Annotated in this window: 107 protein-coding genes, 1 tRNA gene and 1 riboswitch (1 of these 109 cut by a window edge); of the genes, 45 read left to right on the plus strand and 63 right to left on the minus strand. The window is 69.4% G+C overall.

Annotated features, from left to right (window positions below; genetic code table 11):
• Positions 1 to 76 precede the first annotated feature (76 nt).
• On the minus strand, positions 77 to 940 hold the full coding sequence (locus ACX80F_RS07520; protein WP_459335762.1) for a DUF3097 family protein: 864 nt from the start codon (positions 938 to 940) through the stop codon (positions 77 to 79).
• Between the two features lie 171 nt (positions 941 to 1,111).
• On the opposite strand from ACX80F_RS07520, the gene hrcA reads away from it, so the two are divergent.
• The 3 genes from hrcA (at position 1,112) to ACX80F_RS07535 (ending at position 4,141) form a co-directional block, all read left to right on the plus strand.
• Positions 1,112 to 2,125 (plus strand): heat-inducible transcriptional repressor HrcA, encoded by a 1,014-nt coding sequence (gene hrcA, locus ACX80F_RS07525; protein ID WP_459335763.1) that lies wholly within the window; start codon positions 1,112 to 1,114, stop codon positions 2,123 to 2,125.
• Positions 2,126 to 2,243: 118 nt separating this feature from the next.
• The gene (dnaJ, locus tag ACX80F_RS07530; RefSeq protein WP_459335764.1) at positions 2,244 to 3,377 is read left to right on the plus strand and encodes a molecular chaperone DnaJ; all 1,134 of its coding nucleotides are present in this window, start codon (positions 2,244 to 2,246) and stop codon (positions 3,375 to 3,377) included.
• A 2-nt stretch (positions 3,378 to 3,379) separates the two neighbouring features.
• Entirely contained in the window at positions 3,380 to 4,141 is a 762-nt protein-coding gene (locus tag ACX80F_RS07535) for a 16S rRNA (uracil(1498)-N(3))-methyltransferase (RefSeq protein WP_459335765.1), read from the plus strand.
• 19 nt (positions 4,142 to 4,160) lie between these two features.
• Here ACX80F_RS07535 and ACX80F_RS07540 read toward each other — a convergent pair whose 3' ends face one another.
• Positions 4,161 to 5,159 carry a GerMN domain-containing protein gene (locus ACX80F_RS07540; RefSeq protein ID WP_459335766.1) on the minus strand — a complete coding sequence of 333 codons (999 nt, stop codon included), beginning with the start codon at positions 5,157 to 5,159 and terminating at the stop codon, positions 4,161 to 4,163.
• Positions 5,160 to 5,582: 423 nt separating this feature from the next.
• Here ACX80F_RS07540 and ACX80F_RS07545 point away from each other — a divergent pair, with 423 nt between their 5' ends.
• The 5 genes from ACX80F_RS07545 (at position 5,583) to ACX80F_RS07565 (ending at position 11,034) form a co-directional block, all read left to right on the plus strand.
• A complete protein-coding gene (locus ACX80F_RS07545) occupies positions 5,583 to 6,617 on the plus strand; it encodes a PhoH family protein (RefSeq protein WP_459335767.1) in 1,035 nt (344 codons plus the stop codon).
• Positions 6,614 to 7,087 (plus strand): rRNA maturation RNase YbeY, encoded by a 474-nt coding sequence (ybeY, locus tag ACX80F_RS07550; protein WP_459335768.1) that lies wholly within the window; start codon positions 6,614 to 6,616, stop codon positions 7,085 to 7,087. Before ACX80F_RS07545 ends, ybeY begins: the two co-directional genes overlap by 4 nt.
• The gene (locus ACX80F_RS07555) at positions 7,084 to 8,385 is read left to right on the plus strand and encodes a hemolysin family protein (protein WP_459335769.1); all 1,302 of its coding nucleotides are present in this window, start codon (positions 7,084 to 7,086) and stop codon (positions 8,383 to 8,385) included. The genes ybeY and ACX80F_RS07555 overlap by 4 nt, the downstream gene beginning before the upstream one ends.
• Positions 8,382 to 9,311 (plus strand): GTPase Era, encoded by a 930-nt coding sequence (era, locus tag ACX80F_RS07560; RefSeq protein ID WP_459335770.1) that lies wholly within the window; start codon positions 8,382 to 8,384, stop codon positions 9,309 to 9,311. The genes ACX80F_RS07555 and era overlap by 4 nt, the downstream gene beginning before the upstream one ends.
• A 163-nt stretch (positions 9,312 to 9,474) precedes the next feature.
• A complete protein-coding gene (locus tag ACX80F_RS07565) occupies positions 9,475 to 11,034 on the plus strand; it encodes an LCP family protein (RefSeq protein ID WP_459335771.1) in 1,560 nt (519 codons plus the stop codon).
• A 66-nt stretch (positions 11,035 to 11,100) separates the two neighbouring features.
• On the opposite strand, the gene ACX80F_RS07570 is transcribed toward ACX80F_RS07565, so the two are convergent.
• Positions 11,101 to 13,059 (minus strand): M13 family metallopeptidase, encoded by a 1,959-nt coding sequence (locus tag ACX80F_RS07570; RefSeq protein WP_459335772.1) that lies wholly within the window; start codon positions 13,057 to 13,059, stop codon positions 11,101 to 11,103.
• Between the two features lie 229 nt (positions 13,060 to 13,288).
• On the opposite strand from ACX80F_RS07570, the gene leuA reads away from it, so the two are divergent.
• The 3 genes from leuA (at position 13,289) to ACX80F_RS07585 (ending at position 16,650) form a co-directional block, all read left to right on the plus strand.
• Positions 13,289 to 15,031, plus strand: a complete 1,743-nt coding sequence (gene leuA / locus ACX80F_RS07575; RefSeq protein ID WP_459335773.1) for a 2-isopropylmalate synthase — start codon at positions 13,289 to 13,291, stop codon at positions 15,029 to 15,031.
• 75 nt (positions 15,032 to 15,106) lie between these two features.
• Entirely contained in the window at positions 15,107 to 15,853 is a 747-nt protein-coding gene (gene recO, locus ACX80F_RS07580; RefSeq protein ID WP_459335774.1) for a DNA repair protein RecO, read from the plus strand.
• Positions 15,850 to 16,650 (plus strand): isoprenyl transferase, encoded by an 801-nt coding sequence (locus ACX80F_RS07585; RefSeq protein WP_459335775.1) that lies wholly within the window; start codon positions 15,850 to 15,852, stop codon positions 16,648 to 16,650. Before recO ends, ACX80F_RS07585 begins: the two co-directional genes overlap by 4 nt.
• Here ACX80F_RS07585 and ACX80F_RS07590 read toward each other — a convergent pair.
• Positions 16,647 to 17,717 carry an alpha/beta hydrolase gene (locus tag ACX80F_RS07590; protein ID WP_459335776.1) on the minus strand — a complete coding sequence of 357 codons (1,071 nt, stop codon included), beginning with the start codon at positions 17,715 to 17,717 and terminating at the stop codon, positions 16,647 to 16,649. The two genes, ACX80F_RS07585 and ACX80F_RS07590, sit on opposite strands and share 4 nt — an antisense overlap.
• 89 nt (positions 17,718 to 17,806) lie before the next feature.
• Between ACX80F_RS07590 and ACX80F_RS07595 the strand changes: the two genes are divergently transcribed.
• The gene (locus ACX80F_RS07595; RefSeq protein ID WP_459335777.1) at positions 17,807 to 18,889 is read left to right on the plus strand and encodes a quinone-dependent dihydroorotate dehydrogenase; all 1,083 of its coding nucleotides are present in this window, start codon (positions 17,807 to 17,809) and stop codon (positions 18,887 to 18,889) included.
• A 75-nt stretch (positions 18,890 to 18,964) separates the two neighbouring features.
• Here ACX80F_RS07595 and ACX80F_RS07600 read toward each other — a convergent pair whose 3' ends face one another.
• Entirely contained in the window at positions 18,965 to 19,555 is a 591-nt protein-coding gene (locus tag ACX80F_RS07600) for a DUF3043 domain-containing protein (protein WP_459335778.1), read from the minus strand.
• Positions 19,556 to 19,657: 102 nt separating this feature from the next.
• Here ACX80F_RS07600 and ACX80F_RS07605 point away from each other — a divergent pair, with 102 nt between their 5' ends.
• The 6 genes from ACX80F_RS07605 to ACX80F_RS07630 all read left to right on the plus strand — a co-directional run bounded on the left by ACX80F_RS07605 (position 19,658) and on the right by ACX80F_RS07630 (position 25,688).
• Positions 19,658 to 21,082, plus strand: coding sequence for a M20/M25/M40 family metallo-hydrolase (locus ACX80F_RS07605; protein WP_459335779.1), 1,425 nt, complete (start codon positions 19,658 to 19,660; stop codon positions 21,080 to 21,082).
• Between the two features lie 154 nt (positions 21,083 to 21,236).
• On the plus strand, positions 21,237 to 21,617 hold the full coding sequence (locus tag ACX80F_RS07610) for a HesB/IscA family protein (protein WP_459335780.1): 381 nt from the start codon (positions 21,237 to 21,239) through the stop codon (positions 21,615 to 21,617).
• A 171-nt stretch (positions 21,618 to 21,788) separates the two neighbouring features.
• Positions 21,789 to 22,661, plus strand: coding sequence for an aa3-type cytochrome oxidase subunit II (ctaC, locus tag ACX80F_RS07615; RefSeq protein ID WP_459335781.1), 873 nt, complete (start codon positions 21,789 to 21,791; stop codon positions 22,659 to 22,661).
• Positions 22,661 to 24,388: an aa3-type cytochrome oxidase subunit I gene (gene ctaD / locus ACX80F_RS07620; protein WP_459335782.1), complete on the plus strand. Its 1,728-nt coding sequence runs from the start codon at positions 22,661 to 22,663 to the stop codon at positions 24,386 to 24,388. Before ctaC ends, ctaD begins: the two co-directional genes overlap by 1 nt.
• A complete protein-coding gene (locus tag ACX80F_RS07625) occupies positions 24,385 to 24,786 on the plus strand; it encodes a cytochrome c oxidase subunit 4 (protein WP_459335783.1) in 402 nt (133 codons plus the stop codon). The genes ctaD and ACX80F_RS07625 overlap by 4 nt, the downstream gene beginning before the upstream one ends.
• 119 nt (positions 24,787 to 24,905) lie before the next feature.
• Positions 24,906 to 25,688 (plus strand): GntR family transcriptional regulator, encoded by a 783-nt coding sequence (locus tag ACX80F_RS07630; protein ID WP_459335912.1) that lies wholly within the window; start codon positions 24,906 to 24,908, stop codon positions 25,686 to 25,688.
• A gap of 216 nt (positions 25,689 to 25,904) precedes the next feature.
• Here ACX80F_RS07630 and qcrB read toward each other — a convergent pair whose 3' ends face one another.
• The 4 genes from qcrB to ctaE form a co-directional block, all read right to left on the minus strand.
• Positions 25,905 to 27,587, minus strand: a complete 1,683-nt coding sequence (gene qcrB, locus ACX80F_RS07635) for a cytochrome bc1 complex cytochrome b subunit (RefSeq protein ID WP_459335784.1) — start codon at positions 27,585 to 27,587, stop codon at positions 25,905 to 25,907.
• Between the two features lies 1 nt (position 27,588).
• Positions 27,589 to 28,611: a cytochrome bc1 complex Rieske iron-sulfur subunit gene (gene qcrA, locus ACX80F_RS07640; protein WP_459335785.1), complete on the minus strand. Its 1,023-nt coding sequence runs from the start codon at positions 28,609 to 28,611 to the stop codon at positions 27,589 to 27,591.
• A gap of 69 nt (positions 28,612 to 28,680) precedes the next feature.
• Positions 28,681 to 29,472, minus strand: a complete 792-nt coding sequence (qcrC, locus tag ACX80F_RS07645) for a cytochrome bc1 complex diheme cytochrome c subunit (protein WP_459335786.1) — start codon at positions 29,470 to 29,472, stop codon at positions 28,681 to 28,683.
• Between the two features lie 84 nt (positions 29,473 to 29,556).
• On the minus strand, positions 29,557 to 30,195 hold the full coding sequence (ctaE, locus tag ACX80F_RS07650) for an aa3-type cytochrome oxidase subunit III (protein ID WP_104120427.1): 639 nt from the start codon (positions 30,193 to 30,195) through the stop codon (positions 29,557 to 29,559).
• A 147-nt stretch (positions 30,196 to 30,342) separates the two neighbouring features.
• Between ctaE and trpD the strand changes: the two genes are divergently transcribed.
• A complete protein-coding gene (gene trpD / locus ACX80F_RS07655; RefSeq protein WP_459335787.1) occupies positions 30,343 to 31,404 on the plus strand; it encodes an anthranilate phosphoribosyltransferase in 1,062 nt (353 codons plus the stop codon).
• Positions 31,405 to 31,431: 27 nt separating this feature from the next.
• Here trpD and ACX80F_RS07660 read toward each other — a convergent pair whose 3' ends face one another.
• The 12 genes from ACX80F_RS07660 to ACX80F_RS07715 form a co-directional block, all read right to left on the minus strand.
• Positions 31,432 to 31,713 (minus strand): Lrp/AsnC family transcriptional regulator, encoded by a 282-nt coding sequence (locus ACX80F_RS07660; RefSeq protein WP_394251906.1) that lies wholly within the window; start codon positions 31,711 to 31,713, stop codon positions 31,432 to 31,434.
• A gap of 34 nt (positions 31,714 to 31,747) precedes the next feature.
• Complete coding sequence (locus ACX80F_RS07665) at positions 31,748 to 32,170, minus strand: DUF3054 domain-containing protein (protein WP_459335788.1); 423 nt, start codon at positions 32,168 to 32,170, stop codon at positions 31,748 to 31,750.
• A 205-nt stretch (positions 32,171 to 32,375) separates the two neighbouring features.
• On the minus strand, positions 32,376 to 32,948 hold the full coding sequence (locus ACX80F_RS07670) for an MOSC domain-containing protein (protein ID WP_459335789.1): 573 nt from the start codon (positions 32,946 to 32,948) through the stop codon (positions 32,376 to 32,378).
• A 52-nt stretch (positions 32,949 to 33,000) separates the two neighbouring features.
• Complete coding sequence (locus tag ACX80F_RS07675) at positions 33,001 to 33,681, minus strand: acyl-CoA dehydrogenase family protein (RefSeq protein WP_459335790.1); 681 nt, start codon at positions 33,679 to 33,681, stop codon at positions 33,001 to 33,003.
• Between the two features lie 24 nt (positions 33,682 to 33,705).
• Entirely contained in the window at positions 33,706 to 34,299 is a 594-nt protein-coding gene (locus tag ACX80F_RS07680) for an acyl-CoA dehydrogenase family protein (RefSeq protein WP_459335791.1), read from the minus strand.
• 9 nt (positions 34,300 to 34,308) lie between these two features.
• Entirely contained in the window at positions 34,309 to 35,793 is a 1,485-nt protein-coding gene (locus ACX80F_RS07685) for an LLM class flavin-dependent oxidoreductase (RefSeq protein WP_459335792.1), read from the minus strand.
• Positions 35,790 to 37,520 carry a dipeptide ABC transporter ATP-binding protein gene (locus ACX80F_RS07690; RefSeq protein ID WP_459335793.1) on the minus strand — a complete coding sequence of 577 codons (1,731 nt, stop codon included), beginning with the start codon at positions 37,518 to 37,520 and terminating at the stop codon, positions 35,790 to 35,792. Before ACX80F_RS07690 ends, ACX80F_RS07685 begins: the two co-directional genes overlap by 4 nt.
• Positions 37,517 to 38,428 carry an ABC transporter permease gene (locus ACX80F_RS07695; RefSeq protein WP_459335794.1) on the minus strand — a complete coding sequence of 304 codons (912 nt, stop codon included), beginning with the start codon at positions 38,426 to 38,428 and terminating at the stop codon, positions 37,517 to 37,519. Before ACX80F_RS07695 ends, ACX80F_RS07690 begins: the two co-directional genes overlap by 4 nt.
• On the minus strand, positions 38,425 to 39,357 hold the full coding sequence (locus ACX80F_RS07700; protein ID WP_459335795.1) for an ABC transporter permease: 933 nt from the start codon (positions 39,355 to 39,357) through the stop codon (positions 38,425 to 38,427). The genes ACX80F_RS07695 and ACX80F_RS07700 overlap by 4 nt, the downstream gene beginning before the upstream one ends.
• Positions 39,358 to 41,019, minus strand: coding sequence for an ABC transporter substrate-binding protein (locus ACX80F_RS07705; protein WP_459335796.1), 1,662 nt, complete (start codon positions 41,017 to 41,019; stop codon positions 39,358 to 39,360).
• Positions 41,020 to 41,153: 134 nt separating this feature from the next.
• Positions 41,154 to 41,281, minus strand: a riboswitch (SAM riboswitch).
• A 72-nt stretch (positions 41,282 to 41,353) separates the two neighbouring features.
• Positions 41,354 to 43,399, minus strand: a complete 2,046-nt coding sequence (locus ACX80F_RS07710; protein WP_459335797.1) for a heavy metal translocating P-type ATPase — start codon at positions 43,397 to 43,399, stop codon at positions 41,354 to 41,356.
• A 12-nt stretch (positions 43,400 to 43,411) separates the two neighbouring features.
• Positions 43,412 to 43,681, minus strand: a complete 270-nt coding sequence (locus ACX80F_RS07715) for a BON domain-containing protein (protein WP_459335798.1) — start codon at positions 43,679 to 43,681, stop codon at positions 43,412 to 43,414.
• 179 nt (positions 43,682 to 43,860) lie between these two features.
• On the opposite strand from ACX80F_RS07715, the gene ACX80F_RS07720 reads away from it, so the two are divergent.
• Positions 43,861 to 44,142 carry a hypothetical protein gene (locus ACX80F_RS07720; protein WP_459335799.1) on the plus strand — a complete coding sequence of 94 codons (282 nt, stop codon included), beginning with the start codon at positions 43,861 to 43,863 and terminating at the stop codon, positions 44,140 to 44,142.
• A gap of 68 nt (positions 44,143 to 44,210) precedes the next feature.
• A complete protein-coding gene (locus ACX80F_RS07725; RefSeq protein WP_459335800.1) occupies positions 44,211 to 44,576 on the plus strand; it encodes a hypothetical protein in 366 nt (121 codons plus the stop codon).
• A gap of 80 nt (positions 44,577 to 44,656) precedes the next feature.
• Here the strand turns inward: ACX80F_RS07725 and ACX80F_RS07730 are convergent, their stop codons facing one another.
• Positions 44,657 to 44,977: a hypothetical protein gene (locus ACX80F_RS07730; RefSeq protein WP_459335801.1), complete on the minus strand. Its 321-nt coding sequence runs from the start codon at positions 44,975 to 44,977 to the stop codon at positions 44,657 to 44,659.
• Positions 44,978 to 44,988: 11 nt separating this feature from the next.
• Positions 44,989 to 45,438 (minus strand): pyridoxamine 5'-phosphate oxidase family protein, encoded by a 450-nt coding sequence (locus ACX80F_RS07735; RefSeq protein ID WP_459335802.1) that lies wholly within the window; start codon positions 45,436 to 45,438, stop codon positions 44,989 to 44,991.
• Between the two features lie 327 nt (positions 45,439 to 45,765).
• Between ACX80F_RS07735 and ACX80F_RS07740 the strand changes: the two genes are divergently transcribed.
• The gene (locus tag ACX80F_RS07740) at positions 45,766 to 46,689 is read left to right on the plus strand and encodes a universal stress protein (protein ID WP_459335803.1); all 924 of its coding nucleotides are present in this window, start codon (positions 45,766 to 45,768) and stop codon (positions 46,687 to 46,689) included.
• Here ACX80F_RS07740 and ACX80F_RS07745 read toward each other — a convergent pair.
• On the minus strand, positions 46,619 to 47,068 hold the full coding sequence (locus ACX80F_RS07745; protein WP_459335804.1) for a pyridoxamine 5'-phosphate oxidase family protein: 450 nt from the start codon (positions 47,066 to 47,068) through the stop codon (positions 46,619 to 46,621). The genes ACX80F_RS07740 and ACX80F_RS07745 overlap by 71 nt on opposite strands.
• Positions 47,069 to 47,272: 204 nt before the next feature.
• On the opposite strand from ACX80F_RS07745, the gene ACX80F_RS07750 reads away from it, so the two are divergent.
• A complete protein-coding gene (locus ACX80F_RS07750) occupies positions 47,273 to 48,889 on the plus strand; it encodes a GAF domain-containing sensor histidine kinase (RefSeq protein ID WP_459335805.1) in 1,617 nt (538 codons plus the stop codon).
• On the opposite strand, the gene ACX80F_RS07755 is transcribed toward ACX80F_RS07750, so the two are convergent.
• Positions 48,858 to 49,526 carry a response regulator gene (locus ACX80F_RS07755; RefSeq protein ID WP_459335806.1) on the minus strand — a complete coding sequence of 223 codons (669 nt, stop codon included), beginning with the start codon at positions 49,524 to 49,526 and terminating at the stop codon, positions 48,858 to 48,860. The two genes, ACX80F_RS07750 and ACX80F_RS07755, sit on opposite strands and share 32 nt — an antisense overlap.
• 196 nt (positions 49,527 to 49,722) lie before the next feature.
• On the opposite strand from ACX80F_RS07755, the gene ACX80F_RS07760 reads away from it, so the two are divergent.
• Both ACX80F_RS07760 and ACX80F_RS07765 read left to right on the plus strand, forming a co-directional pair.
• Positions 49,723 to 50,223 carry a universal stress protein gene (locus ACX80F_RS07760; RefSeq protein WP_459335807.1) on the plus strand — a complete coding sequence of 167 codons (501 nt, stop codon included), beginning with the start codon at positions 49,723 to 49,725 and terminating at the stop codon, positions 50,221 to 50,223.
• Positions 50,220 to 51,083: a universal stress protein gene (locus ACX80F_RS07765; protein ID WP_459335808.1), complete on the plus strand. Its 864-nt coding sequence runs from the start codon at positions 50,220 to 50,222 to the stop codon at positions 51,081 to 51,083. Before ACX80F_RS07760 ends, ACX80F_RS07765 begins: the two co-directional genes overlap by 4 nt.
• 1 nt (position 51,084) lies before the next feature.
• Here ACX80F_RS07765 and ACX80F_RS07770 read toward each other — a convergent pair whose 3' ends face one another.
• From ACX80F_RS07770 to ACX80F_RS07795, 6 genes are all read right to left on the minus strand, one after another.
• Entirely contained in the window at positions 51,085 to 51,984 is a 900-nt protein-coding gene (locus ACX80F_RS07770) for a hypothetical protein (protein WP_459335809.1), read from the minus strand.
• 49 nt (positions 51,985 to 52,033) lie between these two features.
• Entirely contained in the window at positions 52,034 to 53,581 is a 1,548-nt protein-coding gene (locus tag ACX80F_RS07775; RefSeq protein ID WP_459335810.1) for a DUF4389 domain-containing protein, read from the minus strand.
• Positions 53,582 to 53,654: 73 nt separating this feature from the next.
• A complete protein-coding gene (locus ACX80F_RS07780) occupies positions 53,655 to 53,873 on the minus strand; it encodes a hypothetical protein (protein WP_459335811.1) in 219 nt (72 codons plus the stop codon).
• Between the two features lie 224 nt (positions 53,874 to 54,097).
• On the minus strand, positions 54,098 to 55,234 hold the full coding sequence (locus tag ACX80F_RS07785) for a lycopene cyclase family protein (protein WP_459335812.1): 1,137 nt from the start codon (positions 55,232 to 55,234) through the stop codon (positions 54,098 to 54,100).
• 66 nt (positions 55,235 to 55,300) lie between these two features.
• A complete protein-coding gene (locus ACX80F_RS07790; protein WP_459335813.1) occupies positions 55,301 to 55,795 on the minus strand; it encodes a universal stress protein in 495 nt (164 codons plus the stop codon).
• Between the two features lie 467 nt (positions 55,796 to 56,262).
• Positions 56,263 to 57,168: an alpha/beta fold hydrolase gene (locus tag ACX80F_RS07795; protein ID WP_459335814.1), complete on the minus strand. Its 906-nt coding sequence runs from the start codon at positions 57,166 to 57,168 to the stop codon at positions 56,263 to 56,265.
• Positions 57,169 to 57,357: 189 nt separating this feature from the next.
• Here ACX80F_RS07795 and ACX80F_RS07800 point away from each other — a divergent pair, with 189 nt between their 5' ends.
• The 4 genes from ACX80F_RS07800 to ACX80F_RS07815 all read left to right on the plus strand — a co-directional run bounded on the left by ACX80F_RS07800 (position 57,358) and on the right by ACX80F_RS07815 (position 59,748).
• A complete protein-coding gene (locus tag ACX80F_RS07800) occupies positions 57,358 to 57,573 on the plus strand; it encodes an AsnC family protein (RefSeq protein ID WP_459335815.1) in 216 nt (71 codons plus the stop codon).
• Positions 57,574 to 57,666: 93 nt separating this feature from the next.
• Positions 57,667 to 57,885, plus strand: a complete 219-nt coding sequence (locus ACX80F_RS07805) for an RNA polymerase subunit sigma-70 (protein WP_459335816.1) — start codon at positions 57,667 to 57,669, stop codon at positions 57,883 to 57,885.
• 11 nt (positions 57,886 to 57,896) lie between these two features.
• A complete protein-coding gene (locus tag ACX80F_RS07810) occupies positions 57,897 to 58,361 on the plus strand; it encodes a Clp protease N-terminal domain-containing protein (RefSeq protein ID WP_459335817.1) in 465 nt (154 codons plus the stop codon).
• 82 nt (positions 58,362 to 58,443) lie between these two features.
• Complete coding sequence (locus tag ACX80F_RS07815) at positions 58,444 to 59,748, plus strand: alpha/beta fold hydrolase (RefSeq protein WP_459335818.1); 1,305 nt, start codon at positions 58,444 to 58,446, stop codon at positions 59,746 to 59,748.
• Here ACX80F_RS07815 and ACX80F_RS07820 read toward each other — a convergent pair.
• Positions 59,733 to 62,120, minus strand: coding sequence for an ATP-binding cassette domain-containing protein (locus ACX80F_RS07820; RefSeq protein ID WP_459335819.1), 2,388 nt, complete (start codon positions 62,118 to 62,120; stop codon positions 59,733 to 59,735). The genes ACX80F_RS07815 and ACX80F_RS07820 overlap by 16 nt on opposite strands.
• Before the next feature lie 164 nt (positions 62,121 to 62,284).
• On the opposite strand from ACX80F_RS07820, the gene ACX80F_RS07825 reads away from it, so the two are divergent.
• A complete protein-coding gene (locus ACX80F_RS07825; RefSeq protein WP_459335820.1) occupies positions 62,285 to 62,938 on the plus strand; it encodes a peptide deformylase in 654 nt (217 codons plus the stop codon).
• 18 nt (positions 62,939 to 62,956) lie between these two features.
• Here ACX80F_RS07825 and ACX80F_RS07830 read toward each other — a convergent pair whose 3' ends face one another.
• The gene (locus ACX80F_RS07830; RefSeq protein ID WP_459335821.1) at positions 62,957 to 64,996 is read right to left on the minus strand and encodes a S9 family peptidase; all 2,040 of its coding nucleotides are present in this window, start codon (positions 64,994 to 64,996) and stop codon (positions 62,957 to 62,959) included.
• A 70-nt stretch (positions 64,997 to 65,066) separates the two neighbouring features.
• Between ACX80F_RS07830 and ACX80F_RS07835 the strand changes: the two genes are divergently transcribed.
• The 4 genes from ACX80F_RS07835 to ACX80F_RS07850 all read left to right on the plus strand — a co-directional run bounded on the left by ACX80F_RS07835 (position 65,067) and on the right by ACX80F_RS07850 (position 68,067).
• On the plus strand, positions 65,067 to 65,909 hold the full coding sequence (locus tag ACX80F_RS07835; protein WP_459335822.1) for a putative RNA methyltransferase: 843 nt from the start codon (positions 65,067 to 65,069) through the stop codon (positions 65,907 to 65,909).
• Positions 65,910 to 66,028: 119 nt separating this feature from the next.
• The gene (locus ACX80F_RS07840; RefSeq protein ID WP_459335823.1) at positions 66,029 to 66,505 is read left to right on the plus strand and encodes an NfeD family protein; all 477 of its coding nucleotides are present in this window, start codon (positions 66,029 to 66,031) and stop codon (positions 66,503 to 66,505) included.
• 73 nt (positions 66,506 to 66,578) lie between these two features.
• On the plus strand, positions 66,579 to 67,511 hold the full coding sequence (locus ACX80F_RS07845) for an SPFH domain-containing protein (RefSeq protein WP_459335824.1): 933 nt from the start codon (positions 66,579 to 66,581) through the stop codon (positions 67,509 to 67,511).
• Between the two features lie 208 nt (positions 67,512 to 67,719).
• The gene (locus ACX80F_RS07850; protein ID WP_459335825.1) at positions 67,720 to 68,067 is read left to right on the plus strand and encodes an RNA polymerase-binding protein RbpA; all 348 of its coding nucleotides are present in this window, start codon (positions 67,720 to 67,722) and stop codon (positions 68,065 to 68,067) included.
• A gap of 70 nt (positions 68,068 to 68,137) precedes the next feature.
• Here the strand turns inward: ACX80F_RS07850 and ACX80F_RS07855 are convergent, their stop codons facing one another.
• The 18 genes from ACX80F_RS07855 to ACX80F_RS07940 all read right to left on the minus strand — a co-directional run bounded on the left by ACX80F_RS07855 (position 68,138) and on the right by ACX80F_RS07940 (position 88,998).
• Positions 68,138 to 68,863, minus strand: coding sequence for a polyprenol monophosphomannose synthase (locus ACX80F_RS07855; protein ID WP_459335826.1), 726 nt, complete (start codon positions 68,861 to 68,863; stop codon positions 68,138 to 68,140).
• Positions 68,864 to 69,280: 417 nt separating this feature from the next.
• The gene (locus ACX80F_RS07860) at positions 69,281 to 70,921 is read right to left on the minus strand and encodes an amidohydrolase (protein ID WP_459335827.1); all 1,641 of its coding nucleotides are present in this window, start codon (positions 70,919 to 70,921) and stop codon (positions 69,281 to 69,283) included.
• A gap of 47 nt (positions 70,922 to 70,968) precedes the next feature.
• Positions 70,969 to 73,791 (minus strand): DEAD/DEAH box helicase, encoded by a 2,823-nt coding sequence (locus ACX80F_RS07865; RefSeq protein ID WP_459335828.1) that lies wholly within the window; start codon positions 73,789 to 73,791, stop codon positions 70,969 to 70,971.
• 102 nt (positions 73,792 to 73,893) lie between these two features.
• Positions 73,894 to 74,679, minus strand: coding sequence for a twin-arginine translocase subunit TatC (tatC, locus tag ACX80F_RS07870; RefSeq protein ID WP_459335913.1), 786 nt, complete (start codon positions 74,677 to 74,679; stop codon positions 73,894 to 73,896).
• A 63-nt stretch (positions 74,680 to 74,742) separates the two neighbouring features.
• Entirely contained in the window at positions 74,743 to 75,111 is a 369-nt protein-coding gene (gene tatA / locus ACX80F_RS07875; protein ID WP_459335829.1) for a Sec-independent protein translocase subunit TatA, read from the minus strand.
• A gap of 37 nt (positions 75,112 to 75,148) precedes the next feature.
• Entirely contained in the window at positions 75,149 to 75,511 is a 363-nt protein-coding gene (locus ACX80F_RS07880; RefSeq protein ID WP_459335830.1) for a hypothetical protein, read from the minus strand.
• 9 nt (positions 75,512 to 75,520) lie between these two features.
• Positions 75,521 to 77,509, minus strand: coding sequence for a helix-turn-helix transcriptional regulator (locus ACX80F_RS07885; RefSeq protein ID WP_459335831.1), 1,989 nt, complete (start codon positions 77,507 to 77,509; stop codon positions 75,521 to 75,523).
• Between the two features lie 118 nt (positions 77,510 to 77,627).
• On the minus strand, positions 77,628 to 78,023 hold the full coding sequence (locus ACX80F_RS07890; RefSeq protein WP_459335832.1) for an FKBP-type peptidyl-prolyl cis-trans isomerase: 396 nt from the start codon (positions 78,021 to 78,023) through the stop codon (positions 77,628 to 77,630).
• Positions 78,024 to 78,066: 43 nt separating this feature from the next.
• Positions 78,067 to 79,041, minus strand: a complete 975-nt coding sequence (locus tag ACX80F_RS07895; RefSeq protein ID WP_459335833.1) for an FKBP-type peptidyl-prolyl cis-trans isomerase — start codon at positions 79,039 to 79,041, stop codon at positions 78,067 to 78,069.
• Positions 79,042 to 79,131: 90 nt separating this feature from the next.
• Positions 79,132 to 80,493, minus strand: coding sequence for a Pup--protein ligase (gene pafA / locus ACX80F_RS07900; protein WP_459335834.1), 1,362 nt, complete (start codon positions 80,491 to 80,493; stop codon positions 79,132 to 79,134).
• Positions 80,493 to 81,236, minus strand: coding sequence for a proteasome subunit alpha (gene prcA / locus ACX80F_RS07905; RefSeq protein WP_459335835.1), 744 nt, complete (start codon positions 81,234 to 81,236; stop codon positions 80,493 to 80,495). Before prcA ends, pafA begins: the two co-directional genes overlap by 1 nt.
• Positions 81,237 to 81,239: 3 nt before the next feature.
• Positions 81,240 to 82,067: a proteasome subunit beta gene (prcB, locus tag ACX80F_RS07910; RefSeq protein ID WP_459335836.1), complete on the minus strand. Its 828-nt coding sequence runs from the start codon at positions 82,065 to 82,067 to the stop codon at positions 81,240 to 81,242.
• Between the two features lie 3 nt (positions 82,068 to 82,070).
• A complete protein-coding gene (locus ACX80F_RS07915) occupies positions 82,071 to 82,277 on the minus strand; it encodes a ubiquitin-like protein Pup (RefSeq protein ID WP_459335837.1) in 207 nt (68 codons plus the stop codon).
• A gap of 46 nt (positions 82,278 to 82,323) precedes the next feature.
• On the minus strand, positions 82,324 to 83,889 hold the full coding sequence (dop, locus tag ACX80F_RS07920) for a depupylase/deamidase Dop (RefSeq protein WP_459335914.1): 1,566 nt from the start codon (positions 83,887 to 83,889) through the stop codon (positions 82,324 to 82,326).
• Between the two features lie 77 nt (positions 83,890 to 83,966).
• Entirely contained in the window at positions 83,967 to 85,724 is a 1,758-nt protein-coding gene (arc, locus tag ACX80F_RS07925) for a proteasome ATPase (RefSeq protein WP_459335838.1), read from the minus strand.
• A 139-nt stretch (positions 85,725 to 85,863) separates the two neighbouring features.
• Entirely contained in the window at positions 85,864 to 86,934 is a 1,071-nt protein-coding gene (locus tag ACX80F_RS07930; RefSeq protein WP_459335839.1) for a tRNA (adenine-N1)-methyltransferase, read from the minus strand.
• Positions 86,935 to 87,016: 82 nt separating this feature from the next.
• Positions 87,017 to 88,183 carry a site-2 protease family protein gene (locus tag ACX80F_RS07935; RefSeq protein WP_459335840.1) on the minus strand — a complete coding sequence of 389 codons (1,167 nt, stop codon included), beginning with the start codon at positions 88,181 to 88,183 and terminating at the stop codon, positions 87,017 to 87,019.
• The gene (locus ACX80F_RS07940) at positions 88,180 to 88,998 is read right to left on the minus strand and encodes an HAD family hydrolase (RefSeq protein WP_459335841.1); all 819 of its coding nucleotides are present in this window, start codon (positions 88,996 to 88,998) and stop codon (positions 88,180 to 88,182) included. The genes ACX80F_RS07935 and ACX80F_RS07940 overlap by 4 nt, the downstream gene beginning before the upstream one ends.
• A gap of 137 nt (positions 88,999 to 89,135) precedes the next feature.
• Here ACX80F_RS07940 and ACX80F_RS07945 point away from each other — a divergent pair, with 137 nt between their 5' ends.
• Positions 89,136 to 89,993, plus strand: coding sequence for a PAC2 family protein (locus ACX80F_RS07945; protein ID WP_459335915.1), 858 nt, complete (start codon positions 89,136 to 89,138; stop codon positions 89,991 to 89,993).
• A gap of 18 nt (positions 89,994 to 90,011) precedes the next feature.
• Here ACX80F_RS07945 and mshC read toward each other — a convergent pair whose 3' ends face one another.
• On the minus strand, positions 90,012 to 91,277 hold the full coding sequence (mshC, locus tag ACX80F_RS07950) for a cysteine--1-D-myo-inosityl 2-amino-2-deoxy-alpha-D-glucopyranoside ligase (RefSeq protein WP_459335842.1): 1,266 nt from the start codon (positions 91,275 to 91,277) through the stop codon (positions 90,012 to 90,014).
• 23 nt (positions 91,278 to 91,300) lie between these two features.
• Positions 91,301 to 92,125 (minus strand): undecaprenyl-diphosphate phosphatase, encoded by an 825-nt coding sequence (locus ACX80F_RS07955; protein ID WP_459335843.1) that lies wholly within the window; start codon positions 92,123 to 92,125, stop codon positions 91,301 to 91,303.
• Positions 92,126 to 92,195: 70 nt separating this feature from the next.
• Here ACX80F_RS07955 and ACX80F_RS07960 point away from each other — a divergent pair, with 70 nt between their 5' ends.
• Positions 92,196 to 93,122, plus strand: coding sequence for an aldo/keto reductase (locus tag ACX80F_RS07960; RefSeq protein WP_459335844.1), 927 nt, complete (start codon positions 92,196 to 92,198; stop codon positions 93,120 to 93,122).
• Between the two features lie 21 nt (positions 93,123 to 93,143).
• On the opposite strand, the gene ACX80F_RS07965 is transcribed toward ACX80F_RS07960, so the two are convergent.
• Positions 93,144 to 93,416 carry a hypothetical protein gene (locus ACX80F_RS07965; protein WP_459335845.1) on the minus strand — a complete coding sequence of 91 codons (273 nt, stop codon included), beginning with the start codon at positions 93,414 to 93,416 and terminating at the stop codon, positions 93,144 to 93,146.
• Between the two features lie 40 nt (positions 93,417 to 93,456).
• Here ACX80F_RS07965 and ACX80F_RS07970 point away from each other — a divergent pair, with 40 nt between their 5' ends.
• Positions 93,457 to 93,690, plus strand: coding sequence for a DUF5703 family protein (locus ACX80F_RS07970; RefSeq protein ID WP_459335846.1), 234 nt, complete (start codon positions 93,457 to 93,459; stop codon positions 93,688 to 93,690).
• 31 nt (positions 93,691 to 93,721) lie between these two features.
• On the opposite strand, the gene ACX80F_RS07975 is transcribed toward ACX80F_RS07970, so the two are convergent.
• The 3 genes from ACX80F_RS07975 to ACX80F_RS07985 all read right to left on the minus strand — a co-directional run bounded on the left by ACX80F_RS07975 (position 93,722) and on the right by ACX80F_RS07985 (position 96,433).
• Positions 93,722 to 94,897: an acyl-CoA dehydrogenase family protein gene (locus ACX80F_RS07975; protein WP_459335847.1), complete on the minus strand. Its 1,176-nt coding sequence runs from the start codon at positions 94,895 to 94,897 to the stop codon at positions 93,722 to 93,724.
• A gap of 28 nt (positions 94,898 to 94,925) precedes the next feature.
• A complete protein-coding gene (locus tag ACX80F_RS07980) occupies positions 94,926 to 96,227 on the minus strand; it encodes a M20/M25/M40 family metallo-hydrolase (protein WP_459335848.1) in 1,302 nt (433 codons plus the stop codon).
• 122 nt (positions 96,228 to 96,349) lie between these two features.
• Positions 96,350 to 96,433 (minus strand) — tRNA-Leu (locus tag ACX80F_RS07985).
• Between the two features lie 247 nt (positions 96,434 to 96,680).
• Here ACX80F_RS07985 and ACX80F_RS07990 point away from each other — a divergent pair.
• Positions 96,681 to 97,001 (plus strand): hypothetical protein, encoded by a 321-nt coding sequence (locus tag ACX80F_RS07990; protein ID WP_459335849.1) that lies wholly within the window; start codon positions 96,681 to 96,683, stop codon positions 96,999 to 97,001.
• A gap of 104 nt (positions 97,002 to 97,105) precedes the next feature.
• Here the strand turns inward: ACX80F_RS07990 and ACX80F_RS07995 are convergent, their stop codons facing one another.
• The 5 genes from ACX80F_RS07995 to ACX80F_RS08015 all read right to left on the minus strand — a co-directional run bounded on the left by ACX80F_RS07995 (position 97,106) and on the right by ACX80F_RS08015 (position 103,197).
• A complete protein-coding gene (locus ACX80F_RS07995; protein ID WP_459335850.1) occupies positions 97,106 to 98,386 on the minus strand; it encodes a kynureninase in 1,281 nt (426 codons plus the stop codon).
• Between the two features lie 97 nt (positions 98,387 to 98,483).
• A complete protein-coding gene (locus ACX80F_RS08000; protein ID WP_459335851.1) occupies positions 98,484 to 99,443 on the minus strand; it encodes a trypsin-like serine peptidase in 960 nt (319 codons plus the stop codon).
• A gap of 156 nt (positions 99,444 to 99,599) precedes the next feature.
• Entirely contained in the window at positions 99,600 to 100,508 is a 909-nt protein-coding gene (locus ACX80F_RS08005) for a MaoC/PaaZ C-terminal domain-containing protein (protein ID WP_459335852.1), read from the minus strand.
• The gene (locus ACX80F_RS08010; RefSeq protein ID WP_459335853.1) at positions 100,505 to 101,881 is read right to left on the minus strand and encodes a 3-oxoacyl-ACP reductase; all 1,377 of its coding nucleotides are present in this window, start codon (positions 101,879 to 101,881) and stop codon (positions 100,505 to 100,507) included. The genes ACX80F_RS08005 and ACX80F_RS08010 overlap by 4 nt, the downstream gene beginning before the upstream one ends.
• A gap of 2 nt (positions 101,882 to 101,883) precedes the next feature.
• Positions 101,884 to 103,197: an acetyl-CoA C-acetyltransferase gene (locus ACX80F_RS08015; RefSeq protein WP_459335854.1), complete on the minus strand. Its 1,314-nt coding sequence runs from the start codon at positions 103,195 to 103,197 to the stop codon at positions 101,884 to 101,886.
• A gap of 64 nt (positions 103,198 to 103,261) precedes the next feature.
• On the opposite strand from ACX80F_RS08015, the gene ACX80F_RS08020 reads away from it, so the two are divergent.
• Both ACX80F_RS08020 and ACX80F_RS08025 read left to right on the plus strand, forming a co-directional pair.
• Complete coding sequence (locus ACX80F_RS08020; RefSeq protein WP_459335855.1) at positions 103,262 to 104,047, plus strand: TetR/AcrR family transcriptional regulator; 786 nt, start codon at positions 103,262 to 103,264, stop codon at positions 104,045 to 104,047.
• Positions 104,044 to 106,182: an acyl-CoA dehydrogenase family protein gene (locus ACX80F_RS08025; protein ID WP_459335856.1), complete on the plus strand. Its 2,139-nt coding sequence runs from the start codon at positions 104,044 to 104,046 to the stop codon at positions 106,180 to 106,182. Before ACX80F_RS08020 ends, ACX80F_RS08025 begins: the two co-directional genes overlap by 4 nt.
• A 410-nt stretch (positions 106,183 to 106,592) precedes the next feature.
• On the opposite strand, the gene ACX80F_RS08030 is transcribed toward ACX80F_RS08025, so the two are convergent.
• The gene (locus ACX80F_RS08030) at positions 106,593 to 107,363 is read right to left on the minus strand and encodes a FadR/GntR family transcriptional regulator (RefSeq protein WP_459335857.1); all 771 of its coding nucleotides are present in this window, start codon (positions 107,361 to 107,363) and stop codon (positions 106,593 to 106,595) included.
• 154 nt (positions 107,364 to 107,517) lie between these two features.
• Here ACX80F_RS08030 and ACX80F_RS08035 point away from each other — a divergent pair, with 154 nt between their 5' ends.
• The 5 genes from ACX80F_RS08035 to dgoD form a co-directional block, all read left to right on the plus strand.
• Positions 107,518 to 108,825 (plus strand): ABC transporter substrate-binding protein, encoded by a 1,308-nt coding sequence (locus ACX80F_RS08035; RefSeq protein WP_459335858.1) that lies wholly within the window; start codon positions 107,518 to 107,520, stop codon positions 108,823 to 108,825.
• Positions 108,826 to 108,920: 95 nt separating this feature from the next.
• Positions 108,921 to 109,862: a carbohydrate ABC transporter permease gene (locus ACX80F_RS08040; protein ID WP_459335859.1), complete on the plus strand. Its 942-nt coding sequence runs from the start codon at positions 108,921 to 108,923 to the stop codon at positions 109,860 to 109,862.
• A complete protein-coding gene (locus ACX80F_RS08045; protein ID WP_459335860.1) occupies positions 109,859 to 110,755 on the plus strand; it encodes a carbohydrate ABC transporter permease in 897 nt (298 codons plus the stop codon). Before ACX80F_RS08040 ends, ACX80F_RS08045 begins: the two co-directional genes overlap by 4 nt.
• 3 nt (positions 110,756 to 110,758) lie before the next feature.
• On the plus strand, positions 110,759 to 111,292 hold the full coding sequence (locus ACX80F_RS08050) for a gluconokinase (protein ID WP_459335861.1): 534 nt from the start codon (positions 110,759 to 110,761) through the stop codon (positions 111,290 to 111,292).
• A protein-coding gene (gene dgoD / locus ACX80F_RS08055) for a galactonate dehydratase (RefSeq protein WP_459335862.1) crosses the window boundary here: on the plus strand, positions 111,273 to 112,116 show its 5' portion. The gene runs 302 nt beyond the window's last position; the window shows 844 of its 1,146 coding nt (coding positions 1–844); the start codon lies at positions 111,273 to 111,275; its stop codon lies beyond the right edge, outside the window. The genes ACX80F_RS08050 and dgoD overlap by 20 nt, the downstream gene beginning before the upstream one ends.

Here is a 112,116-nt window from a genome sequence, read left to right on the forward strand (position 1 = left end):
GTCGATTCCTTTGCTGGCTGTCGTGGAACTTTGCTCGGAGTGTTCCTAGGATACGTGGTGACCGGCACCGCCCGGCTCAGGGACGGTCAGGGGCTGCGGTGAGGAAGTCGATCACTTCCTCGACGCGGCCCAGCAGCGACGGTTCCAGATCCGCGTAGCTGCCGACCCGGCCGAGGATGCGCTTCCAGCCGTTGGCCACGGCCGCCTGGTCGTGGTGCGGCCAGCCGAGACCGGCCAGGATGCCCGTCTTCCAGTTCTGGCCGCGGGGTACGACGGGCCAGGCCGTCAGGCCCAGCGCCGCCGGCTTCACGGCCTGCCAGACGTCCACATACGGGTGGCCGACGATCAGGACGTTGCCGCGGGCCCCGGGGGCAGTCATGGCCTGCTGGGCGATCCGGGACTCCTTGGTGCCCGGGAGCAGATGGTCGACGAGGATGCCGAGCCTGCGCTGCGGTCCGGGACCGAAGGCGCGGATGGCGCCCTCGAGGTCGTCCACGCCGTGCAGCGGCTCGACGACGATTCCCTCCAGGCGGAGATCGTCGCCCCACACCTTCTCGACGAGTTCGGCGTCGTGCTGACCCTCCACCCAGATCCTGCTCGCGCGGGCAGTCCTCGCCCGCGCGTTCTCCACCCGCACGGATCCGGAAGCGGTGCGGGTGGCGGCAGTCCTGGCGGCAGGGGCGGCGGCCGGCACGGGCGCGACGACGTGGATCGGGCGGCCGTCGAGGAGGAAGCCGTGGCCGAGCCTGAACGTCCGCGTCTTGCCGCGCCGGTCCTCGAGCACCATCACGTGGAGCCCGCCCGATTTCTCCACCCGGATCACCGCGCCCACGAACCCGCTCTGCACGTCTTCGAGGACCAGATCCTTCTGCACGGGGACATCCGGGAGTTCCACCCGCTTCGGAGCCGATATGTCGTGGGCACCCCAGCCGTAGTCCATCCCGGGTCCGTCCTTCCCGCGGGGGCTCCGGCGGTCTGCCGCAGCCCGGGATCCCAATGCTAACAATCGAAGCGGACGTACTAGACTTGGCACTTGGGTGTGTCGAGTGCTAACCGCCGGCAGCCGCCCGCGGCGCGTGCCCAGAGGAACGGATCCGGAGGTGACACAGGAGTGAGTGAACCGCGACGCCTGGAGGTGCTCCGGGCCATCGTCGAGGACTACGTCCATTCCCGGGAGCCGGTCGGGTCCAAGGCCCTGGTGGACCGACACCGGCTGGGGGTGTCCTCGGCCACCATCCGCAACGACATGGCCGTCCTCGAGGAGGAGGGCCTGATCGCAGCTCCCCACACGAGCTCGGGACGCATCCCGACCGACAAGGGCTACCGCCTGTTCGTGGACCGCATCTCCGAGGTGAAACCCTTGTCGGCGCCGGAGAAGAAGGCCATCCAGACTCTCCTGGAAGGTGCCGAGGACCTCGACGACGTCATGGACCGCACTGTGAGGCTGCTGGCGCAGATCACCCACCAGGTGGCCGTCGTCCAGTTCCCCCGCGTCGGTGGGGCGTCCGTCCGGCACATCGAATGCGTGCTGCTGGCGCCGCAGCAGGTCCTCGTGGTCCTGATCGCGACCAACGGCGCGGTCCAGCAGCGCATCGTGCGGACCTCCGAGGACATCGAGGAGTCCGAGCTGGCGGAGCTGAAGCAGCGCATCCTGTCCGCCGTGGCGGGATTGAAGCTCACGGCGCTGCCGGGCGGGCTCGCCGTGGCCCTCTCCCAGCTCCCTCCGGGGCTTCGAGCCCACGGGGGTACCATCGTGAAGGCGCTCGAGCAGCTTGCCGGGCTCGGGCGGGACGACCGCATCCTGCTCGCCGGGACGGCCAACCTGGCCCGCTCGACCGGGGACTTCCCGCTGAGCATCGGCCCCGTCCTGGAGGCGCTGGAGGAGCAGGTGGTCATGCTCCGGCTGCTGTCGGAGATGGAATACGACGCCCGCGGGATCTCGGTGCGGATCGGGAGCGAGAACCCCTACGGAGGGCTGTCGGAGGCCTCCGTGGTTGCCACGGGGTACGGACCGGACGCCGGAGCGAAGCTCGGGATCCTCGGCCCCACCCGCATGGACTATCCGACGACGATGGCGGCCGTACGCGCCGTCGCCCGCTACCTCTCGAGGATCCTCGAGGAATAACGGGGCAGCGGGCCGCGGTTCTGGGTTGTCGACGGCCGCCCAGGGCCAACCATGGCCTTTCCGCCGGTATCGCCGGCGAGCAGACGACAGAACGTTCAACAGGAAGTGATGTGCAGGAGTGAGTAATCACTATGAAGTCCTCGGTGTAGCGCAGGGTGCGACCGGGGAGGAAATCAAGAAGGCGTACCGCAAGCTCGCCCGGAAGCTCCACCCCGACGTGAACCCGGGCCCGGATGCGTCCGAGGAGTTCAAGCGCGTCAGCCACGCCTACGAGGTCCTGTCCGACCCCCAGAAGCGGCGGGTCTACGACACCACCGGCAACGAGAACGGGACCGACAGCGGCTACGGCGGGGGCTACTCGGGCTCGGGCTTCGCCTTCCAGGACATCTTCGAGACCTTCTTCGGCGGTGGCGGCGGCCAGCAGTCCGGCGCCCCCTCGCGGACGCGCCGGGGACAGGACGCGCTCATCAACGTGCGCATCGACCTGAAGGACGCGGTCTTCGGCACCAACAAGAAGATCGAGGTGGACACCGCGGAGATGTGCCCCTCCTGCGACGGCAGCTGCTGCCAGCCCGGCACCTCGCCCCGGACCTGCGACATCTGCGGCGGCTCGGGCCAGGTCCAGCGGGCCGTGCGCTCGATCCTCGGCCAGGTCATGACGAGCGCTCCCTGCGGCACGTGCCAGGGCTACGGCACCGTCATCCCCAGCCCCTGCCACGAGTGCAGCGGTGAAGGCCGGGTCCGTGCCCGCCGCACCCTGACCATCAAGGTCCCCGCCGGCGTCGGCACCGGCACGCGCATCCAGCTCGCGGGACAGGGCGAGGCCGGCACGGCCGGCGGCCCCCAGGGCGACCTGTACGTCGAGATCCGCGTCGCCACCGACTCCACCTTCCTGCGGGACGGCGACGACCTGCACGTGACGCTCAGTGTTCCCATGACCGCGGCAGCGCTCGGCACCACCGTGCACCTCGACACCTACGACGGTGACCAGGAACTCGACATCAAGCCCGGGACGCAGTCGGGCGAGATCGTGACCCTTCGGGGCCTCGGCGTCACGCACCTGCGGAGCCAGGGCAGGGGGGACCTGCGGGTCCACCTCAATGTCGAGACCCCACGCAACGTAGACCCGCAGCAGGAGGAGCTCCTGCGCAAGCTGGCCGAGCTGCGCAACGAGGAGTACACCGACGGCCAGCTGGCCAGCAGCGGCTCGGGCGTCTTCGCGCGCCTGCGGGAGCGGCTCGGAAACCGCTGATCATGACGCGTCCCCTGTTCTTCGGGCCGGGCGAGGCGGTCCGTGCAGCGGCCCCCGGCAGCACGTTCGTGCTCGGAGGTGACGAGGGGCGCCATGCCGCGACCGTCCGCCGCCTCGGGGAGGGCGAGCGCCTCGACGTCTCCGACGGCGCCGGCTACCGGATCGGCGGCGTCATCACCGCTGTCGGGACCAGCACGGTCGAGGTCACGGTGGAGGCCGCCGGCCAGGAGCCTGCGCCACGGCACCGCCTGGTCCTCGTCCAGGCCCTGGCGAAGGGCGGCCGGGACGAACAGGCCGTGGAGGCGGCGACCGAACTCGGGATCGACGCCGTCGTGCCCTGGCACGCCGAGCGGAGCATCGTGCGCTGGCGCGGGGACAGGGCCGAGAAGGGCCGGCAGAAGTGGGTCTCCCTCGTCGGGTCCGCATCGAAACAGTCGCGGCGATCGTTCGTACCGGAGGTCCACGCCGTGATGGACACCGCGCGGCTCGCCGCGTGGGCGGCAACGGTCGACCGCATGATCGTCCTCCATGAGGACGCGGACCTCCCGCTCGCCGACCAGGTGTCCGCGTTGCTCGCCGGATCGTCGGATGCGACGTCGACGGCAGTCGTCGTCGGACCGGAAGGCGGCATCGGCGAGGCGGAACTGGGGAAGCTGAGCGCCGTCGGGGCCCGGACCGCGCGCCTCGGCCCGCACGTCCTGCGCTCCTCGACGGCCGGCCCCGCCGCCGTCGCGCTGCTGAACCATCTGCTCGGGCGCTGGTAACGGGCGTCCCGGACGTCCGCTATCGGACGACGACGGTCTTCGAGTCCCCGGACGGCGCGTCTCCGGAAGGAACGCCGGGAACGGAGACGGTGATCTCGTACCGGCCCGGAGGCAGTGTCACCGGGAACGAATAGGCCCCCGGCGCGCCGTCCCGGGGGGCGACCTCGACGGTGCCGTCGCGGAAGGAATTCGTCGCGCTCTCCTCCGAGCCGTCGATACTGCGATCGATGCGCCAGGCCAGGACATCCTCCGACACCGGACCCACCCCGTGGACGGTCAGGTCCCCGGCTGCAGCCCGCGTGCCCTCCTGCGGATCGATGATCCACAGCGGCGCAAGGGTCGCGGTGTCCCGGGTCCACTCGCCCTCGAGATCGATCGACCCGAAGGCGCGGTAGTGCGCCGCGCCGTCGACCAGGACGACGACGGAACTCGCCTCGCCGCCGGCGATCAGCCCCGCGTCCGAGGCCGCCGCCGTGGCCGTGTACACCAGCTGCTGCAGCGCGAGGCTGCCCTGCTCCTCGTCGAGGCGCTGCGGGAAAGCATCGGAGGAGATATCGAGGGTGATGACGTTCTTGGTCGAGATCGACGAACTGACCGTCGAGGCCGGCTGCCAGGACGAGTGGTAGTCGGGGTCGAGCGGCTGCCCCGAGGTCATGAGCCGGACGGCGTCGGCGATCGGATCGCCCGCCGAGTCCTCGGGCTCGGGCAGATACTCGCGGAAGAGGCGCTCGGCGCCGGCGTCCCCGCCGAGCCAGTAGACGGGCACGAGCGGCCTGCCGGCGTCAGACGGTCCCGCAGTGGGGACCTGGCCGGACGTGGAGGGGGATGGGGTAGCGGAGGCGTCCCCGGGTGCCGTCGTCGCACGCGGATCGGGCAGCGGAGCCATCTGCGCATTGCCGGCGAGAAGACCCAGGTCGGGCCGGAGGAACGCAGCGCTCCCCAGCAACACGGCACCGGACACCAGGAGGATGCCGCCGAGCCCCAGCCGGTTCTTCGTCAGCGGGTCTTCGTGGTTCATGCTCGCCTCCTTCCCTCTGGTGCGCGCCGGTCTCTCGCTGGTCCCAGCGATGGGGGTGGGTGTGGCCTCCCGGGGCGGCCGGAAGGCGGCTCGCACGAGGAGGACGAGGTTCAGCTTGGCACAGCGCGGCAGCGCCCCCCGGACAAATGACGATGCGCGGGGTGACTGAAACCTGATCGATACGAAGCCGTGGCCTATTCGCTACGAATCCCGGGGCCGACCGGCCACGGAGGCGTGACCGGAAAAATCCCTTGCACTATGGACGATGGTGGGGAATCAGGGACGTCGGGGCGACGTTGCAGGAAGGGCCGGAACAGGCAGGATGCCGTACCATGGGCATGCCCGCCTTCCGGGCAGGTGCGGGACAACACCACCAGCACGACACACAGGATGAGGGGCGATCGAAGGCCGGACGGCCGAGGTATGAGCGAAACTTCAACAGGCATCAATGCGGCAGGACTCGACACCAGGACGTTCCTCTTCGACTCGACGGAGCAGATGGTGCAGGCGCTGGGCTCCAACGACGAGGCGCTTCGGCTGATCGAGGAATCCTTTCCCGGCGTCGGGCTCCACGCCCGCGGCAACGAGCTGACCATCACGGGTCCGTCGGCCGACGTGCTGCGGACCGAACGGCTCGTGGCCGAGATCCGTTCCATGGCGGCGAACAACGCGCCGGTCTCGCCCCAGGTGCTGGAGCAGCTGGTCACCATGCTGAAGACGCAGAGCGCGGCCCGCCCGTCGGAGGTGCTGTCCGTCAGCATCCTCTCCTCGCGTGGCAGGACGATCCGCCCCAAGACCCTCAACCAGAGCACGTACGTCGACGCGATCGACCGCAACACGATCGTGTTCGGCATCGGTCCGGCGGGAACCGGCAAGACCTACCTCGCGATGGCGAAGGCCGTCCAGGCGCTGCAGCACAAGGAAGTGAACCGGATCATCCTGACCCGGCCTGCCGTCGAGGCGGGGGAGCGGCTCGGGTTCCTGCCGGGCACGCTCAACGACAAGATCGATCCCTACCTGCGCCCCCTGTACGACGCGCTGCACGACATGATGGATCCCGACTCCATCCCGCGCCTGATGGCGGCCGGGACGATCGAGGTGGCCCCGCTCGCCTACATGCGCGGCCGGACGCTCAACGACGCCTTCATCATCCTCGACGAAGCCCAGAACACGACACCGGAGCAGATGAAGATGTTCCTCACCCGGCTCGGCTTCGGCTCGAAGATGGTGGTCACCGGCGACATCACCCAGGTCGATCTGCCCGGCGGCACGAGTTCGGGTCTGCGCGTGGTGAGCGACATCCTGCGCGACGTCGACGACGTGTACTTCAGCGAGCTCGATGCCTCCGACGTCGTCCGGCACCGGCTCGTCGGCGACATCGTCAGCGCCTACGGCGCCTGGGACGAGGCCCAGCGGGCCTCCCAGCCGTCCGCCGGCCGGCCGGGCGCCACCCGATGAGCGTCGAGGTCAACAACGAGTCGGGTCACGACGTCGACGAACCCTCCCTCGTCCGCCTGTCGAACTTCCTGCTCGAGTCGCTCTTCGTCCATCCCGAGGCGGAGCTGTCGATCATCCTCGTGGACACCGCCGCCATGGAGAAGCTGCACATCGAGTGGATGGACGAGCCCGGTCCCACCGACGTGCTCTCGTTCCCCATGGACGAGCTGCGTCCGGGGACGCCCGGTCGGGTGACCCCCCCCGGTCTTCTCGGAGACATCGTCCTGTGCCCGGACGTGGCGGCCTCGCAGGGCGCCGCCGCCGGACACAGCACCCACGACGAGCTGCTGCTCCTGACCACGCACGGCGTCCTCCACCTCCTCGGCTACGACCACGCCGAACCGGAGGAGGAGAAGGAGATGTTCGGGCTGCAGCGCCAGCTCCTGTCCGACTTCCTCGGCGGCCACGCTCCCGAGGAGACGCGCGCTTGACCATCTGGCTACTCGCGGTGATGGGGTTGCTCTTCGCGCTCACCGCCGCCCTCGTGACGGCCGCCGAGGCTGCGTTCAGCTACCTCCCGCGCCAGGAGGGCGAAGCCCTCGTCCAGGAGTCCCGGACGCAATCCATCCGCCGCATCCTCGACGCTCCTGTCGCCCATATGCACGCCCTCCGGTTCTGGCGCGTGTGGTTCGAGATGGCCGGGGCCGTCGCCGTCGCGATCCTCTTCCACGACCTGCTCGACAACGTCTGGCTGGCCGGCCTCCTCGCCACCGCGGTGATGGCGTGCATCGGCTTCGTGATCGTCGGGGTGTCGCCGCGGCAGCTCGGGCGCACCCACGCCCCCGGCGTCGTCCGGCTGACGGCGGGGCTCGTGTCCTTCCTGTGCGCCATCCTCGGCCCGGTTCCCCGGTGGCTCGTGCGGATCGGCAGTGCCATCACGCCGGGCGCGGCGCGGGACGAGGCCGCGTTCTTCACGCAGGAGGAGTTCCGCGAACTGCTCTCCCGCGCGTCCGACGCGGAGATGATCGAGGACAACGAGGCGGAGCTCATCCACTCGGTCTTCGAACTCGGCGACACCAAGGTCCGTTCCGTCATGGTCCCGCGCACCGACATGGTCACGATCGAGTCGGGCTCGACGCTGAGCCAGGCCATGTCCCTCTTCCTCCGTTCGGGCTACTCACGGATCCCGGTCATCGGGGAGAGCTCGGACGACATCCGGGGTCTGCTGTACCTGAAGGACGTCGTGGCGAATCTCCACGGTCGGCCGTCCTCGAACCAGTCCCGTCCCGTCGACGCCGACTGCCGGCCCGCGCGCTACGTCCCGGAGTCGAAGCCGGTCGGCGACCTGTTGCGCGAACTGCAGCGCGAGTCGACCCACGTGGCCATCGTCATCGACGAATACGGCGGCACGGCGGGCCTCGTCACGCTCGAGGACCTGATCGAGGAGATCGTCGGTGAGATCGTCGACGAGTACGACTCCGAGGTGCCGGAACAGGAGCTGCTCGACGGCGGTGAGTACCGGGTGAGCGCCCGGATGGGGATCGACGACCTCGGTGAGCTGTTCGGCCTCGACCTCGACGACGAAGAGGTGGACACGGTCGGCGGCCTGCTGGCCAAGACCCTCGGCAGGGTGCCGATCGTCGGATCAGAGGTCACACTGGACGGTATCGGCCTGCGGGCCGAGCGCGTGGAGGGCCGCCGTAACCGGGTCTCCCACGTGATCACCTACCGTCTGCCGCCGGAGCACCCGGTACAGGACGAACGAGAGACGATAGAGGCTGACACATGAGCGACGCGAAGCACAGGGCGGGATTCGTCTCGCTCGTCGGACGGCCGAACGCGGGGAAGTCGACCCTCACGAACGCCCTCGTGGGGCAGAAGGTCGCCATCACATCGGCGAAGCCGCAAACCACGCGCCACACCATCCGCGGCATCGTGAACCGCGAGGACGCACAGCTCGTGCTCGTCGACACCCCCGGGCTGCACCGCCCCCGCACCCTGCTGGGTCAGCGGCTCAACGACCTCGTCGCCGACACCCTCTCCGAGGTGGACGCCGTCGGGTTCTGCCTGCCGGCGAACGAGAAGATCGGGCCCGGGGACCGCTTCATCGCCGAGCAGCTGGCCCGGCTCAACCGCAAACCGGTGATCGCCGTGGTCACCAAGACCGACCTCGTGGACCGGCAGGCCCTCACGGAGCAACTCCTGGCCGTCGCGAAGCTCGGCACCGAGGTGGCGGGGGCCGACGGGTGGGCCGACATCGTGCCGGTGTCCGCCGCGGACGGTTTCCAGGTCGATACCGTCGCCGAGGTCTTCAGTAGGCACATGCCCGAGTCGCCCGTCCTGTACCCGGACGGACAGCTGACGGACGAACCGGAGGCCGTTATGGTGGCCGAACTGGTCCGCGAAGCCGCGCTGGAGGGTGTACGCGACGAGCTCCCGCACTCCCTCGCCGTCGTCGTGGAGGAGATGATCCCGAGGGAGGGACGCAGCGAGGACAACCCCATGCTGGACGTCCACGTCAACCTGTACGTCGAACGACCGTCGCAGAAGGCGATCATCATCGGCAAGGGCGGGGCGCGGCTGCGGGACGTGGGCACGAACGCGCGCCGGGGCATCGAGGCCCTGCTCGGAACCCGGATCTACCTCGACCTCCACGTCAAGGTGGCCAAGGACTGGCAGCGCGACCCCAAGCAGCTGGTCAAGCTAGGGTTCTGACAGGCACGACGTCCCGGCACCGCTCGTTGTCCTGCCGGGATACGTCCCCCAGCCGTTCCCGCACCCCATCGACGTCTCCGCCTGCACCGGTGCCGTGGCGCACCGGTGTGCGGGCCTGTGCCGGCGATACGATTCAGATCCGACCACCCGAAGGAGCCCGGGCATGACCCGCCGACCGTCCACTGATGGCGCCCCGAGCGCCGGCGACGCCCCTGGGCCGATCCCCGGTGACGCGTCCGTCGGCGCGGCACCCGCAGGACGGCATCTCGGCCGAGGGCGGCATCGGGGGCTCGCGATCGCTGCCATGGTCATGGCGACCGTACTCGTCGCCACTGTGGCGTTCGTCGCGGTGCAGGTGTTCCGCCTGCAGGCGAACGTGGCGACCTCCCCCCTGAACCTGGGTGAGAACGGGGAATCTGCACTTCCCGTCGACTCCAGCACCGACCCCCTCCAGATCCTCGTCCTCGGGACGGACACGCGGACGGGCAACTCCGGGGACTTCTTCGGCAGCGAGGATGATTCCGCCGGCGACGGCAACTCGGACGTCATGATGCTGCTGACGCTCTCCGCCGACCGGGAGGACGTCGCCGTCGTCTCCTTCCCCCGTGACCTGCTCGTGCCCCTGCCCAGCTGCGTCGACCCGGATACCGGGGAGGTCTCCCGGGCGATGGATCTGGGCCAGTTGAACGGCGCACTCGCCGAAGGCGGACCGGGCTGCACGGTCGCGGCGATCAACAACCTCACCGGTCTCTCGATCGACCACTTCATGATGGCCGATTTCGACGCGGTCAAGGAGCTGTCCTCCACTCTCGGCGGCGTCGAGGTGTGCGTCGAGGAACCCGTGGACGACGAGTACTCCGGCCTGTCCCTGCCCGCGGGGACCAGTGAGGTGGAAGGGGACCAGGCACTGGCATTCCTCCGCACCCGCCACAGTTTCGGTGACGGCGGCGACGCCGGGCGTATCGCGGCCCAGCAGTCGTTCCTGGCGTCCATGGCCCGCAAGGTGCAGGCCGAAGGGACCCTCACGAATCTTCCCCGCCTGTACTCCATCGCCGAGACGGTGACGCGGAACCTCACGGTCAACGAGGACCTGTCCAGGCCCACGGAACTGCTGAAGATCGCGGACCGCCTGAGGAACGTGGATCTCGCCAACATCGCCTTCGTCACCGTCCCCACCGAGCCGTGGGTCGAGGACCCCAATCGTCTCGTGCTCGACGAGGACGCGGCGTCGCCACTCTTCGACGCGCTGCGCGAGGACCGGGGCCTCACCGAGGACGAGCCCGAACCGTCCGCGACGGCTCCTGCCACCCCGGCCCCGGCCACCACGGCCCCCGCCACCCAGGCGCCCACGGCCCCGGCCATCGATCCCGCTACGGTGCCGGTCCTCGTGGTCAATGGGACCACCGACCCGGAGCGGTCGACCGAGCTGCAGGAGCTCCTCGTCACCGCCGGATACACGCAGACCGCGACCTACCCGTCGGTCCCCACGGAGCGGACGCAGGTCTACTTCAGCACCGGGTACGAGGCCGCCGCAGCAGACCTCGCCGCCCGGTTCGGTGTACCGCAGAGCCAGGTCTCGCTCGACGAGTCCGCCGCCGGTGTGCAGCTGCTCGTCGGCGCGGACCTCGCCACGGGCTCCAGGGTCGTCGTGCCGCCGCTCGGCAGCGCCCTGGAGGGCCAGACGGCGGACGAGGTGACCTGCCAGTCCTCATCGGGCCTCTAGCCGTCCGCGACACAGCCCGGCCCCCGCCTCCGGAAGGAGACGGGGGCCGGGCTGTGCCGACAGGGTCTACCAGATCCGTACCCGGTCCTCGGGCGCCAGCCACAGCTGGTCCTCCGCGCCGAGATCGAATGCTGCGTGGAACTCGTCCAGGTTGCGCACCACCTGGTTGCAGCGGAACTCGTTGGGGGAGTGCGGGTCCACGGTGAGGCGCCGCTTCGCCTCCTCGGGACGGATCTTCTGCTGCCAGCAGGTTGCCCAGGAGAGGAAGAAGCGCTGGGTCCCGGTCAGCCCGTCGATCACCGGCGCCTCCGCATCACCGAGACTCAGCAGGTAGGCGCGGTAGCTGATGCCCAGCCCGCCGAGGTCGCCGATGTTCTCGCCGAGGGTGAGTTCGCCGTTGACGGTCCGGCCCGCCACCTCGGACGGTTCCAGCGCCGCATACTGGCTCACGAGGCGCCCGGTCAGGGCGTCGAACGCCGTCCTGTCCGCTTCGCTCCACCAGTTGCGCAGACGTCCGGTGCCGTCGAACTGGGACCCCTTGTCGTCGAAGCCATGGCCGATCTCGTGGCCGATGACAGCCCCGATCGCGCCGTAGTTGACGGCGTCGTCGGCCTCGATGTCGAAGAACGGCGGCTGCAGGATGGCCGCGGGGAAGACGATCTCGTTCATGGTGGGCATGTAGTAGGCATTGACGGTCTGCGGAGTCATCAGCCAGGTGCCGCGGTCGATCGGTCCGCCGAGCTTGTCGAGCTGCCGGCGGTGCTCGAAGTCGTTCGCGCGAAGCACGTTGCCGTAGAGGTCGGACGCCTGCACCTCGAGCGGACCGTAGTCGATCCACGTCTCCGGATAACCGATCTTCGTGGTGAATTGCGAGAGCTTCTCGAGGGCGCGGTCCCGCGTCTCGTCCGTCATCCATGCCAGGGACGTGATGCTCGCTTCGTACGCGGCGATCAGGTTGCCGACCAGCTCGAGCATGGCGGCCTTGTGCGTCGCCGGGAAATGCCGTTCGACGTACCGCTGACCGATCGCCTCGCCGAGCGCTCCCTCGACCAGGGCGACGCCGCGCTTCCAGCGGTCCTTGATCCGGGGAGTACCCGCGAGGTGCGTGCCGTAGAACGCGAACGCGGCGTCCACGAACCGCTCGTCGAGGTAGTCGGCTGCATGCAGCAGGACGCGGCTCTCGAGCCACTCCCGCCAGGTGCCGAGGTCCTCGTCGCGCAGCGCGGCGTCGAGCCCTCGGACGAACTCCGGCTGGTTGACCACGAGCTCGACCGCCTGCTCCGGGCTGTCGGTGACGATTCGCAGCCATGGGACGAGGTGGCCCGACAGCCCGGCGACCGCGTCGTGCTGCACCAGGTTGTACGTCTTCTGCGGATCCCTGCGCTCCACGGACCCCATGGACGACGCCGCGAGGCGTGTCTCGAGCCCGACGACCCGGCCCGCCGCACCTGCCGGGTCGGCGGTCCCGGCGAGTTCGAAGAGCTGCGCGAGGAGCTCTTTGTACCGCTCGCGGGTCTCGGCGAAGCCTTCCTCGCGGTAGTAGGACTCATCGGGCAGGCCGAGGCCCGACTGGTAGAGGTGCAGCAGGTAGCGATCAGGGTTGCCGGCGTCGTTGCTCACGTACGGCGCCACCAGGCCCTGGACACCGGAGCGGGTGAGGTCGGCGCTGAGGTCGACGAGGTCCCCGACCGTGGCCACCGCCCTGATGCGCCCGAGCACGGGAGCGATCGGAGCGGCCCCTTCGGCCTCGATGCGCGCCGTGTCCATGAAGTCGGCGTAGAGGGTGCCGATCTTCGCGTCGAGTCCGTCGGTCGACCCGGCCGCCGCCTGCGCCGCTGCCTCCTCGATGATGGTCCGCACGGCGAGCTCCGAGGCGTCGCGCAGGGCGGTGAACGAGCCGGTGAGCGGTCGGTCGTCGGGGATCACCGTGTCCTTCAGCCAGACGCCGTTCGCATGCCGGAAGAGGTCGTCCTGGGGGCGGATGGTCGTGTCGAGAGTGGTCGGATCGAAGGTGCTGATCGTCATTGTCGCTTCCTGATTCCTCGTGGTGCGTCCGGGGCCCGCACTCGTCCGAGTGCCCCCGAAGCCATCCTATGTGCCGTGCTATCGTGGAAATGTGCGTGCACAGAGAACTCTTCTTCGGTGCCGCGGCGAGGCCATCTAGGACTTCGAGCCATTGGCCACACCTCGCCGCGGTGTTCGCGTCGCCCGGCCGCCGGCACACTCAGTTCCCATAGACAAGGCCGATCCCCCCATGCGAAACGCACAGAAGACCTCCGGTATGCCGTTCGGCAAGTACCGCCCTTTCCAGGACCAGATCACCGTCGAGCTCCCCGACCGGACCTGGCCGGACCGCGTGATCACGAAGGCGCCCCGCTGGTGCGCCGTCGACCTCCGCGACGGGAACCAGGCGCTGATCGACCCGATGAACCCCGAGCGCAAGCACAAGATGTTCGATCTCCTCGTGGGGATGGGCTTCAAGGAGATCGAGGTCGGCTTCCCGTCGGCGTCGCAGACCGATTTCGACTTCGTCCGCCAGCTCGTCGAGGGCGACCGCATCCCCGACGACGTCACCATCCAGGTCCTGACGCAGTCCCGGGAGCACCTGATCGAGCGGACCTACGCCTCCCTCGAGGGTGCGGACCGCGCCATCGTGCACCTCTACAACTCGACGTCCGTGCTGCAGCGCCGCGTGGTGTTCAACCAGGATCAGGACGGCATCATCGACCTCGCCCTCCAGGGCGCACGGCTGTGCCGCAAGTTCGAGGAGAACATGGGCAGCACGGCGATCACCTACGAGTACTCGCCGGAATCCTTCACGGGGACGGAGCTCGAGTTCGCCGCCCGCATCAGCAACGAGGTGTCAGCCGTGTTCGAGGCATCCGCCGACCGGCAGATGATCCTCAACCTGCCGGCCACCGTCGAGATGGCGACCCCGAACGTGTACGCCGACTCCATCGAGTGGATGAGCCGCAACCTCACCGACCGGGACAGCATCATCCTGTCGCTGCACCCGCACAACGACCGCGGGACCGGGGTGGCCGCGGCGGAACTGGGCTATCTCGCCGGCGCCGACCGCATCGAGGGGTGCCTCTTCGGTAACGGCGAACGGACCGGCAACGTCGACCTGGTGACGCTCGGGATGAACCTGTTCAGCCAGGGCATCGACCCCCAGATCGACTTCTCCGACATGGACTCCATCCGACGCACCGCCGAGTACTGCAACCAGCTCAGCGTGCCGGAGCGTTCCCCCTACGGTGGCGACCTCGTCTTCACCGCCTTCTCCGGCTCACACCAGGACGCGATCAAGAAGGGGTTCGAGAGCATGGAGCGCGACGCCGCAGCCGCCGGCGTCGGTGTCGACGACCTCCCGTGGGCCGTGCCGTACCTGCCGATCGACCCGAAGGACATCGGCCGGTCCTACGAGGCCGTCATCCGCGTGAATTCGCAGTCCGGCAAGGGCGGCGTGGCGTACCTGCTCAAGAACGAACACAGCCTCGACCTGCCGCGCCGGGCGCAGATCGAATTCTCCGGCGTCATCCAGCGCCGCACGGAGACGCAGGGCGGCGAGGTCAGCGGTGCGCAGCTGTGGTCGGTGTTCCAGGACGAGTACCTGCCGACGCGCACGGAGGGGGGCTCGGAGGCCTGGGGCCACTACGAACTCACCTCGGTCAATACGGACACGGCCGAAGACGGCTCGTTCAAGCTGGTCGCGACGCTCCTGGTCGACGGCGTGCAGCAGCGGAAGGCATCCCGGGGCAACGGCCCGATCGACGCCCTGCTCACCATCCTCGGCCAGGACGGCGTGGACGTCCGCGTCCTCGACTACACCGAGCACGCCCTCTCCTCCGGCGGCAACGCACGGGCAGCGGCCTACGTCGAATGCGCCGTCGGCGAGCGGGTGCTGTGGGGCGTCGGTATCGACGCGAACACCACCATGGCCGCACTCAAGGCCGTCATCTCGGCGGTCAATCGCGCCGTCCGCGACGCCGCCTGACCGGCCCCTGATCCATCGGCCCCGCGGTCCCGCGTCGAGCGGGCCGGCGGGGGCGGCAGGTGGGACAATGATCCAGTGCCCTCATCGTCAGCATCACGCACCTACCGCACCGAAGGCGTCGTGCTGCGCACCTACAAACTCGGTGAGGCGGATCGCATCGTCGTCCTCCTGACCCGCGAGCACGGGCAGGTCCGTGCCGTCGCCAAGGGCGTCCGACGCACCAGCAGCAAGTTCGGGTCCCGCCTGGAACCGTTCATGTCCGTGGACCTCCTGCTCGCGCACGGGCGGACCCTCGACGTCGTCACCCAGGCGCAGACCAAGGGTGCGTACGGCCACGGCATCGCGTCCGACTACGGGCGGTACACTGCGGCGACCGCCATTGCCGAGACCGCCGAACGCCTCACGGACATTGGCGAGGCCGGGGGAGCGCAGTACGCGCTCGTCGCGGGAGCGTTCTCCGCGCTCAGCCGCGCCCTGCACCCTTCGGAACTCATCCTGGACTCCTACCTGCTGCGCGCCCTGGCGACGGCAGGATGGGCCCCGAGCTTCACCGACTGCGCCCGCTGCGGCGCGCCGGGCCCCCACTCCGCCTTCTCCGCGCCACTCGGTGGTGCGGTCTGTCCGGCCTGCCGACCGCCCGGTTCGGCGTCGCCGTCAGCCGCGACCATGGAGCTGCTCGCCGCGCTGCTCACGGGCGACTGGGCGGTCGCGGACGCCTCGGAGGCCGGCGCACGGCGCGAGGCCGCCGGTCTCGTCGCCGCCTTCCTCCAATGGCACCTCGAACGCGGGGTCGCCTCCCTCAAACATGTGGAGCGTGTATGAAGAACCCCGCCCGACCCGTGGCACCGTGGCCCCACCCGAGCGGCGAGCAGGCACCGTCCATCCCGCGCCAGTTCGTCCCGGCGCACGTGGCGATCGTCATGGACGGCAACGGCCGCTGGGCCAACGAGCGCGGGCTGCCCCGTACCGAAGGGCACAAGGCCGGCGAAGCGGCACTGCTCGACGTCATGGCGGGAGCGATCGAGATCGGGGTACGCCATGTCTCCGTGTACGCGTTCAGCACGGAGAACTGGAAGAGGTCCCCCGAGGAAGTGCGGTTCCTCATGGGGTTCAACAAGGAGGTGCTGAGGCGCCAGCGGGACCAGCTCGACGCGTGGGGCGTGCGGATCCGCTGGTCGGGGCGCCGGCCGAAGCTGTGGCAGTCGGTCATCCGGGAGCTGGAGGAGGCCGAGCGGCACACCGCGGGCAATACGACCTGCACCCTCACCATGTGCGTCAACTACGGTGGTCGCGCGGAGATCGCCGACGCCGCGCGGGCCATCGCGGAAGACGTCGCTGCCGGAACACTGAGGGCGTCCTCGGTCAGCGAGAAGACCGTGCAGCGGTACCTCGACGAGCCGGACCTTCCCGACGTCGACCTGTTCCTGCGCACCTCCGGCGAGCAGCGGCTGTCCAACTTCATGCTCTGGCAGTCCGCCTACGCGGAGATGGTCTTCATGGACACCCTGTGGCCGGACGTCGATCGCCGCACCCTGTGGCGTGCCGTCGAGGAGTACGCCGCGCGCGACCGCCGGTACGGGGGAGCGGTGGATCAGGCGGCCGACCGGGTGTCCTCCTAGCGGCCTCCGTCGGGAAGCCGCCGACCCGCGGTTCCGGAGGCCGCCCACGGGGCCCGGGCAGGGACCTGCACATCCATCCACTCCGCGGCGGCCCGGATCGCGGCGCCGCGGACCTCGGCCCGGGACAGGAAGACATCGTGCAGGGCGCCCGGCAGGCGCCGGATGGTGACGTGGTGCCCGAGCTCCGCCGCGCGACGCACCATCGGCACCACGTCGAGGATGATGTCCGATTCCAGCATCGACTCGTCCCACGTCGCGCTGATCGTCGACGCAGCGGAGCACAGGACGAGGACCGGCACGTCGACCGTCACGCCGCGGGCCAGGGCGGTATGGCCCGCGAGGACCGCCGCGAGCCACCCGGCCCGGACAGGGAAACCCGTCTCGGGCCGCCACGCCGCGTCGATCGGCCATTCGCCGTCGAGCGTGTCGCTGATGCTCCTGAAGTAGAACCCCAGTGCCGGGAGACGCAGCCGCGCCTTGGGCCGACGGCGCGAGAGGGTCTCGAGGATGCCCTGCGCCGCACTCCGCAGCAACGCACTGCCCTGCGTGTCCAGCCACGGACTGTTCAGGACGAGCGCCGCGATCCGCCCCGGGTTGCGCGCCGCCCACAGCGTCGCGGTGAGACCACCCGTCGAGTGCGCCATCAGGACGACCTCGGGGCCGGGTGCCGCGTCGACCACCGTTCCCGCTCGTGCCGCCAGGCGGGCCCGCAGCGCGGCCAGAGCCGCCTCGAAGTCGTCGTCGTACTCCTCGAGGAACATCGCGAACCCGGGTGTCTGGCCGGGCAGGAGGCTGCGTCCGTACTTGTGCAGGTCCAGCGCGAAGAAAGCCCACCCCCGCGCCGAGAGCGCCTCGGCCAGTTCGGCGTGGAAGAAATAGTCGCTGAAGCCGTGGATGTAGAGCAGCACCCGGGAGGGGCCGGCCGCCTCAGCGCCGGCACCGGCGGGCGTGTCCGGTTCGTACGCCACGAGGGTGGCCACACGTGGGCCCTCGTCGTCGGGCTCGAGGGGGAGGGTCAGGGCGCGGAAGGGTTCCCCCAGGATGTCCTCCGACCAGCTCTCGTCCATGCCCCGACCCTACCGGCGCGGCCCGCCGGGCGCCCATGGGTCGTCCTGCGGAGTTGGCGCCCGCCACGCGAGCGTGGAACGCTGGTGGCATGCGCTTCTACCCGACCTTCTTCCGGATCGTCTTCTCCGGGATGGACGCCGAAAGGGCCCACCGGATCGGCTTCGCGCTGATCCGGGCGGCCGACCTCACGCCGGTCGGCTGGGCGCTGCGCCGCCTCTGCGGTCCCGACCCGAGCCTCGCCACCACCGCCTTCGGCGTCGAGTTCCCCTCGCCGTTCGGCCTGGCCGCCGGCTTCGACAAGGGCGGCAAGGGCGTGTCCGCGCTCACCACGCTGGGGTTCGGCCACGTGGAGGTCGGCACCATCACCGGGCAGGCCCAGCCCGGCAACCCCGCACCGCGCCTGTTCCGCCTCGTCGAGGACCGCGCCGTGATCAACCGGATGGGCTTCAACAACGACGGCGCTGCCGCCGTCGCCCCCCGCCTCCGGTCGGCGCACCGCACACTGGCGCGCCGCTACCGGGCGCGCCCGCGTCCCGTGATCGGCGTCAACATCGGCAAGACGAAGAAAGTGGACCTCGTCGACGCCGTCGCCGACTACCTCGTCAGCACCGAGCAGCTGGCGGGCACGGCGGACTACCTCGTGGTCAACGTGTCCTCGCCGAACACCCCCGGGCTCCGGCTGCTCCAGGGCGTCGAGTCATTGCGCCCACTCCTCGAGGCGGTCCGGCGCACGGCGGACACCGCGGCGGGCCGGCACGTACCGCTGCTGGTCAAGATCGCGCCGGACCTGACCGACCAGGACCTCGACGACGTCGGCGCGCTCGCCCTCGACCTCGGTCTGGACGGCATCGTCGCCACCAACACCACCATCACACGCGAGAACCTGGTCACTGACCCCGCGGACATCATCGCGAAGGGCGTCGGCGGACTGAGCGGAGCACCACTGAAGGCCCGATCGCTGCAGGTCCTCCAGCGCCTGCGGGCAGCGGTCGGCGATCAGCTGGCGCTCGTCTCCGTCGGCGGCATCGAGACCCCCGAGGACGTCATCGAGCGGCTCGACGCCGGCGCGACCCTCGTCCAGGGCTACACGGCATTCCTCTACGAGGGTCCGTTCTGGGCGTCCCGCATCAATCGCGGACTCGCACGGGCGCGGCGCACCCCGACGGCCTGAGCGCCGGTCGACGAAGAAGAGCCGGGCCCACGGGCCCGGCTCTTCGACGCTGCACCACCCGGTGCGATGGAGCGGTCAGGCGGGGTACTGGCCCCGGCGGACCTGCGGCTTGGGCAGGCGCAGCCGCCGGAGCTGCAGGGCCCGTGTGACGCCGTACCAGAGGTCGCCCTGGTTGGGTGCGCCGAACTTCTCGGTCAGCTTCCTCCTCAGCTTGCGGCGCAGCAGGACGCAGTCCACGATCACCGCGACGATCAGGATCCAGAAGGCCATCAGCACGGCGCTCTGCACGGCGAGGGATTGGAAGAAGCTGAGAATCACGAACACGAGGGCGGCGATCATGAGGAACTCGCCGATGTTCACCCGCGCGTCGACGAAGTGGCGGACGTACCGGCGGTTCGGGCCCTTGTCGCGCAGGGGGAGATAGCGCTCGTCGTCGGTGTCGAGCGCCCGCCGCATCTTCGCGCGCTCGTCCCGCACCGTGGTGCGGCTCCGCTCGCGCGCGGCCTTGCGGTCATTCGGCACGAGCGGCCGCTTGCGGGCCGCCTCCTGCACGCTGCGCCTGGGCGTGGGTGCACCCTTGCCCTGCGCGCGCGGCGCCTCGGGGGTTGGTGAAGCGCTGTCGACGGCTTCCTGGGCAGCGGGGGCTTCTTTATTTCGTCCGAACACCTTCTCAGGATACCGGGTCCGCGTCAGGGGAGGCCCGGCCCGGCCCACCGGACCCCGACCAGCCTCCGGCCACCGGGAGTTCTGCGTGTGTAGGGTTCTGGCATGACTTCCGTGACCCCCTCGACCGACCATCCCCATGACCCGTCGCCTGTCGGCGACCAGCTCCGTGCCAGTGTCGACGCGTCCTTCCCCCGCATCGTCGAGCAGCTCTCAGCCCTTGTCGCCATCCAGGGCATCGCGTGGGAGGCGTTCGACGCCCGGGAGCTCGACCGCAGCGCCGAGGCAGTGGCGGACCTGATCCGCGGTGCCGGGATCGACGACGTCCGCATCCTGCGGGTCGACAACGACGGCACGCCCGGAGGTCCCGCCGTCGTCGCCCGCCGCGCGGCGGCCGAGGGTCAGCCGACGGTCCTCCTCTACGCCCACCACGACGTGCAGCCCCCCGGGAACCCTGCGCTCTGGGAGTCGGACCCGTTCGTCGCGACGGAGCGCAACGGCCGGCTGTACGGTCGCGGCGCGGCCGACGACAAGGCGGGCATCATGGCGCACATCGGCGCGTTCGGCGCGCTCACCGAGGTACTCGGCGACGCTCTCGGCGTCGGTGTCACCGTGTTCATCGAGGGCGAGGAGGAGGCGGGCTCCCCGACGTTCCGCTCCTTCCTCGAGACCTACCGCGACGACCTGCAGGCCGACGTCATCGTCGTCGCCGACTCCAGCAACTGGAAAGTGGGCGTGCCCGCCCTGACCACCAGCCTGCGAGGACTCGTGGACGGCACCATCGAGGTGCAGGTCCTCGACCACGCCGTGCACTCCGGCATGTTCGGCGGCCCCGTCCTGGACGCCCCTACGCTCCTGTCCCGGCTGATCGCGACACTCCACGACGACGCCGGCGACGTCGCCATCGCGGGCCTGCACGGCGGGGACCACGCGAGCGTGGACTACGAGGAGGACGACTTCCGTGCGGACGCCTCCGTGCTCGACGGCGTACGCCTCGCCGGCACCGGGTCCATCGCCTCCCGGCTGTGGCACAAGCCCGCCCTGTCCATCATCGGCATGGACATCCCGTCCGTCGCGCTGTCCTCCAATACGCTGCTTCCGCGCGCCCGCGCCAAGTTCAGCCTGCGCCTGGCCCCCGGACAGGACCCCCGCGCCGCGATGGACGCCGTCCGCGCCCACGTCGACGCCCACGCGCCGTTCGGCGCCCGGGTGACCTTCACCCCGGGGGAGACGGGGAGCCCCTTCCGCACGGACACCACGGAACCCGCGTCCCGGCTCGCGCTGTCGGCACTCGAGGAAGCCTGGGGCGTACAGCCCGTGGAGGCGGGGATGGGCGGTTCGATCCCCTTCATCGCCGACCTCACCGAGCTCTTCCCGGACGCGCAGATCCTCATCACCGGTGTGGAGGACCCGGACTCCCGCGCCCACAGCGCGAACGAGTCACTGCACCTCGACGAGTTCCGGAAGGCGGTCCTCGCGGAGGCGCTCCTCCTGGCCCGCATCAACGACGGGGGCCTCACCCGCGACTGAGCGACGGCCGGGAGGGTGGAAATGTTTCCGCCCTCCCGGCCGTTATGCCTGACGCAGGCCCGGCGTACGATGAAGGAAAGCCGTGCGTGCGCCATACCGCGGACGGCACTGAGAGCGGGCTCACCAACGGTGAGGTCCGAGCGAGGAGATACACATGAGCACATCGACCACCGAGACCGGATCCGCCCAGGAATCCATCGAGCTCGCCGCGCACGAGGTCACCCTGTCCGACGTCGCCGCAGGGAAGGTGCGCAGCCTCCTCGAGCAGGAAGGCCGGACCGACCTCCGCCTGCGGGTCGCGGTCCAGCCCGGTGGCTGCTCCGGGCTGATCTACCAGCTGTACTTCGACGAGCGTGTCCTCGACGGTGACGCCGTCCGCGACTTCGACGGCGTCGAGGTCATCGTGGACAAGATGAGCGTCCCGTACCTGTCGGGGGCATCCATCGATTTCGAGGACACCATCTCCAAGCAGGGGTTCACCATCGACAACCCCAACGCGGGCGGATCCTGCGCCTGCGGGGACTCCTTCCACTAGCACGCCGGCAAGGGCCCGGAACGTCACCGACGAGGTGTGTTCCGGGCCTTTTGCGTGTCACCGGATCGCGGGTCTTCCGGGTAAGCTCTACAGTGAGTAGTAAAACTGGATGTGCACCCCGGGCCGCTTCACGGGCGGGTGGCAACGCACGTAGAAAAGGAAGGTCCGTCTGTGAGTTCGCAGGACCGAACCGGTAGCAAGCGCGTCAGGATCACCAAGATCTCCAGCATCTCGCTGGCCGGCGCCCTCCTACTGACCGGCTGTTCGGCAGAAGCCCAAAGGGGCTGGCTTCCGGCAGATCGGGACAACACCAACCACACCGCGGCGATCACCGATCTGTGGGTCAACTCGTGGATTGCGGCCATGATCGTCGGCATCATCACGTGGGGCCTGATCATCTGGTGCATGGTCGCGTACCGTCGCCGCAAGAACGACACCGGCTACCCCCGGCAGATCAGCTACAACCTGCCGCTCGAGATCTTCTACTTGACCATCCCGCTGTTCATGGTCCTCGTGTTCTTCTACTTCACGGAGCGCGACATCGCGAAGATCGACGCCCGCGTCGAGAATCCCGACGTGATCGTGGACGTCCGCGGCAAGCAGTGGTCGTGGGACTTCAACTACGTCAAGGAAGACAAGTACTCCACGGGCGTCCAGGGGAACCTGAACGGTGAAGAGGGCGTGCCCGAGAACCTGCCGACCCTCTACCTGCCCGTCAACCAGTCCGTCGAGCTCCAGCTCAACGCCCGCGACGTGCAGCACTCGTTCTTCGTTCCCGGCTTCCTGATGAAGCGCGACCTGTACCCGGGCCGCACCAACTACATCAACCTCACTCCGACGAAGGAGGGGGTGTTCGCCGGCAAGTGCGCCGAGCTGTGCGGCCAGTACCACTCGGAGATGCTCTTCAACGTGGAGGTCGTCTCGCAGGAGGAGTTCGACGCTCAGATGGCGCAACTCGAAGACGGCCAGCTCGGCGACGAGTACGACCGCGACTCCTACCCCGAGGACGATCCCGATACCGACCCAGCCAGGAGCAGCAGCTGATGTCCACCTTCGAATACACCCTTGAGGAAGCCGGCACCGTCGCGGCTCCGCGTGTGGTTCCGAGGTCCAAGGGACGCATCGTCGTCAACTGGATCACCTCGACGGACCACAAGACCATCGGGTACATGTACCTGATCTCCTCCTTCGTGTTCTTCTGCTTCGCCGGCGTCATGGCCCTCATCATCCGGGCCGAGCTGTTCGAGCCCGGGATGCAGATCCTCCAGACGAAGGAGCAGTACAACCAGCTGTTCACGATGCACGGCACCGTGATGCTCCTGATGTTCGCGACGCCCCTCTTCGCGGGTTTCGCGAACGTCATCATGCCGCTGCAGATCGGGGCCCCCGACGTCGCCTTCCCGCGGCTCAACGCGCTGGCCTTCTGGTTCTTCCTGTTCGGCAGCACGATCGCCGTGTCCGGCTTCATCACCCCGCAGGGCGCCGCGTCGTTCGGCTGGTTCGCCTACGCACCGCTGTCCAACACGACGTTCTCGCCGGGGGTGGGCGGAGACCTCTGGGTCTTCGGTCTTGCGCTCTCGGGCTTCGGCACCATCCTCGGTGCCGTCAACTTCATCACCACGATCATCTGCATGCGCGCTCCCGGCATGACGATGTGGCGCATGCCCATCTTCACCTGGAACACGCTGATCACGGCGATCCTGGTCCTCATGGCGTTCCCGCCGCTGGCTGCCGCCCTGTTCGCGCTCGGCGCCGACCGCCGGTTCGGAGCGCACATCTTCGACCCCGAAGCCGGGGGAGCCATCCTCTGGCAGCACCTCTTCTGGTTCTTCGGACACCCCGAGGTGTACATCATCGCGCTCCCGTTCTTCGGCATCGTCTCCGAGATCTTCCCGGTGTTCAGCCGTAAGCCGATCTTCGGCTACAAGGGCATCGTCTACGCGACGATCGCCATCGCCGCCCTCTCCGTGACCGTGTGGGCCCATCACATGTACGTCACCGGCGCCGTGCTGCTCCCGTTCTTCGCCTTCATGACCATGCTCATCGCAGTACCTACCGGGGTGAAGTTCTTCAACTGGATCGGCACCATGTGGCGGGGGTCCCTTACGTTCGAGACCCCGATGCTGTGGAGCCTCGGCTTCCTCGTGACGTTCCTCTTCGGAGGCCTCACCGGCATCATCCTGGCCTCGCCCCCGCTGGACTTCCACGTCTCCGACACCTACTTCGTGGTGGCGCACTTCCACTACGTGGTCTTCGGCACGGTCGTCTTCGCGATGTTCGCCGGCTTCTACTTCTGGTGGCCGAAGTTCACGGGAAAGATGCTCAACGAGCGCCTCGGCAAGATCCACTTCTGGATGCTGTTCCTCGGCTTCCACGCCACCTTCCTCATCCAGCACTGGCTCGGCGTCGAGGGCATGCCCCGCCGCTACGCCGACTACCTCCCGGAGGACGGCTTCACGGCCATGAACCAGTTCTCCACCATCGGGTCGTTCGTCCTCGGTGCGTCGCTCATCCCGTTCTTCTGGAACGTGTACATCACCTGGCGCACCGGCAAGAAGGTGGAGGTCGACGATCCGTGGGGCTTCGGTGCCTCGCTCGAGTGGGCGACGTCCTGCCCGCCGCCGCGGCACAACTTCACCTCGCTGCCGCGCATCCGGTCCGAGCGTCCCGCGCTCGACCTGCACCACCCGGAACTGCAGCAGACGCACACCCCTGATGACAGCGCTGCGAGCTTCATGGGCGCCGCTGACCGAGAGGACGCCAAGGCATGAAGATCGAGACGAAGCTCTTCACCTACCTGACGCCGTTCTTCCTGCTCGTCGGAACGGTCTACGGAGTCCTGGTCGAGTGGATGGAACCCGTGGGCTTCCTGGCCCTGTACCTCACGGCCGGCCTCTCCGGGATGATCGGTTTCTACCTCGGCTTCACCGGCAAGCGCGTCGGCAACCGGCCGGAGGACCGGCTGGACGCGGAGATCCACGAGGGGTCCGGCGAGCAGGGGCACTTCAGCCCCTGGAGCTGGTGGCCCCTGGTGCTCGGCCTGTCGGCCGCGACCTGCTTCGCAGGGCTGGCGGTCGGCTTCTGGATCACGTACATCGGCCTGGGGCTCGCAGCCATCGCCCTCATCGGCTGGGTCTACGAGTACAGCCGCGGGTACCACGCCCACTGATCGGCACGCTCAGCACCTGGAAGGGAGTCCGCCGGAGGCGGGCTCCCTTTCGCCTGTCCGGCGTCGTAGAGTCGTAGCGTCCGAAGCCCTGATCACAGGAGATGGAATCCATGGCCGTGATGCCGCGACGTTTCGACGCAGAACCGATCGACGGCACCTCGGCGACCCCGAAGCACGTGCAGCTGCGTGAGAGCCTGCGACGCTACCTCCGCCAGTTCGCCGAGCCGGGGGCCGGCATACCGTCGGAGCGGGCGCTGGGCAGTTACTACGGTGTCGCCCGGATGACGGTGCGCCAGGCGATCGACGCGCTCGTCGCGGAGGACGTGCTGGAGCGCATCGTGGGGCTCGGGACGTTCGTCGCGCGCAGCAAGATGGACCTCCACATGAAGATGACGTCCTACACCGAGGAGATGATCCGACGGGGGATGGTCCCCGATGCACGCGTTCTCAGCTTCGAGCAGCAGGGGGCCTCACCTCTCGTCGCGCGGGAGCTCCAGATCGAGATCGGCCAGCCCGTGGTGCGCTTCCGTCGCCAGCTCCTCGCCGACGGCGAGCCGATGAGCGTCGACGAGAACTTCATCCCGTCCCACTGCGTGCCCGGCATCCTGGACGAACCTCCTCCGACATCGCTCTACAACGTCCTGAGCGAGAAGTACGGCCTGGTCATGGAGTGGGGTGAGGACACCATCGAGGCAACCGCAGCGTCGCCGTCGATCGCGCGCCTGCTCAACGTGGAGATGAATGCGCCCCTGCTGAAGATCCAGCGGCATGCCTACGTGGCACGCGCCATGGTCGACTACTCCGTCTCCTACTACCGCGCGGACCGGTACAAGCTGTGGGTGCCCCTCCAGCGTCCCGGCGTCCGCACTCCGCGCGCCTACAGCGCCAACCGGTTCCGCTGATCCAGGAGGCCCTCCTGGAGCCGGCAGGGGAGGATCGGGCCGCGCTGTGGAGATCGCGTCGTCGGCGGTCAGCACGTCATGTCAGACCAGCACCCGTCCCGCGGCGACGGGATGCACGCGGCCGCAAGCGATCCGGGCCCGGTTGCCCGGGGACGCACGAAGAAGGGCCCGGACGCAGTGTCCGGGCCCTTCGGTCGCCCTGGCGGGCGGTGGTGCCTAGTGGCTGGCGATGGACTCGCGGTCCTTCGCGCCGGCGACCTCCTCGTGGTGGTCGCCATGGGACGCCTCGAGTTCCCTCGGCGTCACCGGTGCGACACGGTCCTCGAAGAAGAAGCTCGACACGCGCCCGTGGACCTTGTCCAGGAGCGAGACCTTGCCGTTCTCGTCGGGCTTCGGCACCATGACCTCGGGCGACTCGAAGGCGGTCAGCCTGTACCGCTGGTAGTCGTCGACCTGTTCGTGGACCTCGATGAACTCGCCATGGGGCAGGCGAACGATGCGTCCCGTCTCGCGGCCGTGGAGGGCGATCTCGCGGTCCTTACGCTGGAGGGCGAGGGAGATCCTGCGGGAGACCATGAAGGCGATGATCGGTCCCGCGATCACGAGGAAGCGCAACCAGTACGTGACGTCGTTCAGCGACACCATGAAGTGCGTGGCGATGAGGTCGGAGCTGGCGGCTGCCCACATGACGCAGTAGAAGACGACACCTGCGACGCCGATCGCCGTGCGCGTCGGTGCGTTGCGCGGACGGTCGAGGAGGTGGTGTTCACGCGTGTCCTTCGTGACCCAGGCTTCGATCCAGGGCCAGACGAACATCGCGGTGAACACGATCATCGCCGGGACGAGAGCGGGGAACAGGACGTTCAGCGACAGCGTGTTGACGCCCCACGGGAAGGGGATGTTGAACTCGAAGTCGAAGTCGCCGATCGTTCCGGGCATGAGGCGCAGCGCGCCGTCGACCCAGCCGATGTACCAGTCGGGCTGTGTACCCGCGGACACGGGGGAGGGGTCGTACGGCCCGTAGTTCCAGATCGGGTTGATGGTGAACGCCGCAGCGATCGCAGCGAGGACACCGAACACGATGAAGAAGAAGCCGGCGGCCTTCGCACCGAAGACTGGGCCCACGGGATAGCCGACCACGTTGTCGTTCGTCTTGCCCGGCCCGGCGAACTGGGTGTGCTTGTGCAGCACCAGCATGAACATGTGGATGCCGATGAGCAGCAGGATGACCGCGGGGATCAGGAGGATGTGCAGCACATACAGGCGGCCGATGATCATGGTGCCCGGGAACTCTCCGCCGAAGAGGAAGAAGCTCAGGTAGGTACCGACCACCGGGATGGCCTTCATCACGCCGTCGATGATGCGCAGTCCGTTTCCGGAGAGCAGGTCATCGGGGAGCGAGTAGCCCGTGAAACCGGCAGCGAGGCTCAGGATGAGCAGGACGCAGCCGACGACCCAGTTGAACTCGCGGGGGCGGCGGAACGCACCGGTGAAGAAGACCCGGAGCATGTGCACGGCCACCGCGGCCACGAACAGGAGCGCCGCCCAGTGGTGGATCTGGCGCATGAACAGACCACCGCGGATGTCGAAGGAGATATCCAGGGACGAGGCATAGGCCACCGACATCTCCACACCACGCAGGGGCAGATAGCTGCCGTCGTAGTGCGTCTCCGCCATGGAGGGGTCGTAGAAGAAGGTGAGGAAGGTCCCGGAGAGCAGCAGGACGACGAACGAGTACAGCGCCACCTCGCCGAACATGAAGGACCAGTGGTCGGGGAAGATCTTCCGGCCGAAGACCTTGACGATCCCGGAGCCGCCGACGCGGGAGTCGACATAGTCGGTGACCTTACCCACGCGCGTCTTCGGCACGTAGGGTTGCGCCGCAATGGAACTGCTCATGTCAGCCTCGCTCCCAGAAACTAGGTCCTACGGGTTCTTGGAAATCGCTGGATGCGATCAGGTAGCCTTCGTCGTCGACCTCGATGGGCAGCTGCGGCAGCGGACGGGACGCCGGGCCGAAGATGACCTTGCATTCCTGCTCGAGGTCGAAGGTCGACTGGTGGCACGGGCACAGCAGGTGGTGTGTCTGCTGCTCGTACAGCGCCACCGGGCACCCGACGTGCGTGCAGATCTTGGAGTACGCGACGATGCCGTCGTAGGCCCAGTCCTCGCGCCCCGGGGAGGGGTTGAGCTCCTCGGGATCGAGGCGCATGAGCAGGACGACTGCCTTGGCCTTCTCCTCGAGTTTGTGCTCGGCCTCGTTCAGCCCCTCGGGAATGACATGGAAGGCCGAGCCGACGGTGACATCCGAGGCACGGATGGGGGTGCCACTCGGATCGCGGGTCAGCCGGACACCGGTGTCCCACATGGTCTGCCGCAGGACGTCACCGGGCAGCGGGCCCAGGTCGCGGAAGATGGCGATCGCGGGAAGGGGCGCGAGGAGCGCGGCACCGAGCAGCGTGTTCCGGATCAGGGGGCGGCGCTTGATGCCGGACTCGTGGAGGATCTGGTCGACCATCTTCTCGGCGTCCTCGCGGTCGCTCTCCGGGCGGATGGCGTGCCGCTCCTCCGTGAGCTCGTGGTCGGGCATGAGCGTCTTGGCCCAGTGCACCATCCCGACGCCGATACCCAGCATCGCGAAGGCGGTGCCGAGACCGAGCAGCAGGTTCTGGAGACGCAACTGCTCGATGGTCTGGTCGAGCGGTACGAAGAAGTAGCCCACGAAGAAGAGCAGGGTCCCAAGGACGGAGATGAAGAACAGCAGGGCGACCTGGCGTTCGGCGCGCTTCTCGGCTCGCCGATCGCGGTCGGCCAGGCGCGGGCGGTGGGGCGGGTGGCCCGGATTCTCGAACTTGTCCGGCGTACGCCCGGGCGTCGCGACGGTGACCGAGCTTCCGGGAGCGCCGTGACTAGTGTCGGCCATGATCCCTCTTATCTTCCATTTGGTCCTGCAAGTCTGTAGTTGATTCGTTCACGGGGCGCTCCTGGATGGTCAGGACGACCGCGATGTGAGCCACACGGTGAAGGCGATGATGACGCCGAGGCCTGCGACCCAGATGAACAGGCCCTCGGATACGGGGCCGAGCGAGCCGAGGTCCGCTCCACCCGGGGAGCCCTGCTCCTCGATCGTCTTCAGAAACGCGATGATGTCCTGCTTGTCCTCGGGCGTTACGTTGGCGTCGCTGAAGACCGGCATGTTCTGAGGGCCGGTGACCATGGCCTCGTAGATGTGCTTCTCGCTCACGCCGTCGAGCGACGGGGCGTACTTGCCGCGGGTCAGGGCCCCGCCGGCAGCAGCGGCGTTGTGGCACATCGCGCAGTTGACGCGGAACAGCTCGCCGCCGTGGGCGGGGTCGCCCTCGGACGCATCGAGGATCTCCTCGTCGGGAATGGACGGGCCGGCACCGAGGGACGCGACGTACGCGGCCATCTGGCTGATCTGCTCCTCGGTGAACTGGACGGGCTTGGCCTGCGCCTGGGGACCGTCCATCTGCATCGGCATGCGGCCCGTGCCGACCTGGAAGTCGACGGATGCGGCGCCGACACCGACGAGCGACGGCGCGGCGTCGGATCCGGTGGCGCCGATGCCATGGCAGGAGGCGCAGTTCGCCACGAAGAGCTTGCTGCCCTCTTCGACATCGTCGGCCGTGAACGTGGTGGTCTGTGCCTGCGCCTCATTGGCGGAACTGGCTGCGGCGTAGAGACTGCCGGTAAAGAGGAGCGCCATGAGCAGCAGCGCCAACGCTGCGAGTGGGTGACGCCGCCTCTGGGAGAGTGCCTTCACGGGGTGGTTCCTGCCTTTTCGATGCGAGCTCTGCGGAGATTCTTCACTGAATTCTACCTCTAGTAGAAGAGCCTACAGGAGGAGTCACTTGAGGAAGTAGATGATGATGAACAGGCCGATCCAGACGACGTCGACGAAGTGCCAGTAGTAGGACGTGACGATCGCCGAGGTGGCTTCGAAGTGCCCGAACTGCCGGGCGATGAAGGCACGTCCGATGATCAGCAGGAAGGCCACGAGGCCGCCGATGACGTGGAGCCCGTGGAAGCCCGTCGTGATGTAGAAGGCCGACCCGAAGGCGTTGGAGTTCAGTGCGATGCCCTCGGCGACGAGCTCCGCGTACTCGTAGGCCTGGACGGAGACGAAGATCGCGCCCATGACGAACGTCAGCAGGAACCACTCGACCATGCCCCAGCGGGCGAGCTGGAAGAGGCCGCCGGTCCTGCGGGGCTGGAGCCGCTCGGCGGCGAACACGCCGAACTGGCAGCTGAACGAGCTCGACACGAGGATCACGGTGTTCACGAGCGCGAAGGGGACGTTCAGCTTCTCGGTCTCCATGGCCCACAGCTCGCCTGAGGTGGAGCGCAGGGTGAAGTACATGGCAAAGAGGCCGGCGAAGAACATCAACTCGCTGGACAGCCACACCACGGTTCCGACGGAGACCATGTTGGGGCGGTTCAGGGCGGGATGCGGGGCGGCGCTGGGGGCTTGGGTCGCAGATGTCACAGACTCATTATGTCCCCAAGATCAGCGCGATCACCAACGGGAAGCGCCGCCGCACAGGCCGCGCCGCACCGGGGGCAGTGGTGACGCCCGTGTTTCCGCGGAAGTTCCCGGAGATGACTTTCTACAATTCGTAGATAATCTGGGACGGTGAGTCCCACAACAAGCCCCGCCGCGGCGCGACCCGCCTGGCCGTCGATCTTCTCATCCCTCCTCGCGGGCACCGATCTGAGCGTGCACCAGAGCCGTTGGGCGATGGACACGATCATGGCGGGTGAGGCGAGCCATGCCCAGATCGCCGGTTTCCTGGTCGCGCTGCGTGCCAAGGGGGAGTCCGTCGACGAGCTCACCGGACTCGTCGAGGCGATGCTCGGCAGGGCGCACCGGATCGAGGTGGACGGACCAACGCTGGACATCGTCGGGACGGGTGGGGACGGGCTGGGCACCCTGAACATCTCGACCATGTCCTCGCTGGTCGCCGTGGGCGCGGGCGCGAAAGTCGTCAAGCACGGGAACCGGGGAGCCTCGTCCGCGTCCGGCGCCGCGGACGTGATCGAGGAGCTCGGTGTCCGGCTCGATCTGGTGCCTGCGGATGTCGCCAGGACCGCGGAACGGGCAGGCATCACCTTCTGCTTCGCACAGGTCTTCCACCCGTCCATGAAGCATGTCGCGGTGCCCCGGCGCGAACTGGGCATCCCCACGGCCTTCAACTTCCTCGGTCCGCTGAGCAACCCGGCCGGAGTCAGCGCGCAGGCGCTCGGTTGTGCGGATGCGCGGATGGCTCCCCTGATGGCCGGGGTCCTCGCGGTGCGGGGCATCCGTGCCCTGGTGTTCCGGGGCGACGACGGCAGGGACAAGCTGACCACCAGCGGGTCCTCCACCGTGTGGGAGGTCCGTGACGGGCAGGTCGAGGTCCACCAGGTGCACCCGGAGGACTTCGGGCTCGACGTCGTCCCCGTCGACGCGCTGCGCGGCACGGACGCCGCGGGGAACGCCGCGGTGGTGCGGTCGGTGCTGGGCGGCGGGACCGGGCCCGTCCGGGACGCCGTCGTGCTCAACGCCGCGGCCGGTCTCGTGGCTCTGGCACCGACCGCGGACGGGACGCTCGGAGACCGCATCACAGCCGCGATGCAGCGTGCGCGGGCATCGATCGATTCCGGGGCCGCTGCCGGCGTGCTGGAGCGGTGGGTCGAGGTCAGCCGCTCCTACTGAGCGTCCTGCCGGGCGTTGCGGGGGCCCTCAGCTCTCGAAGCCCAGCGAGAAGGCCGCATCGAGGTCGTGCTGGGAGTAGGAACGGAAGGCGATCTGCGTCGTCGTCGAACGGATGCCTTCGATCTTCGACAAGCGGTCGGCGATGACGTCCGCGAGGTCCTCGTGGCGGCTCACACGTGCGATGGCGATGAGGTCCCACTCGCCTGTCACCGAGTACACCTCGCTGATGCCGGCAATCTCGGAGATCGCCTGCGCGCTCTCGGGGATGCGGGAGGCGTCGGTCTGGATGAGGACGAATGCGGTGATCATGGCGTGCCTTTCGGAACAGGAAGAGGAACCGGACCTACGGTACCGGCCGCCGCCGCAGGACCACGCGAACGACGACGCGCGGGAGCACCAGGAACGCGCCGAGGACGATCAGCGTGACGACCTGGAAGCTGAGCGCGATCCCGGCGCCGGACATCGCCCGCACCAGCAGGCCGCCGACCACGGTTCCCACCCACAGGACCACCCCGGTGGGCCAGGGGGCACCCGGCGAACGCCAGGCGCGCGCGGCCAGGGTCGCGGCGGCGTAGGCGAGGAGGAAGGGCCACGCTGTGTCGAGCACGCCCGCGACGGTGACCCCGTGCTCGTGCGTGCGGCGGCCCGACACGGCGAACGCGAGGATCACGACGATGTCGGCGAGGGCCCACGCAGCCGCGACCGGCGCCGTCCGTTCCGGCCGGGCGGCGGGGCCGGCACGACGGAGGGAGACGCTACGGGGCATGGGGCCAGCGTAGTCGGCCCGGCGTCTACCAGCCGCACACCGGTGAGTAGGCCGACATCGCGCCCTGGGTGCAGATATGGGTGGTGAGCGGCGGATCGTAGGACATGTGCCCGTAGCTCCTGAGCAGCGGGGGAGGCGCGCTCCGGTGACCAGCAGTGGTCCCTGCCTCCTCTTGATGCCGTGGGAGTGCGACGCCCCGCCTTCCCTACGGCAGCCGGGAGGGCCTGAGCACCGACGCCACCTGCGCCCGCGCCGGGTCCAGGGGCACCGGGCTCACCAGGACGGCGGGCCCCCGATGCAGGGATCCGCTGTCCAGGGGCAGGCACCGTACGCCGCCCCGGCCCCGCATGGCCCGGTGGGCGCCCGGGGCCAGGACCCGGTCCATCCAGGCGCAGGGGTGGGCGTGCCGTCCGCCCCGGAGTGTGACGGTCCCGCCGGCACTCTCGAGGACGAAATCGTGGCCGATGAGCGGCGTCAGTTCGGCGCCCCGAAGGACCACGTTGCGGCGCGGAAGCAGCGGATCGAAGGGGGACGCCCCGAGCTCCGCCGCGATGGCCTCGAGCGATTCGATGGCGAACAGGGTCACGGCGGCATCCATGTGGGCCGCCTTCCCGAAGAACCGGTCGCCGACGATACCCTTGCCGGCCACGACCTCCACCCGGTCCGCGTCGATGGTGGGGACATCGACTGCTCCGTCGCGGGCTCGCCCGAAGTAGGCGTGGCCGGGGGAGACGAGCAGGTGCAGGATGTCGACGTCGTACCGGAACTCGTGTGTCATGACCCCCACGCTAGCCGCCGGCGGTCGACCCTCGCGGCGCCGTCGGGCCTCCTCAGGTACCTGCCGTCCGCGGCTCCCGCTCGCCGTGCACCGCCCAGTAGCCCAGTGACCGGGCCTTGTAGATGGCGGGGTTGTGCGAGGAGATGGTCCGCGCATTGCGCCAGTGCCGGTCGAGGGCACGGCCCGTCGAGGTCGCCGACGCCCCGCCGACCTCGAACAGTTCGGTGGCCGCCCTCAGGGACTGGGCGACGGCCACCACCTGCGCCCCGCTGACCGCGATGTCGGCCTCGTCCACCGCGGCGGTCGCGAGCCGTCCGGGGAACCCGTCGTCCGGGGGCCCACCAGCAGCGGGCACCCCACTCCGGAGCCGCTCGTAGGCGGCGTCCAGGAGATCGGCGGCCGCGAGGACGACGGCGTCGGCCGCGAAGGCGCTGCTGCCCAGTTCGCCGACCACCTGCAGCACCTGCGGGCCCTCCCGCGGCAGCGGTGTGGTCGCGTTGACGTAGGAGCGCGTCCGTGGCCGGACGAAGTCCGCAGCGTCCTCGGCCGCGGCCCGGGCGATCCCGGCGAGCGACGCGACGAGCACGAGCTGGAAGAACGCCGGCACATGGCTCGGCGTCTCCCCCGAGTAGTGGCGTACGTTCCGCGGGTCGACGCGCACCTCCGTGAAGTGGGTCGTGCCACTGCCGGTGAGTCGCTGACCGAAGCCGTCCCAGTCGTCGACCCGCTCCACGCCGGCGGCCGTGGCCCGGACCGCCTACCCGACGCGCTCGCCGTCGTGGACGGCGCTGCCGGCGATCCAGTCGGCGTGAAGGCTGCCGGTGCTGTAGTACTTGGTGCCCGTCAGCGTCGGTGCCCCGTCGGGCAGGTTGGGGGAGGTCAGCGTGGTGTGGAGGTCCCGCAGCGACGTGCCGGTGAGCTCGCTCGAGGCGTTTCCGATCATGGTCCCCGTCGCGATGTCGAACAGCCATCGGTCGCGGTGCACTGACGGCGGTTGGAGCAGGATGCCCTCGATGTAGGCGAAGTGGCCGCGCCACAGCTGCGTGAGGTTCGAGTCCGCAGCCGCCAGATCGGTGAGGATCGTGAAGAGCTGCCGCAGCGACACCCCCGATCCGCCGTATTGCCTGGGTACGCGCAGAGCGCCGAATCCGGCCTCCTTCAACGCAGCGACCTCCTCGAAGGGCAAGCTGCGGGTCTGCTCGCGGCGGGCCGCTCCGGCCGCGATGATGGCGAAGAGGGGACGGAACCGCTCCCTGAGGGCTGCCGTCGTCGGCGAGGCGTCGTGCTGTTCCGGCCCGCTCGCCCCGGGCCGGAGGATGGGTTCGGTGCGCACGGTGGGCTCGGTGGACATGGAGACTCCCTAGGCGTAGGTCGGAGCGGCGGACGGGGTGGAGGACGGGACAGTCCCTGCGGCGCCGGGTGCGACGGCGGCCGCCCGGGATGCGTCGAGCGGCGCGGCGTCGCTGCCCAGGTTGGCGCCGTTGCGATAGCGGGCCCCGGGGTGCTGGTCGAAGAGCCGTGTGGCGCCCGGCCCGAACAGGCGCTCGCGGAGGGTCGATTCCTCGTACGACCTGCGGTACAGCCCGCGTTTCTGCAGTTCGGGGACCACGAGTTCGACGAAGTCCTCCGCGGTGCCCGGCGTGAGGAACTGTCGCAGGTTGAAGCCGTCGAGGTCCGTGCCCTCGACCCACCGCTCGATCTCGTCAGCGACGTCCGTGGGGGTTCCGATGGCCACGAAAGGCCCACGGTCGAAGCGTGTGATCCGCTCGAGGGCCTCGCCGACGGTCGTCCCCGCCGGGTGCCTCCGGTTGCTGGGCTGCCTGTCCCGCCCGGGCCGGTCCTCACGCGCGAGGATGTCGTCGATGACCTCGTCGGAGCGGTAGGCCGCCAGGTCGATTCCGCCGCCACCCGCGTGGGCGAGGTAGCCTTCCGCGCTGGAGAGGCGGCGGTAGTCCTCTGCCTTCCGCTGGGCCTCCTTCAACGTCCGACCGACGATCACGACGGCGCTCGCGAATGTCTTGATGTGGTGGGGGCCGCGTCCGTTGGCCACGGCGAGTCGGCGCAGGTCCGCCACGTTATCGCGGTAGGCGGCGGCGTCACGGCCGCCCACGAAGACGCCCTCGGCGTGGCGGGCCGCGAAGGCCTTGCCGGCGACGGAGCTGCCGGCCTGGAAGAGCACCGGGGTGCGCTGGCGGGAGGGTGCGCTCAGGTGCGGGCCGGCCACGGAGAAATGTGGGCCGCGGTGGTTGATGTAGCGGACCTTCGACGGGTCGGTGTAGACGCGCCGCTCGCGGTCCTCGATCACGGCGTCGTCGTCCCAGGAGCCCTCCCACAGCTTGTACAGGACATCCAGGTACTCGTCCGCGATGGCGTAACGGTGGTCGTGCTCCACCTCGTCGGCCAGTCCGAAGTTCCGGGCGGCGTTGGGGAGGTAGGAGGTGACGATGTTCCAGCCGAACCGCCCCTTGGTCAGGTGGTCGAGCGTGGACGCGCGCCGCGCGAAAGCGAACGGGGGCTCGTACGTCGTGGAGAACGTCGCGGCGAAGCCCAGATGCTTCGTCGCGGCGGCCATCGCCGGAATGATCAGCAGGGGGTCGTTGCTGGGGATCTGCACGGCCTCGCGCAACGCCGTCTCCGGGCCGCCGCGGTAGCCGTCGTAGGTGCCGATCACATCCGCGAGGAAGACGCTGTCGAAGAGCCCGGCCTCGAGGAGTTTCGCAGTCTCCACCCAGAAGTCGAGGTCGTTGAAACGGTGGCGGTTGTTCTCCGGGTGGACCCAGAGGCCGTGGGAGATGTGCCCCACGCAGTTCATCTCGAAGAGGTTGAAGGCGATCTGGCGTGTCATGAGCGGGGAGTGTCCTTCCGGGCGACGGTGAGTTCGGGGATGGCGTTGATGAGCTGGCGCGTGTACTCGTGCCCTGGTGCGTCGAAGACCTCGGAGACGGGGCCCTGTTCGAGGACCACGCCGTCCTTCATGACCAGCACGTCGCGGCTGACGTGCTGGATGACGCCGAGGTCGTGGGAGATGAAGAGGTAGCTGAGCCCGAAGCGTTCCTGCAGGTCCATCAGGAGATCGAGGATGCGGGCCTGCACCGAGATGTCGAGTGCGGAGACCGGCTCGTCGCAGATGACGACCTCCGGTTCGGCTGCGAGGGCGCGGGCGATGGCCACCCGCTGCCGCTGGCCGCCGGACAGGTCGAGCGGGCGGGCGCGGGCCCTGTCGGACGACAGCCCGACGAGGTCGAGTAGTTCGAGGACGCGTCCGGCCCGTGCAGTCCGGGGGGTCCCGGCCGCGGCGGCGGCCTGTCCGATCACCTGCCGTACGGTCTTCCGGGGGTCGAAGGACTGCAGGGGGTCCTGATAGATCATCTGTACGGCGCGGCGGGCCGCGAGGTCACGGGACGCCCGGTGCTCGGCCCAGGTGCGCCCACCGACGTGGACGGTGCCCGCATCGGGAGGCTCGACGCCGAGGGCGATGCGCGCCACGGTGCTCTTGCCGCTCCCGGATTCCCCGACGATCCCGAGGGTGGCGCCCCGGCGCAGCGTGAAGGACACGCCGTCGACCGCCGCCCGGCGGCTGCCGCCGGGTCCGGCGAACGACTTGGTGAGCCCCTCGACGACGAGGGAGTCAGGACTCGGCGTGAGGACCCCACTGGCGGACGGGGCGCGCCGTCCGCCGTCGAGCGCCCGACGCTCCTGTCCTGGTGCCCGGTCGCTGACCGTCAGGCGTCGTCCGCGTGAGAAGCGCGAGGGGATCGCCGCCAGCAGTCCCTGTGTGTAGGGGTGCCGGGGGTCCTGAAGGACGGCCTGAACGCTGCCTTCCTCCACGATCGCGCCGTCGCGCATGACCGCCACGCGGTCGGCGAGGTCCGCAACGACGGCGAGGTCGTGGCTGACCACGAGCATCGCGGTGTTGCCGCCCTTGAGGTCGTCGAGCAGGCGGAGGACCTGCGCCGCAATGGTGGCATCCAGCGCCGTCGTCGGTTCGTCGGCGATGAGGAAGCGCGGGTCCGCGGCGATCGCCGAGGCGATCAGGGCGCGCTGGCGGAGTCCGCCCGAGAGCTGATGCGGGTACTGACCGGCGCGGAGTTCCGGATCGGGGACGCCCACCGCGGTGAGGAGTTCGACGACACGCGCCCGGCGGGCACCGCGGTCGAGATCGCCGTGCAGGCGCAGGACCTCTCCCACCTCGTCGCCGACCGTGCGCAGCGAGTCGAGCGAGGACAGGGCGTCCTGCAGGATGAAGCCGGCTTCCTGGCCCCGCACGCGGGTCCACTGACGCTCGCCCCAGGCGGAGGCGTCCCGGCCGTCGAAGCGTTGCGCGCGGGAGCGGACCTCGGCGCCTGGACCGGTGAGGCCCACGAGGGTCCGGGCGGTGACGGACTTCCCGGAGCCGGATTCGCCCACGAGCGCGAGGCATTCGCCCGGCCGGACGGACAGGGTGAGGTCGTGGATGACCTCCCGGCGGTGGACGCCGCGACCGAAGGCCACGGAGAGTCCGTCGAGTTCGACGACAGGCGTGTCGGCCACGACGGAGGGGGACCCGGCAGGGGTAGGGGCGGTGGAGCTCATGGGAGCCTCCCTTCGGCGCGGCGTCGGAGCTCGCGCCCGATCACGGTGATGGACAGGACGGTGGCGACGAGGAACCCCGCGGGGATGGTGATCATCCAGGGCGCGTTGGAGACGAAGTTCCGGCCCGCCGAGAGCATCGCCCCCCATTCGGGCGCGGGGGGAGGGGTGCCCAGTCCGAGGAAGCTCAGGGACGCCCCGGCCCCGATCGCGGAGCCGATGCCGATCGTGGCGAGGACGAGGACGGGCCGGAGGACATTCGGCACGACGTGTGTGGCGAGGATCCGCCACGCCGGCAGTCCGAGGGTGCGGGCGGCCTCGACGAAGCCCGACTGGCGGACGAGGTGCGTCTGGGCCCTCGTGATCCGTGCGTAGTAGGCGACGCTGCCGGCGCCGATGGCGAGGATCGCGTTCTCCGTTCCACCGCCGATGATGCCGATCACCACGAGGGCGAGGAGGATCTCCGGGATGGCGAGGGTGACGTCGAGGAGCCGCATCACCGACGCCTCGACCAGCCGTCCGTTGAGTCCCGCGAGGAGGCCGATCACGGTTCCGCCGATCACGCCGATCGCGGTGGCGCCGACGCCGATGTACAGCGACGTCGCAGCGCCGTGGACGATCCGCGTGTAGTTGTCGGCCCCCGAGTCGTCCGTACCGAACCAGGCCGAGGGGCCCGGTGCCGCGAAACTCCTGGCCGGGTCCACCGCGTACGGGTCGGCCGGGGCGAGCAGTCCCGGGGCCACGACCGCCGCCGCCAGCCAGAGAAGGAACACGGAGGCCAGCAGGATGGCCGGACGCACCCGCCGGCGGCGGTGCAGCCGCTGCGGGAGCCCGGCAGGGGCTGCCGGTTGGTCCGGGAGCCCTGCCGTCGGGGCGACGGCGGGGGGAAGGACGGGCGAGGTGGTGCTCATGCGGTCACCACTTTCGGGTCGACGAGCGTGTACAGGAGGTCGAGGACGAGGTTCACGACCACATAGACGGCCGCCGAGAGGAGCACGACCCCGATGATGACGGGCAGGTCCTTGTTGTAGACCGACGCCAGCGTGAGGGAACCGATGCCCTGCCGGCTGAAGAGGGTCTCGACGACCACCGAACCACCGAGCAGGGCGGCGACGACGAACCCGGACATGGTCATCACGGGAATGGCCGCGTGCCGCAGGGCATGGCGGATCCTCACCGGCAGGTCGCGCATGCCGCGGGAACGAGCCGTCAGGATGAACGGCTGCTCGAGGACGTCCTCGAGCTCGTTCCGCAGGACCTGGGAGAGCGTCCCGAAGATCGCGAGGGCGAGGGTGAGGGCGGGAAGGACCAGGGCGGCGGGCCCCTGGTTCCCGCCGATGGGGAACCAGTGCAGCGTGAACGAGAAGGTGATGAGCAGCGCGAAGCCGATGATGAAGGTCGGCGTCGCGGCGAGGACCACTTCGATGCCGGAGACGATCGACCGGATCCAGGCGGCACGCTGCGCCGACAGGATCGCGACCGCGAACGTCAGTGGCAGGGCGACGGCGACGGCGGCGGTCGCGAGCGCCGCCGTCGCGCCGATCTGCTGCCCCATGGCTTCCGTGACGGGCAGGCGCAGCCGGTAGGACTGTCCGAGGTCGCCCTGGAGGAGGTTCCCGAGGTAGCTGCCGTACTGGACGACGAAGGGCTGGTCCAGGAGGTAGTCGGCACGGACCTGCGCGAGCGTCTCGGCGGTGGGCCGCGCGTCGGGTCCGCCGAGGATCAGCAGGGCCGTGTCGCCCGGGATCAGGTGGACCGCGACGAACGTCAGGGTCGCGGCCCCCCAGAGGACACCGACCCCCACGGCGAGCCGCATGAGGATACGCCGGAGCACGGCCATCTACTCGGCCTTCCAGGCATAGGTGAGGACGGGCACCGGGTGGGAGGTGTCCACGGCGACGTCGTGCAGGGTGTTCGTGTAGGCGAACTGGCTAGGGTTCTCGTAGAGCGGCACGCCGGGCACGAGCTCGATCAGGCGGTGCTGTGCCTTCGAGTACGCCTCCTCGGCGGCGGGCCCGTCATCCGCCTCGCGGGCCGCGGAGAGCAGCGCGTCGAGCTCCGGGTCGTCCACGTACGACGAGTTCTGGCCGATCCGCTCGCCCGTGATCTCGGAGGAGTGGTAGCGGATGAACAGGACATCGGTGGTGTTGGTGTGCCACACCCCGGCCAGGGCGTCGTAGTCGCCGGCATAGCGCAGCTCCGTGAGCTGGGCCTGGGGGAGCTGGATGATCCGGAGGTCGAAGCCGACCTTGCGGGCCTCACCCTGCAATTGCACGAGTAGCGGGCTCGGCGTCGAGCTCTCCACGGTGGGCACCTCGACCGTGAGGCGCTTCCCGTCCTTCGTGCGGAAGCCCTCGTCGTCGCGGCCGGTCCAGCCGGCGTCGTCGAGGAGCCGGTCGGCCCGCTCGGGGTCGTACGTCAGGAGGCCTTCGACCGACGGGTCGTAGTACTTGCTCTCCTTCGACAGGAATCCGTCGATCGGCGTGTAGGTGCCGAACCCGAGGCTTTCCACCACGGCCTGCGTGTTCACCGCGGCGGCGAACGCCTGCCGGACCGCGAGGTCGTCGAACGGCGCGCGATCGAGGTTGAAGCCGAGCACGTAAGGGCTGCCGGTCCGGGGCAGGTTCTGGTACGTGAAGTCCGGGTCCGCCTGCACTGCCGCGGCATTCTGGGGTGCGAGGTTCTCCGTCAGGTCGTACTGCCCGGAGAGGAGCGACTGGTGGCGGATGACGGGCTCGCCGACGAGGGTGACCTCGACGCCGTCGAGGTGCGCCTCGCCGTCCCCTTCCAGCCATTCCGGCGCCCAGTCGTAGCCCTCCCGCCTGGTGTAGCTGATGCTCTGCCCCGGCTTGTAGTCGTCGACGACGAAGGGGCCGGTACCGATCGGCTCCTGGCACAGTGTCTCCGGCGACTCCGAGATCGCCCTGCCGGAGGTCATACCGAGCCACGATTGCGCGAGCGTGTAGAGGAACGGTGTGTAGGGGTAGGCGAGGTGCGCCTCGAAGGTGTACTCGTCGATCACAGTGCCGTCCACGTACGGGGCGATGTAGGCGGCGGCGAGGGGTGACTTCGTGGAGGGGTCCCTCATGTGCTCGAAGTTCTGCCCGAGGACCTCCGCGTTCCAGGGTGAGCCATCACTGAACGTGACGCCCTGCCGGAGGTGGAACGTGTACGTCTTGCCGTCCTCCGAAACGTCCCAGGACTCGGCGAGATACGGCGCGATCTCGCCGTTCTCGTCGAGGGTCACCACGTTGTCGTAGATCAGGCGCCCCAGGAACTGCTGCTGGGTCGCAGAGATGCCGTGCCCGTCGAGGCAGCCGGGTTCGGCGGAGATCGACACGTCGAGGATGCCACCGGCCACCGGTTCGCCGTCGGTCTCCGCCGGGGCGCCCACAGCGCCGCCGCAGCCGCTGAGCAGTGTCGCGAGGGCGACGACGGACAATGCTGTGAATCGGCGACCGCGTCGCCGATTCCGGGCAGGGGGGATTACGGATGCGTTCATGGGTATTCCTCAGGAGGATCTGGCCCGATGCAGGGCGAAGTTCATGGAAGCGGGGAATGCGCAGCACGTCGCGTCGGAGCGCGTGCTGTCAGAAAAGGGTGCGGTGTGCGCTACAGCTCACGATGTGGCCTCTCGAAGTGCTCTTGCCCTCGCCGGACCAGCACTGGGTGCCATGGCGAAGGCCGCTTCGTCATCCGAACCACCCACGAACATGGGGTTGGTGCGCGGCCTAGTCGGAGCTTGGCGGCCGTGTCTCTTGAAGCTGGAATCACTATAGGCATGCCGTCGGGTGCTTCGGTCAACAAGAAGTAATGTGACTGCGACGCGGCCGCACCTACGTACGCGCAGACTGACCGACGTCCGTGGAGCCGCGGACACCGGAGCGTGGGGCGCTCGCCGCGCGCAGGGCGTAGAGGATCGTCAGCAGATCGATGCCCTCCTGGCCGAACGCGCCGGCCAGTGGGGGGACGAGTCCCAGGGCGGCGCCCACCATCAGCACGAGACTCAGCCCGATGCCGATCCCGATGCTCTGCAGTGCGATGCGCAGGGTCCGCCTGCCGATGAGCACGGCCTCGGTGACCTTCGCGAGGTCGTCGACCGTGATCACCACCTCTGCCGATTCGCTGGCCGCCGTCGATCCCCTCGCCCCCATGGCGATGCCGACGTCCGCGGCCGCGAGTACCGGGGCGTCGTTGACGCCGTCGCCCACCATGACGACGGGGCGCTCGGGCAGGTTCCGGACGATCTCCACCTTGTCCGCCGGAAGGCAGTCGTGGTGGACCGTGGTCAGTCCCGCTTCCCGTGCGATGTGGCGTGCCGTGGCTTCGACGTCTCCGGTGAGCATGAGGACTTCGCGCACGCCGAGGGCGACGAGCGAACCGACCGTGGCCGGCGCCGCGCTGCGCAGGGCGTCCCGCAGCAGGATGAACCCTGCGAAGCGCTCACCGACCCCCACGAAGACGGCGGTTTCCCCCGCCGACAGGGGAGGGTCCGGGACGGGCCCGACGAGGCCTTCGACGAACCGGCGCTTGCCGACGGCGACGGTGGTCCCGGCGATCTCCGCGCGCACTCCGTCGGTGGCGAGCTCCTGCGCCCTGCTCGCCGGACGGAGTGCCAGGCCGCGATGCACGGCCTCCGCGGTGATGGCTGCAGCGAGGACATGGGTGGAGTACTGCTCCGCGGAGGCGGCCAGGGCGAGTACCTCGTCCTGCGTGAGGGGCCCTGGCGTCGGGGCGAGGACGACCGCGCCCACCACCGGCGTGCCGGAGGTGAGGGTGCCGGTCTTGTCGAAGGCGACAGTCCGGGCCCGTGCGAGCTGTTCCAGCGCCTGGGTGCTCCGGATGATGATGCCGGCGCGGGCGGCCCTGCTGATCCCCCCGAGGAAAGCCACCGGTGCGGCGATCAGCAGGGGGCATGGTGTGGCAGCGACCAGAACCGCGGCGGCCCGCGTCGGATCCGAGCTCAGGAACCAGGACAGGGCGGCGAGGGCGAGCGCGAAGGCGGTGAAGGGCACCGCGAACCGGTCCGCAAGCCGGACCGTCGGTGACCGACTGGCCGATGCCTCGGCGACGAGCGCGACGATCTGGCTGTACTGCGATTGCGCCGGAGTCGCCGTCGCCCGCAGGGTCAGGGCGTTCGCGCCGTTCAGGGATCCACTGAGGATGTGCGCGCCGCACACGTAGTCGACGGGCATGCTCTCACCCGTGAGCATGGACTCGTCGAGGGTCGCGGAGTCCGTTGTCAGCGTCCCATCAGCCGGCACGACCTCCGAGGGCCTCACCAGCACGAGGTCGCCTACGAGGAGGTCATCGATCGGGACATCCTCGATCGCGCCGCCCTCGGCCGTGCGGTCGCCCGCCTGCTCCCGGTCGTCCGCCGTGATCCGGTGAGCGGACCGGGGTGCCCGCTCGAGCAGTGCGCGGAGCTGGGTCTGCGCGCGTGCGGACGCGAACTCGTCCAGCGCCTGCCCGCTGGCGATCATCAGTACGACGACGATGCTCGCGTAGTACTCCCCGGTGGCGGCCGTCGCGACGATGGCCATCAGCGCCAGGAGGTCCACGCCCCAGTGTCCCTTCCGGATGTCCCGGAGCATGCCGTAGGCCTGCACGGTCGCCACGGCCACGGAGTAGGACGTCGCGACGACCTGCGCGGCGGTGCTGATTCCCAGAGCATCGAGGAGGACCGTCACCACGATGACGACGCACGTGAGGACGACCAGCCAGGGGAGTCTCGGGAGCGATGTCCTCGGCTGCGGCCGCGGACTTCCCGACGACGCGTCCCGTTGCTGTCCGGCGTGCGGTGGCCGAGGGAGGTTCTGTGCCTGGCCGGGGCCCGACGTGCTACCGGACGGGGCAGGGACGTCGGCGGACGTATCCGGCATGGCCTACGGTGCTCAGGCAGGGCGCGAGGAGATGGTCAGGTTGTTGTAGACGGCGCGGACGGTCGGGTCGCACCAGCAGGCGAAGCCTGCCCGTGACTTGTCCTCGCGGCACATGGCCACGCCCGACAGCATCACGATGCCTTCGGTCACGGTGATGTCCAGGTCTACGCAGTCGGCAGCGAGGCGGACTGCCTGGCGCAGCAGATTCTCGAGCGAGACGGTATCGTCCGCCGCGCGCCCTCCTTCACCCTCGACGAGACGGGGGTCGACTGACATGGTCATCGTTCCACTGTGCGCCGGACACCCGGTCGACTGCAGGGCCCAAGGTCCTCTTCGGTGCCGTCCCAGCGCGCAATCCGCGGCCTTATGACGTCGCATGGGACTTTCGGCCCTAGTAGTAGCTGGGCCTCTCGCGTGTGATGTTCGTGCAATGCGAGACACCGATCCGAGAGGTTCGCACAGTGACCAACATCAGTTCAATCTGGACCAGGATCGATCCGGGCGTGCAGCAATGGGTTCTCGAGAATCCGGGGTGCGTGGTCCTTCCGCGCACGATGGTCAACCGCGTGGAGGCAACCGTCGGCGAGAGCCTGCACGCCGACGCCCACGGTGAGTACTGGTTCTCGGGGGAGGAACTCGTCTTCCTCAAGGCGCGTCGTCGGGCGCAGGACGTGGGTGCCTTCCATGCCGAGGGGAACGGCCGCCAGCGGCGGGGCGACCACGCAGAAATGCTGGACCGGTGAGGAGGCGTCCGGCCGCATCCGCAGGATCGACTCAGGGTTCGGCGAGGACCGCCCACCGCCGCGGAGCCATGGCAGGGGCACCCGGACTCGGTGCCGAGACCGAGGAGACGATGCGGCGCCGCGCCATGGCGATGCATCCCTCGGCTTCCAACCGGAAGCTGAAAATCCTCGTCAGCGCCGACGCCGAGGCGCACGTAGTGCAGATTCTCGTCCACGGCTGTGTGTCCGCGGTGAATCTGCATGCGCTCGACCTCGTGGTGCGACGGGCAGCCACCCTGTCCCCGGGAACGAACGTCGTCCTCGACCTGAGCGAAGCACAGGCCTGGGATACGGTGCGGGCAGACCTGCACCCTGATTCGATCACGGCGCGTCTCCTGGCTCAGGGCGCTGCGCCGGCGCCCTTCCCCCTAGGGGTCATACCTCCCGCGTCCTAGGGCGCGGGGCGACGGACGGGCGCACCCTGGGCTCAACGGCGAGCGCGGGGTGCGCCGAGGCCGAACCAGTCATACAGATCTCACGTGCACCAGAACCAGCCCGGCGGGCGCCAGTTCGCGGGCACCTCGTGACCACGGCTCCGTCCGCAACGGGCGCAGCAGTACTCCGCCCGCGCATATCGGGTACAGCCGTTGGGAAGGACCGTCTGTTCGGAGAAGGTGGAGTAGACGAGCGCGTCATCCGAACCGCAGGCCATGCAGACCGGGATGTGTCCCCGTGATCGGCCGTCCCCGACGGCGCGTTCACGGAGGGACCGCGCATCCACGACGAGTCCGCCGTCGTCCCCTGCCGGGACAGGGCGAAGGGCGGACGGCTCCTGACCACCAATTCGGATCGTCATGGCCTGCAACGCTAACGGGTGGTCGACAGGCGACGACCACGTATCCGGGTGGGAGTCATCTCATGGAAGAGGTCGCGCAATCCCGGTGCCCACGGCTCCTCGGAGACCTTCCCCCACAGGGTCGTCAGGAGAGCCTGGTCCTCGACTCGGGTGGCCGGCCCGTTGGCCAGGACGGTCCACCCACTCTGGGTACTCCGGTCGGTGAGGTCCACCTGGAAACCTGCATGCTCGAGGTAGCTGCCTGCGATGACACCGTCTGCCCGGGTCCGGAAATACAGGTGCTCGTCCAGCACGAAGAAGTTGACCGGGAAGATGTTCAGGAATCCTTCGTGGAAGAAACCGAGACGGCCGATCGACTGCGTCGATGCCAGGGCCCAGCACTGCGACGGAGTGAGGGCCTCCGAGGCGTGGAGGGCGCCGGGCATGTCCCAGTAACTGTCCTGACGTGGCGGTGTCGACACGGTGTCATCCTTCGTCCGTAGGGGTGGATCGCAGCGTCCTGCCCGGTGGTCCCGGGACGGAGGGCCTCCGTTGACGCTACAAACTCTTCGACACCCGTATCAGGGCCCAAAGGCCCTGATCAGTGCTCCCGGGATCTGTGATGGTGAGACGGTGCCCCACGCTCATCGCGCTCGACACCACGGGTTTTCCCCGCCCGAAGCCATGGGGGAGCGCCCCCTCCCCGGGAGCACGTCCCCGGTCGACGAAGGTCCCCGGCCTGGCAGCCGGTCCCGTCCGGGGCGTACCACCACCATTTCTGATCAGAATCAGCACGGTTAGGATGCATCATGACCACGGTCCTTCCAGAGGCGACTGCAACGACGCCGTCGGTACAGCGCCCCCAACCGATGCTCGTCGCAGTGCGCGACCCCGCGGCCGATCGGACCGCCGTGGAATGGGCTGCCGCACGGGCGGCGGCCTTCGGTGCACCGCTGACCGTGTTGCACGCCATCGCCGACCCGTCCCTCATGCCGCCCGGTCGCGTGTACGGCGACGAAGTCATTGCCGGGCGCGTCATGGTCGGTCGCGAGGCGTCGCGGGTCGCCCATCGTCACCCGGGTCTGCGGGTCAGCACGTACCTCCACTGTGGAGACGTCGTCGAGGCGCTGTTGGGCCTTTCGGTCGCGGCGCCCATGATCGTCGTGGGTGCGGACCGGAGGGACCCGTTGACCGGGGAGTACAAGGGATCGGTGGCGTTGCAGGTGGCGTTGAACTCCGCGACGCCAGTATTGGTCGTGCCGCAGGCATACGCCTATGGGACGGTTTCCAGCCAGGCCGGAGGGGGAGTCGTCGTAGGGGTGGACGGCTCTGACATGTCCCGCGCCGCCCTCCTGCGAGCGGCCGAGGAGGCCCACGCGGCAGGCGTTGCGCTCACGGTGGTGACCGCGCTGGGTTCCTCGCCCCAGCGCATGGCAGTCGGTGCGTCGCCGATGCTCCTCGACGTGCGGACACGCTTCCCGGACCTTCTCGTGACATGGATCGTCGATGACCTGCACACACCGGTCGAGGCCCTCGCGCTCCACGGGGCCGGCTCGGACCTGCTGGTGATCGGCCGGCACGGGAGCGGCACGCGCTCAGCGATGTCCCTCGGCTCGGTCACACACACCCTGCTCCTGGAGCCACCCTGCCCCACGCTCGTCCTCACTCGTCGTGAGCTCGAGCCGTCGGAGAATGTGCCGACACGTGCAGAGGAGCGAATGAACGTCCTGTGACCGTCTCGGGCACGAGTCGCATGAAGCGGTCCTTGCGGCCCATCTCCCACGGATGCAGCGGGAGAGTGACCGTGTCCATGAGTTCACTCGTACGGTTGATGGTCGCTGCCTGTCCGTGGACGATCACGCTCCACACCCGGGCGCCGTCGTCGAGGAAACCGTCCGCCTCGAGAGCGACCGGCGCTTTCTCGGAGAACCGGGACTTCGTCCCCTCCGATGTACGGAAGACGATCGTTCCGTGTTCCACGACGAAATTGACCGGAAAGATGGCGGGGATTCCCTGGACGCAGAGGGCGAGGCGCCCGAACGGAGCATTTCGGAGTAATCTCCAGCATTCGTGCGCCGGAAGGATTTCCGTCGGTGTATTCTCGGCTTCCATAGATCGACACTAGGAAGCGACCAGCGGACCGGATAGGGCACTCGGACCCTTTTCCGGACCGGCGTTCCGGTCTCGTCGTGGAGGACGGATCGTGATTCCCCGGGGGGCGGGACATCACGCCGACAGTACGGAGTGCGGCACGTGGTCACCTATTCTGAAGAACTGCCCAGCGGAGCGCCGCCACAGACGGCAGCGCCGGCCGGGATGGAAGACCTACTCGCGGCTTTCGCCGCCATCGCGGACGACCTAGGGCTCGACACCGTGCTGGAACGCGTCATTTCCGCTGCGTGCCGGCTGGTCGGCGCCCGCTATGGAGCCCTCGGGGTCATCGGGCCGGACCGCACGCTCGGTCACTTCACCACCGTGGGACTGCAGGATGACGAGATTCGGCGTATCGGCCAGTTCCCCACGGGTCACGGGATCCTCGGCCTGCTGATCTCGGTGCCGCACTCGCTCCGCCTTGCCGATCTGCGCGAGCACCCCCTCGCCTACGGCTATCCGGCGGACCACCCGCCCATGAAGTCCTTCCTCGGCGTGCCGATCCGGATCCACGACCGCGTCTTCGGCAACCTGTACCTGACCGACAAGAACGGGGGCGCTGAATTCTCCGTCGACGACGAACGTCTCGTCGTGGCGCTGGCCTCGGCGGCCGGAGTCGCGATCGAGAACTCCCGTCTCTTCGATGAGGCGAACCGGCGGACCCGGTGGCTCGAGGGCGGGCTGAACGCGGTGAGGGAACTGCTCGGTCAGCACGACGAATCCCACCACGATCTGGACATCCTGACCACGCACGCACTGAATGCATCGCAGAGTATCTTCGCGGCTGTCCTCAGAGACTTCGGCGGCAAGCGGGGAGTGGGGTGCGAGGCGGTGGACGGCGTGGAGGTCGAGGGCCTCCTCGGGCAGTCGAGCCTGGACCCGGCGCTGCTCGCCAGGCTCCCGAGCACCCTGCTGCCGATGGTCCTGGACGCCGAGGAGTTCGCCCAGGTGCTACCCGGCGCTCCGGAAGGCATGATCGGGACGGCGCTCTGCACCAGGCTGCCCGGTGACGGCGACCGCCGGTTCCTCGTCGTCGGACGGTCATCTGCCGGGTCGCCGTTCTCCGACGTCGACCACGAGATGATGACCACCTTCGCGTCCCATGTGTCCCTGGCCCTCGAACTGCTGCGTGTCCACCGCCAGCGGGAACAGGAGGCGGTCTTCGGTGACCGTGACCGGATTGCGCGTGACCTGCACGACCTGGTGATCCAGCGGCTCTTCGCCGCGGGATTGAGCATCCAGAGCCTGCGCAAGTACACGCCGGACGGGGAAGCCCTGAACCGGATCTCCGCCGTGACCACGGAACTGGACGAGACCATCCGGGAACTGCGGGACACGATCTACTCGCTACGTACCGTCCCGCAGGTCACCCCGACGTTCACCTCCACGATCTTCTCCCTCGTCGCGGATGCCTTCGACGGCCATGACCTCGCACCTGTCCTTCAGCTCTCAGGCCCGCTCGACGCAGCCCTCGATGACGAGCGCGCCGACCATGTGAGGGCTGTATTGCTCGAGGGGTTGTCGAACGCCCTGCGCCATGCCGACGCGCAGACCATCACGGTGACGCTGAGGGCAATCGGCGAACACCTGGAATTGGGGATCGCCGATGACGGCCGCGGATTCGAGAAGCCCGGCCGCAGCAGCGGCATGGCCAACATGAGGCGCCGCGCCGAATTATGCGGCGGCACGATCTCCATCACGAGCGAACCCGGCAGGGGGACCAAGGTCCACCTCAGGATCCCGCTGGACCCTACGGATCCGGGGGGCCCGGGCGGGAGATGAACACCGCTGCCTGCGTGCGGCGTTGGAACCCCAACTTCGACAGCAGGGACGAGACGTAGTTCTTGACGGTCTTCTCCGCGAGGAACAGTTCGGCGCCGATCTCCCTGTTGGTCAACCCCGTGCCGATGAGTGCCAGGACCTTCTTCTCCTGGGTGGTCAGGCCTGCCAGCCGCGGGTCCTCCACCGGGGCGTCCTGGAGCCCCGCGGTGGTGCGTTCCGTCACGCCGGCCGGGAACAGTGACTCGCCGGCCGCTGCCCGGCGGACCTTCTCGACGAGATCGGATCCGAGGATCTCCTTCAGGATGTACCCCGAAGCACCGGCGAGGACGGCTCCTCGCAGAGCCTGGTCGTCGTCATAGCTCGTGAGGATCACGCATGCGAGGGAGGGGTCGATGGAGCGCACGTCGCGGCAGACCTCGATCCCCGTACCGTCGGGCAATCTGGCGTCGAGGATCGAGATATCGGGGGACAGGGCAGGAATCCTCCGGGTCGCTTCCTCGGCCGATCCGGACTCCCCGATGATGGAAAACCCCTCGCTCTCCAGGAGCTCGCGCAGCCCACGCCGGACCAGCTCATGGTCGTCGAGGAGGAACACCGTGGCCTCTTCCGGATGCACATCGGTCGCGGGGTAGTCCATGTCCAACCTCCGACATCGTCGATACCCCGTCGCTGCCGAACCGGGGGCCTGGTGTTCAGGAACCATCATCTCCCGGTATCGTGCTGCTCGGAAGGGCACAAGGGCCTCAAAGTGCGGGGCCTGCGGCCCTATCCCTCGAGTGTCGCTTCGGGCACAATGTGGTGGCACGGTCACCTGCGTAAGAGGAGCAGCACCCATGACGGACACGACCACCCCGCCCCGCAAACCCCTCGTGATCGTGGTCGGCGTCGACGGGTCGGAGCAGTCGATCGCCGCACTGCAACTCGCGGGCAGTCTCGTCCCGCTCGCCGGGGACACCATCAGGGCGCTGACGGTGTGGCAGTACCCCATAGGTTTCGGCACCTTCGCCCCCATCACCTGGAACCCCGACGAACTGGCCGAGACGGCACTCGACACCGCGTTGTCGGCGGCCTTCGGGAACGAGCCTCCGTGCCCCGTGGAACGTCGGGTCCTGCAGGGACCCACCGCCCAGGTACTCATCGACGAGAGCCGGAAGGCATCGATGGTCGTCGTCGGGTCGCGGGGCCACGGTGGCTTCGCGGGTCTCCTCCTCGGATCGGTGAGTTCCTCGGTCGCCGAGCGTTCCGCCTGCCCGGTGCTCATCGCGCACGGCGCGCTCCAGCCATCCGACGGCGAAGGTGACTCCGCCGCCCGACCCGCTTCCGCTTCGGCATGACCGGCATCGGTGGTACCGCGGGGCTCCGCGAGGGAAAGCCGGTCATGGTCGGCTATGACGGGTCCGACGAATCGAAGAGAGCACTGCTGTGGGCCTCGCGCTACGCCGGCGCCGCCCAGCTGCCGCTCGTCGTCGTCCACGCCTTCATCTGGCCGTACTTCACCGATCACCTGGGACCGGTGGCGGGCGTCGAGGACAGCGGGCTGCGTGCGGAAGCAGAGCGGATTCTGGCCGAGGGACGTGAGCTGGCACGACGTTCCGAGCCGGAGCTCGAGGTACACGACCGGATGGTGACGGGCGCGCCCTCCGGCGTCCTGACGACGCTCTCCGACGAGGCCTCCCTCCTCGTCACGGGGACGCGGGGCCTCGGTGGCTTCTCGGGGTTGCTGATCGGATCGGTGAGCCTCCATCTCGTCTCCACCGCGTCCTGCCCCGTCATGGTCGTCCGTGATGCGCGACCTACGCACGACACCGTCCTGGTCGCCGTCGACGGTTCTCCTGAAAGCGACAGGGCGGTGATGGTGGCGGCCGAACTCGCCGGCACCCTGCACAAGTCACTCCGACTCCTGCACGTGAACGCCCCGCACCGTCGTGGGGCGACCGAGGCCTCGTCCCGGGAGCTGGAACAGGACTCGGTCCTGGACGCGGCCGTGGCACTGCTCGGCAATCATGCGGGCCCGACCGCAACCCCGGACCTTCTGCTCGCTGCCTCCGTCCCCGGCGCCATCGTGGAGGAGGCCAGGAGAGCCGCGTGCGTGGTCCTCGGAGCCAAGGGGCGCAACACGCTCGGCGTCCGGCTCGGATCGACGGTCCATGCGGTACTGCACCACGCGGACGGCAACGTCGTCGTCGTGCGGTAGGTCAGGCCCGCGACGGGATCCGGGTACTCGCGGCCAGGGGTGCCGTCACCTCGGGATTGCGTCGGAACGGCACCTCGAGTGCGGCCCGGAGGAACCAGCGGACCTGCAGCACGGGGGAGGTGACCGTGGGAGCGGGAACGGCACCGACCGTGAGGGTGAAGGGCACCGCCGAGCCCCCGGCCACATTGGCCGGGAGGCGGACCTGGTCGATCACCGTCTCCTCGACGATGACGCTCCCGGGGGGATGCTTCTCGTGGGAACGGTGGCCGGCCCGATACATCACTTCCTCCTGCATGACGATGCTGATGCTCAGGGCACGTGCCCTGGAGTCGCTGACCGTCACGACGCCGGACAGCTGCATCCCGGCATGCACGCTCTGCGTGGACAGTTCCGACACCTGCAGGTCCGTCGCGGCATGGCGCCCGTCGGCCGAAGGGAGTGCGGGTCCGGCGTCGTCCGTGGTCCCGTCCGACTGCACGACCAGCGGATGCGAGCGGACGACGTCCGCGTTGCCGTCGGAGGACACCCGCACCCGCACGGACCAGCCGGACAGCGCGAGCTTCCCGTGCAGCGTGGGGACCGCGTCGGCGGGCACCATCAGCTGGCTGACCTCGAAGCACGACTCACCCTCGCGCAGGGTGACACCGGTGCTGACCACCGTGCTCCCGATGTCCCGTGAGCTGCGTTCAGCGGCGTGATACGTCCCGCCGAACTGGTTTCCCCGCGTCTGCGAGAGTTCCAGCGAGTGCACGAGCGTGAACTGGACCGACGTCACCCGTACGCGGCGGGTCGCATGGATCTCCACACTCACGGGAGTGCTGCGGCCCAGCGCTGCGGTGCCCTCCGTGCCACGCTGCAGGATGGAGAGGTCCATGATCTCGTGGGGGTGAGTGGGTGCCATGGTCGTTGCCCTTTCCGCAGGGATCGTGAGTGGGAGATGTCGCGGTCCGTCAGGAGCCGGGCGGACGGGGCGGGACCGGCGGGAGCTGCTGTCCGCCGGTTCCCCATCCGGCGGTCTCGCGGGGACGGTGCTCTGCGTCCTCCGGTCCCTGGTCCAGGCGGAACGGCGGGTATTCGTCCCGGAGGAGGAACACGTAGGCCGCCACGCGATAGGTCCAGCGGTGGATTCCCATGACCAGGGCGAAGAGCGGTGCCGGGTAGCGCGCCGTGAACAGGAGGGTGAACCCTGCGATGAGCGCCAGCAGGCTCAGCAACGACGGCGCGGTGGTCCTGATGACGTCACCCGAGCCGGGCAGGACGACGACGGTCGTGGACAGGGCGCCGGTCAGAGCCGCGACGACGATCAGGTGCGGGAGGGCAAGCAACCACCACTTCACGAGGACGAGGCCGCGGTTCAGACGCGATGGGTAGGGGACGTCGAAGTCGGTCGGGTAGTCCCGGACGCGAGCGAGGGTGAAGGGCGGATACAGGTCCGTTCCCAGTGCGGTGGCGTAGAACTGGACCCGCCACGTCCAGCGGAAAACCCCCACGGAGAACGCGAACAGGCCTGCCGGGTAGCGCCCGGTGAACAGGATGATGATCCCGGCGGCGACGGTGCTGACGAAACACGCCGTCCAGAGCAGCCAGAGCACCACGAGATGCGGGATGACGAGGAACCACTTCACCAGCCACAGCCAGCGCGAGAGTCGCGGTTGCAGGTAGCCCGTCAGACGAGCCGGGTAGGCCAGGACGTCACGCGTGGGATCGCCGGACGAGGCGCGGTGAGGGTCCTCGGGCAAACCATCACGCCGGTTCGCGCCGGCGGCCAGGGATGGGTCGATCCCTTTTCCGAGCGAGTTCGCCCCGATCAGCATGAGTGGGATGCCGACAAGCGTGAGAAGCCCGGCCACCAGGAGCAGCGTCAGGCCCACGGGCGTGAAGAGGCTCGACCGGAATCCGGCCTGCAGGGCCACCTCGCCGGTCGGACTCCCGTCGGCGTTCATCACCACCACCGCCCAGCTCCCGGAGCGCACATCGACGGAGATCACCTGCGTCCCGGTGCCCGAGGCCGACGCCGCCCAGAACGTCTGCTCGGTGGGCGGGGCCGGCACGGACGAACCCGGGACGTCGCGGTAGACGGCGCGGAAGGGGTCGGTGCGTATGTCGGTCAGTTCGGTGTGCTGCACCGATGAGAGGTAGGCGTCGACGTCGGCCTGCCTGGCCACACCGACGAAGACCGCCTCCGTGCTAGGGATGCTGGTGGCCTTCAGCTGGACCGTCGCGATACCTGCGGGGAGCGCGCCATCTCCGGCATCCAGTCGGATGTCCCGGGGCTGGGTGGTCAGCGCGTAGGAGTCGTAGGCGAAGCGCTCCGTGGACGTGGTCAGGAATTGTCCATCCCGCTGGAAGCCTGCGAGGGCACCGATGAGCAGACCCCCGAAGGCGAGGCCCCCTGCTATCGAGACGAGCAGGGCGCCGAGCAGGACCATGACCAGCGGACCGGCCCGCATGGGTGTGCGGGACGGCGGGGGAGCAGTACTCGATGAAGTCGAACTCATGGCGGGCGTCCTCCGAGACGGTGTCTGGATCAGGAAGGAGCAGGCCTCGCCGGCACGGGCGCGCGTTCCTGGATCATTCCTTCGGTGGGAGCGGGTGGGTCTCCCGGTACTTCTGGATATGCAGGGCGAGCTTCCGCTCTGCTTCCCGGCGCCGCTCCATCAGGCGTTTGAGATCGGATCCGGTGGGCATGAGACCGGCGGGCCGGAGATCGTCGCCCTCGCCGGACGGATCGAGGTGCTTCCGGCGAGGTGCCGACGTCGGTGGAGCGGCCGGGTGCTCGGTCGGGATCATTCAGGTGTCCTTCGTTCGCTCGTGAGATGATCGCCGACCGGCTGATGCTTCCAGTGCGCTTCCCGCCGGCGTCGCACGACGACCACTCCCGAAAGGGGTGGGTCCAGTGTCCGTCGGGGCCGCACCCACCTCTAGGGCCTTTCGTCACCATCGCGGGGTGCGCTGCGGCGTCAGGGGCGGCACCACAGGGGCGCTGTCCGAGGGGGGCAGGACGGGTCGGGCAGTCAAAGCCAGAGGCGGGGCTGCAGGAGCATCCGGACGGGCATGGCACCGAGGAGTTCCCGCTCCTGCAGGAGGCTCGTACGTTCATCGAGGAAATCCAGGATCAGGTCAGCGTCGAGCGACGCGAAGGCCGCCCTCATGAAGCGGACGGCCGATTCGGGGTCGCGGAGCCACATCCTGAGGACGGGCTTGTCATAGAGACGGAATCTGCGGGACGGTGCAGCACTCCGCGGCGAACCGGTCGCCGCGAACGATGAGGCGACATGCTCGGCCTGATGGAGGATCCTGGTGAATCCGTACCCGGTCGTAGCCTTGATGATCCCCGAGGGGGTGCCGACGTACAGGTGTCGTCCCCGCGATGATCGACGACGCAGGCCCAGCGGGATCGAGCCCCGTTCGACGGCGAGCGTCGAGAAGTCGGTCACCCCGCAGGTCTCGCGAAGGTAACGCGCCGCCGCCGCGTCGAAAGGCCCGCGGACGGCTGGTGCATCGCCCCGCGTGATCCTCGTCGTCTCCACGACCGCCTCGCGGGTCGACACCGGGAGGAGGCAATGAAAGCGGCCGGGCTGCTCGCCGTCGCCCGATCGGAAGTCCATGAACGTCGCGACGGAGGGGTCGAAGGCTTCGCGTGCGGTCCGGATCCGCCGGATCTCACCGGTCATGAGCAGGGGAGGCCTCACCCCGGACGGTGGTGAGGTGCTGTCGCAGCAGTGTGCGGCGGTGAAGACCCGGCCGTCGGTGAGCGCCACCACCACCCGGTTCCCCTGACCGTGGATCCGCGCCGTGTGGGCTTCGAGTCGCGTGATGCGCGGATCGGCGTCGATCACATGGTCCAAGCAGGCGAAGATCGTCTGCGAGGAGGTCAAGGACAGGGTGTGACGCTCGAGCGAGAGCCTCCGCAGGCCGGCCGCAGTATCCACGGCGAGGGTCGTATAGCTCGACGACGGGATCAGTCGCAGCGGGAGGACACCGTCGTACCAGTAGATGATGGAACGGTGCTGGTAGTGGCGGCTGTCGTCGACGAGGAGGATCCGCACGTCGCCCACGCCGGGATGCCTACTCAGGAAATAGGCGAGGCTTCGTCCGGCGAGTCCACCGCCGGCGAGGATGATGTCGAAGTCCGCGGGTGCATGGTTCACCGGGGTCTACGCTCCAAATCGTCGCGGTTGGTCCATCGATCCTGCCGGGGGAGCGGTGACAGGATGTCAAGCGCCTGCGTCTTCAGCCACCTTCCCCTTCGACGCCGCGTCGGCCGGCGCCTCGTCCTCAGGCACGTGATGGATGACGAGCACGGGACAGTGGGCGTGGGAGACGCAGCTCGCGCTGACGGAGCCCAGGAGCAATCCACGGAACGAACCGTGGCCCCGCCGGCCCACGATGAGCAAGGCGGCGTCGCGGGAGGCCTGGACGAGCGCCTTGCCGGGGTGTGCAAAGACCACCGTGGTCTCCAGGCCACTCGGGACGTTCCCTCCGAAGGCCTTCGTGACAGCGTGCTCCAGGTGGATCTTCGCGGCGTCGGCGAACTCGCTGGTGCCGAGCGGGACGTACCCCGGGTACTCGGCCGGATAGTCCCACGCCGCGATCGCCAGGATCGTCGCGTCGAAGGCAGGGGCCAGCCGCTGGGCGTACCGCAACGCCTCGACGGACTGCTGCGAACCGTCGACGCCGACGACGATCCGGGGTGCGGCTGTTGTGCTCATGGTGTGTCTCCTCGTGGTTGGCTCCGATCCGGGCGGTGCTGCTGCCTGAAGCGTGCCTACCGCCAGCCGTGCACGATAGGGGCTTTCGTCCTGTGAGGAGGGGAGCGCAGCCCGCGACCGGATTGCTGAAGCTGAGGATTCCTGCAGGGCTGGGTGACCCGCTCGGTGAACGCCCGTTGGACGGGCGTCGTCGGATGCAGGCTGCAACTAGTGCGGGCCTCGTCGATCACGATGAGAATCGGGTGACGCTCCTCGCGGGCAAGGCCAAGGAAGCGACCGCCACGGCGACCGGTGACGGGAAGCTCGAGACAGAGGGAGAACGGGACCAGGTGAAGGCAGGCTGCCGAAAAGGTTAGGGTCGCCCTCCGAAGGCGCTGAAGCGTGCCATGGGGAGGGCCACCGATCAACTAGTTGACATAATGTAGATTATCGGCGATTCATATCGGCCGCGAGAGAGGGGCGTTCGGTCATGGGTTGACGTCGGGGTGGAACGCTCCGCGGTGGATCTCGTAGAAACGGGAATGCCCGGGCTCGTCGGGATCATCGACGATGGGCTGATCGGCCATGAACTGGCGGATGACATGAGCGAGTTCGCCGGGGTTGCTGAAATTGATCGCGTGCGCCGCCCCTTCGATGATCACCATGAGCACGTGGTTGTCCGTGCGGCTCGCGACCTCGCGGACCCGTGCAGGGTCCGGCATCAGCGGGTCCCGGTCGCCGATGACCACCAGGGTCGGGATCTTCAGGGCCAGCAGGCGATCGAGTGACGGATATCGGGTGAGTGCACGGAACATCTTGACGGTGCTGGTCACGCCGAATCTGAGATAGTCCGGGGCTGCCACGCCCATCAGCCCGACCGGCTCGCGTGTGCCGTCGACAGCGAGTTGTCGCAGGGCCCGTCGGAACGGCTGGTTGTACGCTCCCCCGGCGGGTGAGACGAGGACCGCGCGGTCCACACGCTCGGGATAGCGGTAGGCGAACTCGCAGATGATCGGACAGCCCATCGAATTGCCGACGAGGGTGGCCGACGTGATGTGGCGGTCGTCGAGGAACCGTGCGGCCGCGTGTGCGAGATCGGGGACGTCGAGGGCCTCGGTCAGTCTCCCGCTGCGTCCGAAGCCGGGAAGATCCGGGACCAGGGTGTGGAAGTCGTCGCGAAGGCGTTCCGCCGTCGGCAGGAGGTAGCGCCCGGAAAGGCCGAAGCCGTGCACGTGCATCATGACGGGGGCATGAGGGCGGGCGGGCGATTCCCGGTAGAAGACGTCGACCCCGTCGATCCTCGTCCACCGTTCCGCCAGGGCCGACGCCGCCCGTCTGGGCAGCCGGCGTTCCCTGCCCTGGAGTCGAGGGAGGCCGGGCGGGTCGAGCGTCACGTCGTCTGCGGGTAGCTGGGCACCATGCGTCGACGGTAGCGCTCGGCGCGGCGTCCCACGTCATTCGCCGGGGGTGATGCGGGAGCCGGGGCGTCGTCCTACCGTGGACCCATGACCCCTGGAGGACGGAACCGGACCGCCTGACCGTGATGCGTTGTTTCGGCTCGCTGCGTCAACTATCATTGACGAATGGAGGTGGACAGGATGAAGACGCTTGTCGGATCGATGGATGGCAAGGGGCCGGCGGACGCCCTGCGCATCGTGGCCGAGCTTCAGCGGGAGGTGGCACGCAGCGAGGCAGGGCTCGTCCGGAGTGCTCGCCAGTCCGGACTGTCGTGGGAGGCCATCGCGCAGAGCCTCGGGGTGTCCAAGCAGGCCGTCCACAAGAAGTACGGTCGGCAGTAGCTACTCCCCCGATCCGCTACGACGGACATCCGGTCACGGATTCTTCCATCAACACATGGTGACAGGCAGCGTGGATCAACATAAGTTGATGGTATGGACCTCACCTCACCGCCTTCCCCCGACAGACCGGCGGACGCTCTCGCTGCTGTCGTCGCGCTCCGCCGGCTCGCCGCGTCCCTCGAGCGCTCGGCGGTCGACGAGGCCCTGGCCCAGGGATGGACCTGGGCCCAGATCGGTGGCGCGCTGAACCTGAGCGCACAGGCGGCCCACAAGAGGCTCTCCCCCGGCCACCGCCGACCCTCCCTCGACTGAAAAGGACGATCATGGGCATCAGAACCGCAATCTCCGACGTCTCCTTCATGACGTCGTTCTTCACCGCCGCAGAGCGCATCGCGCACGACTTGGGAGACCCGGTGATGGGCGCTGAACACCTGGTCATCGCCGCGCTGGATCGGGAGGACCTCGACCGCTCCGGGCTCGCGTCCCTCCCGCTCGACGGGCCGCGGTTCCGCGACGCCGTCATCGGAGTGCATGCAGACGCCCTGGAATCGCTCGGTGTCGCGGGAACCAGCGCTCCCATCGACGACGAACCGCGGGGTGCCCTGCACAGCACGTCGGCCGCCCGGTTTGTGTTCCAGGACGCGCGCAGGAGCGCCCGGGCACGACGAGCGCCGCTGCGCGCCGTCGATATCGTCGCGGCGGCCGCACGTCAGGACTACGGGACCACCGCACGCGCCTTCGAGCGCCTCGGCATCAGCCGCGCCGATCTGCAGGCCCTCGCCGGGTAGGACGCGTGGGAGCCGTCGACGCCTCGGGGAGGACATCCGCAGGACGATGCGGGGTGCTGGGGGCCATACGTACACTCGGGCGATGGACCGAGAAGCCCTGACTGCCTCGCACCGCCCCGATCTCCCGCGGAAGGGACGCGTCGGATGGCTGGTGGCCGGCGCGTCCGGGGCGGGGCTCGTCCTCGCCCCGGTGCTGGCGGCCGCTCCCTTCATCCCGGCGACGGAAAGCGGCGTGACGGGGGCCCTGCTCCTGGGGTTCGCCGCCGGGTGGGCGCTGGTGGCGGTGCTGTCGGTGCGATTCTCCGACCAGCCGCAGCGGTGGGCCGCGGTTCCCGCGGTGTTCATGGGCCTGGGCGGTCTGCTCCTGATCCTGTTCGGTGCCCCGATGCGGGAAGCACTCGCCTGGATCTGGCCTCCCGCCCTGCTGGTGCTGATGATCTGGACGGCGTCGAAGGTGCACCGGCAGCTCCGGAGCAGGGGCGCCCGCATACTGCTCTACCCCGGGATCGCGCTGCTGGTCCTCGCGTCACTGACCGGCGGGTACGAGACCGTGCGGGGCGCCGTCCGCGCCGGGAGCATCCCGGAGTACGGCCGGTTGATCGACGTCGGCGGGCACCGCCTGTACCTGCACTGCACCGGGTCCGGCGGGCCGACCGTGGTGATCGAGCCGGGTGCGGGTCTGGCGTCGTCGGACCTGGCCCTGGTCTCCCCCGCCGTGGCCCGGGAGACCCGGGTCTGTGTCTACGACCGCGCGGGGCGAGGGTGGAGCGAGCCGTCGGACGTACCGCAGGACGGCGCGCGGGTCGCCGCCGACCTGCACACGCTGCTGCAGCTCGCGGAGGAACCCGGACCCTACGTGCTGGCGGGTCATTCCTTCGGCGGTCTGTATGCCCTCACCTTCGCCGCCCGCACTCCCGACGACGTCGCCGGTCTGGTGCTGATCGATTCGACCGCGCCATCATCGGACGTGCCGTCCGGCCCGGCGCGAGCGGCGGCCCCCGATGACACGACGCGGCGGATCTCCGCGCTCGTCGCCGCGGGTGGACGGCTCGGGTTCGGCCGCCTCCTCGGCGTCGATTCGGCCGACCACCTGAAGAGCGCGGTCGACGAGTACCTCCTCGCCGGATCGTCGGTGGACCAGGCCGCGGAGCTGCGGACCTTCGACGGCAAGCCCCTGGTCGTGCTGTCGGCGGGTCGGGGAACCAGGCCGGGCTGGGCCGCGTCGCAGGACGCCCTCGCCGCGCTGTCCGCCGGCTCCCTGCACCGCGTCATCGGTGGGGCGACGCACGGCTCGTTGCTCGACACCGAACAGGACGCGGCGCAGACCGCTCAGGGGATCCTCGATGCCGTCTCCGCGGTCCGCGAGCGCGATCAGGCGCCGACGTAGTCCGCGAGGTGCCGCCCGGTGAGGGTCGAACATGCGGCGACGAGGTCGGCGGGTGTACCCTCGAAGACAACCGCGCCGCCGTCGTGGCCGGCCCCGGGCCCCATGTCGATGATCCAGTCCGCGTGGGCCATGACGGCCTGGTGGTGCTCGATGACGATGACCGATTTCCCGGTGTCGACCAGGCGGTCCAGCAGGCCCAGCAGGTTCTCGACGTCGGCGAGGTGGAGTCCGGCGGTCGGCTCGTCCAGGACCAGGATGCCGCCCTTCTCCCCCATGTGGGTGGCGAGCTTCAGGCGCTGGCGCTCGCCGCCGGACAGCGTTGTCAGCGGCTGCCCGAGGCTCAGGTATCCCAGCCCGACGTCGGACAGGCGGCCGAGGATGGCGGCGGCGGCCGCCACCTTCGACACCCCCGCACCGAAGAACGCCGCGGCCTCCGAGACGGGCATCGACAGGACCTCGCTGATGTCCTTGCCGCCGAGGGTGTACTCGAGCACCTCGGCCAGAAAGCGCTTGCCGTCGCAGACCTCGCAGGTCGTGGCGACGCCCGCCATCATGGCGAGGTCCGTGAAGATCACGCCGGCACCGTTGCAGGTAGGGCAGGCGCCTGCGGAATTGGCGCTGAACAGGGCCGGCTTCACGCCGTTGGCCTTCCCGAACGCCTTGCGGATGGATTCGAGCATCCCGGTGTAGGTGGCCGGGTTGCTGCGGCGCGACCCCCTGATGGCCGCCTGGTCGACCGCGACCACGCCGTCCCTGCCGGAGACCGATCCGTGGATGAGTGAGCTCTTGCCGGATCCCGCCACGCCCGTGACCACGCACAGGACCCCCAGCGGGAGGTCGACGTCGACGTCGCGCACGTTGTGCGCCGTCGCTCCCCTGATCTCCAGCGTGCCGCGCCGCGTCCGCACCGAGGATTTCAGGGTGGCACGGTCGTCGAGGTGCCGACCCGTGAGGGTGCCGCTGCGGCGCAGGTCCGCCAGGGAGCCCTCGAAGCAGACACTTCCGCCGGCCCTGCCTGCGCCGGGACCGAGGTCGACGACGTGATCCGCGATCGCGATCATCTCGGGCTTGTGCTCGACCACCAGCACCGTGTTGCCCTTGTCCCGCAGGCGCAGCAGCAATTCGTTCATGCGCTGGATGTCGTGGGGGTGCAGGCCGATCGTCGGCTCGTCGAAGACGTAGGTGACATCCGTGAGTGAGGACCCGAGATGGCGGATCATCTTGGTCCGCTGGGATTCGCCCCCGGAGAGCGTGCCGGTCGGCCGGTCGAGGCTGAGGTAGCCGAGCCCGATCTCGACGAACGAGTCGAGGGTCTCCCCCAGTGCCGCCAGCAGCGGGCCGACGGACGGTTCCTCGAGTCCCCGCACCCAGGCGGCGAGGTCGCTGATCTGCAGGGCGCACGCATCGGCGATACTGACGCCGTCGATCGTCGAGGACCGTGCGGCGTCGTTGAGCCGGGTGCCCTGGCACTCGGGGCATCGGGTGAAGGTGATGGCGCGGTCCACGAACGCACGGATATGCGGCTGCATCGACTCGCGGTCCTTGGACAGCATCGACTTCTGGATCTTCGGGACCAGGCCCTCGTAGGTGATGTTGATGCCGTCGACCTTGATCTTGGTCGGTTCCTTGTAGAGCAGGTCCTGCAGCTCCCGCTCGGAGAACTCGCGGATGGGCTTGTCCGCGTCGAAGAAGCCGCAACCGCCGTAGATCCTCCCGTACCAGCCCTCCATGCTGTACCCGGGGATGGTCAGCGCTCCCCCGGTGAGAGATTTCGTGTCGTCGTAGAGCTGGGCGAGGTCGACGTCCGTCACCGATCCCAAGCCCTCGCAGCGTGGACACATCCCCCCGGTGACGGTGAAGCTGCGGCGCTCCTTGACCGTGGTGCCGCCCCGCTCGATCGTGACGGCGCCGGCCCCACTGATGGAGGCGACGTTGAAGGAGAAGGCCTGCGGCGGACCGATCTGCGGCTGCCCCAGGCGGGAGAACACAATGCGCAGCATGGCATTGACGTCGGTAGCGGTTCCCACGGTGGACCGCGGATTGGCGCCCATGCGCTCCTGGTCGACGATGATGGCGGTCGTCAGGCCCTCGAGCACGTCCACGTCGGGCCGGGCCAGCGTCGGCATGAAGCCCTGCACGAAGGCGCTGTACGTCTCGTTGATCATCCGCTGCGACTCGGCCGCGATGGTCCCGAAGACCAGGGAACTCTTCCCGGAGCCGGACACCCCGGTGAAGACCGAGAGCCGCCGCTTCGGGAGCTCGATCGTGATGTCCTTCAGGTTGTTCTCCCGCGCACCCCTGACCCGGATGAGGTCGTGGCTGTCGGCCGCGTGCGCTGCCGCCGGGTCGGTGTCGGTGCTGATGGTGCTCATGGTGCCTCCAAGGTCCGTGACCGCGCGTGCCGCCCCACCACCCCGGCGGACACCGAGCGGTCGGGACGTGCGTCCGGGCAGCACCTCCGATTGTCGGGCCTCCCGACGCCCCGGGCAATGGCCCGGGCGCCCGTTCGTGTCCGCGTCTGTGCTTTGCTGGAGGGATGACCGCCGATGCCCCGCCTCCCCCTACCGCCCTGCTGTCGCGGGAGGCGATCGCTGCCCACGTCGAGTCCGTTCTCGCCGAGGACCTCCCGCCGATCGTGGCTGCAGGGCATCCTGTCCTGCGTCGGCCCGCCCAGGACTATGACGGGCAGCTCGATGACGCCACCCTGACCCGGTTGATCGACACGATGCGCCGCGTCATGCACGCCGCGCCGGGCGTGGGCCTCGCCGCACCGCAGATCGGCATTCCCCTGCGGGTCGCCGTGCTCGAGGACGCGGGGGTCGTGGATCCGGAGGTCGCCGCCGCGCGGTCCCGCACCCCGCTGCCCTTCACCGTCCTCATCAACCCCCGCTACACCGTCGTGGGTGACAGGGTCGATGCGTTCTACGAGGGCTGCCTGTCGGTGCCGGGCTACCAGGCCGTCGTCGAGCGCCCCCATGGCATCGAGGCGACCTACACACGGCCGGACGGCGGCAGCGTCACCGCGGCATTCGCGGGCTGGCCGGCGCGGATCGTCCAGCACGAGACCGATCACCTCGACGGGACGCTCTACCTCGACCGGGCCATCCTGCGGTCACTCACCGCCGACGGGGAGCACCACCGGTGGGCCCACCCGACGGTCGACGGGGCGCGGCGGGGCCTCGGTTTCTGACCCCGCCGCCCCGCGCGCCTAGCCGGCCGCGGCGGGGTTCGCCGTCGTGGGCAGGTACTTCGACCACCAGCGGAGGATGTGCTCGAAGCGCTGCCTGCGGTGCCACGGTGACCCGGACCGGGACAGCTCGTGCGTCTCCCCGGGGAACACGAGCAGCTCCGTCTCGACGCCCTGCTTCTTCAGGGCGGTGTAGTACCGCTGGGCCTGTTCGATCGGGCAACGGAGGTCCTCCTCCGAGTGGATGACTAACGCGGGTGTCCGGACGTCGGCGATCTTCGCGAACGGGTTCTGCCCGGCGACGTGCGCCGGATCGGTCCCGGTGTACGCCTCGGAGAAGAACCAGCCGATGTCGGACGAGCCGACGAACGACGGCGGATCGAGGTAGCCCCGCTCCACGATGGCCGCCTGGAACCGGTGGTCGTTCGCGATGGTCCACGCGGTCAGGTAGCCGCCGTACGAACCGCCCATGACGCCGAGCCGCTTCCTGTCGAGGACGTCGAAGTCGGCGAGCGCGCCGTCGACGTAGGCGAGGACGTCGTCGAGGTCCACGGTGCCCATGGCTTCCTTGATCACGCGCGCGTGGGCCTGGCCGTAGCCGGAGGCGCCACGCGGGTTGCACAGCAGGACGGCGTAGCCCGCGGCCGCGTACACCTGGGCCTCGTCGAAGTACCCCCAACCGTACTGGGCGAACGGACCGCCGTGGATGACGAGGAGCACCGGGTGCGGACCGTCGCCCTCGGGCAGCACGACCCACCCGTGCACGGGGGTGCCGTCGGGCGCGGTGTACGTGCGTTCCTGCAGGTCCCCGACGCGCGTGTCGGTGCGCAGGGCGGCCGAGAAGTCGGACAGGGTGCGCAGGGAACCGCCCTCGACGACGGCGACGTCGCCGGACGTCGACGGGTCCGTGTAGGAGGCGACGACGGTGCCGCCGGCGGAGGCGGCCCCGGTGACGACCGTCGGCCCGGTGACGACCGTGTCGGACTCACCGGCGGCGGAGACGCGCAGGAGTTCGCCCATCCCACGGGTGCGGTTGAACACGAGCACCGAGTCGGGGCCGTCGGGCATGATCTCCTGGACGTCGCCGAAATCGACGGTCTCCGGATCGGTCAGGCGCCGGACATCCTGCGGCTCGGCGAGCGGCAGGACGTACAGGGCCGTGTTGCGGGCGACGAAGTCCAGGCCCGACGGCGAGAGGTCCGTGGCGAGGAAGAACAGCGAGGTTCCATCGGCGCTCGGTCGGGGTGCTCCGCAGCCGAGGCGTGACTCCCCGCCCTGGTTCGTCAGCCGGCGCGGATCGCCGCCACCGACGTCGATCGAGTGGATGTCGGTCACGAGCGTCGAGTCCGCATCCGGCCGGAGTGCGGCGGTGAAGAAGATCCGGCGGCCGTCCGCGGAGAAGACGGGCTCCACGTGGTCGGCATCTGCCGTGGTCAGCTGCGTGGGCGTCGGGACGGCCCCCTCGGCCTCGAGGGCACCCGGTCCGTCGATGTGCTGCTGCTTGAGGCGGCCGACGGCTGCGACGAAGGGCTCCGCGTCCATATCGGGCACGGCCACCGTGAACAGCTGCGAGCGCTTGTCCGTCACGTATCCGAGGCCGTTCATCCGGTACTTGTACTGCGTGACCAGGCGCGGATCCTCGAGCCCGGCAGCGACGCCGTCGAGCGTCCCGTAGCGCCCGTGCTCGGGCACCCGTGCGGAGAAGACCACCGTGCGTGCGTCGGGGGAGATGTCGAACCGGCCCACTCCGAGGGGCTGGTCCGTCATCTGGACGGGTTCGCCGCCCGAGGCGCGCACGGCGAACAGCTGGGGCTTGCCGCCCGGCGCGGCCCGGAGGAACAGGAGGAGTTCACCGTCGGGTGAGTACCGCGGCGCGGTGTCGCGGAAGCCGCGGGTCAGGCGTCGGGGGGAACCGCCGTCGAGCGCGATCTCCCACAGCTGGCCGACGTAGGCGTCGGCGCGGAGATCGGGGCGGGTCGCAGCGACGACGAGGCGGGTGCCGTCCGGGTGGAGGGTCGGAGCGTCGATGGTGGTCAGGAGTTCTATCTGGTCAGGTTTCACCCTCCCGATCAGACCCGAAATAGTGTCCTGAGTCAACGGGTGGCTCGTTCTCCCTGCCTAGGATGGAACGATGCCCGCCCTCCCCCAGCATCTCCTGACCTGCCCGGTCTGCGCGCTCCCGCTCCAGGACGTCGGGCGGGCCCTGGCCTGTGAGCGTGGGCACCGCTTCGATGCCGCGCGTCAGGGCTACGTCAATCTGCTGACGGGCAAGGGCTCGCCGTTCGAGGGTGACACGGCCGAGATGGTCGAGGCGCGGGAGGCGTTCCTGGGCTCGGGCCACTATGCGCCGCTGCGTGAGTCGGTGGTGGCGGCCGCGGTGCGGGACGCAGGGACGCAGGCGGTGGCGCTCGACGCCGGCGCGGGTACGGGGTACTACCTGGAGGGCCTTGCCGCGGCGGTGCCCGGGCTCTTTCCCGTCGCGCTCGACGTCTCCAAGATCGCCCTCCGCCGTGCGGCACGGCGCCTGCCGGGCGGCATCGGCATCGTCTGGGACGTCTGGCGGCCACTCCCCGTGGCCGACGCGTCGGTGGACGTGCTCCTCAACGTCTTCGCCCCCCGGAACGCCCCGGAGTTCGTGCGGGTGCTCGCACCCGGCGGCCGCCTCGTGGTCGTCACCCCGCGGCCGGGCCACCTGGCCGGCCTCGAGGGGGTGGGTCCGCTCCTGTCCGTGCCGGCCCAGAAGGCGGAGGACGTCCTGGCGACCTTCCGGGGTGCCCTCGTGGAGACCTGGCGCGACGAGCTCGACTACACCCTGACCCTGCCGCCCGACCTCGCGCGGTCGGCGCTCGTGATGGGCCCCGCCGCGCGCCACGCCGCCATGGAGGGCGCAACGACGCCCATGGGGCCGGCTGCACCGCTGGAGGTGACGGTTCGCTTCACCGTGCAGGTCCTCGCGTCCCGCCCGGGCCGGTGATGCGGCACGGAAGGGTAACGACTCCGTGATCCGAGCCACCGATCCCTAGGTTATGTCGGACCCGTTTGCGATCATGGAAGTAGCGCTCAGGTCGCGCGCGCCGAGGGAGGGGTTGCTCGATGGACTGGATGATCGCCAACAGCTGGGTCCTGTGGTTGGTCCTGTTCCTGGGGCTGGCCGTCGTGGAGACCCTCACCCTCGACCTGCTCTTCATCATGCTCGCCGTCGGCGCGATGGCCGCCCTCGTGGCCGATTCCATGGGCGCGGGGCTGGTCCTGCAGATCGTCGTCTTCGCCGTGGTGTCCCTCCTCATGATCCTGCTCGTCCGGCCGGTGGCCGTCCGGCACCTCAAGCGGGGCCCGGCCGACCAGCTGAACAACATCGACCGCCTCGTGGGCGCCGCCGCCGTCGCCCTCGAGCCCGTCACCGCACACTCCGGCACCGTGAAGATCGGCGGGGACACGTGGACGGCGCGGTCGGCCGACGGCGCGTCCCTCCCCGCAGGAGCGCGCCTCGCGGTCGCGAGGATCGACGGGGCCACCGCCGTCGTCGAACCCGCGCTCGAGCGCCCGGCACCCCCGGTCGCCGAAGTGTGACGCGTACCGCCAGCTGTCCCGCTCCGCGGCCGATCGGCCGGGCGGAGCGAACCCACCACAACAAAGGGGATACATGAACGCCTCCGCAGGAACGATCGGGGTCGCCCTCGTTCTGATCGTCCTCATCATCTTCGTCCTGGTCATTCTCGTGAAGGCCGTGCGGATCATCCCGCAGGCCCGCGCCGGCGTGGTCGAGCGTCTCGGCAAGTACCAGCGGACGCTGAACCCGGGCCTGACGATCCTGATCCCCTTCGTCGACCGGCTGCTGCCGTTGCTCGACCTCCGGGAACAGGTGGTCTCCTTCCCTCCGCAGCCGGTGATCACCGAGGACAACCTGGTGGTGTCCATCGACACGGTGGTGTACTTCCAGGTCACCGACCCGCGCGCGGCCACCTATGAGATCGCCAACTACATCCAGGCCGTCGAGCAGCTGACGACGACGACCCTCCGGAACGTGGTCGGCGGGCTGAACCTCGAGGAAGCGCTGACCTCCCGCGACCAGATCAACGGTCAGCTTCGCGGTGTCCTCGACGAGGCGACCGGACGGTGGGGCATCCGGGTAGGACGCGTGGAACTCAAGGCGATCGACCCGCCCCACTCCATCCAGGACTCCATGGAGAAGCAGATGCGCGCCGAGCGGGACCGTCGGGCGGCCATCCTCACCGCGGAGGGCACCAAGCAGTCCCAGATCCTCACCGCGGAAGGCCAGCGCCAGGCGGCGATCCTCGCGGCCGAAGGCGACGCGAAGGCGGCGATCCTCCGCGCGGACGGCGAGGCACAGGCGATCCACAAGGTCTTCGATGCCATCCACAAGGGGAATCCCACGCAGAAGCTTCTCGCCTACCAGTACCTGCAGACCCTGCCGAAGCTCGCCGACGGCTCCGCGAACAAACTCTGGATCATCCCGAGCGAGGTCGGCGAGGCGCTCAAGGGCATCGGTAACGTCCTGGGCACCACTACACCCGACTCGCCGTCGGACGGACCGGAGCTCGCGACCCGCACCTAGGCGGGCGCCCTGTATAGTTAGGTGTTTATCCGTGTGCCCCGCAGGAACAAGCCCGGGGCGCACGGTGTTATGACAGACAGCTTCCGCGTCGCCTCCCGGCGGCGGCGGTCCCGCCGGGTGTCGGCGGCACGGCCCGGTCGAGGCGTCCGGAGAAACTACAGCGGCAACGGTCCCCGGCGACGGGGACCAGGGTGACTAGGAGAACAACATGAGCGATCGTAGCCTGCGCGGGATGCGCCTCGGTGCACAGTCGATGGAAACGGAGTCCGGCGTCGAGCCCGCTCCCCGGCAGCGTGTGGAATACCGGTGCGAGGACGGCGAGCGGGTCTTCGTGACGTTCTCCTCCGAGGCCGACATCCCCGCGACCTGGGTCTCGAAGACCGGCAAGGAAGCCCTCCTGGTCGACGGCGAGAAGCCGGACACCTCCAACGACAAGCCGGTGCGTACCCACTGGGACATGCTCCTCGAGCGCCGCTCCGTCGAGGAACTCGAGCAGATCCTGCAGGATCGACTGACGATCCTCCGCGAGCGTCGCGGTGAGCGCCGACCCGCCTAGGCCGGATGCACTCCGTGACGAGGAAAGGCACCCGCTGCGGCGGGTGCCTTTTTCGTAAGGTCGACCGGTCTCAGGCCCGGCCGGTGAGCTTGGCCCAGCGTGCTCCGAGCCCCCAGCGGGTCACATTGGCGATCGCCTCGAAGACGATGTTCCCACTCATCTTGGAGACCCCGAGTTCCCGTTCCACGAAGGTGATCGGGACCTCGACGATGGTCAGGCCCAGGCGTGCGACCCGAAAGGTCATATCGACCTGGAAACCGTAGCCCACCGAGTCGACCGCCGCGAGGTCGAGCGCCTCCAGCGTGGAACGGCGGAACGCGCGGAACCCGGCGGTGATGTCGCGGACTGGAAGGCCCAGCATGAGCCGTGAGTAGGTGCTGCCGCCGCGCGAGAGGAGCTTGCGGTGCACGGGCCAGTTGACGACGCTGCCGCCGCGGACCCAGCGGCTGCCGATCACGAGGTCCGCGCGGTGCACGGCGTCGAGGAGGCCCTGGAGCTGCTCGGGCCTGTGGGAGCCGTCGGCGTCCATCTCGACGAGGACGTCGTAGTCCCGCGCCAGGCCCCAGCGGAAGCCTGCGATGTAGGCTGCGCCGAGGCCCTCCTTGCCCTGACGGTGCAGCACGTGCACCTGCTCGTCGGCTGCGGCAGCGCGGTCTGCGAGGTCGCCGGTGCCGTCCGGGCTGTTGTCGTCGACGACGAGGACGTCCGAGGCGGGGACGGCGGCGCGCAGGCGGGCCAAGGTCACCGGCAGCGACTCGATCTCGTTGTAGGTGGGGATGATCGTGAGGACTCGCACGCAGAGGGACCTTTCCGTCGAGGTGCGCATCGCGCACGGACGGCTCCGCAGGGGAGCCAGTCAGCAAGTATAGGCGACGCGCGCGGCGGGCCCGCTGGAAAGAGCACTCGGGCAGGTCCCCACGCCTTCGTACCGGCGCCCGCACGTATGCGGCCACCGTTTTCTACTGGCGTGTGGACCTGCCCTTTGACTGCCGGCTCCGATGGGATGGGCAACGCGCGCCAAGAAAGAGGCCGATGCATTGCGCTTGCGGAGACCAGCCAGGTTCCCTCCCGCAGGAGTTCGTCTAACCCGTTCTCAAGAGCTTACGTGCTGTGGAGGACGTGTCAACAGTCCCCTGACCTGCGGGAATCTCCTTCGGTGCAGGTCAGGGGCGGGTCGGGTTCCGCCGACGGATGTGGGGCGCCGGTCTCCGGATCAGGCGTCGGCGAACCCCTCCGCCACGTACAGGCGGTGGCCGTCGTGCACGGTCTCCAGGCACTCCGGCGCGTTCTCGGTGTCGAGCGCCGGCAGCAGCGGGGTCCCCGCGCGGGGGTCGGTGCTCCAGGACTGCACCCGATTGTCCGGGGTCTGCACCATCAGCTCGTCGACCTTCCAGACCGCGAAGGATGCGGGCGTCCCCGGCGCGAGCTGTCCCATCATGGGACTGCGGCCGGAGAGCCGCCAGCCCGCCCGCGTATGTGCGATGAACGCGGCCCGCGCCGAGATGTTCTCCGAGGCGTTGCTGTGGCGGAGGCAGGCGCGCACCGAAGCCCAGGGATCGAGCGGGGTGACCGGGCTGTCCGAACCCAGCGCCACGAGCACACCGGCGGACAGGAGTGAGGCGAAGCGGTTCATGCCCGCACGCCGCTCCCCCAGCCGCTGGGCGTACAGGCCGTCCCCCGCGCCCCAGAGGGCATCGAAGGCCGGCTGGCCGCTGACGGCCACCCCGTAGTGCACCAGGGCGGCGATCGCGGCGTCGTCGGCGAGCTCGACGTGCTCCAGGCGGTGGCGGGCACGGCGGACCTCCTCCACTCCGAGTTCCCGTGCGGTCCGTTCCAGGCCCTGCAGGACGGCATCGAGTCCGGCGTCCCCGATAACGTGGAAGCCGGCCTGCACCCTCTCCGCCGTCGCGGCCAGCAGGTGGCCGGCGACGTCGTCCGCGGACAGGTAGAGCGACCCCCGGCTGGCCGGGGCATCACTGTACGGCTCGCGAAGCGCGGCGGTGCGTGAGCCGATCGACCCGTCGACGTTGAGGTCCCCGGCAAGGCCCGCTAGGCGACCGCCGAAGCCCAGCATGAGCTCGCGCACCTCCCGGGGCGAGGACGTCAGCTGAGCCCAGTAGGGGATGACCTCGGGCAGCGGCAGCCCGCCGACCGGGCCGTCGATCGAGAGCAGCGTCTCCAGGTCCTCGCGGGGCGCGATGTGCGGGGCGGCCATCTCGGTCAGCGCGACGTAGCCGCGGGAGGCGGCGTGCAGCAGCGCCGCCTGCTGGTAGGTGCGGCGCTGGTCCGCCGACAGGCTCCGGGTGGCCCGGCGGGCCACCTCATGGGCGTCCCGGACCACGAACCCGTCGTCCCAGCCATCCGTGTCCGCGAGGCCGAGGCCGGCCGCCAGCACGCCCGAGACGGCGGCCGAGTGGATGTCGGCGCGCACCAGGTAGACGAGGGCGCCGTCGCCGGCACGGTCGAGCTCCCCGGCGGTCGGCACCCGCTTCTCGGGCCACTGGGACTCGTCCCAGCCGAACCCGAGGATCGTGGAGGCGCCGGCGGACGCCGCCGCGGCCACCGCGTCGAGCAGTTCCCGCAGCGAACGGCACCCGGTGAGGTCGATCGAGCCGAGCGCGATCCCGGTCTCCGTGGTGTGCGTGTGCGCGTCGACGAACCCGGGGGCGATGAGCGCGCCGTCCAGGTCGACGGTGCGGACGCCCGGCCCTGTGAGGTTGGCGGCCGCGTGCTCGGTCCCCACCCATGCGACCGTCCCGCCGTCGACGAGCATGGCGGTGGCGAAGGGGTCGGCGGGGCTGTAGACGGACCCGTTGCGGTACAGGACGGGCGTGGAGCGATCAGGAGATGGCATGGCGGTGCGGGATGGCTTTCTGTGGAGGGCGGGTCCGACGGCGGGACTCACTCACTGATGTTCGAGTATGCCACCACGCCGCGACGGACCAGGGCGATCGCGCGCTTGCAGGTCTGCTGCAGGTTCCCGGGCAGGTCCGGCACCTTCGCGAGCTGGTCCAGGAGGTCGATGACCTGCTTCGACCAGCGCACGAAGTCGCCGGCCGCGAGGTCGGTCCCGCTCAGGGCGGCCTGGAGGGAGCGGCCCTGAGCCCACTTGAACATCGGCCACACCAGCGAGAGCTCCGGCTCTCCCGTGACGGGCAGCCGGTGCTGCTCCTCGACGTCGTTGAGCTGCGACCACCGGCGGATGATCGCCTCGACGGAACCCTCCAGTGCCACACTCGGCATGACGGGGCGCAGGCCCCGCTCCTCCCGCTTGGCCTGGTACACGAGCACGGTGATGACCGCGGCGAGCTCGGCGGCGTCGAGGTCGCTGAATGCGCCCTCCTCGATGCAGAGCGCGATGAGGAGGTCCTTCTCCCCGTAGATGCGCCGCAGCTTCTGGCCGGAGGTGCTGACGACGACGCCCTCGTCGGTGTACTCGACGTAGCCGTAGTGCCCGAGGACCTCCGAGACGCGGTCGAAGGTCTTGGCGATCGTGTTCGTGCGGCCCCGGATCTGACCGGCGAGCCGGTCGGTCTCGCGGCGCAGCTTCCCCCACCGTTCCGCCCACCGGGCGTGCTGTTCGCGTTCGCTGCAGCCGTGGCAGGGGTGGGCGCGGAGGCGGCGACGGAGGTCCGTGATCGCACGCTCCTCCGCGGCAGCCGACGCCGAGTACCCGGCGGAAACCCGATCGGCGCCCTGGCGGGGCGGCCGGTTCTCCTGCAGCGCGTTCCGGAGCGACGAGGTGAGGTCGCGCCGGTCCTTCGGGCTGCGCGCGCTGAAGTGCTTCGGGATGCGGATGCGGGAGAGGACCTCGACGGGCCCGTCGAGGTCCTGTACACCGACGCGGCGGATCTGCGTCTCGAGGGTCAGGACGGTGGGCCGGGGTTCCCTGGACGTGTCACCGTCCAGCACGACGGCGAATCCCTGGCTCCGCCCGCCGGGCACATCGATCACGTCCCCGGGCCGCAGGGATTCGAGGGAGGACTCCGCCGCCGAGCGCAGCGTCCGGGACCGGTCCCGGGACGCCCGTGATTCCAGCTCGGACAGCTCCCGCCGCAGGTTCGCGTACTCACGGAAATCCCCGAGATGGCACGTCATGGACTTCTCGTAGCCCCTGAGGGACTCCTCGCGGCTGCGCACCTGCTTCGCGAGCCCCACCACGGAGCGGTCCGCCTGGAACTGCGCGAAGGAGGTCTCGAGGATCTCCCGGGACCGGGCCTGACCGAACTGGGCCATGAGATTGATGCTCATGTTGTACGTGGGCCGGAAACTCGAATTCAGCGGATAGGTGCGACGGGAGGCGAGGCCCGCCACCGCTCCCGGGTCCGTGCCCGGCTGCCACAGCACGACGGCGTGACCCTCGACGTCGATCCCGCGGCGCCCGGCCCTGCCCGTGAGCTGCGTGTACTCCCCCGCCGTGACGTTCACGTGGGCCTCGCCGTTGAATTTGTCCAGCTTCTCCAGCACCACGGTGCGGGCGGGCATGTTCACGCCCAGGGCAAGGGTCTCGGTGGCGAAGACGGCCTTGACCAGCCCGGCGGCAAACAGCTTCTCGACGATCTCCTTGAACGTGGGCAGCATGCCCGCGTGGTGGGCGGTGAAGCCGCGGATGAGGCCTTCGCGCCAGGTCCAGAACCCGAGGATCTCGAGATCCTCCCGGGGGATGTCCATCGTCGCAGCATCGACGGTCTCGCTGATCTCGTCGCGCTCGTCCTCCGTGGTGAGCCACAGTCCGGCGTGCAGGCACTGGGTGACGGCGGCCTCGCAGCCGGCCCGGGAGAAGATGAACGTGATGGCCGGGAGCAGGTCCGAGCGGTCCAGGGCCGCGATCACCTGGGGCCTCGTGGCCCGGCGCACCATCGTCGTCGGCGGCGGCCCGCCGCGCCCGTTGCGCTGCTTGCCGCGCCGCCCGCCCGCACCCCAGCCGGCGCGCTGGTTCATGCGGATCTCGCTGCTGGCCAGTTCGAGCAGTTCCGGGTTCACGTCGTACTGGTCCCGGGCGCCGGCGTCGGCACCGGCCGGTGCGGCCTCGTCGAAGGCGATGTCGCCCGCGAACAGGTCCATCAGGTCGTGGCCCACCATGACGTGCTGCCAGAGGGGCACGGGCCGGTGCTCCGACACGACGACGTCGGTGTCCCCCCGCACGGTGTCCAGCCACGCACCGAACTCCTCCGCGTTGGACACCGTGGCGCTGAGGGACACCAGCTTCACCTCGGTGGGCAGGTGGATGATCACTTCCTCCCAGACGGCGCCCCGGAAGCGGTCGGCCAGGTAGTGCACCTCGTCCATCACCACGTACCCGAGGTTGTCGAGCGCGTCCGAATTGGCGTAGAGCATGTTGCGCAGGACCTCGGTGGTCATCACGATCACGTCGGCGTCACCGTTGATGCTCGTGTCCCCCGTCAGCAGCCCGACGCGGTCGCTGCCGTGCACGGCGGACAGTTCCGAGTACTTCTGGTTGCTGAGCGCCTTGATCGGCGTGGTGTAGAAGGCCTTGAGGCCGCGCTGCAGCGCCATGAAGACCGCGAACTCGCCGACCACCGTCTTGCCGGCTCCGGTGGGTGCCGCGACGAGTACGCCCCTACCCGCCTCGAGGGCGGTGCAGGCTTCCCGCTGGAACGGATCGAGCTCGAAATCGAGGGTCTGCTCGAAATGGAACAACTGCGTCCGGGAGTGGTTCGTGCGTGCCCTTGCAGCTGCGTATCTCTCCGCGGGGGTGTTCATCGTTCCACCCTAGACGCTTCGCCGGTGCCCGGCACGCGGCCCCACCGCGGCGGGGCACGCCGTGGATCACGCGTGCGGGAGGGAGCTGCGTCGTGCCTCGGGCTAGAGGGCATCCAGCGGTGTGGCGGTGCCTGCGGTGGCGTCCACAGCGGCCTCCCGGGCCGCGGCGCGGCGGGCCCGGCGCCTGTCGTTGAGCAGGCACAGGCCGATCGCGACGAAGAACAGCAGCAGCAGGGGAACAGCGAGGTAGAACATGCTCAGGGCGTCCCCGCCCGGCGCCGCCATCGCGGCGAACAGGCAGACGAGGAACACGGTGATGCGCCAGGCCTTGAGGATCTGTTTCCCCGTGACCAGCCCGACCATGTTCAGCCCGACGAGGACCACGGGCAGCAGGAACGCGATCCCGAAGGCCAGCATCAGGCGGAGCACGAACGCGAAGTACACGGACACGCTGATGTAGTTGGAGAAGTCCTCCGGCGTGAACTCGGTCAGCACCCGGACCGCGTTGGGGAGGATCAGCCAGGCCAGCCAGATCCCCGCGAGGAACAGCGGGAACGCGACGGCGATGAAGGCCAGGGCGATCCGCCGCTCCTTGGTCTTCAGCCCCGGGGTGATGAACGCCCACAGCTGGTAGAGCCAGACGGGGCTGGAGAGCACCAGACCCAGGAACACCGATACCTGGATCAGCAGGTCGAACGGGGAGGCCGCGCTGTCGAAGTTCAGCGACGCCGTGCGGCCTTCCTGCTCGTTGATCGCGATGATCGGCGCGGCCAGGGCGCGCAGGACCGGCTCGTAGACGAAGAAGCCCACCACGGTGGCGGCGATGACCGCGATCGCGGACTTGAACAGCCGGTTCCGGGCCTCGCGCAGGTGCTCCTTCAGGGCCATGCGCCCCTCAGGGTTGGCCTTCCTGCCGCGTTTGCGCGCCGATGCGGGTGACACGGATCCCGCCTACTGGCTGGTGGGCGAGCTACCGCTCTGCTGCGACGGGCCGGCAGGACGCTCGCCCTCCGGTCCCGGGGTGTGCGCACCAGGGGCCGGGGCGGTGCCGTGGTGTTGCTGCGCCGATCCCCGCGGCGGGACGGGCGACTGGTACGTGGGCGTGTAGGTCTGGGATGCCGGGGTGTTCACCACGCGGCCCTCGACGGGATCCGCGCCGGTCTCTCCCGTGTTGTTCTCGTCCTTCATCTGCTTCACCTCGGACTTGAAGATGCGCAGGGACTGTCCCACACTGCGGGCCAGTCCGGGCAGCTTCGGCGCACCGAACAGGACGATCGCAAGAACGATGATGATGACGATGTGCCAGCCTTCGAGCCTCATGCCCATTTCCTCTCGTTGGTTCACCCTCGAGTTTAGTTCACAGGTGGGGCATGTCCTGCAGGAGCTGCGGCTGTTCGCGCTGGTCCCGCTTCGCGACGCGGCGCGCCCGCCGGTCATCGATACGGCGGGTCCTCGCCAGGTCCCGGGCCGCACGGACCGTGTCCGGAGCCGAGAAGACGGCCGGCACGGGGATGCCCGGGGCGCCGGAGCGGACCGCTCCCGCGACGTCGTCCTCGGTGTCGGCGGGAAGCGCGTCCACCTGGAGACGGTCCATCGCCGCCCCGAATTCACCAAGTGTTCGCATTCCACGGCGGAAGACACGGAAGCCGACCACGACGAGGAAGATGACGCTGACGGCCACCAGCGCAACCCACAGCACGATCCACATCCACCACAGCATGGTCCCAGTCTAGGCCAGTGCCTGATGGGCACGCGCCGCCTCGAGCCAGCGGAGGGTCTCCTCGCGCAGGCCCGCCGGCGCGACGACCGCCGCCGATCCCCCGAGGCCGGCCACGAGTCCCGGGATCCAGGTGCTGGACGCGACCTTGAGGCGGGCGGCCAGGCGGTCCTCGCCCAGTTCCTCCACGGCATCGGCGTTGTACTGGGCCGCGATCCAGCGGGCGCGTGGCTCGAGCAGGAGGGTGACGGCGAGATCGGCAGCGCCGGAACGGTAGGGCAGGACGCTCTGCCGGTCGCGCGCGAGGAACCCCTCGTCCAGGTCCGCGGTGGCCGGCTGATCCGTCAGGGTGGCCCGCTGGATCCGGTCCAGCCGGAAGTTCCTCAGCCCGTCGGAGTCCACGCTCCAGGCCTCGAGGTACCACGTGTCCTGGTGCAGGAAGATGCGGACCGGTTCGAGGAGGCGGTGCGTGATCTCGTCGCGTGTCGGCACGAAGTAGTCCACGTCCACACGCACCTTCGCGTGCAGGGCGGCCTGCAGCACCTCGAGCGTCGGGTCGACGTCGTCCTCGGTGAGCTTGGTGGCCACGGCCGTCCCGATCCGCGCCGCGTCGCCGGTCGCGGCGGTCAGCTTGGTCTGCGCACTGACGATCGCCTCGTTGTTCCGCATGCCCGGCAGTTCCCGGAGGGCCTGCAGCCCCAGGATCAGGGAGCACGCCTCGTCCATGCTGAGCTTCACGGGCTCGGCGAGGTCACGTGCGTTGGTGAGGTAGATCCGGTCGTCCTCGATGTTCACGTCCATCAGGCCGTCGGGGTAATGGCGCGGGCCACTCACGAACAGCAGGTCGAGGTCCTTGGTGAGCTGGCTCTCGGTGATGTCGAAACGGCGCGCCGTCTCCCCCACGTCCGACCCGGGATGCGCCAGAAGGTACGGGACGAGATCGAGCAGGCGCAGCAGGTGGTCCTGGGAGGACGACTTGCGCCGGGGCGCGGGGCGGGCGCGTCCGGTGATCTCGAGGTGCTCGGGCGCCGCCAGGGCAGCCCTGTGGGCTTCGTCGAGGAGCCGGACGACCGCCGCGGCGAGCTCCGGCGGCTCCTCGACCCTCGCATTGGTGCCCAGTCCGGCGATGGTCGCGGCCATCGGGCTCGACGCCGCATACGGCACCCGGAGGATGTCCCACTCCTCCCCCGTCTGCACGATCTCGGCGTCCTTGCGGACGCGCAGCACCTGGCAGGATCCGGGACGCGCCGCGACGACGGCGGTTCGGTCGGGCTCGCTACGGGACAGCGAGGACAGCGTCCGGTTCATGTCGAAGGCCGGCGGGACGTCGAAGGTCCCCTCCAGGATGACGGGCTCCCCGGTCATGCGGGAGAGGCGGAAGAACCGCTCGGCCTGGCGCGTGGTGTCGAAGCCGACGAGGTACCAGTGGCCGAAGCGGGCACCCATGCCCCACGGGTGCACCGTCCGCACCTCCTCGCGGCCGGTGCTCGCCGCCCGGTACGGGAAGCGCAGGGGAGTGCGGGAAGTGAGGGCCTGCCACACGGTGTCCCAGTAGGGGGCATCCGTGGTGATGCGCGGCTGGATCAGCGGCGTGAGCTCGACCCCGCCGTCGGTGCTGCGGGAGCTGAGTTTCCGGAGGGCGCGGGACGCCGCGGAATCCAGGGAGCCCTGGTCCCAGACACCGGCGGCGAGGTTGAGGACGGCGTACTCCTCGGGCAGGAAACTCACGCCGCCGAGCCGGTAGTCCTCGGCGCTGATCCGGTACCGCTGCACGGTGTTGTCGTTGTCGAACAGCGCGTCCTCGCTGAAGGCCTCGAGCGGGATTCCCTGCTCGCGCAGTGCCGCCTTGTCGCGGTCGAAGAGCTTCTCGCGGGCCGCCACGGACGTCGCCTCGCGGTACAGGTCGATCTCCTCGAACAGTTCCTCCTTCGTGAACCCGCGACGGCTCGACAGGAGCATGATCACGAGGGTGAGGAGGCGTTCGGTACGTTTTGCGGACACGGGAAAACCCTACCGTCACGGGAGCGCCGGAAGGGACGCACACCGGCCGTGGCCGGCATACGTCCCTTCCGTGTTAGGGGGCCCGGGCAGTCGCGCACCTGCGGCCCGCCGCGGTGCGCTAGCGCACTCCGACCAGGTCGACGACGAAGATCAGCGCCTCGTTCGGGCCGATCGCCGATCCGGCGCCGCTCGCGCCGTAGGCGAGGTGGGACGGGATCTCCAGGCGTCGGCGGCCGCCGACCTTCATGCCGAGGAGCCCCTGGTCCCAGCCCTGGATGACCTGGCCGACGCCGACCTTGAAGTCGAGCGGGGTGCCACGGTTCCAGGAGGCGTCGAACTCCTCGCCCGTGGAGAACGCGACCCCCACGTAGTGGGCGGAGACGGTCGCGCCCGGCTTGGCCTCGTCGCCGGTGCCCGTGATGATGTCCTCGATGACGAGGTCGGCGGGGACGTCGTGCGCGGGGAAGTCGATCTCCGGCTTCTGGCGGTCGAATTCGCGGTGTCCGAATGACATGGGTACTCCTTGGATCGGTGGATGGATACTGGCCGGGCCGGCGTTATTCGGCGGAGGCCTTGTCGGTGATCTCGACGAAGAACACGAGCGTGCCGGAGGGGCGTCCCTCGGGCGCGGGGTCCCCGTAGCCCATCTGGCCGGGGATGACGAGGAGCACCTGGGAGCCGACCTTCTGGCCGGCGAGGCCCTTGGTCCAGCCCTCGATCACGCCGGTCAGCGGGAATTCGGCGGGCTCGCCGCGCTCGTAGCTGGAGTCGAACTGCTCGCCGTCCTCCCAGCGCCACCCGGCGTACTTGGCGGTGATGGTGTCGGCCTCGGTGACTTCCTCGCCGGTGCCCTCCTTGAGGACCTTCACCACGAGATCGTCGGAGGGCTCGTTGTCCGGGATGCTGACCTCGGGCGCGCCGTCGTCACCGAAGGTGAACGTGGGCAGCTCGCCGGCGTCGTCGAGCTCCTGGACCTCCTCGGGCGAGAGCACCTCGGGCTCGGGCGGGGGCTGCTCCGCGGAGATCACCTTCAGGACGATCAGCTGCTCCGGGGCGGCCGGCTGGCCCTCCGCGGCTTCGGGTGCGGGGCGGGTGTACGCCACCTGGGCGCCGACCTTGGAACCGGTCAGGACCTCGTACAGCTCGGCGTCCTGCTCCTTGAGCATGTCGTCGACCGGGAGGACCTGCGGCTCGCCCCGGCTGTAGGTGTCCCCGAGGACCTCGCCGTCCTCGGCGTTGAGCGACACGAGCTGGTAGCGGAGCTCCTCGCCGGCCTCGATGGCGTCCCCGTCGCCCTCCACCACGGTCCTCGCGGCCACGCCGGTGATGTCGAGGGGCTCGTCGAACTCGACGGTCGGTGCCTCTTCGTCGGTGCCGCCCGACACTTCCACCGACTCGAGGATCCCGGCGGCGCCGGCCGACGGTCCGGACGAACCCCCGCCCAGATCTCCGGTCAGGTCGTCCGTCGTGGGCCCGCCACAGGCTGAGACGAACAGCGTGAGCGCCAGGGAGGTTGTGAGTACTTTTCGCACGAAGCTACTTTCGGTTCGGTGTCCGGTCCAGGGTGCCCGCTGAACAATGGGCCCCGACAAGCCTAACGGCATCGGGGACCGCCGTCCCCGTCACAACTGCTGCAGGAGTGCCTCGACCCTCTCGTCGACGGAGGCGAAGGGGTCCTTGCAGAGGATGGTCTGCTGCGCCCTGTCGTTGAGTTTGAGGTGCACCCAGTCGACCGTGTAGTCGCGGTTCGCCTCCTTCGCACGCCGGACGAACTCACCCCGGAGCCGCGCCCGGGTGGTCTGCGGCGGCACGTCCACCGCCTCCTTCACCGCCGTCTCGTCGATGACGCGCAGGGCTTCGCCCCTGGCCTGGAGGAGGAAGAACAGTCCGCGCGTGCGGGAGATGTCGTGGTAGGTGAGGTCGAGCTGGGCGGCCTTCGCCGAGTCGAGGTCTCCCCCGGACCGGGCAAGATAGCGGTCGATGAGCTTCTTCTTGATGGCCCAGTCGACCTCCCGGTCGATGTGCGAGGTGTTCCCCGTCTCCACGGCGTCGAGGACGCGCTCCCACAGGTCCAGGATGGCGGGTACGTGCCGGTTGTGGGCCCCGTGTTGCTCGACGAACGCCGTCGCCTTCGCCAGGTACTCGCGCTGCATCTCCAGCGCCGTCATGTGGCGGCCGTTGGCGAGCTTGAGGAGCTGGCGGCCCGTGAGGTCGTGGGAGATCTCCCGGATGCTGCGGATGGGGTTCTCCAGGCGGTAGTCGCGCATCAGCTCACCCGCCTCGACCATCCGCAGCAGCAGGTCCACCGAGCCGATCTTGAGCAGCGTGGTGGTCTCGGACATGTTCGAGTCGCCGGCGATGACGTGCAGCCGGCGGTAGTGCTCGGCGTCGGCGTGCGGCTCGTCGCGGGTGTTGATGATGGGGCGTGAGCGGGTGGTGGCGGAGGAGATGCCCTCCCACAGGTGGTCCGCGCGCTGGGAGAAGGCGTAGAGGGAGCCGGTCTGCGTCTTGAGGACCTTGCCGGCACCGACGAGCAGTTGGCGCGTCACGAGGAACGGGATGAGGATGTCGGCCAGCCGGGCGAACTCGAGCTTGCGCGGGATGAGGTAGTTCTCGTGGCTGCCGTAGGAGTTGCCCGCGGAGTCCGTGTTGTTCTTGAAGAGGTAGATCCGCCCGTCGTAGCCCTCGTGGGAGAGCTTCCGCTGAGCCTCGGCGACGAGGTCCTCCAGGATCAGCTCGCCCGCGCGGTCGTGGGCGATGAGCTGCGCGAGGTCGTCGCACTCCGCCGTGGCGTACTCGGGGTGGGATCCGACGTCGAGGTACAGACGGGACCCGTTCGTGAGGAACACATTGGAGGACCTGCCCCAGCTCACGACCTTCCGGAAGAGGTAGCGGGCCACCTCCTCGGGCGACAGCGGACGCGAGTCCGGCCCCGAGTAGGAGATCCCGAACTCGGTCTCGACACCGAAGATACGCCGGTCCATCAGCTGTCCTGTCCGCCCTGGAGCATGCTCTCGAGTTCGGGGCCGCCGATCCGCCGGAATGCGCGGTGGCTCCCGCGCAGGGTGTCCGGGTCCCGCTCCAGGAACGCGACCTCGAGGACGGAGGGGTCCAGGACCGGCGTCTCCGGCAGGTCGCCGTCGGCCGACGCGCGGGTCGCGGCACTCGCGAGGGCCCGCGCCGCGGCCCGGACGCCCCCGGCCAGGCCGACATCCGCGGTCCAGGTCCCGCGGAGGGCGCCGACGACGGCGTCGGCGGCGCCGCCCATGACCACGAAGCCGGCCTCGTCGGCGATGGAACCGTCGAAGGTGAGCCGGTAGAGGTGGTCGGCGTCCTGGACGCGCCCCACCTCGGCCACGACGAGCTCCACCTCGAAGGGCTTGCTCTCGGCGGTGAACACGGCGCCGAGGCTCTGTGCGTACACGCTGGCGAGGCCGCGTGCGGTGACGTCCTCGCGGGCGTAGGAGTAGCCGCGGACGTCCGCGTAGCGGACCCCGGCCTGGCGGAGGCTCTCGAACTCGTTGTACTTGCCGACCGCCGCGAAGGCGATGCGGTCGTAGATCTCACCGAGCTTGTGCAGGGAGGGGGACGGGTTCTGGGCGACGAGGGCGATGCCGTCCCGGCAGCTCATCACCACCACCGATCGGCCGCGCCCGATGCCCTTGCGCGCGAAGTCGGCGCGATCCTTCATCAGCTGCTCGGGCGAGACGTAGAACTGCTGGGTCATGGCCTATGCCTCCCGGCCCGCGGACGATCGGGCGTCGATGATGGTGTGCGCCACGGCTTCGAGGTCACGCTCGGGCACGCGGCGCGTGCCGGCGGCGTCCACGACGTAGACCACGGGCCACAGCCCTCGCACGGTGTCCGGTCCGCCGGTCGCGGAGTCGTCGTCGGCCGCGTCGTAGAGGGCCTCGACGGCCACACGGACGGCGGACGCCTCGTCGAGGCCCGGGTTCCACAGCTTCTTCAGGGCGCCCCGGGCGAAGACCGAGCCCGAGCCGACGGAGTGGTGCTCGTGCTCCTCGTAGCGGCCTCCCGTGACGTCGAACGAGAAGAGACGTCCGAGGTGCCGGTCGGTGTCGAAGCCAGCGAAGAGCGGGACGACGGCGAGGCCCTGCATGGCCATCGGGAGATTCTGGCGGACCATGGCGGCGAGGCGGTTCGCCTTGCCGTCCAGGCTCATCATGGTGGCCTCGATCTTCTCGTAGTGTTCCAGCTCCACCTGGAAGAGCCGCGCCAGGTCGACCCCGATGCCGGCGCTGCCGGCGATCCCGAGCACCGAGGAGCGATCGGCGGGGAACACCTTCTCGATGTGGCGGCTGGCGATGACGTTGCCCATCGTGGCGCGGCGGTCCCCGGCCATGAGGACGCCCCCCGGGAAGGTGAGCGAGACGATCGTCGTCGCGTGCGGGGCGAGACGGGAGGCATCGGAGGTGGCCGTCACCGGTCCGAGGGTCCGGTTCGACGGCAGCATGTGCGGATGGTGCACGCCCAGGTAGTCGGCGAAGGACGTCGAGGCGGCCCGTGGGACCGCTGCCGCGGCATCATCCGGGAGCATCCGCTACTGGCCGCCCTTCTGCACGAACCCGCGGACGAATTCCTCCGCGTTCGACTCGAGGACGCCGTCGATCTCGTCGAGCAGGTCGTCGACGCCCTGGGTCTGGCCGGAGTCCTGCGCAGCCGCGGGGGCAGCGGGTGCGGGGTCGGGGACTTCCTCCTCCTCCGCGGAGGACGAGCCGCCGGTGTTCCTGCGGTCCTGTGTCGCCACGGTGTCCACCCTTTCCGTCGTCGTGATCAGTTCGGAGATCTGGTTCCTATGGTGCCACGCGGCGATCCGGGTCGCTCAACAATCGGGCGAGGAAATCCTCCGCATCCGCGGCTGCATCGAACAACGCGCCGGTGAGCGCCGCAGTGCCCCGCAGCGGTTCGCGTGTCTGCACACGCTGCAGCCTCCGCTCTCCCGGGAGTTCGAAGATCAGCGAATCCCAGCTCGCCCCCACCACCTCTGCGGGGTACTCGGCGATGCACCGGCCCCGGAAATAGGCGCGCGTGTCGCGCGGAGGTTCGACGGCGGCGCGCGCGACGTCGGCGGGATCGACGAGCAGCTCGACGTCGCCCCGGCGGGCCAGCCGCTGGTAGATGCCCTTCTCGGGCCGCAGGTCGGCGTACTGCAGGTCGATCAGCGCGAGCCGGGGATCCGTCCACGCGAGGCCGTCCCGTGCCCGGTACGCCTCCAGGACGCTGAGTTTCGCGATCCAGTCGACGTCCCGCGCTGCCGTCATCGGGTCGCTCCTCAGCGTGGTCAGCAGGGACTGCCAGCGGTCGACGACGTCGCGGGTCTGCGGGTCCGCGTCCGCCGGCAGCGCCGCCAGGACCGCGTCGCAGTAGAGTTCCTGCAGCTGGAGCCCGGTCAGGCTCCGCCCGTCCCTGAGCCGTACCTCCACCGTGAGGGAGGGGTCGTGGCTGATGGCGCGCAGCGCCTCGACCGGGTCCTCGAGGTCGGGCACCGGCGCGAGACCCTGCTCGATGAGGGAGAGGACGAGGGCGGTCGTGCCGACCTTCAGGTAGTTCGAGACCTCGTTCAGGTTGGCGTCGCCGATGATGACGTGCAGCCGCCGGTACTTCTCCGCGACGGCGTGGGGCTCGTCGCGCGTGTTGATGATGGGGCGGCGGACGGTCGTCTCGAGGCCGATCTCGTTCTCGAAGAAGTCGGCCCGCTGGCTGATCTGGAAGCCGGGTTCCTGGTTGAGGGGTCCGAGGCCCACGCGGCCGGCACCACAGATGACCTGGCGCGAGACGAAGAACGGGATGAGCGCCTCTGCCAGCTTCGAGAAGGGCACGCTCCGGGGGACGAGGTAGTTCTCGTGGGAGCCGTAGGAGACGCTCTTGTTGTCCGTGTTGTTCTTGTAGAGGATCACCGGCGAGAAGCCGGGTGTGGCCCCGATGCGGTTCATCGCGGCGACGGCCACGTGGTCCCCGGCACGATCCCAGAGCACGGCGTCGAGGGGGCTGGTGACCTCGGGTGAGGAGTACTCCGGGTGGGCGTGGTCCACGTAGAGCCGGGCGCCGTTGGTGAGCACGAGGTTCATGAGCACCGCTGCCTCGGCGGGCTCCCCGCGTTCCAGCGCGATCTGCTCCGCGGTGAGTTCGACGGGCTCGTCCGTGAGCTGGCTCGGATGCGCGCTGGCACGGTCCATCCGGAAGCCCCGGGCGTCGGTGAGCGGTGTCTCGTCCGTGTAGTCCCAGCGTGTCCCGGCGAGGTTGCCGAGTCCTTCGCGCAGGGTGGCGGCGTAGGCGTTGACCACCTGCGAGGACAGCAGCGTGGGATTCGCCGACGGCAGCGCCGGCGCGATGATGCCGTACTCGGTCTCCGTCCCCATGACGCGGTGGACGGAGATCCCCTCACCGACGGCGGGCAGTTCCCCCGGCTGTCCGGCCCGTCGTCCGCCCGTGACGATCACAGATACTGGCCCGTGTTCGCCGTCGTCTCGATCGACTTGCCCGGTTCCTGGCCTGCCTTGCCCTGCACGATGGTACGGATGTAGGTGATGCGCTCGCCCTTCTTGCCGGAGATCCGCGCCCAGTCGTCGGGGTTCGTGGTGTTGGGCATGTCCTCGTGCTCGCGGAACTCGTCCACCACCGCGCGCATCAGGTGCTCGATGCGCAGGCCCTTGCTGCCGTCGAGGAGGAGGTCCTTGATGGCGTACTTCTTCGCACGGTCCACGACGTTCTGGATGACCGCCCCGGAGTTGAAGTCCTTGAAGTAGAGCATCTCCGTGTCACCGTTGGCGTAGGTCACCTCGAGGTACTCGTTGGACTTGTCCGTCGAGTACATCTGTTCGACCGTGCGCCGGATCATCTCGGCGATGGTGGTCTGCGGGTCGTTGCCGTTCTCGGCCAGATCGTCCGCGTGCAGCGGCAGGTCGGCCGTGACGTACTTCGCGAAGATCTCCGCGGCGCCCTCGGCGTCGGGCCGCTGGATCTTGATCTTCACGTCCAGCCGCCCCGGCCGCAGGATGGCGGGGTCGATCATGTCCTCGCGGTTCGACGCGCCGATGACGATCACGTTCTCGAGCTTCTCGACGCCGTCGATCTCGCTGAGCAGCTGCGGCACGATGGTCGTCTCGACGTCCGAGGAGACTCCCGTCCCGCGGGTCCGGAACAGGGAGTCCATTTCGTCGAAGAACACGACGACGGGGCTACCGTCCGAGGCCTTCTCCCGTGCGCGGGCGAAGATGAGCCGGATGTGGCGTTCGGTCTCCCCCACGTACTTGTCGAGCAGTTCGGGGCCCTTGATGTTGAGGAAGTAGCTGCGGATCTGCTCCACGCCGGCGCGTTCGGCGGCGCGGGCGGCCAGCGAGTTGGCGACGGCCTTGGCGATGAGGGTCTTGCCGCAGCCCGGCGGTCCGTACAGGAGGATGCCCTTGGGCGGCTTGAGCCCGTGTTCCCGGTAGAGGTCGGGGTGCAGGAAGGGCAGCTCGACGGCGTCGCGGATCTGCTCGATCTGCGGGCCGAGCCCGCCGATGTCCCCGTACGCGATGTCCGGGACCTCCTCGAGCACGAGGTTCTCCACTTCGCTGCGCGGCACCTTCTCCAGGCCGTACCCGGACTTCGTGTCGACGGCGAGGGCGTCGCCCACCCGGATCTTCTCGGTCTGCAGGGGCCCGCTGAGCTTGATGACGCGTTCGTCGTCCGTGCGCCCCACCACGAGGGCGCGGTCGGTGCCCAGGAGTTCCTTGACGGTGACGATCTCCCCGGCGCGTTCGTAGCCGAGGGCGGCGACGATGGTCAGGGACTCGTTGAGGAGCACTTCCTGGCCGGGTGCGAGCTGGCGGACGTTGATGAGCGGGCTCACGGTGACGCGCAGCTTCCGCCCGGACTGCAGGATGTCCGCGGTGTCCTGCACCGTGGCCTCGGTGGTGGTGCCGGGCTCCGACGGTCGCTTCGGGTTGACCTGCATGACGGTGGCGAAGCTGAAGGGTGCCGCTCCCTCCTTCTCGAGGGCGGCCTTCAGCCGGACGATCTCGGTGCGCGCGGCCTCGAGGGCGCTGACGAGCTTCCCGTTGTTCTGGGTGGCTGTGCCCAGCTGGCGGTCGATGTGGCGCAGCTTGTCCCGCAGGACGTTCAGCTGGCGCTGCGCGGCGGAGTTGTCGACGAGCGGGGACTGCGGCTCGCGCGGTCCGGCGGCGGGAGCGTGATCATCGGGTTGCGGCATTTCGGTTCGCCACCTTCGGTTCGACCTTCGGCTGTCTTTCGACCTTAGCGCAGACGTCTGTCCGCTTTACGTACTGTTGCTGCCACGTGTTAACGCACGGGGCCCGCCGACCTCTTCCCGTCGGCGGGTGCGCGCCGAACTACTCGACGGTGCCGCCGTCGGCGATCGCGTCGCGGCGGGCCTGGGCCTCCTCGGCGGGCAGGGAGCCGCGCTGGATGGTCGACGCCGCATCGCGGGCGACGCGGCGCAGCCGCTTGTCGGAGACGTCGCGCTCCCCCACGGCCTGCGGCGTCCAGGCATTGAGGTCCTCGTCGCTGAACCCGGTCTTGGAGGGCCGGCGCTTCGGGGTGAAGCCGGTGGCCCCCTCGGCCAGCCTGCGGGTGGTGAGCAGGAACCCGGTGTGGGCGACCATGCGGTGGTCCGGACGCACGGCGAGGCCCTCGAGGTGCCAGCCGCGCACCATGGACTCCCAGGCCTCGGGCTCGGTGAAGCGGCCGTCCGCACGGATGGCCTCGGCGGTGCGGGAGAGCTGCGTGACGGTGGCCACGTAGCTGATCCACACGCCGCCGGGGGCGAGGACGGTGGCGACGGCGTCGAGGCACTCCCAGGGCGCGAGCATGTCCAGGACCACGCGGTCCACCGATCCGGGGGCTTCCTGGGCGAGGACCTGCTCCTGGAAGTCGCCGAGGGTGATCTGCCAGGCCGGGTGGGGGCCGCCGAAGATGGTCTCGACGTTGCCGCGGGCGATGTCCGCGAACTCCTCGCGGCGCTCGAAGGAGTGCAGGTAGCCGTTGTCTCCGACAGCCCGCAGCAGCGAGATGGACAACGCTCCGGAGCCCACGCCGGCCTCGACCACGCGGGCACCCGGATAGATGTCGGCCATCGTGACGATCTGCCCGGCGTCCTTCGGGTAGACCACGGCCGCGCCGCGCGGCATGGACAGGACGAAGTCCGACAGGAGGGGCCGCAGGGCCTGGTACAGCTGACCGGTCGTGTTCTCGAGGATGGTGCCCTCGGTGACACCGATGAGCGAGTCGTGCTGGAGGAAGCCCTTGTGGGTGTGGAAGGCGCCGCCGGGCGTGAGGGTGACGGTGTTCATCCGGCCCTTCTCGTCGGTCAACTGGACGCGTTCGCCCGCGCGGAACGGTCCGCGGCGGGCTGCTGCGCCGTGCGGGGCGGCGGGTGCGTCGGGGGTGGGGGTGGTGCTCATGGGTGGTCCTTCGGCGTGGGCCGGCGGGGCCGGCATGAATGAGGCGGAAAGGGGGGACGTGGGCGGGCCGGGTGGCCGGCGGTCAGGCGTCGGGTGAGGTCGGCCCGGCACCCTTGCCGGTGATGGCCTGCACCACCGTCCGCTGGTGGAGCACTCCGGTGACGGCGCCCGAACGGTTCACGACGGCGTACTCGTTGCCCTCCAGCCGCGCGAGGAACTGCACGAGCTCCTGCCCCTCGGCGGACTCCGGGACGTACGCGCCGGCGGCGAGGCGCCGTGCGGTGGCATGGACCGCCGTGTCGGCTGCGGCGTCGTCCGGGACGGCCAGTAGCGCGGCGTCGTCCACCACGGCCTCGGGGACGCCGGACGGCCCGGTCAGGACGACGGCGGTGCCCCGGTTCTCCCGGAGGATGCGGCGGACGGCGAGGACGCTCGTGCCGGCCGGCACGCCGACCGCGGGCCTCTGCAGGCGTCCTGCACTGATCGCGGGCAGGCGCAGGCGCATCCGGGCGTTCGTGATGGCGGCGGACGCGCCCATCCACAGGAAGGCGCCCATGACTACGGCGATGAGGATGAACGTGAGGTCGGGGCCGCGGCCCTGGACGAGGGGCACCGTCACCACGAGACCCAGGAGCAGGACGACGAGGACGCGTCCCGCCCAGCCGGCCGCCACGGTGCCCTTCTCCTGGCTCCCGGTGGCTCGCCAGACGGCGCTCTCCACGATGCGCCCGCCGTCCAGGGGCAGCCCCGGCAGCACGTTGAAGACCGCGACGAGCAGGTTCGCCCAGACGAGGATGATCGTCAGGAGGAAGGCGACGCCGCCCGGGGCCACCATCTGGAGGATCACCCAGCCGAGGCCGGCGAGCACGAAGTTCGCGGCGGGCCCCGCGAGTGCGACGAGGAGGGAGCGCCCCGGGGACGCGTTGAAGCTCGCGAACTGGGTGTGCCCGCCCCACAGGTTGAGCACGATCCGCGTGGTGGGCCAGCCGAACGCGCGGGCGGTGAGGGCATGAGCGAGCTCGTGGATGAGCACGGACACCGCGAGCAGCAGGGCGTAACCGAGGGCGACGGCGTATGCGCCGACGCCAATCCCGGGGATGGCCTGGCCGACGCGGGGCCCGAAGAGCAGCACGATGAACGCGGTGATCACGAACCAGGACCAGGCGAGGATCACGGGGACACCGGCGATCCGGCCGAGCGAGAGGCCCGGGCTGGTCTCCCGCTGCGGAGCGTCGTTGGGAGCGCTCACGCGACGTTCTCGCCGTCGTCGAACCGGTCGTCGGACGCGTCCCGGGCGGTGTCCCGAGCGGTGCCCCTTGCGGCGGGCAGCAGGGCCGCGAGGTCCGCGGGCGTCCGCCCGGCGAGCGTGTCCCAGTCGGTGCGGCGCGCATCGGGCGGAAGGAGCACGAAGTGCGGGACGGCGAGGGTGGTCAGGCCGGCCGCGAGGGCTGCGGTCACGCCGGGTAGGGAGTCCTCGATGGCGACCACGCCGTCCTTGTCCAGACCCGGGTTGTCGGCGGCCAGCAGGTCGAAGCCCAGCTGGTAGGCCTCCGGGTCGGGCTTGCCCTGGCTCACGCGGTCCCCGGTGACGAGGTGGGAGAACGTCCCCTCGGGCAGGTGCGCTGCAACCGCGCTCGCGAGGAGGGTCTCGGACATCGTGACCATGGCGCAGGGGACGCCCTCGGCGTGCAGCGCGGCGAGCAGTTCCCGCGCTCCCGGGCGCCAGGGGACGGCCCTGGCCACGTCGGCCGCCACGCGCCCGGTCAGGTGGTCGATGATCTCGCGGATGCCGAGGTCCACCCCGGCCCGCTGGAGCTGTCCCGCGGAGTATTCGAGGGCCTGGCCGACGAGCGCGGTGGCCTGCTCGTCCGTCCACGTGCCGCCGTGCGCTTCGACGAGTTCCGTCTCGGCCCGGATCCAGTAGGGCTCGGTGTCCACGATGGTTCCGTCCATGTCCCAGAGCACGCCCCGCAGGCCGCCGGAGTTCCCGGCGGAGGCCGATCGCCCGTCGTCGACCGCGTCGGGGGCAAGGAGGTGCATGCTGCCGGTGGGGTGGGTTGCCATGCCTCCAAGTCTACGGTGGCGGCCCGGGCGGACCCGCCCGTGGTGCCGTCGGGCGGTGCCGGGGTCCGCCTGACATCGCCGCGCACCGGGTTTAGGGTGAGAGCGTGGATAGCTTCGAGGAGAACCAGGCGACCGGCGTGCAGGACCTGTTCCAGGACGCCGGCGAGCCCGAGCGCAGGATCACGATCATGCTGGCGGCCTTCGAGGGCTGGAACGACGCCGGTGAGGCGGCCAGCGACGCGCTGAAGTACATGGGGCGCTTCTTCGGCAGTGAGCGCATCTCCACGATCGACGCCGACGAGTTCTACGACTTCCAGTTCACACGGCCCATGATCAAGCGGAACGCTGCGGGGCAGCGCCGGATCAAGTGGCCCAACACCCGCATCAGCAAGACCGTCGTGCCCCACTCGAACGTTGACCTGATCCTCGTCAACGGCGTCGAGCCGTCCTACAAGTGGCGTGCCTACACCGCCGAACTGGTCGCGTTGGCGAAGGAGCTCAATGTCGACTGCATCGTCCTGGTCGGTGCGCTCCTGGCCGACGTGCCCCACTCGCGGCCCATCCCCGTCACGGTCACGTCGGACGACGACGTCGTCCGACAGAGCCTCGACGTCGAGCCGTCCACGTACGAGGGGCCGATCGGGATCGTGGGCGTGCTCGCGGAGATGGGACTCCTCGCGGACATCCCCACCATGTCGCTGTGGGCGGCCGTCCCGCACTACGTGGGCCAGTCGCCCTCCCCGAAGGCGCAGCTCGCGCTCCTGAACAAGCTCGAGGAGATCCTGCAGATCGCCGTGGACACGCACGTGCTCACGGAGGAGTCGGAGGCCTGGGAACGCGGGGTGGACGAACTCGCCACGGAGGACCCGGAGGTGGCCGCCTACGTCCGCCAGCTCGAGGAGGCGAAGGACACCGTGGACCTCCCGGAGGCCAGCGGCGAGTCCATCGCCCGGGAGTTCGAGCGGTACCTGAAGAAGCGCCGGCGCGAGCAGTAGTCCGGCTGCCGCCCGGCCCTAGAGCCGGACGCCGAGCAGGGCGTCGACGACGTCCGCCAGTGCCCGTCCGTCCGTCCCGCCCGCGCGTGGCGTCGCAGCCCACGCGTCGATCGCGGCCAGCGCGGACGGCGCATCGAGGTCGTCCGCGAGGTGCGTCCGCACCTGCTCACGGAGGCCGACGACGTCGTCATCGGTCGCCGACCGCGCCGCGTCGCGCCACGTGGCGAGGCGGCGGATCGCGGCGTCGAGCACGCCGTCCGTCCAGGACCAGTCCGAGCGGTAGTGGTGTGCGAGGATCGCGAGGCGGATGGCCGCCGGATCGACGCCCGCCCGGCGCAGCGTGGACACGAGGACCAGGTTGCCGCGCGACTTGCTCATCTTCCCGCCGTCGTAACCGACCATCCCGGCGTGGGCGTAGTGCTGCGCGAGGGGTGTGCCGCTGACCGCCCAGGCGTGGGACGCGCTCATCTCGTGGTGCGGGAAGACGAGGTCCGAGCCTCCGCCCTGCACGGTGAACGGGGACGGCAGGAACTGCTGGGCGATCACGGCGCACTCGATGTGCCAGCCCGGTCTGCCGTCGCCGAGCGACCCGGCGGGCCAGCTCGGCTCGCCGGGCCGTGCCACGCGCCAGAGGAGGGGATCGAGGGCATTGCGCTTGTGAGGTCGCTGCGGGTCCCCGCCGCGCTCGGCCGACAGCGCGAGCATCGTCTCGGCGTCGAGGTGGGACACCTGTCCGAGGAACCAGCGGGCGTCGTCGTCCTTGTCGAGGGCGGCCGCCGCGTCGAGGGAGAAGTAGACGTCGCCGTCGGGTTCCCCGCCCTCCCCGGGCACGGTGTACGCGAGGTCGCGCCCCACCAGCTTCTCGACGATCGGGACGATCCAGTCGATGGACTCGACGGCCCCGATGTAATGGTCCGGTGGCAGGACATTCAGGGCCTCCATGTCCTCACGGAACAGGGCGATCTGGCCCGCGGCGAGGTCCTGCCAGTCCACCCCGGTGGCGGTGGCGCGTTCGAGGAGCGGATCGTCGACGTCGGTCACGTTCTGCACGTAGCGCACCGTGGCGCCGGCATCACGCCAGGTCCGGTTGAGGAGGTCGAAAGCCACGTAGGTGGCCGCATGGCCGAGATGCGTGGCGTCGTAGGGGGTGATGCCGCAGACATAGAGGCTCTGCACCGAATGGTCGGCCAGGCGTGCGGACTCCCGGAGCGCCGTATCGAACAGGGTCATACCCGACTGGGTGCCGTCGAGTACTGGGACAGGAGTCGAATTCCACGCAATCACAGAATCAACTTTACGGGCCGCCGTCAGGCGCTGATGACACCGAAGCCCAGAAGCGCGTACAGAGCGAGGCCGAGCAGGATGCGGTACCAGACGAAGAGCCCGTAACCGCGCGTGGTGACGTACCGGAGGAACCAGCCGATGATCGCGAACCCGACCACGAAGGCCACCAGGGTGGCCAGGGCTGTCTCCCCCAGCCCGTACGGCCCGGTCTCGTCGTAGCTCTTCACGAGCTGGAACACGCCGCTGCCGAAGACGGCGGGGATGGCCAGCAGGAACGAGTAACGGGCCGCGGCCTCGCGGGTGTAGCCCATGAGCAGGCCCGCGGTGATGGTGCCGCCTGAGCGCGACACGCCGGGGATCAGCGCCAGTGCCTGCGCCAGTCCGTACAGGATGCCGTGCCGGTAGGTGAGGCTCGTGAGGTCGCGGGTCTGCCGTCCGACGGCGTCGGCGACCGCCAGGATGATCCCGAAGACGATCAGCATGGTCGCGACGATCCACATGCTGCGGAACGAGCCCTCGATCTGTTCCTGGAACAGGAGCCCGAGCACGACGATGGGTACGCTGCCGATGATGACCAGCCAGCCCATGCGCGCATCGGGGTCGTTCCGGGGCACCGTGCCCCCCAGCGCGCCGAACCAGGCCTTGACGATCCGGACGATGTCCTTCCAGAAGAAGACGACGACGGCGGTCTCGGTGCCCAGCTGGGTGATGGCGGTGAACGCCGCGCCCGGGTCCTCCGCGTTCGGGAGGAACTCGCCCACGATGCGCAGGTGTGCGCTCGATGAAATGGGTAGGAATTCCGTAAGGCCCTGGACGAACCCCAGGATGATCGCTTCTATCCAATTCACCCTTAAGACCCTAAGCCATGCCGCACGCCCCTGAGGTATCGCACCGGTGGCAGGCTTTAGGCTAGGCCTCATGCAACGGCGAAACGTGGGGATGAGCGGCCTGACCGTGTCCGCTCTGGGGCTCGGCACCATGAACTGGGGCCAGGAAGTGTCCGAGGAGGCCGCCCGGGAGCAACTCCGCATCTTCACCGACGCCGGCGGCACGCTCGTCGAGACCGCGGCGCGCTACGGCGAGGGTCAGGCGGAGGCGATCCTGGGTGGATTCATCGGCGACACCGTCGCCCGCTCGGAGCTCGTCCTCGTGGTGCAGGGCGGTACCACCCGCACCGGCAGCCGGCGCCTGGACGGATCGCGCCGGGGGCTGCTCGATTCGCTCGACGCCTCCCTGTCCCTGCTCGGCACGGACCATGTCGACGTGTGGCTCGCGCCCTCACCCGACCCCGTCGTCCCCCTGCAGGAGACGCTGAGCGCGCTGGAAGCCGCTTATGTGACCGGCCGCGCGCGCTATGTCGGGGTGTCCGACTACGCGGGCTGGGAGTTCGCGCGCGCGGCAGCCACGGCGTCCTTCCCGCTCCTGGTCAACGACGTCGAGTACTCGCTCGTGAACCGTGGCGCCGAGCGGGACGTACTGCCCGCCGCGGAGGCCTTCGGGGCGGCCGTGTTCGCGTGGGGTCCGCTCGGACGAGGCGTCCTGACGGGCAAGTACCGCGGTCGGATCCCCACGGAATCACGGGGGGCCTCCGACGTGTGGGCGCCCTACGTGGAGCCGTATCTCGATGGGAAGCCGCAGCGCATCACGGAGGCGCTGTGTACGGCGGCGCGCGGGCTGGACCTGCAGCCGCACGAACTCGCGCTGCGCTGGCTCCTGCACCGGCCCGGCGTGGCCGCCGCGATCGTGGGCGCCCGGACACCGCAACAGCTCAAGGAGATCCTGCAGACCAGCGGCGTGCCGGTGGCCGACCCCATCGCCGCGGTCCTCGACGAGGTCTCCGCCTGAGAGGAGGTCCCTGTCCGGGAATCAGTTCTCTACCTCGGCCTCCACGAGGTCCGTCGCATACTCGGCGCCCTCGTCGTCCTCGTCGTCGTCCGGTTCCTCGTAGATCTCGAGGGGGGTGATCTCGCCGAAGGCGTCGTAGAGTGCCTCCTCGTAGACCTCGAAGGCGTCGGCGATTCCCACGTACGCAGCTTCCACCGCCGGATCGTCCTCGCGCCGGCGCGACGCGGAGGCCGCAAGATGCTCTTCGAGGGCCGTCACGAGGGACTGGAGCGCGACACGCGGATCTATGCTCATGGCTAGACGTTATCGGTAAAGTGAACCGAATTGGAGGGAAATGCGAGAACATTTTGTGAACGCGACAGCCGTCCGGAAGCGCGATTTCGGACGGCAGTACGAGTACCTGGTCCTCACCGTGAACGCCGGCGAACCACTGCCGGCCGCGCGCAAACTCGTCGCCGAGCATGCAGAGTACGGCAAGTGGGAACTCGAGCGGAGCTGCATCTACATGGGCGGTGGCCGGCGGTACTGGCTGCGGCGGAAAGTGCTCCGCGTCGAGCGCACCGCCTGAGCCCGGCCGCCGTCGGGCGGACCGCGGTCCGTCAGGCCGACGGCGGTCCCAGCAGTGCGGTCGCGACCGTGGCCCGCGCCGACTCCTCCGTCGACGGATGGAACTGCCCGGCCAGCGCGTCGCGGTGGAGCCGTACCACCTCCGACGACGCCGAGAAGCCCGATCCCCCGCCCACGTGGAGCGCTACCGTGGTGGCGGCCACCGCGGCCTCCACCGCATGGGTCTTGAGCGTCACGAGGCGCGAGAACCACTGCGCCGGCTCCCCCGCACGTGCGTCGAGGTCCAGGGTGACCTGACGGAGTTCTGCCTCCACCCCGGTCCGCCGCATGGCGGGTCCGGCCAGCAGGTTCCGCAGCACGGGATCATCGGACAGCGCGCGGTCCCCCACGTGGCTGCGGCGCCGTGTCACCGCGTCCACCGCAAGGTCCAGGGCGCGGTCCGCGATGCCGAGGTAGACGGACGCGATGAGGGTCTCGAAGGCCGCGAAGATCCCGAAGACCAGCGGATCGGCGTTGGGTCCCACCGGCAGTGACCGGAATACGGCGTGTGCGGGCACGCGGACGTCCTCCAGGCGGGTCGTGTTGGACTGGGTGGCGCGCATCCCCAGGGGGTCCCAGTCCTCGAGGGTCTTCACCCCGGGTGTGCCGCGCGGGACGAAGGCGTGGAGGATCCTGTCGTCCCCGCGGCCCTCTCCCTCGATTTTCCCGAAGACCCCGAGCCGGGTCCACACGGGCGAGAGGCTCGTGAACACCTTGGTGCCGGTGAATGCGAAGCCGCCGTCGGCGAGGCGTTCCACGCGGGTCAGCGAGTCGAACAGGACGGCGTCGTTGCCGGGCTCGGACACGCCGAAGGCGAACACCTCGCCCCGCGCGGCGTCGTCGAGGACGAAGCGCAGCGAGGGGTCGCCGCGGTCCGCGAGGAGACCGGCGACAGCCGTCCAGACCAGGTGCATGTTGATGCCGAGCGCCGTGGCCGGTGCTGCCGCCGCGAGCCGGCGCTGCGCCGCGGCTGCCCGGACCATCCCGCCGGCGTCACCGGGTGGGGTGTCGGCCAGGAGACGCAGGTACCCGATGGCCGTGAGCTCGTCGAAGTCCTCGGCGAAGAAGGTGTTCGCGGCGTCGTAGCCCGCCGCCCGTCCCCGGAACCGCTCCAGCAGGTCATCCGGCAGGAGTTGGACGGTGCCGTCCGTCGTCGTCGTGAGGGTCATGGCGCCTCCTGCGGTGGTCCGATGTGGCTCAGTAGGTGGTCAGCAGGCGGGCGAGCACCTTCGCGCCGAACCGCAGCGAGTCCGTGGGCACGCGCTCGTCGACGCCGTGGAACATGCCGGTGAAATCGAGCTCGTCAGGTAGCTGCAGGGGCGCGAAACCGTAGCCCGTGATGCCGAGGCGGCTCAGCGACTTGTTGTCCGTGCCGCCCGAGAGCGTGTACGGGAGGACCTTCGCCCCGGGGTCCTCCGCGTGGAGGGCGTCGATCATCGAGTCCACGAGGTTGCCCGCGAACGGCACCTCGAGCGAAGTGTCCTTGTGCTCATAGTTCACCTCGACGCCCTCACCCGCGAGCCCGCGGATGATCTCCAGCACCTGGTCCTGCTGGCCGGGCAGCGTGCGCACGTCGATCAGGGCCTCGGCGGTCCCGGGGATCACGTTGTGCTTGTAGCCGCTCTTGAGCACCGTGGGGTTCGCGGTGTTCTGCAGGGTGGCCCCGACGAAGCGCGCCACGGTGCCGAGCTCCCTCAGGAGCACGTCCGGGTTGTCCGGGTCGAACTCGACACCGGTCAGCTCGGTGACGCCGTCGAGGAACTGCCGCGTGGTGGGGGTGAGCTCGATGGGCCAGGCGTGGTCACCGATGCGGGTGACCGCCCGCGCCAGGGCGGTGACGGCGTTGTCGGTGTTGATCTGGGAACCGTGCCCTGCCCGGCCGTGTGCCACCAGGCGCAGCCAGGAGATGCCCTTCTCCGCCGTCTGCAGGAGGTAGGTCCGCTGGCCGCCGATCGTCGCGGAGAACCCGCCCACCTCGGAGATGGCCTCTGCGGCTCCCTCGAAGACCTCCGGCTTGTTGTCCACGAGCCAGGACGCGCCGTAGGCGCCGCCGGCCTCCTCGTCGGCGAAGAAGCCGAAGATGAGGTCCCGCTTGGGCCTGATGCCGTCGCGCTGCATGGACCGCAGGACCGACAGGATCATGGCGTCCATGTCCTTCATGTCCACGGCACCGCGACCCCAGATCAGTCCGTCCTTCTCCTCCCCGCCGAAGGGATCGACCGTCCAGTCCTCCTTCTGGGCGGGGACGACGTCGAGGTGGCCGTGCACCACGAGGGCGGGCAGGGAGGAATTCGTTCCTTCCATGCGGGCGACGACGGAGGTGCGGCCTGGCGCGGCCTCGAAGAGCTGGGTCGGGAGTCCGACCTCCTCGATGAGCGCGGCCGTGTACTCGGCGGCCTTCCGCTCCCCCGGACCTGCGTTGTCCCCGAAGTTCGAGGTATCGATGCGGATCAGTTCCTGGCAGATCCTGACGACTTCATCTTCGGGTGTGATGCCCACGTGGTCCTCCTCGGTAGCGGTTGCGTCTCCAGCCTACCGAGCGCGTGTGTCCGCCGACGGCCGCCCTGCGCGAGGACACGAGAAAGCCCCTAGCCAGATTGCTCTGACTAGGGGCTTCACTGTGCGCGGAGGGGGACTTGAACCCCCACCCTCAATAAGAGGACTAGCACCTCAAGCTAGCGCGTCTGCCATTCCGCCACCCGCGCGGGTGGTTTTTCACCGTAGAAACCGGTGAAAGCAACGAGAAATACTCTAACACGGCACTGGCCCGGATGTTGAATCGGCGGGTGTCCACCCGCGCGGGGCGTCCTTGTCGAGCGGTGTCCGGGGTTAGACGGTCAGTAGCTCGCTCGCAACCCTCGCAGCGGCCCGTGTTTCGCCCGCATCCCCTGCCTATCCTGAAGGGATGACTGATGGGCGCCCGGTGCGCCTCGAGTGACGGGAAGGAACGCCATGGCCGACAAGGATTTCATCGAGACCGACCGGGGGCGGGACGGGAAGCCGGACGCGAAGCGCGACCAGCAGCAGCATGCCCTGACCTGCGACGCCATGAAGCGTGCCAACATCTCCGTCGACGACCTTTGGGAGCACTACTCCAGCATGGGTGGAGGCGTGGACGAGTACGAAGTCGCCGCCTACCTGAACGGACTGATCGATCTCCCGGAAGTGGAGCGGGACTGCATCTCGCAGGCCGTCAACGAACTGTACGACGACCTCTGCCGCCAGCAGGGCGCCCCGTACAGCTCCGGGCACCTCCAGCACGGCGCTGACTGAGGTCAGGACGGTGACGCCCGCGCGATCAGGGCGAGATGCTCCTGTAGACAAGGGCATCGGTCAAACAACTCAAGCTGACGCCGCAGGGCCTCCGTCGCCGTGCCCTACCCGGTCGTGCGCGCCGCCGGGTCCAGGCACCCGCCGCCGGTCCTGCGTTCCGTCTGTTCCAGGCGCGCGGCAATGGCCCCGACGGCGACGGCGACCTCGTGGAACGACGTCGACAGGGGCGAGAGGCCGAGCCTGATCCCGTTGGGATTGCGGTAGTCGGGGATGACGCCGTCCTGCCACAGCTCCGGCACCATCCCGGCGAACTCCGGATGGTCGACGGTGATGTGGCCGCCGCGGTCCGCCGCGGCGCGCGGCGACGCGAGGACCACCCCGTACGGCACCAGGACGGCGTCGACGGCGTCGACGGCGAAGGCGGTCAGCTCCTCCGACTTCGCCCGCACGGCCGGCATCCCGACGTCCTCGAGGAGGGCGAGCATGTCCCGCATCGGGAGCATGCCGAGGATGGGGGGTGTTCCCGAGACCAGGCGTCGGACGCCGTCGGCGGGCTGGTAGGCGGAGCCCATGGCGAAGGGGTTCGCGCTGCCCAGCCAGCCGAGGATCGGCTGGTCGAGGGTCGGCAGGTGCCGCTGCGCCACGTACGCCCAGGCCGGAGCACCCGGTCCGCCGTTGAGGTACTTGTAGCTGCAGCCCGCCGCGAAGTCGACGTCCCAGGCATCGAGGTCCGCCGGAACGGACCCGACGGAGTGGCTGAGGTCCCAGAGGACGAGGGCGCCGGCGTCGTGGGCGATCCTCGTGATGGCGGGGACGTCGGCGATGAACCCGGAGCGGTAGGCGACATGGCTGAGCAGCACGAGGGCCGTCTCGGGTCCGACGACGGCGGCGACATCCGCGGGCGTCGCCCCGCCGTCGTACGCGACGTCGATCCACCGAAGGGTCAGGCCGCGCTCGCGTGCGATCCCCTCGACGATGAACCGGTCCGTCGGGAAGTTGTCGCGGTCGATGACGATCTCGGTCCGGCCGGGGCGGGCCGCCACCGCCGCGCGTGCGAGCTTGTAGAGGATGACACTCGTCGAATCGGCCACCACGCACTGGCCCGCCGCCGCACCGAGTGCCACCTGCCCCAGCTGGTCGCCGATCCGTTCCGCCAGCCCCAGCCACCCCTCGTCCCAGCCGCGGATCAGCCGGCCGCCCCACTGGTCGCGGACGAACGAGGCCAGGCCGTCCGCAGTCACGAGCAGCGGGCGGCCGAGGGAGTTGCCGTCGAGATAGGAGAGCACGGAGGCGTCCTCCGTGCCGAGGAACAGCGCGCGGTGCCCTCCGAGGGGGTCCGCGGCGTCGAGCTCCGCCGCGCGGGTGAAGAGGTCGAAGCCGGTCATGCGCCCAGTCTAGGGGCGGTTTGTCACGAACCCGGACGAACGGCACACGGGCGGTCCCCCGGCAGGGGAACCGCCCGTGTGCCTGATGTCTGCTGGACTACCGGCTGGCCGCCGTGGAGTAGGCGGACTGGATGGAGCTGCCGAAGTACGGACCGTACATCACGTTGGCCTGGGTGTTGTAGCCGAAGCTGTTGACCGAGTTCTGCGTCCCGGTGGAACCCGAACCGACGAACCACGGGCCGCCCGAGGAACCACCGGTCATGTCGCAGGGGATGCCCTGCGACAGGGTGCCGCCGATGCGGTCAGCGGACGCCTTCCCGTAGCAGCTGTAGAGGCGCTCGCCGTTGAACGGTGAGGCGGCGGGGTAGCCGTAGGCGCTGTAGGTGAGCCCGCGCGACATGTTGAAGCCGATGCTCGACGCGCCCACGGTGGCGGCGAGCGTCCTGCCGTTGAGCGTGTTCATGACGGCGAAGGCGCCGTCATAGCTGATGTCGTTGCGGGTCACCCATTCGCTGGTCGACACCAGCGACCGGGCCGTGAACTTGCCGTAGGGTGCGGCGCCGTTGTTGTAGGCGGGGACGAAGACGAAGTTCGTGGCCCACCCGGTCGCGAGATCGTGCATGCAGTGTCCTGCGGTGGCGACGAGGCTCTGGTTCCCGCTCTGGACCGAGTTGCCGGAGCAAACGTAGTTCTGTCCGCCCTGGGTGAAGAACACCTTGCCGATGCGGGGAACCGTGGACTGGGCGGTGGCACGCGTCTCCGCGACGGGCTTGGTGGGCGCCTTCGTCACCGACTGCTCCCCCGCCTTCGGCATCACCGAGCGGCCCTCGGCGGCCCAGCCGGAGTTGATCGTGGTGGCGGGCTTGGCGTTCTTCATCCTGTCCGGCGTCCAGTAGGCGTCGAGGGCCGCCTGGCCCTGGTTCTGCGCGTGGGACACGGTGGCGGCGTCGGCGGGGGGCGCCGCCGGTGCTGCCTGGACCGGACCTGCTGCCATCATCGCCGATGCCATCAGGGTCGATGCGGCGATCAGCCCTGCTTTGAGACCTCGAGAGTTCACGAAACTCCTCATTTCCTACAGTGTGGGCCAGCCGTCGGGGGCTGGTAGTCGGAGTCTGCCCCGACCACACGGCGCCTGCCCAGCGGAAAGGACGGGTTCGGAAGAATTGCCCCCGAAAATCGCCGTGCGTCTGGACAGGCACCGGTCGGCATGCAACTATTCCGCGCGCACCCAGCCGGTGAAGTGGGGGCGGCGGCGCGTCGCGGACCATCCGACGACGTCCGTCCGGCGCACACCGTCCTCGTCACGCCGGGCGAACGACGTCGTGACACTCCCGGGCAGGAGCACGGGCGTGGCGAAATCGATGCGCCAGCGCAGGGCCCCGAACGGCGCTGGGGCGGCCTGGTCCACCATGCGGGCGGCCAGGTACATGCCGTGCGCAATCGCCGTCCTCATCCCGAGTGCCTTCGCCGTCAGCGCGCTGAGATGGATGGGGTTCCAGTCGCCCGAGACAGCGGCGTACCGTCGGCCCAGGTCCGCATCGAGGCGCCAGACGCCCGTCGGGGTGGGGGCGGTGAACACCGGCCTCTCCTCGTCCCGGCGCTCGCCGGAGCCGGCACCGTCGCGTCGGACACCACGCGCCAGGTAGACGGACCGGCCGGTCCACACACGTTCGGAGCCGGCGCGCACCTCGAGGGTGACGTCGACCTGCGTCCCGGCCGCATGCGGGCGAAGGTGCTCGGCCCAGGCCACGACGTCGAGCACCTCGGAGGCGTCGATCCGGCGCTCCTGGTGCACCTCGTTGCTGAGGTGCACCATGCCGAGCAGCGGCAGCGGGAAGTCGGGCCGCACGAGGACGCTCATGGCCACCGGGAACGCGAGCGTGTGGACGTAGGCGGACGGCAGGACGTCCCGCGCGGCGGACCCGAGCAGCTGCTGGAACCGGGTGAGCGCAGCGAGGTCCACGCGGACCCCTCGGACACCGTGGTGCACCGCCGGGACCTCGAGCGGGACGGTCGCCCGCCCGACCTTCCGCCGTACGGCCAGTGCGAGGGCCTGGCGGTAGAGCCCGGGCAGGGCCGGCACGCCCGGCAACGTCACCTCCTGACGGAGGGCCTCACTCATGCGCCCACCAGGTTCTGCCCGCACACCCGGAGGACCTGACCGTTGATTCCCGCGGCGGCGTCGGAGGCGAGGAAGGTGATCGCCTCCGCCACGTCCACGGGAAGCCCGCCCTGCTGCAGGCTGCTCAGCCGACGAGCCACCTGGCGGGTGAGGGGCGGGATCTTCGCCGTCATGTCCGTCTCGATGAAGCCTGGCGCGACGGCGTTGATCGTCCGGCCGCCGCCGTCGAAGGAGGTTGCCTGCGCGCGGACCATGCCGATCACGCCGGCCTTCGATGCCGCGTAGTTGCTCTGCCCGCGGTTGCCGGCGATGCCGCTCGTCGAGGCGAGGCTGATGATCCGCGCCGTCGAGGAGAAGACCGGCGACGCGAGGAAGTGCTCGTTCATGCGCAGCTGGGAGGCGATGTTGACGGCGATCACCGAGTCCCACCGGGAGGCGTCCATGTTGGCCAGCAGCTTGTCCCGCGTGATGCCGGCGTTGTGCACCACGATGTCGAGGGTGCCGTAGCGTCCGCCGACGTGCTCGAGGATGCGTGCCGCCGCGTCGGGGGTGGTGATGTCGATCTGCAGGGCCGTCCCGCCCACCCGGTTCGCGACCTGCGCGAGCTGCTCACCCGCGGCCGGGACGTCGACGGCGACGACGCGGGCTCCGTCCCGCGCGAGGATCTCGGCGATCTTCGCTCCGATGCCGCGGGCCGCCCCGGTGACCACGGCGGTTCTGCCCGACAGCGGCTGATCGGGTACGCCCTCCCCCGCCGCCGTCGTGGCGGCCGCGAGTCCTGCGATGCTCTCGGGCGGCGTCCCGGTCACCTCGAGGAACTGTCCGTCCACGTACGCGCTCCTGCCGGAGAGGAAGAAACGGAGGGCGCCGAGCGTCGTGGCGTCCGTCGTCGTGGCGCCCGTGCGCAGGATGATGCCGTTGGCCGTGGCTCCGCCGCGCAGTTCGTGGGCGACGGACCGGATGGCGCCGTCGACACCCTGGCGCGCCGCGGCCACCGCAGGGTCCGTGGTGTCCGCGGCGGAGCGGAAGACCGCCACCACGCGACCGCCCGGTACCAGCACCTTGGCCGCCTGCCCGAGTTCGAGCATGGGTGCCGCGAGGTCGGCGGGCGAGGCCGCCCGGTCCAGCACGACGACGGCGGCGCTGAGCTTCTCACCCGGCAGGACGTGACGCCGCACCTCCACGTCCCAGCTCAGGAGGACGTCGGCGAGCGCCTCCGCCCCGGGACCCGATCCGGTGACGAGCACGGGCTTCGGCGCGATGGACTCCCCCGGGGTGTAGCGGCGGAGTACCGAGGGGCGCGGAAGGCCGAGGGCCTTGGCGATCTTCCCGGGCAGGGGTGTGTTCACGAGGTCCAGGTAGTTGTCGGCCATGCCTACCTCGCCTCAAGGATCGCGACGACGCCCTGGCCGCCGGCGGCGCAGACGGAGATGAGGCCGCGTCCGCCCTGCTCGGAGAGGGTCTTGGCGAGCGAGGCGACGATGCGCCCGCCTGTGGCCGCGAACGGGTGGCCGGCCGCGAGGGAGGACCCGTTGACGTTGAGCTTCGCCCGGTCGATGCTGCCGAGGGCGCCGTCGAGTCCGAGGACGCGCTTGCAGTAGTCCGCGTCCTCCCAGGCCGCGAGGGAGCTGAGGACCGTCCCCGCGAAGGCCTCGTGGATCTCGAAGAAGTCGAAGTCCTCGAAAGTGAGGCCGTTGCGCTGCAGCAGGCGGGGCATGGCGTGGACGGGTGCCATCAAGAGGCCCTCCTCCCCGGTGACGAAGTCCACGGCCGCCGCTTCGGCGTCGACGATGTTCGCGAGCATCGGGAGGTTGTTGGCCCTCGCGTACTCCTCGCTGCCGAGCAGGACGACGGCGGCACCGTCGGTGAGCGGGGTCGAGTTGCCGGCGGTCATCGTGGCCGGGGTGTCGAGGCCCTTGCCGAAGACGGGTTTCAGGGTCGCCAGCTTCTCCAGCGAGGTGTCCGCCCGGAGGTTGGCGTCCTTCGTCAGGCCGCGGTACGGCGTCATGAGGTCGGAGAAGAACCCGCGGTCGTAGGCGTCGCCGAGATTGTGGTGGCTGCGGTAGGCGAGTTCGTCCTGCGCTTCGCGCGTGATCTCCCAGGCTGCGGTCGTGAGCGCCTGGTGCTCGCCCATGGACAGGCCCGTGCGGGGTTCTCCCGTGGTGGGCGCGTTGGGCGAGAGGTCCTTCGGGCGGAGCGTGGCGAGGGCCTTGATCTTCTGCTGCGTGGTCTTGGCCCGCGAGAGGTCGAGGAGCACGCGGCGGAGACCTTCGCTGACGGCGATGGGGGCGTCCGAGGCGGAGTCCACACCGCCGGCGATGCCGGAGTCGATCTGGCCGAGCTTGATCTTGTTCGAGAGGCCGACGACGGTTTCCAGGCCCGTGGCGCAGGCCTGCTGCAGGTCGTACGCGGGGGTCTCCGGGGACAACGCCGAACCGAGGACTGCCTCTCGCGTGAGGTTGAAGTCGCGGGAGTGCTTGAGGACCGCGCCGGCGGCGACCTCCCCGATGCGCTCGCCCTGCAGGCCGAAGCGCGCCACGAGGCCGTCCAGCGCGGCGATGAGCATGTCCTTGTTGGACGAGTAGGCGTAGGCGCCCCCGGAGCGGGCGAAGGGGATGCGATTGCCGCCGATGACGACTGCCGTGCGCGGTGTTTGGGCGGCGTTGTGCGGCCCGGCCTGATCTGCCATGGAAGTGCTCCTGGTGCGAGAGGGTGGATTACCGATACCTAGCGTACCTGATACGCTGGGTATCATGAAGCTTGCCGATGCCTTGAAGCACGCCTCCGGAAAGACTGCCGGAGGGGTGGCTCCCCTGCAGGACGGCAGATCCAGTCGATGGGAGGAGCACCGGGCCGAGCGGCGGCGCCAACTGATCAAGACCGCGAGGCGCGCAGTGGATGCCCTGGGTCCCGGGGCGTCCATGGAGGACATCGCCGCGGCCGGTGACACCTCGAAGTCCGTGTACTACCGCTACTTCGGGGACAAGACCGGCTTGCAGCGGGCGATGGCCGAGGTCGTCATCGGCCAGATGCAGCAGAAGGTGCTCGACGCGGCGAACGCCGCCCCCACTCCGCGGGAAGGCCTGTACGCCATGGTGCTCGCCTACCTGCAGATGGCCCGCACCTCGCCCAACGTCTACGCTTTCGTCACGCGCGTCGGCATCGCCGAATCCTCGGCGGCGTCCGCAGCGGCCGCCCCCGGGCTTCCAGCAACCGACGGCGGGCAGGACACCCTCGCCCACTTCCTCGCTGCGGTCACCGAGATGATCGCGCGTCCCATGCGCGGCTACCTGCTCTCCCCCGACCGGCCCTCGGCCCCGGACGACGCCGCCCCGGCATACTGGCCCGCGGCGGCGATCGGCATGGTCCGGGCCGCCGGCGAGCACTGGCTCTCAGCCCCCGACACCCCCGACAAACCGACCGAGGACCAGATGGCCCGGCACATCACCGGCTGGCTCTTCGACGGCATCAGCCGGTACGAGGCATCGGTGCCCCCGGCAGCCCCCCATCCCCCCACCAGCGCGAAGGACACGCCATGACCCAGACCATCACCCGGCCGCAGCAGATCCCCGCCACGGCCCCCATCACGGACGACGAGCAGGCCACCGTGGACACCGCCGAGCTCGGCGAACTGCTCCTCGGCCGCTGGGCGGACATCCGACGGACGGCGCGAGACCTCGCCGGCCGTCCCGAGGTCCAGAAGATCGAGGGGCTGACGCACACCGATCACCGGCTGCGCTGCTTCGACCAGCTCCACTACCTCGTGGAGCAGCAGGCCGTCCACCGCGCGTTCCCCGTGGCGCTCGGCGGCAATGACGACCACGGCGGAAACGTCGCGGGCTTCGAGGAACTCGTCGTCGCCGACCCGTCGCTGCAGATCAAGGCGGGCGTGCAGTGGGGCCTCTTCGGCTCGGCGGTCATGCACCTCGGCACCGGGAAGCACCATGAAGCCTGGCTTCCGGGCATCATGGACATGCGGATCCCCGGCTGCTTCGCCATGACGGAGACGGGCCATGGCAGCGACGTCGCGAGCATCGCCACGACTGCCACGTTCGACCCGGCCACCGACGAGTTCGTCATCGACACCCCGTTCCGCGCAGCGTGGAAGGACTACATCGGCAACGGAGCCATCGACGGGCGGGCCGCCGTCGTGTTCGCCCAGCTCGTCACCAACGGCGTCAGCCACGGCGTGCACGGCTTCTACGTGGAACTGCGCAACGAGGACGGCTCGTTCAAGCCCGGCGTGGGCGGCGAGGACGACGGCATCAAGGGTGGCCTCAACGGCATCGACAACGGTCGCCTGCACTTCACCGGTGTCCGGATCCCCCGCACCAACCTGCTGAACCGCTACGGCGACGTCGCCGAGGACGGCACGTACACCTCGCCCATCACCTCCCCGGGGCGCCGCTTCTTCACGATGCTCGGGACCCTGGTGCAGGGGCGGGTCTCGCTCGACGGCGCGGCGGTCGCCGCGAGCAAGCTCGCACTCACGGCCGCGATCACCTACTCGACGCAGCGCCGCCAGTTCAACGCGTCCTCCAACCTCAAGGAGGAGGTGCTGATGGACTACCAGCGACACCAGCGCCGGCTCCTGCCGCGCCTCGCCGCGACCTATGCCGCGTCTTTCGCGCACGAGGAGCTGCTCGAGAAGTTCGACGGCGTCTTCTCCGGCGAACACGACACCGACGAGGACCGCGAGGACCTCGAGACGCTCGCCGCCGCGTTCAAGCCCCTGAGCACCTGGCTGGCCCTGGACACCCTGCAGGAGTGCCGTGAGGCGACTGGCGGGCAGGGCTTCCTAGTGGAGAACCGGTTCACCTCGCTGCGCGCGGATCTCGACGTGTACGTGACCTTCGAGGGCGACAACAACGTCCTGCTGCAGCTCGTCGCCAAGCGGCTCCTGACGGACTACGCGAAGGAGTTCAAGGGCGTCGACTTCGGGGTCCTGGCCCGCTACGTGGTGTCACAGGCCGCGGGCAGGACACTGCATCGCTCGGGCCTGCGCCGCGTCGCCCAGACCCTCGCGGACACCGGCTCGGGCAAGAAGTCGGCTATCGCGCTGCGCGACGAGGAGACTCAGCACGATCTGCTGACCGACCGGGTGCAGTCCCGCGTCGCCGAACTCGCCACCGCCCTGCGGGGCGCGAAGGGGATGTCGCAGGAGAAGGCCGCCGCGCTCTTCAACGAACACCAGAACGAGCTCATCGAGGTGGCTCATGCCCACGCCGAGCTGCTGCAGTGGGAGGCATTCACGCGCGGCGTCCACCGGGTCACCGATCCGGGCACCCGCCAGGTACTCACCCGCCTGCGGGATCTCTTCGGCCTGTGCCTGATCGAGAAGGACCTGGCATGGTTCCTCATGAACGGGCGCCTCTCCGCGCAGCGCGCGCGCACGCTCGACGGCTACATCAACCGCCTGCTGGTCAAGATCCGCCCGCACGCCGTGGACCTCGTGCAGTCGTTCGGCTACGGCCAGGAGCACCTGCGCTCGGTGATCGCCAGCGGCGCGGAGCAGGAACGCCAGGAGGAGGCGGCCGAGTACATGCGGCGGCGGCGGGCCAGCGGGGATGCGCCGATCGACGAGAAGACGCTGCTGGCCCGGGACTCCCGGGAGAAGAAGGCGAAGCAGACGAGAAAGGCTCCGAGGCAGGCGTCGTCCCCCGCCGCGGGCTAGGGTGCGGCGCCCGGCCGATCAGCGGTCGGGCCGCATGACCCGGGAGGACCTCCGCGCGCGGTGGGGCGTTACAGCTCCACCCAGCACGGAGGTCCTTCTCATGATGGAGACATCGAGTCCCGTCATCGAAGAGCCGGGACCGCTCCGGAGGAGATGATCCGCGGAGCGGTGAAATCCGTGTTGTCCACGTAGTCATGGGCGTCCGTCCAGAATCCCTCCGGCGAGTGCCGCCCTTCCGCGTGCCTCTCCCGCGTACTATCGCGGGGCGATCGTGGATCTCGGCGACGAGGTCGGCCGCGAAGGACGTCCTGCCACTGCCGTCGGCGCCGTCGATCGCCACCAGTCGCCCGTCGGGCGGAAGAGACCTCCGAAGGGTGCCGACGAGTGAACGCATGAAGTCCCCCTGCACTTCATGATGCCGGCTTGTGCGCTTCCTCGTCCCAGAGCGTGCTCATCTCGGCCATGGCGCGCGTCATAATGGCCAGCATCGCCGCATGCGCATCGGCAGAGTTGCCGCGCTGGATCGCACTGGCCACATCCACGTGCATCTGCAGGGCTTCCTCGTGGGGGTGCTGCGGCATCAGCCCGTAATGGGTGCGGCCGGTCAGGACTTCCGCAATAAGAGAGTCCAGCATCCCGAACATCTCATTGCCCGAGCTTACGAGCACGAGGCGGTGGAACTCGATGTCGAGCTGCAGGAACAGGTCGGTGTCTCCGTTGCGCCCGGCTTCCCAGAGCTTCCCCGAGAGCCCCACCAGCTCGCTTGCGCTGGACAGTGGCGCCCGCAGCGCCGCCAGCGAGGCGGCCTGAGGCTCGACGGCGGTGCGCAGTTCCGTCAGCGACCGCAGCTGGGCCACGCGGCCGTGCGATGCCAGCCGCCACCTGATGACCTGCGGGTCATAGAGATTCCACTCGGACGCAGGCCGGACCTGCACCCCCACGCGCCGACGCGACGCCACCATGCCCATCGACGCCAGGACCCGCAGGGCCTCGCGCACCACCGAACGCGACACGCCGAACCGTTCCTCGAGCTCGTCGATCCGGACGATGGATCCGCTCGCCATCTCCCCGCTGCACATGGCCACACCGAGTCGGTCGACCGTTGTGGCATGCAGGTCGAGGGAGGGAGGAAGTCCAAGGCCAGTCCCCGGCCTTTCGGCTGGCGAGGGCGAGAGGTTCATGGAGTGAGCGTAGCAAGGTCAGATCTGTCGAACCCGAAGGGTTCAAAAGTATGACTTATGACACTACTGTGATGTCTTACAGCAGATCTAACGCGCATCCAGTCCCAGCGCCTCTGCCCGGAGGCGCTCCTCAATGAAGAGAAGTGGAGAAAACGTGGAACGCAAAAACGCACGCGTCCTCGCGATGACGGTACTGACGACCGTCCTGGCCGGAGGATCACTGGCAGCCTGTAGCAGCGGAGGTGGGGGCGGGGAAGGCGATGCCGGATCCGAGACGGTCCGCGTCACCCTCGCCAACCATGTCTGGACCGACGCCATCGTCGAAGCGATCCCCCAGTTCGAGGAGGAAACCGGACTGACCGTCGAAGTGACCCAGCTCGGGGAGGACCAGCTGTCGGCGCAGTACAACGTGCAGCTCAACGCCGGGACCGACGAGATCGACGTCATGATGTATCGGCCGCTGCAGGAGGGCAAGCTGTTCGCGCAGAACGGGTACCTCGCGGATCTCACCGAGCGCGTCAGTTCCAACCCCGACTGGGAGTGGGACGATTTCCAGGAGGGTCCCGTGGACTCCACCACCTTCGAGGACCAGGTGGTCGGGGTTCCCACCATCACGGAGCGCGAGGTCCTCTACTACCGCAAGGATCTCCTCGAGAAGGCCGGACTCGAGGTACCCGAGACGCTCGAGGAGCTGGAAGCGGCCGCCAAGCTGATCAAGGAGCAGAATCCGGACATCGCCGGCTTCGTCGCGCGCACGGGCAAATCGCCCGCCGTGACACAGTTCTCCAGCTTCCTGTACGGGTTCGGCGGCGACTTCATCGACGAGGAGGGCCACTCCGCCGTCGCATCACCCGAGGCCAAGGAGGCATACGCCTATTACGGCCGCATGATCAACGACTACGGACCCGCGAACGTGAGCACCGACATGAGCTGGCCCGAAGCAATGGCCATCTTCACCCAGGGTGGCGCGGCGTTCTACACCGAGGCGGACAGCCTTTACCAGAACGCCACCGACCCCGCGAACTCACAGGTGGCCGAGACGGTGGGCTTCGCGCCCATGCCGGCGGGTCCTGCCGGATCCAAGCCCTACAACGTCCCCTCGTGGGGTCTCGGCATCAACGAGGCATCCGGGAACCAGGACAACGCGTGGAAGTTCATCGAATGGGCCACGAGCAAGGACATGGTGATGCAGATCCAGCAGGAGGGTGTGCCCGGCCCCCGCAACTCGGTCTGGCAGGACCCTGCCGGCACCGAGACCTACCCGGCTGACCTCGCCGCCGCTATCGAGGTGAGCGCCGAGAACGGCGTGGGACACGACCGTCCGCTCGTCATCAACGTCGGCGAGGCTCGCGAGATCGTCGGCGACCCGATCGTCGTCGGCATCACGGACGGCGACGTCGACGCTGCGGCGGACTCGGCCGACGAGGCGTTCCAGCAGTTCCTCGACGACGAGCGCGAATAGCGTCACCTGCCGACTGTCGTCGTCGCCGGATACGGCGGCGGCGACGGCCGGCGCCCAGCACCTTCCCCTAGTCGACATCCCCGAGGACGTGGATCATGGCAGTCGCCGCACTTCCCCCCAAGAAAATCCCGCAGAAACAGAACGCGTGGAAGGCCTACTCCGACTGGGCCAACGAGCACCGCAAGTGGTTGTTCGCCGCCCCGGCCATGATCTTCGTCGCGGTCCTCATCGTGTTCCCCCTGGGCTGGACGCTCTACCTCAGCCTCACCGACGCCTCCGGCTCCGTCCGCGCAGAGTCCGACTTCATCGGATTCGCCAACTATGCCGAGGTCCTCACGGACACCGACCGCTTCTGGCCCGCCGTCGCCCGGACGTTCATCTTCACGTCGGTCGCCCTGGCCGTCCAGCTGGTCCTCGGCATGGCGATCGCCCTGCTGCTCTGGCGCCCGTTCAAGGGTGAGAAGTGGGTGCGCGTCGCGATCCTCCTGCCCCTCGTCGCCACTCCGGTGGCCGTCGGCATGATGTGGCGGCTGATCTTCGACCCCAACATCGGCTTCGCCAACCAGATGCTCGGGTTCGTCGGGATTCCTCCCCAGCCCTGGCTGTCCGGGCAGAACACCGCCCTGCCGACCGTCATCTTCATCGACATCTGGCAATGGACGCCGATGGTCGTCATCATCCTGCTCGCCGGACTCACCTCCCTGTCCGACGAACCGGACGAGGCCGCGAGGATCGACGGCGCTACCGCCTGGCAGCGCTTCCGGTTCATCACCGTCCCCCTGCTCATGCCCACGATCATCGTGGCGATCCTGCTCCGCAGCATCGACGCGCTGAAGACCTTCGACCTCCTGTACGCGACCAAGGGCCGCGGCGGTGGGTCCTTCCACGAGGTCGAGACGCTCAACATCTACGCGTACGGCCTCAGCTTCGATTACAACGACTACGGCCTGTCCTCGACGGTCCTGATCATCTTCTTCCTCATCATCGTCGCCGTGATGTTCGTCCTGACCCGCCGCCGGAAGGAAGTCCAGAAATGAGTCTCGCCGAACCTGCGGTGATCCAGCCGAACTCCGATCGGGCGGCGCTCTCGGGTGCCAGGACCCGGCGCCGGAAGCCCTTCCGCTCCCGCGCCTACAAGGTGTTCCGCGTGGTGGCCCTCATCACCGTGGTGGCCGCCTTCATCGCGCCGCTCGTGTGGATGTTCCTCGCCTCGCTCAAGACGAACGTGGACATCTACGATGCGTCCAAGACGCTCGTCTTCACCCCGACCACAGCCAACTACGAGACCGTCCTCGGTCGGAACAACTACCTGTCGTTCGTCTTCAACAGCTTCTGGGTCGCGTTCGCCTCGACCGCTCTGTCCCTCATCATCGGCATCCCTGCCGCCTATTCGATGAGCCGGTTCGTGATGCGGCGCTCTGCGCTCGTGGTCCTCATGGCCCGGATCATCCCCGGGGTGAGCCTGCTCGTTCCCTGGTACTACGTGTTCTCGAACCTCTCGATGGTCGGCGGCTACAGCGTCCTGATCCTGTCCCACATGTTCGTGGCGCTTCCGCTGATCGTCTACATCCTCATGTCCTACTACGACTCGATGCCCCTCGAACTGGAGGAAGCGGCGCGAGTGGACGGGCTGACCCACATCGGTGCGTTCCTCAGGGTCACCTTGCCGCTGTCCGTCGGCGGCATCGCCACCGCGAGTATCCTGGCGTTCATCTTCTCCTGGAACAACTTCATGTTCGCGCTCGTCCTGTCCGGCGCCGACACGAAGACGCTCCCGGTGGCCATCTTCAATTTCGTGGCCTACGCGAGCATCGACTGGGGAGGACTCATGGCGGCATCCGTCGTCGTGACCATCCCCATCATGGTCATCGCCCTGTTCACCCAGAAATACATCGTGTCCGGGCTGACCGCCGGCGCCACGAAGGGATAGGGCGTGGACAACGGCCGGCCTCCCGTCATCGTGGTGATGGGGGTCCAGGGGTGCGGCAAGAGCACGCTCGGCTCGATGCTCGCGGACCGGTTCGGCATCCCCTTCGTCGACGGCGACGACCTCCACCCCGCACGCAACCGGGCGCTCATGTCCGCGGGGACCGCCCTGTCCGACGACGATCGCCTGCCCTGGCTCCGCGCGGTCGGGCAACGACTCTCGGAGGGCACCCCAGGCGGGATCGTCGTCGCCTGTTCCGCCCTCAAGCGGACCTACCGCGACCTGTTGCGCGAGTACGCGCCCGGCGTCGTCTTCGTGCACCCGTACGGACCGCAGGACCTCATCGCCGCACGAATCTCGCTGCGCGAACACGAGTACATGCCGCCATCCCTCCTCGACTCGCAGTACCTCACCCTCGAGCACCTCGACGACGGGGAGAACGGGATCGTCCTCGACGTCGGGGCGCCTCCGCAGGACCTCGTCGCGGACGTCGCGATCTTCATCAACGAAAGCAGGATGCGTGCGTATCACCAGGATTGAGACCTTCCTCGTCCCGCCCCGCTGGCTGTTCGTCCGCGTGGAGACGGACACGGGAATCGTCGGCTGGGGAGAACCCGTCGTGGAAGGACGCTCGGAGACCGTCAGGACCGCCGTCGACCAGTTGTCGGAACTGCTGATCGGCGCTGATCCGCTCCGGATCGAGGACCACTGGCAGGTCATGACCAAGGGATCCTTCTACCGGGGAGGAGCCATCCTGGCCAGTGCGGTCGCGGGACTTGATCAGGCCCTGTGGGACATTTCCGGCAAATCCCTCGGGGTGCCCGTCCATCAACTCCTCGGCGGGCACGTCCGGGACCGTATCCGCATGTACGGCTGGATCGGAGGCGATGAGCCGGCCGAGATCGCCGATGCCGTCGCCGCCCAGATGGCGGTCGGACTGACTGCGGTCAAGATGAACGCCAGCGGGCGGATGAGCCCCATAGCCAGCGTCGCCGAGATCGACGACGTCGTGCAGCGCGTAGCGGCCGCCCGCGAGGTCCTGGGTCCCCACCGGGACGTCGCCGTCGACTTCCACGGCCGCTTCACCCTCGCCAACACGCGGAGGGTGGCCCCGCTTCTCGAACAGTTCCACCCCCTGTTCCTCGAGGAACCCACCGTCCCGGAGAACTCGCACCTGATCGGAGGGCTGGCACGCTCCACGTCGATCCCGATCGCAACCGGGGAGCGGCTCTACAACCGGCAGGAATTCCTGCCGGTCCTGCAGGCCGGCATCGCGGTGGCTCAGCCCGACCTCTCCCATGCCGGCGGTATCACGGAGGTGCGCAAGATCGCCTCCCTCGCCGAGATCTACGACGTGCAGCTCG

It is taken from the genome of Arthrobacter sp. TMS2-4 (assembly GCF_054511075.1).

What these genes read in the sequence shown, in the direction of transcription:
- ACX80F_RS07730 (WP_459335801.1), bottom strand. Translation starts at nt 44,977, where the DNA reads ATGACGATCCGAATTGGTGGTCAGGAGCCGTCCGCCCTTCGCCCTGTC.
- ACX80F_RS07750 (WP_459335805.1), top strand. Translation starts at nt 47,273, where the DNA reads ATGGAAGACCTACTCGCGGCTTTCGCCGCCATCGCGGACGACCTAGGG.
- tatC (WP_459335913.1), bottom strand. Translation starts at nt 74,679, where the DNA reads ATGGCCCTGAAGGAGCACCTGCGCGAGGCCCGGAACCGGCTGTTCAAG.
- leuA (WP_459335773.1), top strand. Translation starts at nt 13,289, where the DNA reads ATGCGAAACGCACAGAAGACCTCCGGTATGCCGTTCGGCAAGTACCGC.
- ACX80F_RS07860 (WP_459335827.1), bottom strand. Translation starts at nt 70,921, where the DNA reads ATGCCATCTCCTGATCGCTCCACGCCCGTCCTGTACCGCAACGGGTCC.
- ACX80F_RS07740 (WP_459335803.1), top strand. Translation starts at nt 45,766, where the DNA reads ATGACCACGGTCCTTCCAGAGGCGACTGCAACGACGCCGTCGGTACAG.
- qcrB (WP_459335784.1), bottom strand. Translation starts at nt 27,587, where the DNA reads ATGAGCAGTTCCATTGCGGCGCAACCCTACGTGCCGAAGACGCGCGTG.
- ACX80F_RS08005 (WP_459335852.1), bottom strand. Translation starts at nt 100,508, where the DNA reads ATGAGTGAGGCCCTCCGTCAGGAGGTGACGTTGCCGGGCGTGCCGGCC.
- ACX80F_RS07805 (WP_459335816.1), top strand. Translation starts at nt 57,667, where the DNA reads ATGGACCTCACCTCACCGCCTTCCCCCGACAGACCGGCGGACGCTCTC.
- ACX80F_RS07625 (WP_459335783.1), top strand. Translation starts at nt 24,385, where the DNA reads ATGAAGATCGAGACGAAGCTCTTCACCTACCTGACGCCGTTCTTCCTG.
- ACX80F_RS07695 (WP_459335794.1), bottom strand. Translation starts at nt 38,428, where the DNA reads ATGAGCACCACCTCGCCCGTCCTTCCCCCCGCCGTCGCCCCGACGGCA.
- ACX80F_RS07835 (WP_459335822.1), top strand. Translation starts at nt 65,067, where the DNA reads ATGCCCGCCCTCCCCCAGCATCTCCTGACCTGCCCGGTCTGCGCGCTC.
- ACX80F_RS07685 (WP_459335792.1), bottom strand. Translation starts at nt 35,793, where the DNA reads ATGACACGCCAGATCGCCTTCAACCTCTTCGAGATGAACTGCGTGGGG.
- ACX80F_RS07700 (WP_459335795.1), bottom strand. Translation starts at nt 39,357, where the DNA reads ATGGCCGTGCTCCGGCGTATCCTCATGCGGCTCGCCGTGGGGGTCGGT.
- ACX80F_RS07865 (WP_459335828.1), bottom strand. Translation starts at nt 73,791, where the DNA reads ATGAACACCCCCGCGGAGAGATACGCAGCTGCAAGGGCACGCACGAAC.
- ACX80F_RS07585 (WP_459335775.1), top strand. Translation starts at nt 15,850, where the DNA reads ATGAAGAACCCCGCCCGACCCGTGGCACCGTGGCCCCACCCGAGCGGC.
- ACX80F_RS07590 (WP_459335776.1), bottom strand. Translation starts at nt 17,717, where the DNA reads ATGGACGAGAGCTGGTCGGAGGACATCCTGGGGGAACCCTTCCGCGCC.
- ACX80F_RS08015 (WP_459335854.1), bottom strand. Translation starts at nt 103,197, where the DNA reads ATGGCAGATCAGGCCGGGCCGCACAACGCCGCCCAAACACCGCGCACG.
- ACX80F_RS07660 (WP_394251906.1), bottom strand. Translation starts at nt 31,713, where the DNA reads ATGATCACCGCATTCGTCCTCATCCAGACCGACGCCTCCCGCATCCCC.
- dop (WP_459335914.1), bottom strand. Translation starts at nt 83,889, where the DNA reads ATGGGGACGGAGACCGAGTACGGCATCATCGCGCCGGCGCTGCCGTCG.
- ACX80F_RS08045 (WP_459335860.1), top strand. Translation starts at nt 109,859, where the DNA reads ATGAGTCTCGCCGAACCTGCGGTGATCCAGCCGAACTCCGATCGGGCG.
- ACX80F_RS07940 (WP_459335841.1), bottom strand. Translation starts at nt 88,998, where the DNA reads ATGGCAACCCACCCCACCGGCAGCATGCACCTCCTTGCCCCCGACGCG.
- ACX80F_RS07890 (WP_459335832.1), bottom strand. Translation starts at nt 78,023, where the DNA reads ATGTCATTCGGACACCGCGAATTCGACCGCCAGAAGCCGGAGATCGAC.
- ACX80F_RS07825 (WP_459335820.1), top strand. Translation starts at nt 62,285, where the DNA reads ATGACCGCCGATGCCCCGCCTCCCCCTACCGCCCTGCTGTCGCGGGAG.
- ACX80F_RS07820 (WP_459335819.1), bottom strand. Translation starts at nt 62,120, where the DNA reads ATGAGCACCATCAGCACCGACACCGACCCGGCGGCAGCGCACGCGGCC.
- ACX80F_RS07605 (WP_459335779.1), top strand. Translation starts at nt 19,658, where the DNA reads ATGACTTCCGTGACCCCCTCGACCGACCATCCCCATGACCCGTCGCCT.
- ybeY (WP_459335768.1), top strand. Translation starts at nt 6,614, where the DNA reads ATGAGCGTCGAGGTCAACAACGAGTCGGGTCACGACGTCGACGAACCC.
- ACX80F_RS07565 (WP_459335771.1), top strand. Translation starts at nt 9,475, where the DNA reads ATGACCCGCCGACCGTCCACTGATGGCGCCCCGAGCGCCGGCGACGCC.
- ACX80F_RS07715 (WP_459335798.1), bottom strand. Translation starts at nt 43,681, where the DNA reads ATGACCATGTCAGTCGACCCCCGTCTCGTCGAGGGTGAAGGAGGGCGC.
- ACX80F_RS07845 (WP_459335824.1), top strand. Translation starts at nt 66,579, where the DNA reads ATGAACGCCTCCGCAGGAACGATCGGGGTCGCCCTCGTTCTGATCGTC.
- ACX80F_RS07880 (WP_459335830.1), bottom strand. Translation starts at nt 75,511, where the DNA reads ATGCTGTGGTGGATGTGGATCGTGCTGTGGGTTGCGCTGGTGGCCGTC.
- ACX80F_RS07790 (WP_459335813.1), bottom strand. Translation starts at nt 55,795, where the DNA reads ATGAGCACAACAGCCGCACCCCGGATCGTCGTCGGCGTCGACGGTTCG.
- ACX80F_RS07540 (WP_459335766.1), bottom strand. Translation starts at nt 5,159, where the DNA reads ATGAACCACGAAGACCCGCTGACGAAGAACCGGCTGGGGCTCGGCGGC.
- ACX80F_RS07770 (WP_459335809.1), bottom strand. Translation starts at nt 51,984, where the DNA reads ATGGCACCCACTCACCCCCACGAGATCATGGACCTCTCCATCCTGCAG.
- tatA (WP_459335829.1), bottom strand. Translation starts at nt 75,111, where the DNA reads ATGAGGCTCGAAGGCTGGCACATCGTCATCATCATCGTTCTTGCGATC.
- ACX80F_RS07595 (WP_459335777.1), top strand. Translation starts at nt 17,807, where the DNA reads ATGCGCTTCTACCCGACCTTCTTCCGGATCGTCTTCTCCGGGATGGAC.
- ACX80F_RS07705 (WP_459335796.1), bottom strand. Translation starts at nt 41,019, where the DNA reads ATGAACGCATCCGTAATCCCCCCTGCCCGGAATCGGCGACGCGGTCGC.
- ACX80F_RS07975 (WP_459335847.1), bottom strand. Translation starts at nt 94,897, where the DNA reads ATGACCCTCACGACGACGACGGACGGCACCGTCCAACTCCTGCCGGAT.
- ACX80F_RS07810 (WP_459335817.1), top strand. Translation starts at nt 57,897, where the DNA reads ATGGGCATCAGAACCGCAATCTCCGACGTCTCCTTCATGACGTCGTTC.
- ACX80F_RS07850 (WP_459335825.1), top strand. Translation starts at nt 67,720, where the DNA reads ATGAGCGATCGTAGCCTGCGCGGGATGCGCCTCGGTGCACAGTCGATG.
- ACX80F_RS07545 (WP_459335767.1), top strand. Translation starts at nt 5,583, where the DNA reads ATGAGCGAAACTTCAACAGGCATCAATGCGGCAGGACTCGACACCAGG.
- ACX80F_RS07815 (WP_459335818.1), top strand. Translation starts at nt 58,444, where the DNA reads ATGGACCGAGAAGCCCTGACTGCCTCGCACCGCCCCGATCTCCCGCGG.
- qcrA (WP_459335785.1), bottom strand. Translation starts at nt 28,611, where the DNA reads ATGGCCGACACTAGTCACGGCGCTCCCGGAAGCTCGGTCACCGTCGCG.
- ACX80F_RS07990 (WP_459335849.1), top strand. Translation starts at nt 96,681, where the DNA reads ATGGCCGACAAGGATTTCATCGAGACCGACCGGGGGCGGGACGGGAAG.
- ACX80F_RS07970 (WP_459335846.1), top strand. Translation starts at nt 93,457, where the DNA reads ATGCGAGAACATTTTGTGAACGCGACAGCCGTCCGGAAGCGCGATTTC.
- ACX80F_RS07725 (WP_459335800.1), top strand. Translation starts at nt 44,211, where the DNA reads ATGGCAGGGGCACCCGGACTCGGTGCCGAGACCGAGGAGACGATGCGG.
- era (WP_459335770.1), top strand. Translation starts at nt 8,382, where the DNA reads ATGAGCGACGCGAAGCACAGGGCGGGATTCGTCTCGCTCGTCGGACGG.
- prcB (WP_459335836.1), bottom strand. Translation starts at nt 82,067, where the DNA reads ATGCTCCCGGATGATGCCGCGGCAGCGGTCCCACGGGCCGCCTCGACG.
- ACX80F_RS07775 (WP_459335810.1), bottom strand. Translation starts at nt 53,581, where the DNA reads ATGAGTTCGACTTCATCGAGTACTGCTCCCCCGCCGTCCCGCACACCC.
- ACX80F_RS08030 (WP_459335857.1), bottom strand. Translation starts at nt 107,363, where the DNA reads ATGAACCTCTCGCCCTCGCCAGCCGAAAGGCCGGGGACTGGCCTTGGA.
- ACX80F_RS07840 (WP_459335823.1), top strand. Translation starts at nt 66,029, where the DNA reads ATGGACTGGATGATCGCCAACAGCTGGGTCCTGTGGTTGGTCCTGTTC.
- ACX80F_RS07930 (WP_459335839.1), bottom strand. Translation starts at nt 86,934, where the DNA reads ATGAGCACCACCCCCACCCCCGACGCACCCGCCGCCCCGCACGGCGCA.
- ACX80F_RS07570 (WP_459335772.1), bottom strand. Translation starts at nt 13,059, where the DNA reads ATGACGATCAGCACCTTCGATCCGACCACTCTCGACACGACCATCCGC.
- ACX80F_RS08025 (WP_459335856.1), top strand. Translation starts at nt 104,044, where the DNA reads ATGACCCAGACCATCACCCGGCCGCAGCAGATCCCCGCCACGGCCCCC.
- ACX80F_RS08010 (WP_459335853.1), bottom strand. Translation starts at nt 101,881, where the DNA reads ATGGCCGACAACTACCTGGACCTCGTGAACACACCCCTGCCCGGGAAG.
- ACX80F_RS07710 (WP_459335797.1), bottom strand. Translation starts at nt 43,399, where the DNA reads ATGCCGGATACGTCCGCCGACGTCCCTGCCCCGTCCGGTAGCACGTCG.
- ACX80F_RS07670 (WP_459335789.1), bottom strand. Translation starts at nt 32,948, where the DNA reads ATGACACACGAGTTCCGGTACGACGTCGACATCCTGCACCTGCTCGTC.
- ACX80F_RS07690 (WP_459335793.1), bottom strand. Translation starts at nt 37,520, where the DNA reads ATGAGCTCCACCGCCCCTACCCCTGCCGGGTCCCCCTCCGTCGTGGCC.
- ACX80F_RS07800 (WP_459335815.1), top strand. Translation starts at nt 57,358, where the DNA reads ATGGAGGTGGACAGGATGAAGACGCTTGTCGGATCGATGGATGGCAAG.
- ACX80F_RS07630 (WP_459335912.1), top strand. Translation starts at nt 24,906, where the DNA reads ATGCCGCGACGTTTCGACGCAGAACCGATCGACGGCACCTCGGCGACC.
- ACX80F_RS07745 (WP_459335804.1), bottom strand. Translation starts at nt 47,068, where the DNA reads ATGGAAGCCGAGAATACACCGACGGAAATCCTTCCGGCGCACGAATGC.
- ctaD (WP_459335782.1), top strand. Translation starts at nt 22,661, where the DNA reads ATGTCCACCTTCGAATACACCCTTGAGGAAGCCGGCACCGTCGCGGCT.
- ACX80F_RS07755 (WP_459335806.1), bottom strand. Translation starts at nt 49,526, where the DNA reads ATGGACTACCCCGCGACCGATGTGCATCCGGAAGAGGCCACGGTGTTC.
- ACX80F_RS08020 (WP_459335855.1), top strand. Translation starts at nt 103,262, where the DNA reads ATGAAGCTTGCCGATGCCTTGAAGCACGCCTCCGGAAAGACTGCCGGA.
- ACX80F_RS07995 (WP_459335850.1), bottom strand. Translation starts at nt 98,386, where the DNA reads ATGACCGGCTTCGACCTCTTCACCCGCGCGGCGGAGCTCGACGCCGCG.
- ACX80F_RS07760 (WP_459335807.1), top strand. Translation starts at nt 49,723, where the DNA reads ATGACGGACACGACCACCCCGCCCCGCAAACCCCTCGTGATCGTGGTC.
- arc (WP_459335838.1), bottom strand. Translation starts at nt 85,724, where the DNA reads ATGCCGCAACCCGATGATCACGCTCCCGCCGCCGGACCGCGCGAGCCG.
- ACX80F_RS07765 (WP_459335808.1), top strand. Translation starts at nt 50,220, where the DNA reads ATGACCGGCATCGGTGGTACCGCGGGGCTCCGCGAGGGAAAGCCGGTC.
- pafA (WP_459335834.1), bottom strand. Translation starts at nt 80,493, where the DNA reads ATGGACCGGCGTATCTTCGGTGTCGAGACCGAGTTCGGGATCTCCTAC.
- prcA (WP_459335835.1), bottom strand. Translation starts at nt 81,236, where the DNA reads ATGACCCAGCAGTTCTACGTCTCGCCCGAGCAGCTGATGAAGGATCGC.
- ACX80F_RS07520 (WP_459335762.1), bottom strand. Translation starts at nt 940, where the DNA reads ATGGACTACGGCTGGGGTGCCCACGACATATCGGCTCCGAAGCGGGTG.
- ACX80F_RS07965 (WP_459335845.1), bottom strand. Translation starts at nt 93,416, where the DNA reads ATGAGCATAGATCCGCGTGTCGCGCTCCAGTCCCTCGTGACGGCCCTC.
- ACX80F_RS07665 (WP_459335788.1), bottom strand. Translation starts at nt 32,170, where the DNA reads ATGCCCCGTAGCGTCTCCCTCCGTCGTGCCGGCCCCGCCGCCCGGCCG.
- ACX80F_RS07780 (WP_459335811.1), bottom strand. Translation starts at nt 53,873, where the DNA reads ATGATCCCGACCGAGCACCCGGCCGCTCCACCGACGTCGGCACCTCGC.
- ACX80F_RS07680 (WP_459335791.1), bottom strand. Translation starts at nt 34,299, where the DNA reads ATGTCCACCGAGCCCACCGTGCGCACCGAACCCATCCTCCGGCCCGGG.
- ACX80F_RS07960 (WP_459335844.1), top strand. Translation starts at nt 92,196, where the DNA reads ATGCAACGGCGAAACGTGGGGATGAGCGGCCTGACCGTGTCCGCTCTG.
- ACX80F_RS07610 (WP_459335780.1), top strand. Translation starts at nt 21,237, where the DNA reads ATGAGCACATCGACCACCGAGACCGGATCCGCCCAGGAATCCATCGAG.
- ACX80F_RS07535 (WP_459335765.1), top strand. Translation starts at nt 3,380, where the DNA reads ATGACGCGTCCCCTGTTCTTCGGGCCGGGCGAGGCGGTCCGTGCAGCG.
- ACX80F_RS08040 (WP_459335859.1), top strand. Translation starts at nt 108,921, where the DNA reads ATGGCAGTCGCCGCACTTCCCCCCAAGAAAATCCCGCAGAAACAGAAC.